Source organism: Streptomyces sp. NPDC046909, from assembly GCF_040644695.1.
GTDB lineage: Bacteria > Actinomycetota > Actinomycetes > Streptomycetales > Streptomycetaceae > Streptomyces.
In genome coordinates, this window is sequence record NZ_JBEYXC010000026.1 from 57,672 (window position 1) to 138,562 (window position 80,891).

The window sequence follows — 80,891 nt, forward strand, 5'->3', positions numbered from 1 at the left end:
ACTCGACCTGCCCGTCGTGGGTCCAGCGCACGACGTCACCGGTGCGGTACATGCGGGTGCCGGGCTCGCCGAAGGGGCAGGCGACGAAGCGGTTCGAGGTGAGCCCGGTCTGGCCGAGGTAGCCGCGGGCCAGCTGGTCGCCGGCCAGGTACAGCTCGCCGGTGACGCCGGGCGGGACGGGGCGCAGGGCCGCGTCGAGGACGTAGATCTGGGTGTTCCAGATCGGGCGGCCGATCGGCAGCCGGTCCTCGCCGGGCACGTACCGGTACTCGGTGACCTCGACGGCCGCCTCGGTGGGCCCGTAGACGTTGTTCGCCGAGCAGTTGGGCAGGAGTTCGACGAACCGGTTGGCCAGGGCCGCGGGGAACGCCTCGCCGGCGACCTCGATCCAGCGCAGGCTGGTGCACTGCGCGGCGGCGGGCTCGGTGACGAACGCCTCCAGCAGCGAGGGCACGAAGTCGGCGCCGGTCACCTTCTCGCGGCGGATCAGGTCGGCGAGGTAGGCGGGGTCCCGGCGTCCGTCGGGGCGGGCGATGACCACGGCGGCGCCCACCTGGAGCGGCGCGAACAGCTCGGGCACCGACACGTCGAAGCTGGCCGTCGTGCTCAGCAGCACCCGGTCCTCGGGGCCGACCTCGAAGTGGCCGAGGCCCCACGCCAGCCGGTTCATGATGGCCCGGTGGGCGACCGGGACGCCCTTGGGGGCGCCGGTGGAGCCGGAGGTGAAGATGGCGTACGCGACGTTGTCCGGCGTGAGCGTCCGCTCCGGGTCGGTGTCCGCGTACCCGGAGACGTCCGGCAGCGACGCGTCGAGGACGAGCAGCGGCTGGGCGCTGTCCAGCACGCGCCGCACCCGGTCCTCCGGCAGCTCGGTGTCGATCGGCACATAGGCGGCGCCGGCCTTGACGACGGCGTAGATCGCCACCATCAGATCCACGGACCGCGGGATCCGCACCGCGACCAGCTTCTCCGGCCCCGCGCCCTGCTCGATGAGCCAGTGCGCGAGCCGGTTGGCCCGCCGGTTGAACTCCCCGTACGTCAGCGTCTCGTCCTCGCCGACCAGCGCGACCGCGTCCGGGGTCCGCGCCACCTGGGCCTCGAAGGCGCCCGGCAGGGTGCCCGGGGCGATCGGGCGGGCGGTGTCGTTGATGCGGCGGACCAGCCACTCCCGCTCCTCCTCCGCCAGCACCTCGACGGCGCCGACCGGGGTCTTCGGGTCCGCCAGGACCTGCTCCAGGACCCGCACCAGCCGGGCCGCGACCGCCTCGGCGGCCTCGCGGTCAAAAATGTTGGTCTGGTAGTCGAGGGAGAGCCGCAGATAGGGGTCGGAGGAGTTGAGGGTGAGCGGGTAGTGCGAGCCCGCGAAGGGGCGGATGGCGTCGATCCGGAAGCCGGCCGAGGTGTTGGCGTCGACGATGCCCTCGCGGTCGACCGGGTAGTTCTCGAACACCACGATCGTGTCGAACAGAGCAGGCAGGCCCACCCCGCGCTGGATGTCGGCGAGGCCGTAGTAGTGGTGGTCGAGGAGGCTGATCTGCCGGTTCTGGAGATCGGTGATGACGTCGCCGATGCTCTGCTCGGGACGGCACAGGGCCCTCGTCGGCAGGGAGTTGATGAACAGGCCGACCATCTCGTCCGAGCCGATCAGATCGGCGGGGCGGCCGTTGACGGCGGCGCCGAACACCACGTCCTGCTGGCCGGTCAGCGCGGACAGCAGCACCGCCCAGGCGCCCTGGAGGAGCGTGTTGAGGGTGACGCCGAGTTCGGCGGCGCGGCGGGCGAGTTCGCGGCCCTTGTCGATGGACAGCGGCACCTCGACCCGGCCGAGGGAGGACGCCTCGCCCTTGACCGCGAGGTCGGCGGCGACCCGGGTCGGCTCGTCGAACCCTTCCAGCTCGGCCTTCCAGCGGGCGGCGGAGGCGTCCCGGTCCTGGCGGGACAGCCAGGCCAGGTAGTCGCCGTAGGAGCGGACCGGGGCGAGGTCGGTGCTCCCCGCGTACAGCCGGACCAGGTCCGTGATGACGAGCGGTGACGACCAGCCGTCGAACAGGGTGTGGTGGGCGGTGAGGATGAGCTTGGCCTGCTCGGGGCCGCAGGTGAGCAGCGCGAGGCGCAGCAACGGCGGCCGGGTGGGGTCGAGTTGGTCCGCGCGGTCGTCGGCGAGGGCCTGGTCGAGCGCCGCGTCCTGCTCGGCCTCGGTCCGGCCGGTCAGGTCGAGGTGGCGCCACGGCAGGGCGACGTTCTCGGCGACGACCTGGACGGGGTCGCCGTCGGCGGTGGTGAGGAACGCGGAGCGCAGGTTCGGGTAGCGCTCCAGCAGGGCCTGGCCCGCGGCCCGGACGCGGTCCGGGTCGACGTGTCCGGACAGGTGCAGCACGAACTGCATGTGGTAGACGTCGAAGGCGCCGTCGGCGAGGGCCGCCTGGAACTGGATGCCGGACTGGCCCGGCGCCTGCGGCCACACCTCGACGAGCGGGCCGTAGCTGCGCTCCCAGCCCTCGATGTCGTTCTGGGTGATCTTGACGAGCGGGGCGTCCGACGGGGTGAGTCCGCCGATCTTCGGGCGGCCGGCGTGCGCGGCCATGCCGCCCAGCACCTCGACCCACAGCTCGGCGAGTTCGGCGGCCCGCTCGCGGGAGAGCACGCCGGTCGGGAACATGAACGCGGCCTGGAGGCGGATGCCGTCGGCCCCCTCCGTCGCGACCGAGTTGACCTCCAGGGCGGACAGCGCGGGCAGGTCCGGGTCGGGCTCCGCGATCAGCTCGGACGACCAGGCCGCCGGGCCCCAGCCCTGGGCGCGCAGATGCTCGGGGACGTCGGAGCCGGAGATGCGGCCCAGGTAGTTGAAGCCGATCTGGGGGGCCGCGTAGTCGGCGAGCTGCTCGGCGGTCTCCGGGTTGAGGTAGCGCAGCAGGCCGTAGCCCATGCCCTTGTCGGGGACGGACCGCAGCTGCTCCTTGACCAGCTTGATCGCCTGGCCGGCCGCGTCGCCGCCGGCGAGGACATCTGCCAGGTCGAGGCCCCGCACGTCGACGCGGGCCGGGTACATGCTGGTGAACCAGCCGACGGTGCGGGAGAGGTCGGCGCCGGGGGCGATGTCCTCCTCACGGCCGTGCCCTTCCAGGCGGACCAGGGTGGAGGTCTCGGTGCCGCGCCAGCGGTTGACGGCGAGGGCGAGCGCGGCGAGCAGGACGTCGGTGCCGGTGCCCTTGAACGCGGCGGGCAGCTTGGTCAGGACGGCCTCGGTGACCTCGGCGGGCAGCTCCACCCGCACGGTGTCGACCGTGGACCACACGTCGACGGCCGGGTCGAACGCCCGGGCGCCGAGCGGCGGGTTGGGGCCTTCGAGGAGGTCGCGCCAGTACTCCAGTTCCGCTTCCCGCTGCTCGGAGATCGCCTCGTCGGCGAGGGCGGCGATCCAGCGGCGGGCGGAGGTCCCGACGGCGGGCAGCTCGGGTGTCTTGCCGGTGCGGACCTGCTGCCAGGCCTCGGCGAAGTCCGACATGAGGATGCGCCAGGAGACACCGTCGACGACCAGGTGGTGCAGGACGACGAGGAGGCGGCCCTTGCCGGTCGGCGGCGCGAACCAGACGAAGTCCGCCAGGGTTCCGGCCTCGGGGTCGAGGCGGCCGACGGCGTCGTACAGTTCGGCCTTCGCGGCCTCCAGGGCGGACGGCTCGTCCCAGCGGCCGTCGACGGGGACCTTGCGGATCAGGTCGACGGCGCGGACGGTGCCCTGCGGGCGGGCGACGAGGGAGAGTTCGGCGCCGCGCACCAGCTGGGCGCGGAGCAGGTCGTGCCGGTCGAGGACGGCGTCCAGGGTCGCGGCGAGGCTCTCGGTGTCGATGCCGACGGGCAGTTCGAGGACCATCGACATGGCGAACCGGTCGGTGCCGCCGCCGTGTTCGAAGACCTGCCGGGCGACGGGCTGAAGTTCCATCGTGCCGACGCCGCCGTCGGCGTCCTCCTTGAGGACGGGCACCCGGTCCCCGCGCTCGGCGGCCGCCTCGGCGAGCCGGGCCGCCGTACGGCACTCGAAGATCTCCCGGGTGGAGACCTCAAGACCCTTGGCGCGGGCGCGGGCGACGACCTGGATGGAGCGGAGGCTGTCGCCGCCGACCGCGAAGAAGTCGTCGTCGACACCGACCCGGTCAACGCCGAGGACGTCCGCGTACGCGGCGGTGATGATCTTCTCGGCCTCGGTGCGGGGCTCCCGGTAGGCCTCGCCGAGGAACTCCGGCTCGGGCAGCGCGGAGCGGTTCAGCTTGCCGGTGGGGCCGAGCGGCAGCTTGCCGAGGGCCACGAAGGCGGAGGGGACCATGTAGTCGGGCAGCCGGGACGCGACGAACTTGCGCAGCTCGGCGGAGGAGGCGCCGGCGAGGACGTCGACGTCGCCGATGCCTCCGGCGCCGTCGTCGCCGACCGCGCCTTCACCGGTGTGCACGACGTAGGCGACGAGCCGCTTGCCCGCGCTGGGTATCTCGCGGCTGATGACGACGGCCTCGCTGATGCCGGGGTGTGCGGTGATCGCCGCCTCGACCTCGGCGGTCTCGATGCGGAAACCGCGCACCTTGACCTGCCCGTCGGCCCGGCCGACGACCTCCAGCTGCCCCTGCGCGGTGCGGCGCGCCAGGTCGCCCGTGCGGTACACCCGCTCCCCGGCGGGCCCGAAGGGGCTCGCGACGAAGCGCTCGGCGGTCAGCCCCGCCCGGCCGTGGTAGCCGCGCCCCAGGCAGGACCCGGCGACATACAGCTCGCCGATGACGCCCTGCGGGACCGGCGCGAGACCGGGGCCGAGGACGTAGGCGCGCATGTTGCCCAGCGGGGTGCCGATGGGCGCGACATCACTGTCGGCCCACTCGTCGGACGCGGCGAGGGAGAACGTGGTGGCGTAGAAACTCTCGCTCTGCCCGTAGGAGTTGACGATCTGCGCGTCCGGCAGCGCCTCGCGGACCTGGCGCACGAGCCGCCCCGGCAGGACGTCACCGGCGAAGACCACGGACCGGACGTCGGGCGCCTTGTCGAGGTGGCCGACCAGTTCGCCGAGCACGGACGGGACGCCGCTGATGACGTGCCCGTCCCAGCTGTCCCGCTCGGCGAGCGCGAGCGCGTTGGCGACGACCTCGGCGGTGCCGCCGGTGGACAGCGTGGTCAGCAGCTCGAAGACGGAGACGTCGAAGTTGACGGAGGTCCCGGCCAGCATCCGCCACCCGGCGGGCGCGTCGAGGACCCGTACGAGCTCCCGTACGCCGTCGACGACACCCCGGTGCGTGATGGCGGCGCCCTTGGGCTTGCCCGTGGAGCCGGAGGTGTACATCACGTACGCGAGGTTGTCCGGCCCGAGCGGCGCGGTCCGCGCCGAGTCGTCCGGCGCCCCGGCAGGCGTCTCCCACTCGGTGCGACCGTCCAGGAAGACGGCCGATACGTCGTTGTCGGGCACGTCCCGCCAGGTCGCGCTGTCGGTGACGGCGAACCGGGGGGCGGCCTCCGCGAGGACGGTCTCGGCGCGGCCGCTGAGGTACTGCGGGTCCAACGGCACATAGCCCGCACCGGACTTGAGGATGCCGAGCAGGCCGATGACCAGGTCCTCGGTGCGCGGCAGGGAGAGGACCACCAGGTCCTCGGGGCCGGCGCCGCGCCGGACGAGCTCCCAGGCGACGGCGTTCGCCCGGTCGTCCAGCTCCCGGTAGGTCAGGGTCACCTCGCCGGACACCAGCGCCGGCGCGTCGGGCGTCCGGGCGACCTGGCTCTCGAACAGCTCGGGAACCGTCAGCTCGGGCAGGGCGGCCGCGTCCTCGTCGTACCGCGTGAGCAGCTGCTGCCGCTCGGCGGTGTCGAGGACGTCGACGGTGCCGATCGCACGCTCGGAGTCGGCGACGAGGCGGCCGAGGACGCGGATGAAGCGCTGGGCGATGGACTCGGCGGTGGACCGGTCGAACAGGCTGGTGGCGTACTCCAGACGGCACTTCGCGCCGCCGCCCGTGGTGTTCGGCAGGAGGTCGAAGAACAGGTCGAACTTGGCGGTGTCGGTCTCCAGGCGGCGCGCCTCGACACCGAGGCCGGGCAGGGACATCGGCGGCACGGGCGGCTGCCAGGAGAGCATGACCTGGAAGAACGGGTTGTACGCGGTCGAGCGGTCGGGGTTGAGGAGCTCCACCAGCCGCTCGAACGGCATGTCCTGGTTGTCGTACGCGGCAAGCGACCGCTCGCGCACCCGCTGGAGCAGCCGGCGGAAGGACGGGTTGCCGGTCAGGTCGACGCGCAGCACCCAGGTGTTCACGAAGAAGCCGACGAGGTCGCGGAGTTCCTCGTCGGTGCGGTCGGTGATGGGGGCGCCGATGGGTATGTCGTCGCCGCAGCCCAGGTGGTGCAGGAGCACCGCGAGCGCCGCGTGCATGACCATCGACACCGTGGTGTCCTCGTCGGCGGCCAGCTGCTCCACGGCTCCGAGCAGCTGGGGGTCGATGGCGAACTCGACGCGGTCGCCGGCGGGGCTCATCACACGCGGGCGCGGACGGTCCGTGGGCAGCGCGAGGGGCTGCGGCAGATCGGCCAACGCCTCGCGCCAGTAGTCCAGTTGGCGGGCGGAGACGCTGTCGGGGTCGGACTCGTCGCCGAGGACGTCCAGCTGCCACAGCGTGTAGTCCGCGTACTGCACCGGGAGCGGCTCCCAGTCGGGGGCACCGCCCGCGGCGTGGGCCGCGTAGGCGGTGGTCAGGTCGTGGAAGAGCGGCCCGAAGGACTCGCCGTCCACGGCGATGTGGTGGGCGACCACGACGAGGGTGTGGTCGCCCGGCGCCACCCGCAGCAGCTTGGCGCGGATCGGTGTGTCGGCGGCGAGGTCGAAGGTGGCGGTGGCGACCTCGTCGACGGCCGCCGCCAGCGCCCCCTCCGTGACCTCGGCGACCGGCAGGGTGAACGGCTTCTGCTCGGAGGTCAGCACCTGCTGGTGCGGGACGCCGTCGTCGCCCTCGACGATCACCGTGCGGAGGACCTCGTGGCGTTCGATGACGTCGCGGAGCGCCGACTGAAGCGCTCCCACGTTCAGTTCACCGGTGAGCCGCAGGGCGAAGGCACCGTTGTAGGTCGGCGAGGGGCCTTCGAACCGGTCCACGAACCACAGCCGACGCTGGGCGAACGACAACGGGATCATTGTTTCTCCAAATCGGCGGAACCACGAGGGAGCAAGTCGTCACTCAGCTCAGGTCGAGCAGGTCCAGGAGTTCGTCGTTGTAGAAGTCGTCGATGGAGCAGGCGCCCGACAGCGTCGAGAAGTAGCGGTCGATGTGCTCCTGGTGGCCGACGAGCTTCTGGAGCATGTCGACCCGTCCCGCGGGGTTGAGCTCGGCCACGTTGAGCGCGCCCTGGTAGTGGCTGAGGGCCTCGCCGCTCAGGTCGTTCTCGTAGCGCTTGAGGGCGGTGGCGAGCGCGGCGTCGTCGTGCAGCTTGTCCCCGACGTGGCCGGTGAGCGACTGGGCCTGCACGAACGCCTCGGTGATACCGCGGGCCGTGATGGAGTCCTTGTGGTTGACGGCGTCGCCGACCAGCACCCAGCCAGGCCCGTAGGCCTTGCGGAAGTAGTTCTCCTGGTGGCCGGTGCCGTACAGCTGCTCGACGCGCTCGCCGGCCTGCATCCGCTCGTACAGCTCGGGTGCCGTGGAGCGGAAGCTCTCCAGGTAGAACGGCTCGACGCCCTTGCGGACCTCGTTGTACTGGTCCTGCGGGAAGTACGTCATGAGCAGCGTGAGGTCGTTGTTGGTGGGGATGACGCCGATCCAGCGGCCGGGGCGCTCGTACAGCTCGAAGTGGGAGGGGACGTTCGCCCAGTAGCTGTAGTAGGTGCAGGAGATCCGCGGGTGCTCGATGACGTTGGGGGCGCCGACCTTGCGGGCCACCAGCGACCGCATGCCGTCCGCGCCGACGACGAGACGGGCGCGCTCGGTGGTCTCGGTGCCGCCGGGCGTCGCGTACCGGACGCCGACGACCCGGTCGTCCTCCCACACCAGGTCCTTGACCGCGCAGCCCTGGCGGAAGTCCACACCGGCCTCGACGGCGCCCTCGGCGAGCAGCGGGTCGAGCACGAAGCGGCGGGGCGCGTAGGTGTAGGTGAGGCCGTCGACCGGCAGGGAGAAGCCCTCGATGCGGACGTCGGGGCCCTGGTAGCTCTGCTTGGTGATGGGGCGGCAGCCCGCGTCACGGAGCTTGTCGAGCAGCCCCCAGCGCTGGAGCAGACCCATGCCCTGCATATGGATGTAGTGCGAGGACAGGGTGTCCTGCGGGAAATTCGCTTTCTCCAGGAGCAGGACTCGATATCCCTGCTGCGCAAAAAGCATGGCCGTCGGAGAACCCGCGACACGGGCACCGATGACAATCACGTCGTACATGGCGCGCCTCTCTTACCGGTAGATTTTTGACGCAGCACGGCTACAGCCGGGAAATCCCTTTTGATAAGCGTGATGCTAGCCATTCGCGCTGTTTGCATAAACAGGAACAGCGGCACAAGCACAGATGGGCGCGTGCCGTGTTGTGTCTCGCCGGCGGGACACGACACGGCCGCGACCTGGGGTTACTAGGAGGCCACCGCGCCCTGGGACTCGATGTACACGGCGATCGAGGCGACCGTCGGGTTGAGGAACATCTGGTCCATCGGAATCTCGACGCCCAGCTCCTCCATATAGGCGCCCTGAATCCTGACCATGATCAGGGACTGGCCACCCAGCGCGAAGAAATCATCGTCGACGGAAATCTCGTCACGCCCGAGCTCCCGGCACCAAATGGCGCGCACCTTTTCGGCAAGCATCACAGTCCTCTCGATTGTCGGCAAGGCCCGCCGGGTCCTGCCGCGGGGTCATGCCGCCGTGCCGCTGTCGGCGTACTGGTTCTTGAGCGATTCGACGAGCGCCACGCGGTCGACTTTCCCGTGCGGGCTCAAAGGAAGGCGCGGAATGGTGAGGAACCTGGCCGGCACCATGTTCCGCGGCAGCGTGGTCAGCAGCCCGGCGCGCACCTCGTCCTCGGAGAGCCCGTCGCCGGCCGGCACGAGGAACGCGGTCAGCCCGGCCTCACCGGCATCGCTGTAGGTGACGACGACGGCGGCCTCCCGCACCCCGTCGAGCCGGGCGAGCGCACGCTCGACATCGGTGGGGTCGATCCGCATACCGCGGACCTTCACCTGGTGATCGATCCGCCCGAGGACGACGAGGTCACCGCCCTCGTTCACCTGACCGCGGTCGCCCGTGCGGTAGACCCGCCGCGACTCCCCGTCCACCTCGATCGTCGTGAACTTGGCGTTCTCCGGGCCGTTGTTGAGATACCCCGCGCCGACACTGCTCCCGGCGATGCAGATCTCGCCCTGCTCCCCCGCCGCGACGGGACGCAGGTCCTCGCCGAGCAGATGGATGTCGGTGTTGTAGGCGGGCCGGCCGACCGGCGGGATGTCGTGCACGCCGGGCCGGTACCCGGCGAGGTCGAAGGAGGTCGCGACGTCCGTGCACTCGGCGACCCCGTACTGGTGCAGCAGCGTGCAGCGGTTGCCCTCGCGCCCCGCCCACGCGGTGAGCCGCTCGACCTTGAGGGCCTCCCCGCCGAACAGCACGTAGTCGAGCCGGGTGAGCGCGTCGCCGCCGCGCGCGGTCTCCCAGTCGATCAGCACGTACAGGGTGGCGGAGGCGCAGTGCACGACCCGGATCTCGTGCTGGGTCAGCATCCGGTACGCCATCATCGCGTCGAAGTTCCGGCTGGCCAGCAGATGCTGGGTGGCGCCGCAGAACAGCGGGGTCATCAGGGCGCGCTGGGAGAGGTCGAAGCCGAAGGCGCTGACGACGAGGTTGTGCGAGCCGCTGTTCAGCCCGTACTCGCTCTTCAGCCAGTTCATCAGGTTGAACCAGCCCTCGTGCCGCACCGCGGTCAGCTTCGGCGTCCCCGTCGACCCGGAGGTGAAGACGGCGTAGCAGATGTCGTCCCCGGTGACGGTGACCTCGGGCGCGGTGGCCGGGAGTTCGGCGAGCTGGCCTTCCAGCTGCTGGAGGTCGACGACATCACAGGGCGCCGACTCGACCATCGGAGCCGTCGACGGGGAGGCCACGATCAGGGCGAGCTGGGGAACCTGGTCGAGCAGCTGCTTGATCCGGGCCGCCGGGTAGGCGGGATCGAACGGCACATAGGCCGCGCCCGCCTTCAACGTCCCGAGGATCGCGACGAGCATGTCGACGGAGTAGTCGAGACAGACCCCGACCTTGGCACCCCGCCCGTGCCCGCGCGCGGCAAGAAGCTGCGCGAACCGATTCGCCTTCACATCCAGCTCGGCGTACGTCACCTGCTTGCCGGCGCAGACGACGGCGACGGCGTCGGGGGCGTTCCGTACGTGTGCCTCGAACTGGTGATGAACGACGGGCACGGCCGGCAGGGCAACCCGCTTCCCCTGAAGGATCATGAACTAACTCCGATGCGATGAAGAGCCACGGTTCGGGCAACGCCTTTAGGGGCGCGGGGAACTGCGCGACCAGCCACAACGGCGCCGCAGACGACGACGTACCGCGGACCCCTTACGCCGTACGCCTCTCAGCACCATGCCGATCGGCGATATCGAGCATCTGGGTCACCCACTTGTCCACGGGCACCCCCTGCGCCGCGGCAGCCCGCGAGATGTACTCCAACTGATCAGCGGACAGCTCGATCGTCAGCGTCGTCACCTGCGGCTGCCGCCGAGCCACCTCACGCGGCTCCTCCTCACCGCTCTGCGCGGCGAGACTCGCCCGCACGGTCCGCCGCAGCTCGTTGCGCGACCACTTCTGCTGCTCGGCCTTGCGCAGCCAGTAGTCCTGCTCCGGCGGAGACAGCCGGGCCACCTCCGCGTGATGGGCGAAGCTGAGCCCGTCGCGCCTGCGGTGGTGCTCGAACCTCCGGCCCACCCACGCGTAGTTGCGCAGCGTCTGGTAGTCGAGCCCGGTCCGCTCGATGGCCTCCTTGTAGCGCCGCCAGCCGTACGTGCTCTCCCCGTAGTTGACCCAGTCGGCGAGCCACCAGACCGAGGAGTTCACCAGCTCGCGCAGACTGCTCCCGATCTGCTCCCAGGCCCGCTCGGACAGGTTCTCCGGGAAGATCATCCCCGACTTCTGCACCTTGGCCTGGGTCCCCACGAACGACAGGACCGCGTCACGCTGCGCGGGCTCACCGCTGTTGTCCACCGGCCGCGCGCTCACGGTTTTCACAGCGCCCCTCACCACTTCATCTCCCCCAACTCAGCGTGTCCGCCCGGGCGTACGACCGCTCACTGGGCCGAACACCCGGGCGGCGAGCACTCCGGGGTGGCCGCAGGCCGTGTGCCGTCAGTCCGCCATCGCCTGCTGGAGGCTCTTGGGGCGCAGGTCCGTCCAGTTCTGCTCGACGTACGCCAGGCACTCGGCCCGGGCCGCCTCACCGAAGACCACCCGCCAGCCCGCGGGGACCTCGGCGAACACGGGCCACAGGGAGTGCTGCTCCTCGTCGTTGACCACGACGTAGAAGCGGCCGTCCTCGTCGTCGAAGGGGTTCGTGCTCAACTGGCACCGTCCTTAACCGTCATGGAGTGACTGGGGGTGGGGAATCGCCAGGCCGGGTGCGGGAAGGCACCGGGCGCGGGTTCGCGTCGGAATCGGCGCTGTCCGGTCGACAGGACACCCGGTTCAGGTGGCGACCCCGCCATTGCCACGTCACCGTAAGGACTCGTCCGTCGGCGCTACAAGGCCGGAAAGCCCCCCGGCCAACCGGTCGCCCGCCCGGAACTGCGCCCCGCCCGGATCCTCTGTACCGCGCCGGGTTCGTATGCCAGGATGCCGCGCCGCGCGGCCCGCGGGCACCCACCTCCCCTGGCCCCTCCGCCGCGCCGCATGAGGCTTGCTCAAGAGCTGCTGCACCGGCGGCTGAGCCTCTCTCGGGCCTGTGCCCAGCCCGTCTCACCCCGCTCTATGGTCGAGGGTGCGTGGCCCGAACCGAGGGGGAGCGATGGACAGCACACGACCTGACCTGCGCCTGTTCGTCCTGCACCACGCGGGCGGCTCCCATCTGCTGTACCGCGACTGGCCGGCCGCGCTCCCGGACACCTGGGACGTACGGCTGCTGGACGCCCCGGGCCACGGCCACCTCCTGGACCGGCCGCTGATCCCGGACGCCGACCTCCTCGCCGACTTCCTGCTGAACCGGATCGAGCCCGAACTGACCTGCCCGTACGCCCTGTTCGGGCACAGCATGGGCGCCCTCGTGACGTACGAGATCACCCGGCGGATCGTCCAGCGGGGCCTGCCGCTGCCGGTGTGGGTCGGCGTCTCCTCACGGGTGTCCCCGCAACTGGCGCAGGCACGCAGCTGGTACCACGAGCTGACCGACGCCGAACTGCGGATCCGGCTGAAGGAGCTCGGCGGCACGCCCGCCGGGATCCTCGACGACCCCGAACTGTGGGACGTGTACGGACCGATCATCCGCGGCGATCTGCGCCTGGTGGAGAACTGGCGCCCCGACCCCGATGCCCCGCCCCTGCCGGTCGCGCTGTCGGCCTACGCGGGCGGCGCCGACCAGTCCGCGTCCCCGCAGCGGATGGCCGGCTGGGCAGAGCACTCCGAGCACTATCTGGGCCTGCGGGTCTTCGACGGCGGCCACTTCTACTTCGTCGGCGACCCCGGGCCGCTGCTGCGGCAGATCGAACGGGACGCGACGACGGCGCTCGCAACGGCGGGCGCGCGCACGGCTCTCGACGCGACGGGCGCGGCCCGCCCCTGAACCCTCTGGTGTGAGGTGACGCGATGCAGTTCCGCATTCTCGGTCTCGTGGAGGTCCAGGACGAGCGGACCGGTCTGCGGATCCTTCCCACGGGAGCCAAGCAGCGCGCACTGCTGGGCGCGCTCGTCGTACGGGCCGGGCACAACGTCTCCACGCACCGCCTCATCGACGAACTGTGGGGCGAACACCCGCCCGCCAACGCCGCGAACGCCCTCCAGGTGCATGTGGCCCGGCTGCGCCGGCTGCTGTCCGGCCCGACCGGCTCGCAGGGCCAGGGCGCCGAGGAGCATGTGGAGCACGCGCCGCACCCGTGGATCGTGACCACCTCGCACGGCTACACCCTCCAGCTCGCCGCGGTGGAGACGGACGCCGCCCGCTTCCAGCACCTCACCGCGCAGGGGCGCCGCGTCCTGCGCCACGACCCCGCGCAGGCCGGTGAACTGCTGCGCCGGGCACTGTCGTTATGGCGGGGCCCGGCGCTGGAGGGCAGTGTCCTCGGTGACATCTGCGCGGTGGAGGCAGCGCAGCTGGAGGAACACCGGCTGTCGGCGCTGGAGATGATGTACGACGCGTATCTGCGCACCGGGCGGCACCGGGAGATCACCGGCGAGCTGGTGGAGCTCACCATCGACCATCCCCTGCGGGAGAAGTTCTACGACCTGCTGATGGTCGCGTTCTACCGCTGCGGCCGGCAGGCGGAGGCGCTCGGCGTCTACTCGCGGGCGCGCGGGCACCTCGTGCACGAACTGGGTGTGGAGCCGAGCCCTGCCCTGCGCGGGCTGCGGGACCGGATTCTCCATCAGGACCCGGCGTTGCAGCCGGAGGCGGTGCATGCGAAGGCCGATGATGTGGTGCTGCCTCTGTATGAGGAGATCGCTCGACTGCACCGGCGTATCGAGCAGTTGCAGCTGGAGCAGAACCAACTGCTGCGGCGGGTGGATGAGTTGACTGTTGGGTCGGTACAGCAGGTGTCAGCAGGCTAAGAGAGTGCCACAACCGGTCATCAGCCTGCTGCGGCGCCTTCGTGGCTGATCGCGCCCGCGCGGCGGAGCCGCAAATCGACACAGCCCCGCGCCCCTAAAAAGGGGCGCTCCTCCCCGCCCCTCTTTAACGGACCCCAGCGTTCGTCCAGTCGCGCGCGACACCCCCGCCCTACTGTGCGGCCGACGGACCCACAAGTAGGGCGTCAGCCAAGTACGGATGATTATCGGGAGCGGGGAATGACGATACGGACAAGGCCAAGGGCCGCTGTGACAGGTCTGGCGGCGGTCGCGCTGGTGGCCACCGCCTTCGCGGGGCCCGCGCAGGCGCTCGACGACGGGGACTCCTCGGCGCCCGTCCACCCGGCGACGAAGGCCGCGATCGACGCGGCCGTCCAGGCCGGCATCCCCGGCATCACCAGTGAGGCCCGGGACGCGAGCGGCACGTGGAAGTACGCCTCGGGTGTCGGCAACCGGACGACGGGGGCGGCGCGCGGCAAGTCCGACCGGTTCCGCATCGGTGCCCTCACGAACAGCTTCGTGGCGACCGTCCTGCTCCAGATGGAGGGGGAGAAGAAGCTCAGCCTCGACGACACCGTGGAGAAGTATCTGCCCGGCGTGGTCACGGGCAACGGCAACGACGGCTCCAAGATCACCGTGCGGCAGCTGCTGAACCACACCAGTGGCCTGTACGACTACCTCGCCGACGTGGCGTACTACGAGAAGTACACCGTGGGCGACGGCTTCCTCCAGCACCGGTACGACACGGTGACGCCCCAGCAGCGGCTGGCTGTGGCCTTCTCGCACGCCCCGCAGTTCACGCCCGGTGCCCGGCACTCGTTCTCGCACACCAACGACCTGCTGGCCGCGCTGATCGTGCAGAAGGTCGCGGGGACGTCGTACGAGACCCAGGTCCGCAAGCGCGTCATCGAGCCACTCGCGCTGACGTCGACCAGCAACCCCGGTACGAGCAGCACGGTGCCGCAGCCGAGCGGCCGCGGCTACTCGAAGATCTTCTTCAGCACGCAGCCGGACCGGATCGACGACGTCACCGAGTTCAACGCGTCGCAGATGTGGGGCGACGGCGACATGATCTCCAGCGCGGCCGACATCAACCGGTTCTACAAGGCGCTGATGGGCGGGAAGCTGCTGCCGGCCCAGCAGCTGGCGGAGCTGAAGACGACCGTCGTCAACCCGGATCTGCCGATCTCGTCGTACGGACTCGGCGTCGAGAAGCTCGATCTGCCCTGCGGTACGACGATCTGGTACCACGACGGCGGTGCGCTGGGCTCGCTCACGCTGGCCGCGTTCAGCGAGGACGGCCGTCACGAGCTGACGTTCAACTACAACGGCGACTGGGACGCGTCGGGCCTGCTGCCCATTCTCAGCGCCGAGTTCTGCCCCACGACGGCCGGCTAGGACCGGGGCCGAGGACGACCAGTCTGCCAACCAGGAGGGTTTGTGTTAGTGCGAGCAGCCGTGGCCGGAGCGAGCGGATACGCGGGGGGCGAACTCCTGCGTCAGCTTCTGGCCCATCCGCAAGTGGAGATCGGTGCGCTGACCGGGCAGTCCAGCGCGGGGCAGCGGCTCGGCGCGCTGCAACCGCATCTGGCTCCGCTGGCGGACCGGGAGGTGCTCCCCACCACCGCGGACGTCCTCGAAGGACATGACGTCGTCTTCCTCGCCCTGCCGCACGGCCGGTCCGCCGCCGTCGCGGAGCAGTTGGGCGAGGAGACGCTCGTCGTCGACTGCGGCGCGGACTTCCGCCTCGCGGACGGCGCCGACTGGGAGCGGTTCTACGGCTCCCCGCACGCGGGCACGTGGCCGTACGGTCTGCCCGAACTGCCGGGCGCCCGCGCCGCGTTGGCGGGCTCGAAGCGGATCGCGGTGCCGGGCTGCTACCCGACCGCCGTGCTGCTGGCCCTGTTCCCCGCGTACGCGGCGCGGCTCGCCGAGCCCGAGGCGGTGGTCGTCGCGGCGTCCGGTACGTCGGGCGCCGGGAAGGCGCCGAAGGCGGAGCTGCTCGGCAGCGAGGTCATGGGCTCGATGCGGCCGTACGGCGTCGGCGGCGGCCACCGGCACACGCCCGAGATGATCCAGCACCTCAGCGCGGTGGCGGGCGGCCGGGTCGCCGTCTCCTTCACACCGACCCTGGCGCCGATGCCGCGCGGCATCCTCGCCACGTGCAGCGCCAAGGCCAGGCCCGGTGTGACCGCCGAGTCCGTCCGCGCCGCGTACGAGAAGGCGCTGGCCGACGAGCCGTTCGTACGGCTGCTGCCGCAGGGCCAGTGGCCCAGTACGGCGGCCGTGTACGGGTCCAACGCCGCGCAGATCCAGGTCGCCCTCGATCCGGCGGTCGGCCGGATCATCGCGATCAGCGCCATCGACAATCTGGCCAAGGGCACCGCGGGCGGCGCCGTCCAGAGCATGAACACCGCCCTGGGTCTCGACGAGACCACCGGACTTTCCACGATCGGAGTGGCACCGTGAGCGTCACCGCGGCCAAGGGTTTCACGGCGGCGGGCATCGCCGCGGGCATCAAGGACAGCGGCGACCGGGACCTGGCGCTCGTCGTCAACACCGGCCCGCGCCGGGCCGCCGCGGCGGTCTTCACCTCGAACCGGGTACAAGCCGCCCCCGTCCAGTGGTCCCGGCAGATCCTCGCCGACGGCCGGGCCGGCGCGGTCGTCCTCAACTCCGGTGGCGCCAACGCCTGTACGGGACCGCAGGGCTTCCAGGACACGTGCGACACCGCCGAGAAGGCGGCCGCACTGCTCGGCCTGGACTCCTCGGACGTGGCGGTCTGCTCCACCGGCCTGATCGGCGTACCGCTGCCCATGGACCGTCTCCTGGCCGGCGTCGAGACCGCCGCCGGCCGGCTCTCGGAGTCCGGCGGCGAGGACGCGGCGCTCGCCGTGATGACCACCGACACCGTGCCCAAGAAGGCCTCCGTCACCTGCGGCGAGTGGACCGTCGGCGGCATGGCGAAGGGCGCCGGGATGCTCGCCCCCGGCCTCGCCACCATGCTCGTCGTCCTCACCACCGACGCCGACCTGGACGGCGCGGTCCTGGACCGGGCGCTGCGGGACGCCACCCGGGTCACCTTCGACCGGGTCGACTCCGACGGCTGCATGTCGACCAACGACACCGTGCTGCTGCTGGCCTCCGGTGCCGCCGAAGTCACCCCGGAGTACGGGGAGTTCGCGGACGCGGTGCGTGAGGTGTGCGCCGATCTGGCCCGGCAGCTGATCACGGACGCCGAGGGCGCGAGCAAGGAGATCCGCGTCGAGGTGCTGGGCGCCGCGAGCGAGGACGACGCCGTCGAGGTGGGCCGTTCCGTCGCCCGCAACAACCTCCTCAAGTGCGCGGTGCACGGCGAGGACCCCAACTGGGGTCGGGTCCTGTCCGCCGTCGGCACCACGTCCGCCGTCTTCGAACCGGACCGGCTGGGCGTCGCCATCAACGGGGTGTGGGTCTGCAAGGACGGCTCGGTGGGCGAGGACCGCACGCTGGTCACCATGACCGGCCGCGAGGTCCGCATCACCGTGGACCTCGCCGCGGGCACGGACTCGGCCGTCATCTGGACCAACGACCTCACCGCCGACTACGTCCACGAGAACAGCGAGTACTCCTCATGAGCGACGACACGCATCTCACCGGGTCCGCCAACGCGGCGCTGACCCGCCGCTGGCAGGGCGCCATGATGGACAACTTCGGCACCCCCCGGCTGCCCCTGGTCAAGGGACAGGGAGTGCGGGTCTGGGACGCCGAGGGCCGTGAGTACCTCGACTTCGTCGGCGGGATCGCGGTCAACGCGCTCGGCCACGCCCACCCCGCGGTCGTGCGGGCCGTCGCCGAGCAGCTCTCCTCCCTGGGGCATGTCTCGAACCTGTTCATCGCCGAACCGACCGTCCGGCTCGCGGAACGTCTGCTCCAGATCGCCGGACGCGAAGGCCGGGTGTACTTCTCCAACTCCGGTGCGGAGGCGAACGAGGCGGCCTTCAAGATGGGCCGCCTCACCGGCCGTACCCACATGGTGTCGGCCACCGGCGGCTTCCACGGCCGCACCATGGGCGCCCTCGCCCTCACCGGCCAGCCCGGCAAACAGCGCCCGTTCCTGCCGCTGCCGGGCGAGGTGAGCCATGTGCCGTACGGGGATGCCGAGGCCCTGCGGGCCGCCGTCACCCCCGACACCGCGCTGCTGATCCTGGAGCCCGTGCAGGGCGAGAACGGCGTGGTCGTACCGCCCCCGGGCTATCTCCGGGCGGCCCGCGCGATCACCGCGGCGACCGGCACGCTGCTCGTCCTGGACGAGATCCAGACCGGCATCGGGCGCACCGGCCACTGGTTCGCGGCGCAGGCCGAGGGGGTCGAGGCGGATGTCGTCACCCTCGCCAAGGGGCTGGGCGGCGGTCTGCCGATCGGCGCGACGCTCGCCTTCGGCCGGGCCGCCGAGCTGCTGACGCCCGGCGCACACGGCTCCACGTTCAGCGGCAACCCGGTGGTGTGCGCGGGCGCCCTCGCCGTACTGGACACGATCGAGCGGACGGGCATCCTCGACCACGTCACCCGGACCGGGGAGCGCCTGCGGGACGGCCTCGCCCACCACCCGCTGGTCCGCGAAGTCCGCGGCGCCGGGCTGCTGTTGGGCGTCGTCCTCGAACGCGAGCTCGCGGCGCGCGTGCAGCGGGCGGCGCAGGACCGGGGGCTCCTGGTGAACGCGGTGCTGCCGGACGTGGTCCGGCTGGCCCCGCCGCTGATCGTGTCGGACCGCGAGGTGGACACGTTCGTCGCCGGCTTCGGGGCGGCGCTGTCCGAGACGCTGGACGAGGCGTTGACGGCGGCCTGATTCGCGGACGCACACGGGCGAAGGGGAGGCGGGGCCTCCGTTCCGGGGAGTCAAGCGGGGTGAATTGATCCAGGAGCCGGAATCAATTCACCCCGCCCCCCGTCCCGTCGACGGGAAAACTCTCCACTTCGCCCGCTCGCGCATTCACCGGACGGATCAGCTCCATGCCACAGAGATGTTCGTCATGCAAGCGTTCGAGTGCTACTCCGGCGTGACTTCAGGCCGCCCGGCGAGACTTCTGGCCGGTTATATGCACCCTTCCCATGGAGGCATGATGGCTCGTCAGGCCGGTCAGACCGCGGGGTCGCGAGGCGGCCCGGGAACCGCTCTCCCGCAGCCCCCACCCCGGCAGCCGCGTGTCGCGGGAGCCGGACCGCGCCGGGGTCAGGTGCTGACGACCAGGGTGGGTCTCCAGATGCCGACCGGGATGGCCTACGACGAGTGGGAGCGGGCGGGACGCCAGCTCGCGGACGTCGTGGACTCCTCGATCTGGTGGCTGGCCGACTGGACGGTGCACGGCAAGGACCACTACACCGACCGCTACCAGCGCGGGATACGGGCCGTGGGCCTCTCCTACCAGACGCTGCGCAACTACGCGTGGGTCTCACGCCGTTTCGACGTCTCCCGGCGCCGGCCGTCCCTGAGCTTCCAGCACCACGCGGAGCTGGCCTCCATGACGGTCGCGGACCAGGAACTCTGGCTGGATCGCGCCGAACAGCACCAGTGGTCCACCAAGCAGCTGCGCAACGCCATCCGCGCCGCGCGCCAGAACGAGCAGCAGCCCGCCACCGGCACCGAGCCCAGCCGCCGCCTGGAGGTCCCGGGCAGCCGCCTCCAGTGGTGGGCCCGGGCGGCGGACCAACTGGGCGTCGACTTCGAACAGTGGGTGATGACCACCCTGGACAGCGCGGCCGCCACAGCCCTGGAGGACCTCCCCCACACAGCGGACCAGGAGAGCCTCCCCGCCCCCCAGCCCCTCAAGAGCCTCCCGGCCACGCCGACACCGGCCCCCGAAACCCCCGAGAACCGCACCGACCGCCCGCGCATGGCCGTCAGCGCCTGAACTCCCTGGCCGGAGGCCCGTCACCTCACGGCAGCCGGCTCATCAGGCCCGCTGTAGCGCGCTTGTACGTGCACGCGCTCTGGCCGAAGGACTCGCGGACGCGGGCGCGGACCTCGCCGGGCTGTTCCTGGCTGAGTTTGAACATGCCGTCCGCGCCGGTGACGGTGAAGCGGAAGGCGCCGACGCCGGGGACGATCTTGCGGAAGTAGTCGAGGGACTCGGTCATGTCCCAGCCGTTGCCGAAGGCGCCCTCGAAGGCGCGGACGGTGGCCTCCACGACCTCCAGGGTCTCCTCCGTGGTGTCGATCTTCTCGACCACCCCGCGGACATGCACGGCGGTGAAGTTCCAGGTGGGAGCGGCCGGAGTCACCTCGTACACGGTCGGCGACACATAGGAGTGCGGGCCGGTGAACGTCAGCAGCAGGACCCCGCCGTTCTCCAGCGCCGCCCACTGCGGGTTCTCCCGGTTCATATGCCCGAGCAGCGTCGCCCCCGGCAGTTCACCGGACCAGTCCGCGGAGGTCTCGGGGTCGAAGATGACCGGGAGATGCGTGGCGAACGGCCCGTTCTCGGCACTGCCATTGGCCACCGCGAGCGCCAATGGATTACCACGAATCAGGTCCACCATCCACGAACTCTCAGGTTCGCGATAAAAGCCGGGCACGAACATCCTGATTCACCCTTTCGGAAATTGGCGCAGGGCGTGACTCTGGCTCAGGGCATGCGAGTCGCGCGGATATTCTGAAGAATCCGCGCCGACCATATCTCCGTCCCGTCGGCAGGACAACGCTTTCGAATGTCCAGCAACCCGGAAGCAGCTCTCAAACGGTCTTCATGCCATCTTCTAGTGGCCTTTGAGATGCTCCCCGGGCGACACTGCAAAACGGTCTCTCGGGCCACCGGCCGAGTTTTCCAGACGCAATCGGGAGAATTTTCTATGGGCATAACGGGTAGGCGCGACCAAGAGATCTACGACGTGGTCGGCATAGGTTTCGGCCCGTCCAACATGTCGCTCGCGATCGCTCTGGAGGAGCACGGGGCGAGTGCGCCGCAGCATCCGGTCAAGTCGCACTTCTTCGAGCGGCAGCCCACCTTCGGCTGGCACCGGAACATGCTGCTGCCGTCGACGACGATGCAGATCTCCTTCCTCAAGGACCTGGCGACCTTCCGGAATCCGATGTCCCGGTTCAGCTTCGTCTCGTATCTGCACGCCTCCAACCGGCTCGTGCAGTTCGTGAACAACCAGGACTTCTTCCCGACCCGCCACGAGTTCCACCAGTACCTGGAGTGGGCGGCCGCCGGCCTCAGCGACCAGGTCACCTACGGCGCCGAGGTCACCTCGATCCGCCCCGCCACCGAGTCCGGCACCCGCAGGCCCGACCTGCTGGAGATCGAGGTGCGCACCGCCGACGGCACCCAGCTGGTCACCGCACGCAACGTGGTCATCTCCACGGGCCTGGTGCCGCGCCTCCCGGAGGGCGTCACCAGCGACGAACGGGTGTGGCACAGCTCGGAGTTCCTGAGCAAGTTCGACCTCCACGACCCGGCCGAGCTCAGAAGCGTCGCGGTCGTCGGCGCCGGCCAGAGCGCGGCGGAGATCACCCGCTTCTTCTACGACTCGCTGCCGCACGCCGAGGTGTCCGCGGTCATCCCGTCGTACGGCTACTCGGTCGCCGACGACACCCCGTTCGCCAACCAGGTCTTCGACCCGGACGCGGTGGACGAGTACTACTTCGGCACCGAGCGGACCCGGGACGCGTTCTGGCGCTACCACCGCAACACCAACTACTCGGTGGTCGACGCGGACGTCATCCGGGCGCTGTACCAGCGGTCGTACGACGAGCAGGTGCGCGGCAGCCAGCGGCTGTACTTCCGCAACCTCACCCGCGTCGAGGAGGTCAAGCGCCTCGGCAACCGGACACAGGTCGTGCTGCGCTCGCTGCTCGACGACCACACCGAGGAACTCGCCGTCGACGCCCTGGTGTTCGCCACCGGGTACGACGGTCTGGACCCGGCCCGCCTGCTGGGCAGCGAGTTCGATCTGAACTTCCAGCGCGACGCGGCGGGCCGGCACCGGGTGGAACGCGACTACCGTCTCGTCACCGCCTCGGATCTGACCAGCGGCGTCTACCTCCAGGGCGGCACCGAGCACAGCCACGGTCTGTCCTCGGCGCTGCTGTCGAACATCGCGGTGCGCAGCGGGGAGATCGCCGACTCGATCGTGCTGCGGCGCACCGAGCGGGAGCTGGACCGCACCTCGTCCGCCCAGGCCGCGCCCACGGCGGCCTGAGACGGCGACGCCGTGGGGGTGGGCCCCGGTGCTGCGGTCACGGCACCGGGGCCCACCCCCACGGCGATTGGCGGGTGCCGTCTCACGCGGCGCGGGCGGCGGCCATCGTCCGCTCCTCCACGTACGACAGGCACTGGTCGCGGCTCGCCGCACCGAACACGATCCGCCAGTCGGCGGGGGCGTCGGTGAACGAGGGCCACAACGAATACTGCTGTTCGCCGTTCACCAGAACAAAGAACCGGCCGTCGCCCCCGTCGAACGTGTCACTGCTCATCGATCCACCCCAATTCAAGCCTGCTTCAAGCCGCCCTCGATCCGCATTCAAGTGGAAAGCGAATCGTCTTCCCGTCACCACTGTCCCGTTGACAGGACGCGACTCGATCGCGGGACACTCAAGTGTGAATCGACTCCCGTCGGTTCTCGCCCTCCGCAATTCCACGAATTGTTTCCGTGCCGTCCTCAAGCGCATGCCCACCGGTCATCGAGAAGGAGTCGTGCCTATGAGCGCCATGACCGTCAGCGCGCACCCCGCCCTGGCCAAGGCCCAGTCCATCGGCGACGCCCTGCCGTGGCTGGCCCGCCATCAGGGCCGGACCGTCGTCATCAAGCTGGGCGGACACGCCATGGTCGACGACGACCTCACGGCGGCCTTCGCCCGCGACATCGTCTTCCTGCGCTATGCCGGGCTGCGGCCCGTCGTGGTGCACGGCGGCGGCCCGCAGATCGATGCCGAGCTCTCGCGGCGCGGTCTGAAGCGGGAGTTCAGGGCCGGGCTGCGGGTCACCTCGCCGGCCGCGATGGAAGTGGTGCGGATGGTGCTCGCGGGGCAGGTGCAGCGCGAACTGGTCGGGCTGATCAACCAGTTCAGCCCGCTCGCCGTCGGCCTGACGGGCGAGGACGCGGACACCCTCGTGGCGGTGCGGCATGTGCCGTGGATCGACGGGGAGCCGGTGGACGTCGGCCGGGTCGGCGACATCACCGCGGTGAACACCGGTGCCGTGGACAGCCTGCTGGCGGACGGCCGGATCCCCGTGGTCTCGCCGCTGGCCCGCAGCGCCGAGGACGGCCAGGTCTACAACGTCAACGCCGACACCGCGGCGGCCGCGCTCGCGACCGCGCTCCAGGCCGAGGCGCTCGTCATGCTCACCGATGTCGCGGGGCTGTGCGCGGGCTGGCCGCACAACACCGAGGTCATCCCGCGGCTGACCGCCGGCGAACTGGAGAAGCTGCTGCCGGAGCTGAGCGACGGCATGGTGCCGAAGATGACCGGCTGCCTGGACGCGGTACGGGGCGGTGTGGGCGCGGCCCGGGTGATCGACGGGCGGGTCCCGCACTCGGTGCTCCTGGAGATGTTCACCGACAACGGCGTCGGCACGGTGATCGTGCCGGACCCGGACGAGGTGGAGGTCCTGCCGTGACCGACCGCCGGCGCCCCCAGCGCCAGACCCTCGCCCCGGCCTGGCCCCGCCAGGCGGCCCTGCCGGGACCGGTGGCGTCCGAGCGCCGCACGCGCGTACTGGCGAGGACGCCGGCGCCCGTGGCGGGCACCGTGGACCTCGCCCAGCAGCTGCTGCCCCTCGCCCAGGGACTGGCCGCGGCGGCGGAGACCGACGTGGACAAGGCTCGCGCCCTGGCCCGCCAACTCGCCGCCACCCTCACCCCCGAGGCCCGCCTGTTCCTGGTGGACGCCCTGTCCGACACGGCCGCCGAGCATGCCGGCTTACAGCACGCCGGCGACCCGCAGACCGGCGGACAGCAGACCGGCGTCCCGCAGCCCGGCGGACGGCAGACCGGCGGACAGCAAGCCGGCGACTCGCAGCCCGGTGCACAACAGCCCAGCGACCCACACCCCGGCGACCCACAGCCCGGTGCACAACAGCCCAGCGACCCACACCCCGGCGACCCACAGCCCGGTGCACAACAGCCCAGCGACCCACACCCCGGCGGACGGCAGATCAGCGTCCCGCAGCCCCCCGCACGGCACGCCGACGAGGCTCTCGCCCACTGGGCCGGGCCGGCCGGCCGACCCGAGTTCTGGCCCGTCGCCGCCCTCCCGAACGATCCGCCCGCCGGTGACATCCGGCTGCGGTTCGCGTACGCGAGCGAGCTGGAACGGGCCGGTGCGGCCTTCGCCGCCGCGTCGGGCCCGGGTTTCGGCGAGGCGTGGAGCGACCCGGCGACGCTCGTGCTCCAGATCCCCGCCGACGCCGGGACGGAGACCCTCCGGGCCGTGCTCGGGGTCCTGGACGCGGCCGCGGTGACGCCCGAGTCGGTCACCGTGCACACCCACGAACTCGACGACGTCTTCGCCGCGTTCACGAGCCTGCCCTGACCTCTGATCCCGGACGTCGACGCGCCCGCCCTCGTCAGTGACGGCAGGCGGGCGCGGACAGGGAGGGGATGTGCACGCTCCACGGTAGGCAGACGCGCCCCCGACTCCCGTTTCCCGTACGGAACTTCGAGCTCAGGTATGGCGGCGTTCCATTCAGGCCGCCGCTCCCAGGCCGCCCTCCTCACGCTGTTCCTGCTCGGCGGCGTACACCGCGACGAACGCGGCGAGCCCCCGCACCCCGCCCCCGTCCGGCCCGAGCGGCGTGACCGGCACGCTCTGTCCGAGGCCGCGCGACAGCGTGCGGTGCGCCTTGAGCGCGGCGGCGACCAGCTCACCGGCGGGGCGTTCGGGCCCGCCGGCTCGGTCGGTGTCCTCGCCGGCCATCTCCTGTGCCGCCGCCCAGGCACGCGAGGCGATGTCCTCCCGGCGGGGGCGGTGCGGTACGGGTTGCAGGATCGGGTCCGGCTCAGGGTGCGCCATGGCTGCCTCCTCGGTTCGGGATGCTCTCGGTTCAGGCCAGGTCGTCGCGGGTCACCCGGCGGTGCGCGGTGCGCCACTCGCCCCGGACGCGGATCAGGACGTCCTCCATGACGCAGACGCACAGGACTTTGGAACCGCCTCCGCTCGGCGCGGCGTGCACCAGGGCCGAGCAGCGGGTGTGCAGCGACCCGTCGTCCTGGGGCTGTACGTCGAGCTTGCCGATCCAGTGCTGGAGACGACCGCCCGCCTGCCGTTGCCGTGCCGCACCGGCGCGCACATACCGGGCGAGCCCGGCGCGGCCCCGTACCGGCTCGGTCAGGGAGGGCAGTTCGAGTACGGCGTCCTCGGTGAAGGTACCGGCCCAGCGCTCGGTGTCGTGGGCGTCCAGGATCCGCATCTGGTGCGCGTAGAACCGCTGCACCTCCGCGTAGAGGGCGGGGAACTGCCCGCTGTGCAGCGTGCGTTCGGCGGTGCCCACCAGCTCGACGGTCATGTTCTCAGCCTCCGCTTCCGTCCCGGTACTCCAAGCGCTCCGGATTCGGTGCGGACAGTCTTTGAGGCGCGCATCGAGCATCCTTCAAATACCCCTCAAGCGCGCCCGCCGCCAACGACCGTAATGGCATGCACACGGCGACTATTACGGCGTAATAGCCCGAGGAACACGTCGAGTTGAAGGCAGGCGACAGCGTCCCGCGACGCACACGCCCGGAATCCCGGAGGCCTCCAGCGCAGCTCCAGCGCTTCACGAGAGAGTCGCAGGATCCGGTTGCCAAGGTCATGGCAAGGCTTTGCCAGACCTGAGCGGGTCGGGCGAGTCAGAGCCGTCGTCGAAGGAGCCCGCCCGATGTCCCTCTCCGACCTCGTCGAACAGCAGGTGCTCGCCCGGCCCGAGGCCGTCGCCGTCACCTGCCCGGACGGCAGCGGTCCTGGAACCACCCTCACCTACCGTGAGTTGAGCCGCACCGCCGACCGGCTGGCGGCGCATCTCGCGGCGCGGGGTGTCGGTCCGGGGGACCGGGTGGTGACCTGCCTGGGGCCGGGGACGGATCTGGTGACGGCGTTACTGGCGATCGTGCGGACGGGCGCGGCGTACGTCCCGCTCGACCCGGCGCATCCGGTTCTCCGGCGCCGGCTGATCGTGCGGGACTGCGCGGCCCGTGCCGTGGTGACGACCGCCGCCCACCTGCCCGACTTCGACGAACCGGGCCCCGTCCTGGTGGCCCTGGACACCGAGGCCGCCGAGATCGAGGCCCGCACCGACGTCCCGCCGCCGCGCGCGATGCCCGCCCCCGAGGACACGGCCTACGTCAGCTACACCTCCGGCACGACCGGCACCCCGAAGGGCGTCGTCGTACCGCACCGGGCGGTCCTGGACCTCGTAGGGACAACGGACTATCTGCGCCTGGAGCCGTGGGACGTGGTCGCACAGGCGGCCAACCCCGCCTTCGACGCGTTCACGTTCGAGATGTGGGGGACCCTGACTGCGGGCGGTCGGCTGGTGGTTCTGGACCGGGACACGGTTGTCGATCCGGAGGCGCTGGAGCGGGCGCTGCGGGCGTACGGCATCACGGTGATGTTCCTGACGACGGCGCTGTTCCACCGGGTCGCCGATGAGCGGCCCGCCGCGCTGGACGGGCTGCGGGCCGTGCTGTTCGGCGGGGAGCGGTGTGACCCGCGGCGGGTGCGGGAGGTCGTGGAGGCGGGGCCGCCGAGGCGGCTGCTGCACATGTACGGACCGACGGAGGCGACCACGTTCGCCACCTGGTACGAGGTGCCCCGGGTGCCCGGCGACGAGGCGGTGCCGATCGGCCGTCCCGTGGGCACCACCCGGGCGGTCGTCGTCGACGCCGCCGGGGCCCCGGTCGGGCCGGGCGGCACCGGTGAACTGCTGCTGGGCGGGCCCGGGTTGGCCACCGGCTACCTGGGCCTGCCCCAGCTGACCGGCGAACGCTTCGTCGAGGACCGCTTCACCGGCGGCACCGGACCGCTGTACCGCACCGGCGACCGGGTGCGGGTGCGCGAGGACGGCGACCTGGAGTTCGCGGGCCGCTTCGACGACCAGGTCAAGCTGCGGGGCTTCCGTATCGAACTCGGCGAGATCGAGACCGTGCTGCGGCAGCACCCCGCGGTGAAGGCCGCGGTGGCGTCGGTGCAGGAGACCCCCGACGGCGACCGCCGCCTGGTCGCCCACGTCGTACCGGCCACCCCCACCGCGCAGGCCCCGCACCCGAACGCGCAGGTCACCGAGTGGAAGGAGATCTACGACACCCTGTACGCGGACGGCGCGGACAGCCGTCTCGGGCAGAACTTCGCGGGCTGGCACAGCAGTTACGACACCCGGCCGATCCCGCCTGAGCACATCGAGGAACTGCGCGCGGCGACCGTACAGCGGATACGGGAGCTGGGCGGCCGCCGGATCCTGGAGATCGGGGCCGGCGCGGGGCTGCTGCTTGCGGAGCTCGCCGCCGACGAGGAGTGCGAGGAGTACTGGGCGACCGACCTGTCCCAGTCGGCGGTGACGGCCCTGCGCACCCAGGTCGAGGCGGACGCGGCGCTGCGGGACAAGGTGCGGGTGAGCCGGCAGGCCGCGTACGACACGAACGATCTGCCGACCGGCCACTTCGACACGATCGTCGTCAACTCGGTGATCCAGTACTTCCCCCACCTCGGCCATCTGCGGGTCGTCGTGGACCGTCTGCTGCCGCTCCTCGCGCCGGGCGGCGCCCTGTTCCTGGGCGACATCCGCAACCTGGAGCTGTCCCGCTGCCTTCAGACCGGCGTGGAACTCGCCGACGGCGGCGCCACCGGCCGCGACCTTCCGTCGGTGCGCCGCGGAATCGCCCGCCGGGTGGAGCTGGAGACCGAACTCCTGCTGGCCCCGGCCCTGTTCGCGGCGCTGGCCCGGGAACAGCCCGCCGTCCGCGCGGTCGACGTCCGCCTCAAGCGGGGCACGCACCACAACGAACTGACCCGCTACCGCTACGAGGCGGTCCTGAGCACCGCCGACCCGGTCGTCGACCTCGCGGACGCCCCGTGGGTGCGCTGGGGCGCGGAGGTCACGGACACCGCGACGCTCCAGGCGTATCTGCGCGACAAGCAGCCCGCCGCCCTGCGCGTCAAGGCCGTGCCCAACGCCCGCGTGCACGGCGAATGGGCGGCCCTGCGCGAACTGACCGCCCCCGAGGGCACCGTCGCCGCCGCGACGGCCCGCCTCACCGAGCCCGCCCCCGCACCCGACCCGGAGGAGCTGTGCCGGGCGGCCGAGGAGCTCGGCTTCCGCGCGCTGCCCACGTGGTCGCCGGGCGCCCCCGAGGCGTTCGACCTGGTGCTGCTCGCCCCGGACGCCGTGCCCGCGGGCCCGCTGACGTCGGTGTACGCGGCGCCGATGCGGACGGCCGAGCGGTGCGCGGGCACCCCCAACGCCTTCGAGCGGACCGTGGACCTGGAGGCGGCCCTCCGCACCCACCTGCGCGAACGCCTCCCCGACCACATGATCCCGGCCGCCCTGGTCACCCTCACCGAACTCCCGCTGGCCTCCGCCGGAAAGGTGGACCGCCGCGCGCTGCCCGCCTGCGCGTTCACCCCGGACCGCCCCGGCACCCCGCCCGGCACCCCCGTGCAGGAGATCGTCCGCGACCTCTTCGCGGAGGCACTGGGCGTCCCCCGCTGGGTGGTGCACGCCGACTCCGACTTCTTCCGCCTGGGCGGCCACTCCCTCTCCGCCGCCCGCCTCCTCAAGCGCGTCCGCCAGATCTTCGGCACGGCCCCCGGCAACGGCACGGTGTACGACGCGGCGACCCCGGCGCTCCTGGCGAACCTGATCGGCGATCCGGCGGCCGCGCAGACCGGCCCGGTCGGCTCGGCGACGGCCAGCGCGGTCCTGCCGCTCCGGCTGCGCGGCGCCCTGGACCGCCCGGCCCTGGAGGCGGCCCTGCTCGACCTGGGCCGCCGCCACGAGACGCTGCGCAACTCACGCCTGAGCGCGGCGGGCACCCGGCTGCGCACCCTCGCCCCCGACGACCACGTCCTGGAACTGGCGGTGCCCGCCGACGCCGTCGACCAGTGGTCCCAGCTCCCCCTGGCCGCGGACCTGGCCCGCGCCTACGAGGCCCGCGCCACCGGCGACACCCCGCGCTGGTCGGCCCCGGCGTACGGCGAGGTCCCGCGCGCCAAGTGGGGCCAGGCGGCGCCGACCGCGCTCCCGGGCGCCCCGGGCGGACCCGCCGGCGGCCCGGTCGGCAACCTGGGCGGAACGATCGACGCCGCCCTGCACGAGCGGCTGACCCGGTTCGCCGCCGAACAGGGCGCCACCTTGTTCATGGTGCTCCACGCGGCACTGGCGGCCCTGCTCACGCAGCTCGGCGCGGGTGACCGTACGACGGTGGCGGCCCCGGTCCCGGCCCGCAACAGCGACGCACTGCGCCGCTCGGTGGGCCCGTACGGACGCGTGCTCGCGCTGACGGTCGACGGCTCCGGCGACCCGGCGTTCGTGGAGCTGCTGAAACGAGCCCGGGCCGCCGCCCTGACCGCGTACCAGGACGGCGCGGCTCCCCTGGCCGAGCCGGGCGGAGTCTCCCTGACCGTGCTGCAACAGGCGACCGCCGTCTACGCGGCAGCGGGCCTGTCCATCCAGCCCGAGCCAGCCCAACTCCCCTGCGCACCCTCTGAGTTGGCCCTCACCCTCATAGAACGCCAGGACGCGGAAGGAGCCCCGGCAGGCATATCCCTCTCCGCCGTGTTCCGCTCCGACGACGTGGGCGAGGCGGTCGCGGCGACCCTGACGGGCCAACTGGTGGCCGTACTGGAGTCGGCCCTCGCCGACCCGGGCTGCCCGCTGAGCAGGCTGGCCCCGACAGCCCCGGCGCTCGCCGAGGACGTGAACGGCTGGGTCGGGGAGGCCCTGCGGCTGCCGCGGGCGACCGTGGCGGGCCTGTTCGCCGAACGGGTCGGCCGGGGCCCCGAGCGTCCGGCGCTCGCCGGCGTCGACCGGGCCGAACTGGACTCCCGCTCCGACCTGTTGGCCCACGTCCTCCTGGAACACCGGGCGGGCACCGGCTCCATCGTGGCCACCGCCATCTCCTCCCCCACGGCCTTCGCGGTCGCCGCGCTCGCCGTGGCCAAGGCGGGCGCGGTCTGCCTGCCGCTCGACCCGACCGCCGGGATCCCCGACGGCGTACGCCCCACCGTCCTGCTCCTCGACGAGGCCGCCGACCGGGCCCTGCCCCCCGTCCCCGGAGCGGTACGCCTCGTACGCGACCCGGCGGCCGACGCCCTCGCCGCGGGCGGCCGTTGGCCGGTCCGCGACAGCGACCGGATCCGCCCGCTCGGCCACGGCGACCCACTGCTCCTCGCCCCCTGCGGGGAGGGCATCGCGGTCATCGGCGGCGAGTCCGTGGTCGCCGAGAGCGTCGCCGCCCCCTCCGACCTGCCCCGCCGGGCGGCCTGGCTGGTCCGCGGCTACCCCGACGCCGACGCCACGCTCGGCCTCCTCGGCGCACTGGCCTCCGGCACCCACGTCGTCGTACCACCCGCGTCCCTGCACGAGAGCGGGGCCGTCGCCGTACTGCGCTGGCTGCGCGAGCGGGAGGCCGGCACGGTCCTGGGCGGCGGCCGCGACCGCGAACTGGTCGCGCTGGCCCGCGCCGAGGGCTGGCCCCTGACCAAGAGCGGCGGCAGCGCGGAGGCCCGCCTGGTCGTCGAACACGGCCCCGGCCCCCGCACCATGCCGGTGCGCGGCCACCGCGTGTACGTCCTCGACGAACTGATGCGCCCCGTCGCCCCCGGCGACACCGGCGCCCTCTACATCGGCGGCGTGGGCGTCGCCCAGGGGTACGCCGGCCTCCCCGGCGCGACCGGCGAACGCTTCGTCCCCGACCCCTTCGGCGGCGCCTCCGGCACGGCCCGCATGTGGCGCACCGGCCGCTCCGCCCGCCCGGCCGCCGACGGCTCCCTCCAACTCCTGGACGAACCCTGGGAGTCGGACCCCTACAACGACGTCTACGCCACCTTCGTCGTCGTCCGCGACACCAACGGCCGCAGCGCCCTGTGGCCGGCCGCGGCGACGATCCCGGAGGGCTGGCGGCAGACCCACGCGGAGGACCTGTACGACATGTGCGTGGACCACCTCAACATGGGCCCGGAGGCAGGCTGACGGACGAGAGAGCGGGCGCGCGGACTGGCGGCCGGGCCGAGGAGCAGGCTCAGCCCGTGAGTCGGCCGACGCGCAGGCTCACCCCTCTCTCGCCGTCAGCAGTAAGTCGGCCACCACGCCCCACAGTTCCGTCGCCAGGTCCAGGCTCGCGTCCGTCTGGGCACGCAGGGCGAGGCCGCGCAGGGCGTGGAGGGCGGTGTCGTCGCCGGACAGGAACCGGAGCCGGTGGCGCAGGACGTCGAGCCGGACGCGATCGCGGTAGGTCAACCGCGGCGCGTCCGTGACCAGTTCGGCCAGCAAGTCCCCCGCCTCCTCATGACGCCCCGCGTGGAACGCCAACTCCGCCTTGAGCAGGGCGAGTTCCTGACGCAGGGCGGCCGTGCCGACGAAGGCGAGAGCGGGTTCGGCGGCGGCGACGCAGTGCGCGGCGTCGGCGGTGCGGGGCGGGGTGCGCTGGAGGTGGAGGCGGGCCGCGGCGAACCGCAGCCGCAGCCACAGCACGAGGTCCTCGCCGCCGGAGTACCCCTCCAGGGCCCGGTCGAGGAGGACCTGCGCGGCGGCGTGCTCGCCCTGCCGTACCCGCACGGCGGCCGCGGTCCACAGCGCCTCGGCCCACAGGGTGTCCGTACGCCCCTCGACCAGCCCGGTGAGTTCATCGGCGTGCGCCCGCGCCTCCGGCAGCCGCCCCGCCTCGGCCTCGACGGACACGAGGGCGAGCAGCACGCCCGCACGGTCCTCCACACCGAGTCCGTCGGCGAGGGCGTGGGCGGTGAGGGCGGCGTGGAGGGCGGGGCCGATCTCGCCGAGGGAGCGCAGACAGCGGGCGAGCCCGGTCAGGCCGCGCACCCGCAGCTCGGCCAGCCCGATCTCCTCGCCCAGCGCGACAAGTTGGTCGAGATGCGCCCGCTGCCCGGCATGGTCGCCCTCCCCTCGCCGCTCCCGCGCCAGCAGCCACAACGCCTGCCAGCGCAGCACGGGGTCGGCGGCGGGGTCGCCGGCCAGCGCCTCCCGTACGGCGTCGGCGGCGGCGTCGGTGGACCGTTCGGGCAGGGAGGCGGCCAGGGCGAGGGCGTCGGCGAGCGAGCCGGCGGCGGGTGCGGCGAGGTCGTCGGGCGGTACGCCGAGGCGGGCGGCGAGGTAGGTGACGGCGTGGGGGGTGGGCCGGCGGGCTCCGGTCTCCAGCCGCGAGAGGTACGCGGTGGACATGCCGTCACCGGCCAGCGCGGTCTGCGACAGGCCTTGGGCGGCGCGCAGTTGACGCAGGCGCCGGCCGAACGCGGGCTGCTGGAGCATGGTGCCCGAGGCTAGGCGGGCGGCAAGGGCCGGGCAAACACTTGCCTGACCCGATGGACCTGCTCTCAGGCGGAGTTGGCGCGCTCCTGGCCCGGCCGTCGAGTGTCCCTCAAGCGGACTTCATGCGGTTCCGTGGACCCTCTCAAGCGGCGGCGCAACCACCGGGAGGTCCTCATGCCGAAGCACCCGTTCCTGTCCGACGAGGACGACATCGGCTGGCCCAGGCGCTGATTCCGGCGCCGCGCGGCGGCACGGGCTCACAGATCGAGGACGGCGCGCAGCGCGTTGTCGACGAGGGCCTGCTGCTCGGGCCCGATGTTGCCGTGCGCGGTGGCCGTCTCGAACCGGGAGGCGGCCAGCTGGAGCAGATTCACGGCGACGACCGACGCGTCGAGCGGTGAGGTCAGGCGCACGCTCATCGCGGTGTCGGGGTGGGAGGCCGGTGCGTGCAGCACGAGGGCGACGACCGCCCCGTACGCCTCGGCGAGCCCGTCGAGACTGACGACGAGCACCGTGCGCACGCCTTTGCCGGTGTCGACGTCGTAGACGTCCCCCTTGCGCAGGCTCACAGGGCGTCGCCCTCGCCGTCGAGGTCGAGGGGGCCGAGCACGGCGAGCTTGCGGGCGGCGTCGAGGGTCATCTGCCGGCGCACGGCGCGCAGGATGTAGTCGTTGAGCGAGGGCGCGTCGGCGGCGGCGTCGCGCAGCGCCTTGTCCATGGCGTCCGGGATCCGCAGGGTGATGGCAGTCATGCCACCAAATCTAGTGGCAGCATCGCCGTCACGACAGTCCCGAACACCAGACCCACCCCAGTCGAACACTCATTCGCCTACGTCAGTCCGCCGCCGCCTCCCGCAGCGCCCGCGCCAGCTCCCGCGCCCCGTCCTCGTCCTCGCCGCTGCCGAGCACCACCAGCGGCGACGCCCCGCCCTCCGCCACCAGGTGGCGGGCGAGCTCGTACGCGATGGCACCGGCCCCGGAGAACCCGCCCAGCACCAGCCGGCCGCCCGGTCCGGCGACCGGGCCGAGCGCGGCCGCGGCGGCGCCCGGGACGTCCGCCGCCGACGCCCGCAGGACGAACAGCGCCTCGGGACCGTCGTAGGAGCGCACCAGGGCGTGATGCCAGGCGTCGGGCGCGCCGGGTGCGGCGACGAGGCAGAGCGTGGCCCGGCCCGGCAGGGTCGCCGGGCGCAGCGGGACGAGCAGGCCCTCGGCCTGGGCGCGGTCGTGCACGCGGGGCAGTTCCGGGTCACCGAGGGCGCCGATCACCTCGCCGACGGTGGTCGACTCCCGTACCCCGTAGGGCAGTCGGCGCAGCAGGCGGGCGCCTTCGACGAGCATGGCCTGGGTCTTGTCGTCCTCAAGGCGTTCGCGGTCGTGGACGGCGGAGAGCACCAGTCCGCCGCGTCCGTCGTGGTGGGCGACCACGCCGAGCGCGCTCGCGGTGCGGGCCGCGGCGGGCACCGGGTGTTCGACGTGCACGCCGTGCGCGGCGAGGGCGCCGGTGATGCGGTCGTCGCGGCGCGGGGCATGTTCGAAGGCGAGCAGGGTCTCGGCGGGCTCGGCACCCTCCCGGCCCAGCCACTCCTGGATCCGGCCGGCCGAGGTCCACTCGTAGGCGGCCATGTCGAGGACCCGGTCCCGCAGGGTGCGCAGCAGCCGGGCCACGGTGTCGGCCGGGTCGACCACGACGGTCAGCGGCAGCGGCCCGGCGAAGGGGCCGGGGATCCGCTCGATGTCCTCCAGGAGGATGCCGCGGCCCGAGAAGGAGACGCCGAAGCCGACCCGGACGGGCCCGCGCAGCGCGCCGGAGGCCCGGTACAGGAGCATCGCCCACACGGCGTGCAGGGCGCTGGACTCGGTGGCGCCCCAGCGGGCGGCCCAGTGGGCGAGCCGGGTCGTCTCGGCCCGGGAGAGCCGGGTGCGGCTGCGGCCGGCGCCGTCGTGGCCGGTGCGGGTGCCGGGGGCGGCGCGGGGCAGCAGGACGGGCGCGGTGACGGCGGCGGTGCGGCGCCAGAAGTCCCGGGCGGGCCCGGGGTCCTGGCGGTCCAGCCAGCGGGTGTAGTCGCGCAGGTCGGGCCGGCGCTCACCGCCGGGCAGGGTGCCGCCGGCGAGGTAGGCGCGGTAGAACTCGCGGACCAGGACGCGCACGCTCCAGCCGTCGAGGAGGGCGCGGTGGAAGGTGAGGACGACCTCGGTGGGCGGTTCCTCGTCGACGGAGTCTGCCGAGCGGACGGGCGGTCCGGCGAGCAGGGCGATCCGCAGGAGCCCGGGGCGGCGCAGGTCGAAGCCGCGGGCGCGTTCGGCGGCGAGGAGGTGCTCGCGGCCGGCGTAGGTGCCGTGCGGGTGGTCGGTGACGTCGGGTTCGCAGTGGTCGAACAGGACGGCACGGGGGTGCGGGTCCCACACGAACGCGGACCGCAGGACGGTCTCGCACTCGAACACGGCCTGCCAGGCGGCGGTGAACCGGCCGCGGTCCAGCGGCCCGTGCCAGCGCCAGGCGAGCTGCTCGATCTGGTGGTCGGGGCCGCCGCTCGCGTCGGCGAGCAGTTCGCGCTGCAACGGGGTCACCGCGAAGGTCTGCGGCAGCGGCCCGTACGCGCTGGTCCGTACGCCCTCGCCCTCGGTGACGGACGCCGGGTCGGGGGCCGCGACCGGGGTGCTGGTGATGAGGTCGGCGAGGAGCCCGGCCGGGTAGGGCGCGGGATCACCGGCCGGGGAGGGGAGTTCGAGGGTGTGGTGCTCGGGGCCGTGGCGGTGCAGCCGCAGTTCGTCGGTGAACGGCGTGGGATGGCCGGCCGCGATCCGGTCGAGCGCGGCCCGGAACAGGGCCATGTCGAGCCGGCCCCGCAGTTCCAGCACCGGCCGGGACTCCAGGGTGTGGTGTCCGGGGTCGAGGACCACGGTCATGGTCGGTGCCGGGGAGCGATCCGTCGGCATCGGTTGTCCTCCTCTCCTGGCTCACGGACCTTCGATCATGAAGGGCCGCGCCACGTGCCGCTGACACGGCGCTGACACGGGTCAGCAGGGATGGCGCAGGCCGGTCTCGAACGCGTAGATCGCCGCGTGGACCCGGTTGCGCAGGCGCAGCTTGTGCAGCAGGTTCTGCACATGGGTCTTGACCGTGTGTTCGGAGAGGGAGAGCTGGGCGGCGATCTCGCCGTTGGACAGTCCCCGGGCGAGCAGTTCGAGCACCTCGCACTCGCGGTCGGTGAGCTGATCGGGGCTGACACGGGAGACCTGCGACACCTGGGAGCCCTGCGAACCCCGGGACTCCCCCGACTCCCGGGCGCTGGCGGCGGCGGTGGCACGATGCACCGACCGCGCCGTCTCATGGACGAAGGTGTACCCGGCGGCGGCCAGCACAACGGCGGAGGCCAGCTGCCCCGCGGTGGCGGTGGCGGGCAGATGCCCATGGGCCAGCCCTCCAGACCCAGGCATCCCGGGCGCCCCCGGCGCGGCATCGCCCATGGTCAGCAGCCGTACGCCGTCCCCGGCGGCGCGGGTCAGCTCGCGGGCGCGGTCGGCAGCAAGGGGTCCGTGCGCCACGAGTACGTGGGGGCGGCGGGAGCGCAGCGCGGTCGCGGCCTCCGGTCCCGGACCGGACTCACCGGTGACACGGATGCCCGGATGCCCTTCGAGAAGGGTGCGGATACCGGTGCGCGCCAGCGGGTCGGCGCCGACGACATGCACCCGCACCGGGGCGCCTGCGGTGGTGGTCGCGGGGGCCGGGTCCGGCTCGTCCGCCCACGCTCTGGTCAGGGCCTGGGCGGTGGGCAGTACGTGCAGGGTGGCGTGCCGCTCGTCCATGGCTGCCTCCTCACACTCGACACCGGCCACGGTAGTGGCGCGCGCGGCGCCTCCCGGTTTCCTGTGGCGTTCGTCTAGCGTTCCGCGAGCGGTTCCGACTGCTGCTCCCGGTGCTCCAGCGCGACGAGTTCGGCGACGGCGCCGAGGAAGCCGTCGTCGAGCATGGTCTCCACGCGGGTGTCCTTGGAGGGGTCGAGGCCGGTGTCGTGGCAGGCGATGCTGACGAGGTAGCGGCCGAGGGTGGGCCAGGTCCCGAAGGCCCACTCGCCGCGGGCGGCGGGCCGGCCGTCGGGAGCGAGCAGCGCGGGGCTGCCGACCCCGAACCCGAACTCGGTGAACGACAGCCGCAGTCCCTGCCCGATGGCCTTGGTGTACGCCTCCTTCAGGGTCCACAGCCGCAGCATCGCCGCGGACTGCTCGTCCTCGGACAGCAGGGCGAGCTCCTGCTTCTCGTCAAAGGTGCAGACATGGTCCTGCATCAGCTCGAACGACATCCGCCGCCCGGCCGGTTCGGTGTCCACGCCGATCCGCCCGAGCCTGCTGATGCCTACGGCGATCAGCTCGTCGGTGTGCGTGAGGCTGACGTCGATCTGATCGAAGCCCCGCAAATAGGGCCGGCCGCCGAGCCGGTAGGCGAGGTCGATGTCCCCCGGGTCGAGGGCGAGGGCGGCCGCGGCGGTGTACTTCACGGCGAGGCGCGAGGCGGCGAACCGGGTCCGCACGACCGGATCGGGAGTACGCCGGTAACGCTGCCAGTCCCGCCCGAGAAGAGCACGCAGCCCAGGATCGCCGGTGATGCTGGGCAGCCACTCCCCCCACGTGGTGCACACGGTGGCGTTCCCGCGCACCTCCATGCCCTCCCGCACCTGCTGCCAGGGCCCGCGGGGACCGCTGATGTGCACGGGCGGTGTGATGCGCTGATCGTTCTCGGTCATCGCCGTGCCCTTCGTGTCGAGTCGTGGGAGCTCACTGCGCGGGCGCCGTCGCGTCCAGGTCGCACGAGCGTCCCGCGCGGAAGCGGCTGACGAGTTCCTCCAGGACCATCTCCACGCACCCCTCGGGCAGGTCCGGCACCGGAATCCCGAGGCGGCCGCCGATCCGGGAGAGGGCGAGGACGGCCCAGGCGGGGGCGGCGAGGAAGGGGTCGGAGCCGTCCTGGCCCTCCCAGACGCCGAGGACGGCGGCGGCGGCGAGGACGAGGGCGTAGCGGTCGCTGAGGACGCACACGGCGGGGTCGGCGAGGCTTCCCGGAGTGATCGCAGGAAGGTTTCGGCAGGCCTCGCGCAGGGCGCGCAGCTCGGTGACGAAGGCCTCCGCGAGATCGGCGAGCGCGGTCATCTGCCCGCCGACCCCGCGCACGTTGGCGAGCCGCGCGGCCGAGCCCAGCAGGGAGGCCGCGAGGAAGTCACCGCCACCCGCGATGGACAGCAACCGGTAGTCCAGGGCGGGCAGTTCGGCCCCGGAGCGGAACAGCTCGGGCGGCGGCTCCTCCTCCGCGAACCAGGACCGCTCGGCGAGGGACCGCAGCTGCGGCACGATCACGGCCTGGCAGGCGGCGGTCCCGGCGTGTCCGAGCCCGGCGACGGGCAGGTCGCGCACCAGCTTGTCGAGGGCGCCGTACTCGGAGCCGCCGCGCTCGTAGCCGCGCGAGCCGAGGACGCTGGCGAGTTCCTCCAGGTTCTCCCGCAGCAGGTCGGGCACGACGTACTTCACGGCGGCGGCCAGCACATGGGTGCGGTCGGGCAGCAGGCTCAGGGCGCGCAGCGCGACGGTCGCCATGCTGTCGCAGGCCAGCAGATCGGCGAAGACCCCGGTCAGCGGCGCCTGCCAGCGGCGGGCGACGGGGCGGGAGCGCCCGGCGGTGACGGCGCGCACGGCGGAGTGCAGCACGGTGTCGGCGGCCGCGACGACGGTCCCGGCGATCAGACACCGGTTGACCTGGTAGGTGCGCAGCGCCAGCGCCACCCCCTCCCCCGGCCGGCCGACCAGCGTGTCCTCGGGCACCGCGCAGTCGGTGAACTCCAGCCCCGAGAACTGGCACCCGCGCATCCCGGTGGTCTCGATCCGCGGCAGATGCCGCACACCCGCCCCGAGCTGATCGGGATCAAGAAGAAGAACGGAGTGACTGCGCGGCGTACGCGCCGCATCGGTCCGGGCGTAGACGACGAACGCGTCCGCGCGGGCGGCGTTGATGATGACGTCCTTGCGGCCGCTGAGCAGCCGGCCCCCGCCGGGCGCGGGCCGGGCGGTGAACTCGTCGCGCAGGATGGCGTTCGCGTGCGCCAGCTCGTGGTGGAGGATCGACGCCCGCCCGTCCTCGGTGAGCAGCCGGGCGGTGTCCCGGCGCTGCCGCTCGGTACCGGCCGCCCATACCGCGGAGGTCGCGAACAGCGAGGTGATGCCGGAGCCGAAGCCGAGGGCGACGTCCCGGCGGAACACCGGGCGCAGCACCTTGGCCAGCAGGTCGGCGCGGGTGAGGCGGCCGCCGTACTCGGCGGGCACGAACTCGGCGCCCAGACCGGCCTCGGCGAGCAGCTGCTCGGTCTCCGCGGGGGTCTCGCGCCGGTCGTCGGCGGCGAACAGGGCCTTGAGGCCGTGCGGGTTGGCCGGGTCGTGGGGGTCTCCCAGCAGTGACTCCAGCCGCGCGGCGCGGTTCAGCGCGGCACTCTCCTCGTGGCCGCGGGGCTGCACCCGGTCGGTGCGGGCCGCGAACGTCTCGGCTGTGGTGGCCATGGTGGCGTGGATCAACTCCTTCGTCATGGACCGCCTCCACCGGACCGCGCCGTCCCACCCTCGGGCTCCGGGCTGCCGCCCGCGACCACGGCCCGGCACCCGGCCCCGCGGACAGCCCATCAAAGAGCGCTGGGAAGAGAACTGACGTGGACTCGCGTCCTGCTGGAGCAGCGGGCACACTGCGTTTTCCCGGGGGATAGCAGAGGGGTGCGGGGTGAGCGGCGGCGAGGCCGCTCACCCCGCGCCCCACACAGGCGTCCGCGGACCCGGTCCTCCTCGACGCGGGCCCGCGGAACGCCACTGTCACAGCGGAACGCCGCCCGTCACAGCATGCGGACCGCTGCCCCGGCATGGCGCTTGGCCAGTTCGAGCGTGGCCAGGCTGTTGCGGCCGAGCGCCTCGCGCACATAGCGGCGGGCGTCGGCGACGGTCGCGCCCGGGCCGAGGACGGCTTCCACGTTCTCCTCCCGCAGCACGACGCTGTGCTGCGAGGTGACCGTGACGCCGTTCTCGTCCGGAACGACGGACCACTCGCCGGTGTGGGCCGTCATCAGCGCGGGCGTGACCGTCTGCTTGTAGACGATCCGGCCGGCGTGCGGGAAGCACACGCGGACCGATTCGGTGGTGTGGGTCGAGCCGTCGGCGGTGGTGGTGTCCATGGACATCACCTGCACCCCCGGCTCGTCCTCACTGACGTCCAGGCGGGAGACGTGCGGGACCCGCTCGGGCCACTGCCCCACCTGGTACAGGAAGTCGTAGACCAGCTCGGCGCCGCCGCGCACCCGTACCGAGTCCTCGAAGACGAGGATCAGTTCGTCCAGGCGGCTCCACTGCTCGGCGATCCGGCTCAGATTGCCCAGTTCCTTGCGGCTGTTGGACTCCACCGCCTGCTCCACCCACGCCACACCGGCCGGGTCGTCGCCCTCGACGGTGAAGTCGTGCAGCAGCGTCAGCTTGCAGTTCTGGGCGCCGAGCTCCTCGACGATCCAGGTGCCGAGCATGCTCTTGACGGGGGCGGCCGGCAGGTCCTGGCGGAAGGTGATCCGCCGGTCCTGCGGGAACAGCTGCCGGCTGGAGGTCCAGGACCTGACCGTCCCGTTGGCGGTGGCCCACATCCGCAGCCGCTCGCTGCGCCCGTCGAACTCGAGTTGCTCGACGTGGACGTTGGGCGGGAAGTACCAGGGCCAGCGCGTGGCGTCGGCGATCAGGCCGTAGACCACACCGGCGGGGGCGGCGACGTCCACGTGGTGCGCTGTGGTGTGCACTCGCTCGGCGGCCATGTGTCTTTGCACCCTCTCTCGACCAGTCCTAGAAGTTGCCCAGCCCGCCGCAGACGTTGAGCGCCTGCGCGGTGATGGACGCTGCCTGACGGGACGTCAGGTAGCCGACGAGGCCCGCGACCTCCTCCGGGGTGGAGTAGCGGCCGAGCGGGATCTTCGCCTCGAACTGCTCCTGGACCTGGTCGGTCGTGGTCCCGAGGGCGGTGGCGTACCCCTGCCGGACCCGCTCGGCCATGGGTGTCTCGACATAGCCGGGGCAGACCGCGTTGACGGTGATCCCGGCCGGGGCGAGCTCCTTGCCGAGGGCCTTGGTGAAGCCGACGACGGCGTGCTTGGAGGCGCTGTAGGGCGCGCCGAGGACGACGCCCTGCTTGCCTGCGGTGGAGGCGATGTTGATGATCCGGGCGTTGTCGACGCCGGTGATGCCGCCGTGGTTGAGGACCTCCCGGGTGAGCAGGAAGACGCTGGTGAGGTTGGTGTCGATGACGTCGTGCCACAGCTCGTCGCTGATGCCCGCGGTGGGCCCGCCGCCACTGCGTCCGGCGTTGTTGACCAGCACGCTGATCGGCCCGAACGTCTCGACGGCCGCCCGCACCAGGGCGGCGAGCGACTCGCCGGAACGCACGTCGGCGACGGCCCCCTCGACCTCCAGGCCCTCGGCGCGCAGATCCTCGACGGTCTGCTTGACCTTGTCCTCGGTGCGCGCGCACAGGAAGACACGGTGACCGCGCTGCCCGAGCTCCCGGGCGACGGCCAGTCCGATGCCGCTGGTGCCCCCGGTGACCAGGGCCACGGGCCTCGGCTCGGTCGCTGTCGTCATCGGTGGGCCTCCTGTCCTGCGCTGATGCTCAACACCGTGTCCCGGTCCGCTGGAGGGGCGGACGAGGAACCCTGGAGGACGAAGTCCCCGGCGCCGAGCCCGAGTTCGGTGAGCGTGTCCTCAAGCCCAGCCCCGGTCAGCAGCTGACCACGGGCGGCGACATACCCGTCGGGCCGGACCAGCAGCCACCCCCCGGCATCCAGACCGAGCGCGTCCCGCAGCACCCGCCCGGGATCGGGCAGCGGATGCGGCGCGGCACCCGGCCGCTCCCCGACGGTCCGTACGGACAGCCAGTCCCCGTGCACGACCGCCGCGTGCAGCGCCGCGCTGTTCGAGGCGGCACCGCCCGCCGCACACAGCAACGTCCAGCGCACATCCCGCAGTTCGGCGGCGAGCGCATCCGGCCCGACCGCCCCGGCCCGCACGGCGGCCGCGGAGGCGACCCGCTCCCCCGCCGCAGGACCCGCCCCACGCCGGCCACCCGAGGCCAGCGGCACCCCGGCCCCGGCGTCGTACAAGGGCAGGGACAACGCATCCGGCCTACGCCTCGACGTGCCGGACGGCAGCGGCTGCCCGGACCCGGCGTCGTACAACGGCACCGACCACGCACCCGGCCGGACCCGCCGCGAAACCCCCGCCCGCCCGGAGCGGGGCTTGTCGGCCGGCAGGCTCAGCGAGGAGTCGCCGTACCCGATCCGCAGCCCGGACATCCCGCCGAGGACCTTGCGCTGGATGGCCCGCCGCAGCGGCCCCACATTGCGTACGACGGTGAAGACGACCGGCAGCATGACGCGGGCCATCATGTTCTTGAACTGCACCAGGAACGTGGCGGTACGGGTCGACCCGAGCAGCGCCCGCCCGATCGGCACCCGCTCCTCGCTGTAGGTGTCGAGCAGGGCGCGCCCCGCGTACCCGCGGGCGACGTCGGCGAGCTTCCAGGCGAGGTTGTACGCCTCCTGGATCCCGGTGTTCATGCCCTGCCCGGAGGCCGGGCTGTGCACATGGGCGGCGTCACCGGCGACGAAGACGCGCCCCTCGTGCATGCGGGGCACCATGCGCTGCTGGAAGGTGAACACGGAGGTCCACTCGGGTTCCCCGACGGCGACGGACGTCCCGAGCCCGGCGCTCAACTCCTCGGAGAAGCGCCGCACCGCGGTCTCCGCCCCGCGCTCCCCGGGGGCGGTGTCGAGCAGCCGCCAGTGTCCGGCGCGCGCGTAGGGGACCATCATCATGGCCTGGCTGCCGGTGTGCACCCAGTAGATGCTGTCCGGCACGAGGTCGGTCCGCACCGGGGCGTCGGCGAGCATCCAGGTGTCGCGGCTCTCCCCGATCAGCGGCAGCCCCAGCTCCTTGCGGACGGTGCTGTGCCCGCCGTCGCAGCCGACGAGCCAGTCCACCCGGCAGATCTCCTCGCTCCCATCAGCGTGTTCCAGCCGCACCCGCACCGAGTCCTCGTCCTGCTCGAACCCGGTGACCCGCACCCCCCACGCGATGTCGACGCCCTGAGCGGCGACGGCCTCGCGCAGAACGGCCTCGGTGGCGGTCTGCTCGACGATCACGGTGTAGGGGAAGCGGGTCGGCATGCTGGAGTAGTCGGCGTCGAGCCGCACCAGCCGCCGCCCCGAGGCGAACATCGTGAACGCCCGGTTCTCCCGCCCCCGTTCCCGCAGCGCGTCGACGAGACCCATCTGGTCCAGGGTCTCCAGCGTCCGCGGATGCACGGCGACAGCCCGACTGGTTCGGGCGGGCCCGGGGGCGGCGTCGACGAGCCGGACCTTGAGCCCCCGCCGGGCCAGTTCATGGGCGGCGGTCAGTCCGACCGGCCCGGCACCGGCGACCAGAACCTCGGACCGCGACTCAGCGGGCACCGGCCGACTCCTCCACCGTCTCGTACAGCCCCGGGTCGGGCGCGGCGAGCGGCACCAGCTGCTGGATGAGCGCCTGGAACTCCTCGCTGCGCGCGGCCTGCTGATGGGAGGCGGCGTCCTCCCAGACGGCGACCTCGATGAACACGTTGCGCTGCCCGACGTGGCGCAGGGTCTGGTTGCTGACGTGGCCGGGCTGGGCGCTCATGTAGGCGGTGAGGCGGTCCTTGACGGCCAGGAAGGTGTCGATGTCGCCGTGCACGGTCAGTTTGTTGACGAAGGTGACCACGGTGGCCTGCTCCTCGGATCGTTGCGCTCGGATCGTTGCGGCGGTTGCGGTGGATACGGCGGTTGCGGCCGGGGGGCCGGTCAGGCGGCCTGCTCGGCGGCGGCCCGCAGATGCAGCCGCTTGCGCAGTTCACGGCGGGTGGGCTTGCCACCGGGGTTGCGGGGAACCGCGTCGAGGGCCTCGAGCCGGCGGATCCGGTCGGCGTGCCCGAGCCGGGCATTGGCCCGTTCGGCGATGGAGTCGAGGACGTCGAGGATGCCGGGCGGCCCGTCGAGGGGATCGCCGTACCCCCCGGGAATCTCCCGCAGCACGACCCCGGCCCACACGAGCGAGCCGTGCACGGGATCGGGCCAGTCGACGACGATGCACTCGGCGACCCGCGCGTCCTCGGCGAGGATCCGCTCGACGGCGCTCGGGGCGACGAGTTCGTTGTCGTACTTGAAGACGTCACTGAGCCGGTCCACGAGATGCAGACCACCGGTGTCGTCGAGGTATCCCACATCCCCGGTGGTCAGCCAGCCCTCCGCGTCCACGGGCGAAGGCTCGTCGTCGTCCAGGTACCCGGCCATCAGCTGCGGACCGCGGATCTGTATCTCACCGGTGGACCACACCTCGACGGGACTGCGCCCCCCGAGCGAGACGACCCGGCACTCGGTACCCGCCAACGGACGCCCGACGGCCCCGGCTTCGGGATCGGCGTCCAGCGCCTGATTGGTGGCCAGCGGCGAGAGCTCGGCGAGCCCGTACCCCTGCACGACAGGCACTCGCAGGGCATCACGCAACCGACGCGCGGCGGCAGGCGCCAGCGCGCTCCCCCCGGACATCACGACTTTCAGCCGAGCCCCGGCAGGAACCCCCGCGGTCCCCGCCTCCCCGAGCCGTTCATCACCCGCGAGCCGGGTCAGCCGGGCGGGCAGCCCGTAATAGTGAGTGGCCCCGACACGAGCGGCGACCCCGAGCGAGGCCACCGGGTCGGGCAGCGCGCACAGCACCTGCGAAGCCCCGGCGTACACCGCCGAGTTGAGGTGCATGGTGTGCAGCAACGGCAGATGGTTGACGGTGACCGAGTCACCGTCGAGGTCATGGGCGAGGGCGATCTGCGCGGCGTTGGCGACCAGGTTGCGGTGGGTGAGCCGCACCCCCTTGGACCGGCCGGTGGTCCCGGTCGTGAACTGCACACACACCACATCGTCGACATCCGCCGCGACACCCTCGTACGGCCCCTCGGGCACGCCCGCCAGAGCCGCGCCCAGCGGAATCGCGGCGCCGGGCACCACCCCGTCCTCGGCGTCGATGACAACGACCGTGTGCAGTTCGGGCAGCCGGTCCCCGATCTTCACGAGCAGCTCGGCGACGGACGCCGGCACGAACGCGACCTGAAGCCCGGTGGCCGCACACACATGCGCGAGCCGCGCCTCACCCAGCAGCGGGTTGAGCAGGGCGATGGTGCGCCCGGCGCGGGCGGTGCCGTAGTAGGCGGCGGCGAAGCCGGGGTCGAGGGGATTGGCGACCCCGACGACGGTGGCGGAGGTACCGGCGAGCCAGTGGGCGACCCGGTCGGCCTGCCGGTCGAGTTCGGCGAACGTCACGACGGCTGGCTCTCCGGCCCGTTCGACGCTGATCGCCGCGCCCTCGGGGTCGCGTCGCGCCGCCCGGCGCAGCAGGCCGTCGAGCGGGATCCTCGGATACGTGAGGAGCGGCACGGGGCGACCTCCTGGCGCGAATCGAGCGTTCGATGAGGCCTCAACCATCCGGGCAGCGGCTTGAGATGGGTTCGAAGCGTGCTCGATCCTTGCCGCACAAGCTGTCCGTGCCCGGTCGGGCAACCGCCACGACCGCCCCTTCACGGAAGCGGAGACACCCATGCCTCAGCCCACCGACTCCACCCTGCTGCGGTACGCCGAGGTGCAGCGGTTCTACGCCCGCCAGATGCAGCAACTCGACCTGGGCAAGGCCGAGGCCTGGGCGCAGACGTTCACCACGAACGCCCTCTTCGACGTACCGACCCTCCCCGAGCCGGTACGCGGCCGCGCCGGCCTGATCGCCGCGGCGGACCGCGCCCGCACCCAACTCGCCGAGGCCGGCGAACGCCACCGCCACTTCATGGGCATGATCGACGTCCTGGAACGCCCCGACGGCACCCTGGACGTCCGCTCGTACACCACGGTCTACGCCTCGGTGATAGGCGGCACGTCCCGGGTGCACCGGGTGTGCGTGTGCGAGGACGTACTGGTCCGGGAGGAGGGGGAGCTGCGGGTGGCGAAGCGAAGGGTGACGAGGGACGACTTGGCCTGACGGGGGCTGTCAGGTTGATGAGCGGGGCGCAGAAGTCGTCGGTGCGCCAGCGCCCCTTTTAGGGGCGCTGGGAACTGCGCGACCAGCCACGACGCCGCCGCAGCCGAAAGACAACCCGTCCCCGCACCGCCAGCGCAGCTCACGCGTGGCAGTCCGGCAGCCCCCCGTGGTACTCGGCCATCTCCCGGAACAGCGCCCCCACATCAAGCGGCGCCCCCGCCTCCGCCCCGCCCGCCTCGGCGTAGGCCCGGTGAAGGTTGGGCACCAGCCGCTCCGCGTCCAGCAGTCCCGCATACGGCCCCGCCCCCTCCGCCCGCGCAAGCTCAAGCGGCGTCAGCCCAGCCGCGAGCCCCCGCTCAGCGAGCCGCACCAGCCACCGGAAGTACTCCTCGTCCGCGTCGATGAGCTCGGGCCCCCCGACCGCCCCGTGCCCCGGCACCACGGTCACCGGCTCCAGCGCCCGCAGCCTGCGCAACGCGTCCAGCGACCCGGACACCGACCCCATGAGACAGAACGGCATGACCCCGTTCATCACGACGTCCCCCGTGAACAGCACCCGCTGCCGGGGCAGCCACACGGCCGTGTCCCCGGTGGTGTGCGCGGCGGGCCCGAGGTGAATCAACTCGACCCGGTCATCACCCACATGCAGCGTCAGGCTGTCGCGATACGTCAGATGCGGCAGCGTAGGCGCGACGTCCCCCCACTCGACACCGGGCCACAACGTGGTCAGACCGAGCCCGGCCGCCGCCATGTCCGTACGGGCGTTCTCATGCGCCACGACGAGCGCCTCGGGAAAGTAGCGATGCCCGAAGGTGTGGTCGCCGTGGAAGTGGGTGGTGACAAGGGTGCGAGGCGGCTCGGCGACGGTCCGCAGAACCTCGGCCCGCAGCCGCCGCGCCCGCCGCTCGGTGGCGGTCGTGTCGACCAGCACAGCCTGTCCGTCGGCGCCCACGACAAGCCCGGCGTTGTTCAGGCACCAGCCCCCGTCGGGCTGGACGTAGGCGAAGACACCGTCGGCGATCTCGGTGAGGGAATCCGCCAGGGTCAGGGACATGTCCGGCCTTTCGTGCCGTCGGGAAGCGACTCCCCGGCCACGCTCCCGCCCCCGGGTCGAGGGCGATTCGAGCACGGGTGAAACCGGACCGCCCCGGATTCCGCTTGTCACCGGCTCAAGGGCACCAATGCCTCTCCCCCACGTACGCCCTGCCAGACCTCGACGGCTTCTCCAGCCGTTCCTGAGAGCTTCACCGCACCCAAGTGCAAGCCCAGCGAACCGACTTCCGGGAGCAGAGCATGTCCGTGTCCGTCTCCGAACGCCCAGGAACCAGCGGCGGCCCCGGCGCGCCAGGCCCGGCCGTCCGCACCCCGCGTCCCGGTGTCGCCCTCGCGGTGATCGCCGGCTGCAACGCGATGATCCAGCTCGACGACCCCATCGTGAACATCGCCCTGCCCGGCATGCGTGCGGGCCTGGGCCTCTCCGCGGTCGGCGCCTCCTGGGTGCTCAGCGCGTATCTGCTGGCGTTCGGCGGGCTGCTGCTGCTCGGCGGCCGGGCCGGTGACATCCTGGGCCGCCGCAAGGTGTTCCTGACCGGGGTCGCCGTGTTCACGGTGGCCGCGGGCGCCCGCGCGCTGGCCCCCACCGACGAGGTGATGATCGCCGTCCGTGCCGTGCAGGGCCTGGGCGCCGCCTGTGCCGCGCCGAGCGGACTCGCGCTCCTGCTGAGCACGTTCGCGGAGGGCACGGCCCGTAAGAAGGCGATCGCGGTGTGCACGGCGGTCGGTGCCGTCTCCACCGCGGGCGGTCTGCTGCTGGCGGGCGCGCTGACCTCGCTCGGCTCATGGCGCTGGGTTCTCCTCCTCAACGTGCCGATCGGCGCGGCGATCCTGATCCTGGGCCCGCGGGTCCTCGAGGAGACGGCCCGCAACCGTGGCCGGCGCCTCGACGTGCCGGGCGCGCTGCTGTCCGCGGCGGCCGCCACCTCACTCGTCTATGCCCTCGCGCGGGCCGCCGACCACGACTGGAGCGACCCGACGGTGGCTGCCCCGCTGCTGTCCGGCCTCGTCCTGCTCGCCGTGTTCGCCGCCGTGGAGCGCCGCGCCGAGCAGCCGATCGTGGTGCTGCGCCTGTTCGCGGACCGGGACCGGCTGCTGGCGTATCTGGCGGTGCTGGCCGTGCCGGGCGCACTCGTCGGCGCGTACTTCTTCCTCAGCCAGTCCTTCCAGCAGGCGGGCAAGTCGCCGCTGGCGACCGCGTTCACGCTGCTGCCGATCCCGGTGACGATGGCCGTGATGGCGGGCGTGGCCGTCCGCGCCGAGCGGCTCCTCGGCCCCAAGCGCCTGATGGCGCTGGGCGCGACCGCACTCGCCGTCGGCAACCTGATGCTGGCCTCCCTCGACGACGTCGAGGTGATCCGGGTGGTCCCCGCCCTGATCCTGCTCGGCGCGGGCATGGCCTGCTGTGTGATCCCGCCGACCGTACTGGCCACTTCCCGCCTGCGCGCGGACGAGGCGGGCGCGGCCTCCAGCGTCCTCAACTCGCTCCAGGCACTGGGCGGTTCACTCGGCATAGCCCTGCTGGTGACGGCCTCGTCGGGCCACTCGGACTTCTCCGACGCACGGTCCGTGGGCTTCGCCACCGGAGCCGTGTTCGCGGTGGCCGTCCTGCTGGCCGCGCTCGGGGTCAGGCGGCCCGCGGACCGTCGACCGCAGCGCTGAACATCTCGGTCCGCACCCCGACCGGGGTGCGGCCGTAGGCGATCCGCGAGGTGATGCGCGCCCCGGCCGGAGTCCTGGTGACGACGGCCGCGGCGCGCGCCCGCATGAACTCCGCGACCGGCCCGCCCTTGCCGAAGAACGCCATGGACTGCACCCGCTGCATCCGGGTCACGGCCTCGGCGACGGGCCGCCGCTCCGCCTCGAACGCACCGAGCCGCTCCCGTCGTACGTCGCCGTCCGCGAGGGCGTCGACGAGTACGGGGTGCAGGACGGCGGCGTCCTGGAGGGCGAGGTTGATGCCCTGGGCGCCGAGCGGTCCGTGGGTGTGGGCGGCGTCGCCGAGCAGGACGAGTCCGTCACGGGTCCAGGTGGCGGCGTCGGCGGCGAAGACGTCGAGCAGCGACAGCTCGGACAGGCCGGTCAGATGCGTGTGCAGCAGATCCGCGTACTGCGGGAGCGCGGCGGCCAGTTCACGCCGTACGCCGTCGATGCCCTGCTCGGCGACGCGGCTCCAGCCGCCGTGCGGCAGGGTCCAGCCGATCCGCAGCCGGTCGGGATACGTGTCGTGGACGAGGACGGCGGCCTTCCCCGCCCGGTGGATGCGCACCCGCCCGGTGGGCTGCCCGGAGGCGGGCAGGGTGAACCAGACGACGTCCTGGTCGAAGACCTCCCGGCGGCCGGAGTCGATCCCGGCGAGCGTGCGGGTCTTGGAGAACCGTCCGTCGGCGCCAACGACCACGGAGGCCCGTACGGTCACCTTGCGGCTGCCGGGCCGGTTGACCACGGCGCCGGTGCAGCGGCCGTCGTCCTCGACGAGCGCGCCGATGCGGTGCCCGTCGAGGTAGGTGAAGCCGGGCAGCCGCTCGCAGGCGGCGAGGAGTTCGGCCAGCAGATGCGGCTGCGGCAGAGCGAGCAGCCGGTTGTGGGGCGCGGGCAGCCGGCGGTAGTCGATGTCGAGGAGCAGCCGGTCCCGGTTGAGGACCTGGAACCCGTCGAGAGCGCGCGCACCACGCGCCGACGCCCCTTCGAGGACGCCCAGCTGGTCGAGGACGAGCTGCCCGCCGGGTTGCAGGATCTCGCCGTGGAAGTCACGGCGGAGGGAGGTGCTGCGCTCCGCGAGGGTGACAGTGACTCCGGAGCGCAGCAGCATGAGGGTCAGCGCGAGCCCGGCGGGCCCCGCGCCGACGACCAGTACATCGGTGTGCATGGTGACGTCCTGCGACGGGGACCGGTGCATGGCTAGGCCGTCGCCCGGGCCGCGAGGAGTTCGTTGACGAGCTCCAGGTACTGACGGGGCGTCTCGGCCTCGTCGATGGCCTCCTCATCGAACGTGATCTTGTAGTCCCGCTCGATACGGCCGGTGGTCTGCAGCATGGCGAGGGAGTCGTAGCCGAGATCGAGGAAGGACTTGTCGAGGATGTCCCCCTCAAGGTCGGTCCACTCCTCCTCCCCCGCGCACTCACGCAACAGCGTGACCAGGTCGGTCAGTTCCAGACGCTCCATCGTGTTCTCCTCGGTGAGTTGTACAAGTGCGATGCCCCAGGCGGGGTGCAGTGGTCTCATGGGGCCGCGCGCAGCACGACCGCGGAGTTGAACCCGCCGCGCCCGCGCGCCAGGACCAGCGCGGTGCGCAGGGCACCCTCGCGGGGGACGCCGACGACGAGGTCGACCGGGCAGTCGGCGGCGGGTTCCCGGGTGCCGGGGGTGGGCGGGACGACCTGATCGCGCAGGGCGAGCAGGGCGGCGGCGAGGTCGAGTGCGGAGCCGCCGGCGAGGAGCCGTCCGGTCATCGCCTTGGGCGCGGTGACGGGCACCGCGTGCGCCCCGAACAGCCCGGCGATGGCAGCGGCCTCGGCCCGGTCGGCGCCGCGCTCCCCCGCCGCGTCCGCGAACACCACGTCCACATCGCCGGGTTCGACCCCGGCATCGGCGAGCGCGAGCCGCGCCGCATCCCCCAGCCGGGGCGTCCCGGCACCGTCGAAGGTGGCCGCGTACCCGGCGAGCGACCCGTACACCCGGGCCCCGCGCTCCCGAGCACTGTCGGCGTCCTCCAGCACGAGCATCGCGCCGCCCTCCCCCGCGACATGCCCGCCGGCCTCGGCGGCGAAGGGCAGATAGGCCCGCTCGGGATCTTCGACGGTGGACAGCGCCCCGTCCGCGAGATGAGCGGCCCACCCCCACGGGCACAGCGCCGAATCGGCACCCCCGGTCACGACGAGCCGCGCCCCCTTGCGGAGTTGACGCCGGGCCTGCGCGGCCGCGTCGAGCCCGCCCGCCTGCTCGGACACCAGCACCCCGCTCGCACCGCGTGTGCCGTGCCGGATGGAGATCTGGCCGGTGTTGACGGCGTTGAACCAGGCGAACGCCTGATAGGCGCTGACGTGCTTGGGCCCCTCGCTCCACAGCGCCTGCAATTCACGCTGCCCGAACTCGAACCCGCCGGCCGAGCTGGCGGTGACGACGCCCGCCGCGTACTCGGGCAGTTTCTCCAGGTCGGCGCCGCAGTCGTCGAGGGCTTCCTTGGCCATGGCGAGGGCGAGCCGGGTGACCCGGTCGGTCTGCGGCAGCAGCCTGCCCGGCACATGCTCCTCGTCGGCGAACCCGCGCACCTCGCCCGCGATCCGCACCGGATACCCGGAGGCGTCGAAGCGGGTGACGGGCCCAAGAGCGGTCTGCCCCTTGAGGGCGGCGGCCCACCAGGCGGCGGTGCCGAGCCCGCCGGGTGCGGCGACGCCGACCCCGGTGAATACAGCGGTGCCGGTCACGCGGCCTCCTTCAGCCGGGGTGCGGTGAGCACCATGGCGCTCTGGAATCCGCCGAACCCGCTGCCGACGCTGACGACGGTGTCGGTGCGGTGCTCACGGGCGGTCAGCGGGGTGTAGTCGAGATCGCAGGCCGGGTCGGGCTCGTGCAGGTTGGCGGTGGGCGGCACGGTGTCGTGCGTAATAGCGAGCGCACAAGCAGCGACCTCAAGCGACCCGATCGCGCCGAGCGAGTGCCCGATCATCGACTTGATGGAGCTGACGGGGATCTCGTAGGCCCGCGCCCCCAGGCTCTGCTTGAACGCGGCGGTCTCGTGCCGGTCGTTCTGCTTGGTCCCGGACCCATGCGCGTTGACGTAATCAACGGCGGAGGGATCGACCCGCGCCTCGTCGAGGGCCAGCCCGATGGCCCGGGCCATCTCCTCACCGTCGGACCTGAGCCCGGTCATGTGATAGGCGTTGCTGAGACTGGCGAACCCGCCGATCTCGGCATACACCCGCGCCCCACGCCGCAGCGCATGCCCGGCCTCCTCCAGAACGAGAACGGCCGAGCCCTCCCCCAGCACGAACCCGTTGCGGCTGCGGTCGAAGGGCCGCGACGCCGTACCGGGCTCGTCGTTACGGGGGCTGGTGGCCCGAATGGCATCGAACGAGGCGACGGAGATCGGCGATATGGGCGCCTCGGTGGCCCCGGCCAGCATCACATCGGCGCTGCCCTCCCGGATCAGCTCCACGGCGTGCCCGACCGAGTCGAGCCCCGAGGTGCAGCCGGTGGACACCATGGCGACGGGCCCCTGCGCCCCGGCGTCCCGGGCGACGTCGGCCGCCATGGAGCTGGGCACGAAGTAGTCGAACAGATGCGGTACGGCCTTGCTGTGGTCGACCGCCCAGTGGGCTCCCCGGTCGCTGACGACGGCGTACTCCCGGTCGAGCCCGGTGGTGCAGCCGACGGCACTGCCGAGGGTGACCCCGCACCGCAGCGGATCGAGCCCGTCGGCGACACCGCTGTCGCCGAGGGCTTCCCGGGCGGCGACGAGCGCGAACTGCGCGGCCCGGTCGAGGCGTTCGGCCTCCTCGGGGGTGAAGCCGTGCTCGGCGGGGTCGAAGTCGGCCTCGGCGGCGATGCGCGAGCGGTACCCGGTCGCGTCGAAGAGGGAGATGGGACGGGTGGCGGTGCGGCCCGAGGTGAGCAGATCCCAGAACGCCTTCGTTCCGGTCGCTCCCGGGGCGACGACACCGATCCCGGTGATGACGACACGCCTCATCGGCTGTTCCTCACGGTCGTTCGCACAGGTGGCGGAGCAGGTGACGCCAGCCGTCGCGCGACACGGCACGCGCGCCCCACGATGCGGGGTGTCTGGCGTTCTCGTACGAAGAAGTGGTCGCCGGCGACGGTCCGCGAGACGACCGGAGCGGTGCTCCAGCGCTGCCAGCCGGCCAGGTTTCCCGGGGGCGCGACGGCGTCGTCCGCACCGCCGAGCACGAGCAGCGGCACGTCCAGCGGACCGCCGGTGGCGGGGTCGACGGCGGACGCGCGCAGGGCCGCGGCCAGCTTCAGGTCGTCGCGGAGCACGGGCAGCACGACCCGGTGCCACACGCCGCCGGGGGCGGTCGCGGGATCGTCGGGGGCCAGCCCGAGGTCGGTGAGGAGGGCGACGAGCCGGTCGTCGGGAGCGTCGGCCGCGTCCATCAAGGCGGGCGGGCCGTCCGGCGAGGGTATGGCGCCGAGGCCGACGAACGCGGGCTTCGGGAGCCCCTTGTCGGCGAGGACCCGGGCGAGGGTGTAGGCGACGAGCCCGCCGAGGCTGTGCCCGTAGAGGGCGAACGGCCCCTGTTCGGGGCGGTGTTGCCGGAACACGTCGAGGAAGGCGCCGACGAGTCCGTCGCGGTCGGTGATCCGGGCTTCCCGTCGGCGGATGCCCCGCCCCGGCAGGGCGAGCGGCACGATCTCGACGTCCGTCCCGGCCGTGTCGGGCCAGCGGCGGAAGCAGTCGGTCCCGGCGCCGGCGTGCGCGAAGCAGTACAGCGTCACCGGCCGGTCGGCGGGCATGCGCGACCTCCTTCGGCGGCCCCCGTTGCGCCTCGGTCGAGGCGTTCCTCCGTTCGAGGCTCACCGACGGACCTGGAGAAGCGCTCGAAAACCCGTCAGGCGACGGCTGGAGGAAGGAAGGGACGAAGGAGCAGCACGGACAACGATCCGGAAGGACCAGGTCCGCACACCCCATGGCGTGAAACCGCCGCTCCCACGCACTCGCGACGCGGCGGTCGTCGCGAGGGTGGGTGTCAGGCGGCGAAGAGGTCGAAGGTCGAGGTGCGCCGCGGCCCCGCCAGCACGTCCAGCTGCGGGTCGACGGAGAGCATGGCCTGGTGCAGCCGCTGCAACTGAGGAGAGGGTTCGACACCGAGCTCGTCGATGAGCCGCATCCGCAGCTTGCGGTAGACCTCGAGGGCCCCGGCCTGCCGCCCGGACCGGTACAGCGCCACCATGACCTGCGAGTGCAGCCCCTCGTGCTGAGGATGACGAGCCGTCAAGTCAGTCAGTTCGGCGATGAGTTCGGCATGCCGCCCGAGCCTCAGATCGGCGTCGATACGCCGCTCCACGGTGACCAGCCGGCTCTCCTCCAGCCGCCTGACCTCGATCTCCAGGATCGGCCCGACACGTACGTCGACCAGCGCCGACCCCGTCCACAGATCGAGGGCGGCCCTGAACTGGTGAGCCGACACCTCGTTGTCCCCCGCCTCGAAGGCGGACTGTCCCTCCCGTGCGAGCCGCTCGTACTCGTGCACGTCGACGCAGTTCTCGGGGATCTGCAGCAGATACCCCCCGTGCCGGGTGGCCAGCACTTCTTTCGCGCTGCCGGGAGAGCTCGGGCCCATGGCGGTGCCCAGCCTCCTGCGCAGCTGGAGGATGTATGTCTGGAGGGTGGTGAGCGCGCTCTGCGGCGGCTCGGTCCCCCAGATCTCCTCCATGAGCATCGGAACGGGCATGACCCGTCCCGGATAGAGCGCCATCAGCGACAGGATCTGTCGCGGTTTGGCCGCCGTAGGAACGATCGATCCCCCGTTGACCTCGGCACTCAATGGACCCAGAACCTGAATCCTCACGGTGTCCTCCGTAGTGGTCGAGCTCTCTGTCCTGTTCCTTTCGTTGGCCAGAAGTCTGTGCCGCGAGCCACGCTAGCCGGGCCCGTTTCCAGCAAGCGAAGTCCTGTAGCGGACCTCTAGCCGACCTCCAAGTGCGGTATTGCCAAAGGGAGTTGGACCACTAGAGAACGCTTGTACAAATACTCGGAGTGAACTCCTGATTCCACACTCTTGCTGACTGCACGGATATCGTTCCACGCATTCCGACTCACATTCGGGGTACCGCTGTTCGGACGGAGGCGCGATGAAATTCACCGGCCCTGAACCGGGCGGCCCGCAGGCGCCCGGCACAGGCGGTGGGCTGCGGCTCTTCGTGTTCCCGCACGCGGGAGGCTGGAGCCTGATGTTCCAGGACTGGCCGGACCGCTTTCCGCCCGACTGGCAGGTACGGGCCCTGGACGCACCGGGCCACGGAACCCTGCTGGACACCCCGCCGATCTCCGACGCTGGGGACCTCGTCACGTATTTCCTCGACCGGCTCGCCCCGGAAATCACCGATGACCGCACTCCGTTCGCGTTCTTCGGCCACAGCATGGGATCTCTGGTCGCCTACGAGCTGACCCGCCGGATTCTGGCGGAAGGGCTGACTCCGCCGGTGTGGCTGGGAATCTCCGCCTTCAGCGCCCCGCACCCGGACGACAAGACCCCCGAACTCCTCGACGAGGCCCTCTCCGACACCCGTTTGCGCCACCAGCTGGCCGCGCTCGGCGGCACCCCGCCCCAGGTGCTCGACGACCCGTACCTGTGGAAGGTCTTCGCCCCCGCCATCCGCGCCGACCTCGCCGTGCTGCGCGGCCTGCGCACGGCACCGCCCACCCGGCTCCCGGTCGCCCTCTCCGCCTTCGCCGGCGCCGACGACCGGGCGGCACCCCCCGCGAGCATCGCGCCATGGGCCGAGCGCAGCGCACACTTCCTCGGCCTGCGGGTCCTGCCCGGCGGCCACTTCTACTTCCAGGACGACCTCGACGCCCTGGCCGCCCAGGTCACCGCCGATGTGCACACGGCGCTGCGGACCCGGGGCGCGGTCGCGGGCATCCGATGACCGGGGCGGACACCGAGTTCCGCCTCCTGGGCCCGCTGGAGGTGCACCACCCGCGCACCGGACGACGGGTCGTACCGCCGGGCGCCAAGCAACGGGCCCTGCTGGCCACGCTGGTGGTGGAGGCCGGACACACCGTCTCCGTGGAACGTCTCGCCGACGAACTGTGGGGCGCCCACCCACCCCGCAGCGCGGCCAACGCCGTACAGGCCCACGTGGCCCGGCTGCGCAAACTCCTCACCCCGCAGGACGGCCCGGCACCCCACGAGACGATCGTGACCGAGCCCACGGGCTACCTCCTGCGCCTCGGCGAAGCGACAACGGACGCCGATCACTTCCGCCGTCTGTCCACGGAGGGCCGCGCCGCGGCCGCCTCCGACCCCGACCGTGCGGCGGCCCTCCTGGACCGAGCCCTGTCCCTGTGGCGGGGCCCGGCGCTCGCGGACTGCCGCGGCGGCCCCCTCTGCGCGGCGGAGGCCGACCGGCTGGAGGAGCAGCGCCTGCTGGTCCTGGAGGCGTTCTACGAGGCGAGACTGCGCTCGGCACGCTCCGACGGCATCACCGGCGAGTTGGAGCGGCTGGCGGAGGAGCACCCCCTGCGGGAACGTTTCTCCGACCTGTTGATGGTCGCCCTGCACCGCGCCGACCGCCGCTCCGAAGCCCTCGCCGTCTACGAACGCGTACGCCGCCGCCTCGCCACCGAACTCGGCGTGGAACCCGGCCCGACCCTCCGCGGCCGCCGCGAGGCCCTGCTCCGCCACGGCCCGCACCCCTCCCCCGTACCGGACGAGGACTGGTACGCGTACGAGGACTACGCGCAGGACCTGGCCTACGACGACCCTGCGCTGCGGGCGGCCGAGATGGCACGCATCGGCCGCCGCCTGGAGGAGCTGTCGCACGAACTGCGGGAACTGACCCGCCGCTTCGAGGCCCTGCGAACAGCCCGCCCCACGACCGCCCCGCTCAACTAAAGGCACCGGCCCGCCGAAACGGACCCGGCTCCCCGCTCAGACCGTGGTCGTCGCCCCGGCCAGCGACGTACCGCCGAGCGGCTCGGGCAGAGTGATCCGGCGCGGCGCCGACCGCCCCCAGGGAAACCCGTGGTGCAACTGCAACACCGGATCCTGCCCGTCGGCGGCCTGTACGGCGACGGCGACCAGCACATCCGGGACGGGCTCCAGTTCGATGAACCGCCACAGCCCGGCCTGGTCGTCCGCTGGCGGCCGGAACCCCTGCACCCCGCGGTCCTCGGCCAGATCGAAGGCGAACTCGTCGAAGGGCAGCCCGAGTCCGAGGCCGCGCGCCTTGGAGTAGGCCTCTTTCAGCGTCCACAGCCGCAGCACGCGCCGGTCGCGCGAATGCCCCGGCGCGGCGCGGGCCACCCACTCCCGTTCCTCGGGGGCGAAGGTGTCCACGATGGTGTCGAGGGCGTTGGCGTCCCGCCCCAGCCGCTCGACATCCACACCGATCCGCTGCCCGCGCATCACGCCGAGCAGGTTGTAGCCGCTGGCGTGGGAGAGATTGAAGTCGAGTTCGGGCCCGCCCCGAGGCAGACCCCCGTCAGGCATTTGCAGAAAGGGCCGCCCGCGCGAGGACCGGAAGATGACGAGCTCGGCCTCGGCCAGTCCGGCCTCCAGCGCGAGCGCACGCCGCACCAGGGTGTGCGCGACCAGGTACTGGCGCCGGTCGCGTTCGAACAGGAACCTGCCCGCGATCTCCTGCTCGTGCTCGTCGAGCCAGTGCGTGGCGAGCACCCCGGCGATGGCGGGCGCGAGGTCGTCGTTGGCGCAGATCCACAGCTTCACCGGTTCGGGCAGAGTCCGCCCCCGGTCCTGTCCGGTGATCGTCATCGTGTCCGCTCCGCAGCCGTGCCCGTCCCGACCGCGCCGTCCCCGCCGAGCCACAGCGACCGGGGCCGCAGCGCACTCGTGGGCAGCGGCACCACCGGCCCGGCCGGGATCGCGACGCGCGTGATGTCGACCCCGGCCAGCCACAGCCGGGTCAACTGCTCGAAGCGGTGGCCGTGCCACAGGGCGGTCAGGTAGTCGCGGGTCTCCGGCAGGTCGTCGAGAAGGGGTGGGCCACCCGGCCGCTGCCGGGTGTCGCAGGAGCGGGCGAGCCCCGCCGCCGGTCCGGACCGCCGGGCACGATCGACGGCGGCCCGCGGATCCTGTACGAAGTCGTCGAGCGCGGTGGCCAGTTGGGCACTGTCGTGGACGGTCATGGCGAGCCGGCAGTCCAGGACGGCCCGCCCGGACCGCAGCTCCCGGGCCAGCGCACCAAGTCCGGGCAGCGCACCGGCAGGCCGTCCACGAGCGGTGAGCCAGTCGGCCAGCCGCCGCGCGGTGTCGACCAGATGCTCAGGGGTGGGCGCCGACAACAGCACCAACTGCGGCTGCCCGTCGCCTTCTTCCGGCTCCGCGAGGACGCCCGGTTCGGCCGCCAGATACTCCTCGACGACCGCCCGCGCCTCAGTACCCGAGGCACCGCGCACCACGACAGAGGCCCGACGCGGAAATTCGCCCCCGTCGGCCCGCCGCGGCCGCTCCCAGGAACCGGCCCCGCCCTTCTCCCCCGCACCGGCGAGCGTCCCGCCGCGCGCCTGGAGCACGGCCCGGGTCAGCGCCGCGACGCCGGTGGCGGCCCCGGCGTCCCCGACCTCGCCGCGCACGGTCCGTCCGGACTCATGCAGCGTGCCGCCCTCGGCGGGAGGAGGCCCGACGAACAACTCCTGCTCGTGGAAGCCGACATGGCCGTCGTCATCGCCGTACCCCGCGCTGCGCCCGAGGTGAGCGACCGAGGTCGACCGGATGACGGCATGGATGACATCCCCGTCCTCCTGCGCGGCGGCGAGCGGCTTCAGCAGCACCGCGCCGACCCCCTCCCCCACGCCCGGCGCCTGGCGCGACGGATGCAGACGCAGTTCGACGGCGCCGACGAGGGCCGCGCCGCACTCGCCGGACCGCAGTGCGCCGAGCGCCTGGTGCAGGGCGACGAGGAAGGAGGCCTCGCCGGCGTCGACGCACTGGCTCGGGCCGCTGAGGTCGAGCAGTGCGGACAGCCGGCCCGGCAGGCTCGCGTGACCGTCGGCGGGCAGGGGCCGTCCGGGGCTCCACTGTCCGGCGGCGAGCAGCAGATAGTCGTGGGAGCCGATCCCGGCATAGACGCCGAGGCTGCGTGGCCGTCCGGCCGCCGACACGAGCGCGTCGAGCCGGGCGCCGGTGCACCCGGCGGCCTCCAGGGTCTCCCAGGCGGTGTGCAGAAAGAGCCGCTCCTGAGGATCGGTCAGGACGGCTTCGTCATCGGTCAGTCCGAACAGCGCCGTGTCGAACTCGTCCACGCGCTCCAGGAAATGCCCACGGTCCTCGGCGCTCCCGGCGTCCCGTCCCGCGGGCGCGGCGGCCGCGGTGTCCCGCCCATCAAGGAGGTTCTGCCAGAACGTCTCCAGGTCGGGGGCCTGCGGATACCGCCCGCCGATCCCGATGACGGCGATCCCGTCGTCGACCGGCGCGTCGGCCCGCACGGACACCGAGGGCACCTCGCCCTCGGACGGCACGCCGACGTCCACGGCCGCACTCGTGTCCACCGCCAGGCCGGCACGATCCGGTCCTCCGGGGGCAACTCCCCCGGACGGCTCGGAAGTAGGCGCGGGCGTGGGTGCGGGTGCGGGCCGGGTCTCAGCAGGAGCGAGCGGTGTCCCCGTGAGGAGGGCCACCGCGCTCTGCCGGTCCAGGCTGCCGTTCTTGAACCTGGTCAGGATCTCCCTGTTGTCCATACCGCCGTGCGCTCCGTCTCAGGCTGCCCGCGTCGCCAGCAGCGCGGCTGCCTCGTCGACGCTGAGCAGGTTGTCTCGAACCGCGTCGAGCACCGCTTCGAGGTCCGTCGAGCCCGCGGCGTCGGACTGGTGGTGCGTCCGGGACCGCAGGGCCGACCCCGGCAGGGTCCGCGGGGCCGGTGCGGCGGGCAGTCCGGTGCGGGCGGCGACGTAGGCCGCCATGGCGTTCAGGCTGGGGTGGTCGTAGAGGGTGACGGCCCGCTCGTCGAGGCCGTAGGTGCGGTTGACGACGGCCACGAACTCCGCGCCGAGGATGGAGTCGAGGCCGAGGAGGTTGAACGCGGCGTCGGCGTCGATGTCCCAGGGCTCGCAGCACAGGATCCGGGCGAGTTCCTTGCGCAGCACGTCGCCGACCTGCTCCGAGCCGACCTGTGACGGGGGTACGGCCACGGGGGCGGGTGCCGGTGCGGGCTGCGGGCCCAGGACGCCGAGCTGGGGGGCGACATGGCGGGCGAACGCGGCGGGTGTGGGGTGGTCGTAGAGGGCCGTGACCTTGATGCGGGTGCCGTAGCGCGCGTTGACGACGGCCACGAACTCGACGGTCAGCATGGAGTCGAGACCGAGGAGCTGGAAGGGCTGCTCGGGGTCGATCGCCTCGGCTTTGACACCCAGGGCGTCGGCCAGCACGGTGATGAGCTCGCCGAGCAGGTCGGCACCACCGGGCGCCGGGTGCGCCGGCTGCGGTGCCGTACGCGGGTCGCTGGTCATGGTGGGCCTCTCCAAGGGTCGGTCCCGGTCTACCTGGAAATTCTCTGCTCACCCGGGTCGGCCGCACATCGCCGTCTGCGGTGAACCCGGGCCCGCTGGATGGCTCCTGGGAGGGGGTCGGACCTTGCCGTACTACTCCGAAGGAGTGAGACCGCCAGGAGGCCGCTCAGTCCTGACGGCCACCGGTGGCCGGTTCCCTCATCCCGCGGCCACCGGTGGCCGGGTCCTTCGCGGGTGCCGAGGTCCGGTAGGCGGCCTCGGCGCCCGGCGGTACGAGGATCGGCAGCATCAGGTCCCACAGCGCGCCGATCCGCCCGGACAGTTCGTCGTACGTCATGCCGCCGCGCGAGAGCACCTCGATGCCGCACAGCGCGGCGTCGACGAGGGTCTCGGCGCCTTCCTCCACGGCCGGCTGCCGCAACTCCCCCGCGGTGCGCGCCCGTTGCAGCAGGTGCCGGCCGGCCGCGATGCACGTCTGGTGGAATCCGGGGCCCGTCGGCCGGTCGTTCCCGGCCTGCTCCCCGGTGATCCGGTAGGCGGCCCGCAGCATCGGATCCTCCTGGAGGGTCCGTGCCAGCCAGTGGGTGAGGTCGATGAGCGCCTGGAGCGGTGTGTGCCGGCCGTCGGCCGCGGCCCGCAGCACCTCGCCCACCAGGTGGTGGCCCCGCTGCCGTACCGCTTCCGCCAGGTCCTCCTTGGAGGCGAAGTGGAAGTACAGCGCCCCCTTGGTCACCCCGGCCGCATCGGCGATGTCGATCAGGGTGGCGTTCGCGTATCCCTTGAGGTCGAACATCTCCGCCCCGGCGTGCACCAGCCGACGGCGGGTCTTCTCGGATCGTTCCTGCACTGGTCCCCCCGGACAGCCCGTCGTCATCTCACACCTGCGCTACACGGCCCCTGCCCGTTCCGGCAGGCGGCAGTTGGGATGTCGCGGGTGTCTGGTGGTCCATGGACAGCGGGGTCTCGGAGGCGGCCATCAGGATCGACTGCTGGAGCCGGCGCAGCCGCGCCGAGGGCTCCAGGCCGAGATCCCGTACGAGGGTGCCGCGCAGCCGGTGGTAGACGTCGAGCGCCTCACCGCGCCGGCCCGAGCGGTGCAGGGCCAGCATGAACTGGGCGTGCAGGTTCTCGTGGGTGCGGTAGCGGCTGGTCAGCACGGTGAGTTCGGCGAGCAGTTCGCGGTGCCGACCGAGCCGCAGGTCGGCTTCGATGCGCTGGTCGAGGGCGCACAGCCGGCTCTCGTCGAGGCGCTTGGCCTCCATCTGCAGCTGGTTGCCGGTCTGTACGTCGGCGAAGGCGGCGCCGGTCCACAGGCTGAGCGCCTCGCGCAGTTTGCGGGCGGCGCCGGGGAAGTCCCCCGCGTCCATGGCCCGGTAGCCGGTGCCGGCGAGCCGCTCGAACTCGCGGACGTCGCTGGTGCCGCCGCCGGTGACGAGGAGGTAGCCGCCGGGTGAGGTCACCAGGACGTCCTTGGCGCTGCGGGCCGGCTCGCCCTCGTCGGGTGCGTCCTTCTCCAGCGCGACGGTGATGAGTTCGCGCAGCTGCAGTACGTAGGTCTGCAGGGTGGTGCGGGCGCTGCGCGGCGGTTTGGCCGCCCACAGCTCCTCGATGAGCCCCGCGACCGGCACCACCTGGTCGGCGTGGAGCGCCAGGAGGGCAAGAACCTGGCGAGGTTTGGGTGCGGTCGGGGCGATGGATACCCCGTTCTCCCTGACGTCCAATGCGCCTAGTACGTCGATGTCCACGCCGTCTCCCCCTACTCCGTGTGGTGTCCGGGTGTGATGTCCGGCAGTAGTCAGTAAAAAACAGCACGGACGGTTTGTCAATATCAAACCGTCCAAGCTGTTTTATTAGATCCACCTAGACTGCCTCTTGAGTCCAAGTGGATCCATCTGACCAGGGAGAATGGAAAGATCCACAGCGCGGACGCCGCAGCAAAACGGCTCACTTCGAGGGATGAACCCCAGGAGAATCAGCCCGGAGTCAAGCGCATCAGGATCATAAAGAGACCGGATGCGCTGTTTAGGTTCGGCCGGTCATCGTCACCGGCGTCCCGCTGGACACCAGCCGGCTCAGCGTGGCGGCCGACGCCAGCCGCGGCAGCAGGAGATCCCAGAACTGCACGAGCGTGGCCGCGGCCATCCACGTACGGTCGTCCGCGCCGAGCTGCTCGAACCCCACCGTCGCCGCCACCACCGCCACCGAGGCATCGGCCGCGGACACGCCCTCGGCGAGCACACCCTCGCGCTCGGCGTCCTTGAGCACTTCTTCCACCCAGCTCTGCCACTGCCCGCGCAGGTCCACGGTGTCCTCCCGGCGCGGCGTGCCACTGCACAGCTCGAACCCGGCCCGGACCACGACATCCTGGTCCAGCCGCCCCATCAGGGCGTGCGTGGCGTCGATGAGCTGCTGCAACGGATCCCCGCCGGCCGGCCGGTCCGAACCGACGACGGCCCGGAGCCCGGCGGCCGCCTCGTCCTCCACGGCGCGGGCCAGGGCCTGCTTGCTCTCGAAGTGGAAGTGCAGCGCGCCGTTGCTCACACCGGCCCTTCTGCTGATGGAGGTCAGCGACGCCACGACGAAGCCGTCCTGCGCGAACACCTCGGCGGCTGCCTGTACCAAGGCCTGCCGTGTGCGCGCGGCTCGCTCCTGCTTCACCATGACCGTTCTCCTGACTGAGGACGGCCGGTCATGTGACCGGCCGTCCCTCGATTCGTGCTTCGTACAGCGGCTTACTGTGGGGGGTTGCCGTGCTTGCGGGAGGGCAGATCCGCATGCTTGGTTCGGAGCATCGCGAGGGAACGGATGAGCACCTCGCGGGTCTCGGCGGGATCGATGACGTCGTCGACCAGTCCGCGCTCCGCCGCGTAATAGGGGTGCATGAGCTCGGACTTGTACTCCTTGACCATGCGGGCCCGCATCGCCTCGGGGTCTTCGGCCTCGGCGATCTGGCGGCGGAAGATGACGTTAGCCGCACCCTCCGCGCCCATCACGGCGATCTCGTTCGTCGGCCACGCGTAGGTGAGGTCCGCACCGATGGACTGACTGTCCATCACGATGTACGCGCCCCCGTACGCCTTGCGCAGGATCAGCGAGATCCGCGGCACGGTGGCGTTGCAGTAGGCGTACAGCAGCTTCGCGCCATGCCGGATGATGCCGCCGTGCTCCTGGTCGACACCGGGCAGAAAACCCGGGACGTCCAGCAGGGTGACGATGGGGATGTTGAAAGCGTCGCACATCTGGACGAAGCGTGCGGCCTTCTCCGATGCCTCGATGTCGAGCACTCCCGCGAGGTTCTGCGGCTGGTTGGCGACGATGCCGACGACCTGGCCGTCGAGCCGGGCCAGCGCACAGATGATGTTCCGCGCCCAGCGCTCGTGGACCTCCAGGTACTCGCCGTCGTCGACGATCTCCTCGATCACCCGGGCCATGTCGTAGGGCCGGCTGCCGTCGACGGGCACCAGGTCCAGCAGGACCTCACCGCGCCGGTCGGGAGCGTCGCCGCCGCGGACCTTCGGCGGGGCCTCGCGGTTGTTCTGCGGCAGCAGGGACAGCAGGTAGCGCACCTCGGCGAGGCAGGTCTCCTCGTCGTCGTAGGCGAAGTGGCAGACACCGCTGGTCTCCGCGTGGACGTCGGCGCCGCCCAGCCCGTTCTGCGAAATCTCCTCGCCCGTCACGGCCTTGACCACGTCCGGACCGGTGATGAACATCTGCGAGGTCTCGCGGACCATGAACACGAAGTCCGTCAGAGCCGGACTGTAGGCCGCGCCGCCCGCACACGGGCCGAGCATGACGCTGATCTGCGGGATGACCCCGCTGGCTTTGGTGTTGCGCTGGAAAATGCCGCCGTACCCGGCGAGGGCGGAGACACCTTCCTGGATACGGGCTCCCGCGCCGTCGTTGAGAGACACCAGCGGTGCCCCGGTGGCGATGGCCATGTCCATGATCTTGTGGATCTTCGTGGCGTGGGCCTCGCCCAGCGCACCGCCGAAGATCCGGAAGTCATGCGCGTACACGAAGACCGTCCGGCCCTCGACGGTCCCCCACCCGGTGATGACACCGTCGGTGTACGGCTTCTTGGCCTCCAGCCCGAACCCGGTCGCCCGGTGCCGCCGCAGCTGCTCGACCTCGTTGAACGAGCCCGGGTCCAGCAGCAGTTCGATGCGCTCCCGGGCGGTCAGCTTGCCCTTGGCGTGCTGCGCCTCGGTCGCCTTCCCGCTGGGGCCGGCCAGCGCCTGTTCGCGGATCGCGCGCAGCTCGGCCGCGCGCCCGCGTATGTCAGTGAGCCTCGGCTCGATCAACGCCGGGGCAGTCGCCATCGCCATGTCAGGTGCCTTCCTGGGACAAGGCCGAGGAGGTCCCACCCCGGGTCCAGAGCGAACATCTTAACAAACCGCGTACGCGGTTTATGTTTTGTTGAGTGAAGAAATTCTTGAGGACCTGTGCAGCCGGGTCAGCGCCAGCCGCCAGGAGCCGTATAGGCATCGGACCGTCGCCACCAGCGGATCCCCGAAGCCGGCAGCTCCTCGACCGGTTCCTGTCCAGGCGCACGCAAGGCCAGCAGCACCGCGGTGAGGGCAGCCAGTTCGATGTCGTCGGGGTTGCCGCGCTCCACCCGGAGCAGGGCTTCTGTGCTCTTCATCCGACCGATTCCCCTTTTCTCGGACTGTGGGCCACGGTCGGACAGACCGCTCAAGAATCGCTTTGGGGCCGCTCGAGACCCAGGGGGGCGCGCCCGCTTCCGGCGCTTTTGGCGATGGCGGGAACTCTGCGTTCACCAGCGGTGTCCCCACCCGTTCGGCGGGGTCGGAAGAGTCACGAAACGCCCACGTGGTGACCCGTTCCAGAACACATTCAACGACCAGGGCAAGCACATACGGAACAAACCAGTCCAGTTCTAGTGGGCCTGGAGGGCTCGCCTCCGCTAGAAATTAAACCGGGTGGTATGTATCTTCACTTGCCTGAGGGGTTCACCTTCAGGAATCAAGCCATCGCGGCTCAGGGGGAACTATGTCTGCGAGCACGTTCCGCATCGACCGCGCGATACCCAGCGCGGAGCGCACCGAGAACGACAGTACGGTATCCACCGGGATCAGCGGCTTGCGCTACGCGTCCCTCACGACCACCGTGCCCAAGGAACTCGTCCACCGCGCCAGCGTCTCGGAAGTCATGCTCACGGACTGGGAGCGCAAAACCGACGACCACTTCGTCCTGACCGCCCAATGGCCGCGCCGGCATGGCTTCTTCACCACCGTGGACGACTGCCACGACCCGCTCATCGTCGCCGAGACGATCAGGCAGGCAGGCATCCTCCTGGCGCACGCGGAGTACGGTGTGCCCCTCGACCACCACTTCCTGATGTGGGACCTCGCGGTCGAGGTCAAGCCGCCGCACATGCTCGTCGACACCGCCCCGGCCGCGCTGACCATCGAGATCACCTGCATGGACGTCAAGCGCCGGCGCGGCGAGCTCTCCGGACTGCGCTACGAGGCCCTGATCTTCCGCAACGGGCAGCTGGCCGCCACCGGCGGTGCCCGCTTCACCTGCCTCTCCCCCGCCGTCTACCAGCGCGTTCGCGCTCCTCGGCCGGAGTCGGGCAGCTGGTCCCCGATTCCGCTCACCGCCCCGCTGGCACCGCAGGACGTCGATCGCCTGTCACCCACGGACGTGGTCCTCTCCCCCACCGGGCAGAAGGACCAGTGGCAGCTGCGAGTGGACACCCGCCACCCGGTGCTCTTCGACCATCCTGTCGACCACACGCCCGGCATGCTGCTGCTCGAAGCCGCGCGCCAGGCGATGGTCGCGTACCTGGGACGCCCCTGCCTGCCGCTCGGCGTCACCGCCGAGTTCCTGCGCTACAGCGAGCTGGACGCGCCCTGCCTCATCAAGGCCCACGCCGTGTCCGAACCGGGCTCCGGTGACGAGGAGCGCGTCCTCATGACCGGCCACCAGGAAGACACCCTTGTCTTCCAGGCTCTCGTGACCGTGGCGTCGCCCTCCGCGTAATCCGCTCGCCCTGACCTCTGCTTCGTCCTCCGCGTACGCGCGCACCGTCGAAGCCGTCGTCCACCGTGGTTGTCGCTGACGTCTTCCCTCGCCGACTGACCGACAACCAGACTGCTCTTTGAACATACCGCGCACCTGGTTTATTACCACAGCGGCGCCATCCACCACGTTCAGCAGCGTGCCCACACATCCGATGCGGTCCAACCCGGAGGCAGAACCATGGCCCTGCGTCACCTGCGTCTCATTGCGGTGAACATCGACGGAGTACTGCTGAACGACACCTTCAGCCCCGTCATCCACCGGTTCGTGGTCAAGCACGGCGGCATCTACACGGCCGAACTGGAGCGAGCGGTGCTGTCCCAGCCCCGGCTCCAGGCGGCCGCGGCGATCGGCGTCCCGGGATCCCCTCAGGAGGTGGTGGCGGCCTACTTCCTGGAGCGGGAGCGCTACCTCGCAGAACATCCCGTACACATCCAGGACGGCGCGGTCCGGCTGCTGGAGCGGCTGCGCGGTCTGGACATGCCCCTGATCTGCTACGGAGGGCTGGATCGGCCGCACTTCGACTCCTACCTGGGCGCGTACGCCGACCACTTCGAACAGCCGCAGTACGTGTGCACCGACGGTTTCCGTCCCGGAGTACGGGAGATCGCCGAGGATGTCTTCGGACTCCGCTGCGACCAGGTGCTGTTCATCGACGACGTGGCACGCGTGGCCGAGGCCGCGCGCACCCTGGGAGCCGCGTTCCTCGGGCATCCGAGCAGCTACGAGCACAGCTTCCAGCACCAGTTGATGCGCGAGGCCGGCGTACGGCACCTAGTCCGCTCGCTCGACGAGGTGGACGAGTCCTTGCTGCGGACGCTCGACTCCGAGGCGGCCGAGGGCACGATGTGGCGCGACTCGCCTCTTGCTGTGTGTGCGTGAGAGGGGCCAGAGAAGCGGAATCGGACCGTCTGGCCTGTTATTTGGCTCGATCGATCCTCGACCAGGATTATTTACGCCGGGAAAAAGTTGGCTGTTCAATGATCTCCGAGAAGGGTCCTGACCTGCTGGTTTACTGGCCCGACGCCCCTTGATCGCCAAGACCCGATGTGTGGCAGGGGCACGAAATACATGCCAGCCCTCATGCCATCCAGGCAAAGTGGCGGTAAGGTACCCGCTAGACGGTTTCTTTTAGGGTCTATCGCACCATGTAGAGGGACAGCTAGCTGAGGGAGAGCTCCGGTGGCTCAACAAGAACGCGCAATCCGGACTCGTCGTGCGGTTCTGGAAGCAGCTGCACATGTCTTCGCGGAACACGGATATGTCGCGGCAACGGTAGCGGACATCCTGAAGACCGCAGGGGTCACAAAGGGCGCGCTTTACTTCCACTTCGACTCGAAGGAAGCACTGGCCAAGGGAGTCCTGGAACTCCAGACGGACCAGCAGCTCCCCGCTCAGGAGACGAGACTGCAGGAGGTCGTGGACATCACCATGACGGTGGCCCACCGGCTGCCGGTCGACGCCGTCCTGCGGGCCGGCGCCCGCCTCTCCTCGGATCCCGTCGGTCGCGAACACTACGGAAGCGCCTGGACGTTGTGGGTGAGTGTGCTCACCGACCTGCTGTCCGAGGCACACCGCAACGGCGAGACCCTGGCTCATGTGGAGCCTCGCGAAATCGCCGAGCTGATCGTCGGCGCGTTCCACGGGGTGCAGCTCTTCTCACATCTCGAAACCAACCTGGTGGACGTGGAGCACCGTATCTCGGTCCTCATGAGCCATCTCATGCCGTCCATCGCTGCCCCAGCGGTTCTGCTGCGGCTGGACATGGCCCCTGACCGGGGAGCCCGCGTACTCGGCGAGGCGACCCGCACCACCGTCACGGTGGCCTGACAGCCCCTCAAACCTGATCGGCCAGGGGGCGCGCTTTCCTGGCTTCGCGTATGCCCTGCGGCCCCCGGTCAAGGGCTCCGCAGGGCTGCTTCAGCGGCAACAGCCCATAACGGCTTCCCGGAGGAGCGCCTCTAGAGCGGCAGCGTGCTCCCCAGCTCCCGCACCGCCGAGGACGGCGGCCCGCCCTCCGACCGCTCCGTCTTGAGCCCCTTGCTGCCCGGCCCCAGCGTGCGCGGATCCACCGCCTCGGCGGGCGCCCCCGTCGCGTACAGGCCCTCGGGATCGGTGTCGCGGTCGTGCGGCAGCAGCCAGAACACCCGGCGGCGGAAAGTGCCCGAGGACCGGGACGGTTTGGCGCCGGGCCCCAGGAGCGCGTAGCCGACCATGCGTCCGTCGCGGTGGTAGGCGGGTTTGCCGCGGCGCGTCGGCAGCCGGTCCAGACTCTGGCGTACGTAGTCGAGCGTGCTGATGTCCTCGAGCCAGACGAGGTCCGCCTCGTGAACGAGCTCGTCCTCGGCGATGAGAGCGCTCATGCTGTCTCCTCGTCGGCGACCAGTCCGATGCCCGGGTAGTACTTGCGCTGATTGGACAGGATCATCTCCTTGGGCGACGCCAGTCCCACCACTTCGCGGACCCGGGCTGCGAAGGCACGTGACGAGATGGCCGGGGCGCCCTCATTCTGGCACCACGTCCTGTAGGCCGCGTAGAGATGTGCCTGTTCCGTCCGGAGATCGCCCTCCAGCCGGCAGGACTCGGACAGGAATCGCCCGGTGTGGTCCTCGGTCTCCGCGTACGCCGTCGTCGCGATCCGCACCCGCTCGGTCCCCGTCAGGTTCTTCTCACCGCCCAGATAACGACGGGCGCCCAGGATCAGCCAGTTGAGGATGCCGGGGCCCTCCTCGGTGACGAGGATGTCCGCCAGGTTGTCGACCTTGCGGTCGTCTGGGACGACCCGCTCGAACGGGATCAGCCGCATGCGCCGCCAGAACGCGAAGCCGCCGGTGCCGACTTCGGGGCGGTGGTTGCCCAGCAGCCAGAGTTTGTGGGTGGGTTCGAAGCTGAAGAAGTCCTGCCGCATCCGGCGGGCCTTGATGCGGTCGCCGCCGGTCAGCAGCTTCACCCGGGCCTCGTCGAACCGGTCGCCCGGCTTGACCTCGCTGCACACGATGACGCGTCTGCCGTGCAGTTCGGCGAGATCGGTGGGGTGCCCCTCGTAGGGGCGGGCCATGAGGAATCCGGGCGGCGCGGCGTCGGCGTAGTCCCCCACCAGTTTCATCAGCACGTCCAGCAGCACCGACTTGCCGTTCTTGCCGGAGCCGAACAGGAACGGCATGACCTGGCCGCCGACGTCTCCGGTGATGGAGTAGCCCAGCAGCAGATGCAGGAAGTCGATCATCTCCGCGCCCTCGGGCCCGTCGCCGAAGGTGTCGGTGAGGAACCGGTCCCAGCGGGGGGTGGGCATCGTCTGCGGGGCCGCGGTGGTGGAGCGGGAGTGGAAGTCCTTGTTGGGGTCGGGCGTACGGATCAGTCCGGTACGCAGGTCGACGACACCGGCCGGGGTGCACAGCGCGTACGGATCGGCGTCCAGGCGGGCCGCGTTGAGCACCATGCCGGGCGCGGACCTGGCCTGGGCGAGCATCGCGTTCATGCCGCCGGTGCTCAGCGCCCGACGCCGGTGCTGCTGGAGTGCGGTGGAGGTGAAGACGCCCCGCGGGTCGGTGTTGGCGAGGGACTCCGCCAGGTCTCCGGCGGCCCACATCACCGTGTCGTCCTCGTCGATCTGCCAGCGGGTGCTGTCCCAGCGGAACCAGCCGAGGCCCGGCACGTGCCGGTAGTCGTTGGAGTAGAGCTTGACGAACAGTTTGGCGTTGCCGCGGTCGCTGAGGGTGTCGGGCAGCAGCCCGTCGGCAGTGGCCTCCCCCGCAGCGCTCGGGGTCTCCTCGTCCTGACGGAGGCGAGGCCGGGGCTGGGCGAGGATCTGCGCGGCGACGGCCTGGGGGTCGAAGAGGGTGCCGTCCTGTGGGAGGGACGTCATGCGCCGCCTCCCAGTGTCAGCGGCCGCAGCCGGCCCGCGTTCAGGCCGCTGCGGATGATGGCTTCGTAGCGCCGTTCCTGACCGGGCCTGGCGGCCTCGGCGACGTCCCGCAGCAGACGCTCGGCCTCGTCCGTCGCGAGACTGCCTCCGGCCACGAGTCCTCCTGCGGTGTAGGCGGCACGGTTCAACTTCTCGGAGAACGCGGCTCCTTCGGATACGACGGCGCAGGCGGCCACCTCCGCGAGCAGTGCGGCCAGCACGCGGTTCGCGGGCCCTTGCCCGCCGCTCGCCGCCAGCACGGCCTGACGGGCCCGTGGAGGCACCGGACGGGGCGTGGGGATGTGGGCGGGCGGCAGATGCCCGGTGCGCTCCAGTTCGCGCGCCAGCCAGCCGGGCAGCGGCGCGGGCTCACGTGCGGCGCCCACCGCCTCGTACACACCTGCCTCGGTCACGGTGCCCGGGGCGATGATGTACCCGCCGTGGGCCCGTACGTCGACCTGCCAGGCGAGCGCGCGGGCGCCGGAGCCGGTGGAGCACTGCCAGCGGTGCCCTGCGTGGGCCCGGTACCAGACGTGCAGCCCGCCGGAGGGGGTGCGGACGCGCAGGGTGGTGGTGTCGTCGGCGGGGCTGGTGTGACCGCGCAGTGCGGCCAGCACCCCGATCGTGTGGAAGCCGTTGGCCAGGCCGGTCAGGTCGATGTCGTCGGAGATGTCGATCCCGGGTAACAGCCGGTCCCTGCCGGGGAGTTCCCGTTCGTGCGCGTCGATGTCGACGACCACGAGGCCCGCGGGACCGCAGGCGATCCCGACGCCGAAGCCCGGGTTGCCGCCCCACCACTGCTCGATCCTGGCGAAGTCGAGCGTGGCTGCGTGAAACCCGTGGCACCAGCGACCGGCGGCCGTGCAGCCGCACGTCTCATGGCTGTGCCCGGACTGCCGGCAGGAAGGACAGTTCCCGGCCGGGGTCTTGCGCCCTGGCGACAGCGGATGGACGGGCCAGCCACGGCTCGCGCACCAGCGAGCTGTGGCGAGCGACCCGGTGACGGGAGCGGACAGCGTTGAATACCCAACCAAGTTCCGCAGCTCAGAGGCCATGCGCACCCCCCACCAGCGACCGAAGCGACTGAGCGACCGACACAGCCTAGCGAAGCACCTGGGGACCGAGAGCCTCATGGGAAAACAAAGATTCGAGTCAGTGCGCGAGGCCAGCGACTGAACGGGGAGAACCTCAGCGACCGAGCTCCTTCGGTCGCTGAGGTTCAGTCTCAGGAAAACCACAGGTCAGAGAGGCGTACAACCCAAAACAGCGACTGAAGCGACTGAAGGCCTCTATATATGACGCCCACGCGCACACACGCGCACGCGCTATGTCTTCATATACCCGGACCTTCAGTCGCTTCAGTCGCTGATCGGCCCTGGAGAACCCTCTGACCTGGGCTTTCTCTCCAGCGACCGAAAGCTACTCAAGCCGCCTTCAGTCGCTGGTCCTCAGTCGCTGTCCCCACTCCGGACTGATCGGCGACAGCGACTGAAGCCGCCCCCGGCCCGGACGTCAGCGACTCAAGCGGCTCTGAAGCCGGCCTGCAGCCCGCCCCCAACGAGCCCCGCCCCACAGCTCCGTCGGGTCCCGGGCAATCCCTTCGACGGACGCGCCCCGCCCAAATCCCCTATCCGGGCCTTGAGTCGCTTCAATCGCTGTTCCGCACCGGCACCGCGCTGAACTGGGTCTTCTTGTGAGCGACCGACAGCGACCCACACCACCTTCAGTCGCTACGGCAACACCACCGCCCTGCACGAGCCCCTCTCCCCCGCCCTGCTTCATACTGATCCCCTACGGCGCACCGCCCCCTTGGGCAGCGGGCCACGACATCAGAGCCAGGGAGGAGACGAAGTGCCGGATCGCACCCATGAGTTCGGCATGTACGGCGCGCGCGGCATCAAGGGCCACGAAGCAGTCGCCCGCCGACTCGACGCCCTCGCCGGCTACATCGTCACCCCCGTCACCACCCCCCGCGGTCTGCTGGCCCGTCTGCACTATCTGACCCGCACCGACCACGCCCTGGCCGCCGCACGCGCCGCGGGCCTGACGGTCACCGACCGCACCCTCAAGGCCTGGCTGGCCGGCACACGCAGCCCGTCGAAGAAGAACCTGGAACGCATCGAGACGGCCTACCGCACCGTGCGTCGCCACAACGTGGCCCGCTATCTCCTCGCCCGCCTCAACCGAGAGGGCCGCGGCACCCGGGTCGAGATCCACCCCCTGAACCAGTCCCAGGTCCCCCGCCCCCGGCAGCGCATGGTGGAGTTCCGCACCCTCAACATCCGTCACTGGGACCGCATCGTCGAAGCCTGGGCCACCGACAACCTCCAGGCCCTCGACACCGCCTGGGTGGACCAGATCGTGGACCTCGGCTCGCAGTGGGGCCAGTACGAGTACGTCACCAACGTCGGCTTCGCGGCCTGACTCTTCCTTCCCCTCTCCCCCACCACGGACGGCCCGAGAACTGGTCCACGGCGGCTCTAGCGGGCTGGGGCACGGTACTGGCACACGCATGCCTTATGTGGCTCGGCAGCCAGAAGGAAGGTCCACCGATGGCCCCCGCACCGTGGAACTCGACGTTCGAGAGCGTCCTCCGGCAGAGCCTGCCCGGTCTGGGCAAGGACAAGGCGCCCGAGGCGGACGTCCCGATGGAGGCCTACGGGCTGGACTCGCTGGCCCTCATCGGCATCATCAGCACCCTGGAATCCAAGTTCGGGGTCAGCCTCGCCGGCCAGGTGGCCGTCCCGGTGCACAGCCTCACCGCCGGCCAGCTCTGGGGCATCCTCTCCGCCGCCATCCAGCCAGCCTGGGACCAGCCCCGCTCCTCCTCGGCGTCCAGGACGAGGAACTCCAACCCCTGGGCCCTCGCCTGACCTCTCCCCCATCACGGTCAAAGATGCGGGCGCTATTACGACGTAATAGCGCCCGCATCGTCATCCCGCTCAGCCGTCGGCCTCCCCGACTCCGGCCCGCTGCTCCACATGCTCGTTGAGAATCCGCAGCATCTTGTCGAACTCGACGTCGCTCATCTTCCGGATGAGGTGCATCGCCAGGAAGGCTCCGTCGTCGTACGGCAGCTTCGGCGGCGTCCTCAGATCAGCGTCAGCAGCCTCTGCCGACACATCACTACGAGGCTCAGGCACCGTCTCCACACGCTGTACCGGCTGCTCCCCCGCCGCCACCTCGACGGGGTCAGCCTCCGGCACCGGGGCATCCCCTATTACGTCGTAATAGCTCTCGCCGCCGTCGCTCTTGTCCTTCCGCGCCTTGCGCTCCTGCTTCTGCACCTCCTTGCGCAGCCGTTCGGCCTTGAGCTCCTCGAGCACCTCCTCCTGCCGCGCAGCAGGCTTGTTGCCCACCGCCCGCAACAGGTCGATGGGCTCCTGCCCCACCCGCTCCTGCAGTTCGGGGGTCAGATTGAGCAGCGCAAGCCGTTGCGACACCCATCCCTGCGACCGGTGCAGCCGCTTCGCCAGAGCCGTCTGGCTTCCATGGATCGCCAGCAGCCGCTGCAGCGCCCGGGCCTCGTCCAGCTCCTCGAGGTCCTGCCGGTGGATGTTGGCGACCAGCGCCGACTCCAGGAGCTCCTCGGAGGTGGCTCCCTGTTCGTCGCTCACCATCACCTTGACCGAGGCGAGACCCGCTTCGCGGGCAGCGGCGAGACGACTGCTGCCGTCGATGACGACATGGGTGGTGTCCGGCTCCAGATCCGCCTCATGAGCCGGGTTGGCCTTCACATAGGCGTCCCGGTTCATGACCGTGATGGCCTGCTTCTGCCCGTGTGTCCTGAGGCTGCCCGCCAGGTCGGTGAGGTCCCCGAGACTGGAGCGGGGGTTGTCCGGGTTGAGACTCACCCGGTCGGTGGGCAGCTCCGAGGGCGGAGCAACGCCATCGGTCGGCACCCCGGTCGCCGCGGCCACGGCCTGCCGGCGCGCACTGATGGTCCGGGTGGTGCCGCCGAAACGGCCGGCTCCCAGCTGGTCGGCCTTGCTCATGAGATCTCCCGTGCCAGTGCACGCATACCGACCGCCTGCTGCGACTTGGCGGCGTAGGACAGCAGCGGCTGCTTCACCCGCACCGCCTCCTTCTGTTCCTTCAGATCCCCGATGAGACCCACGACCTTCGGATCCTTTATGTCGACCCACCCCTGAAGGGAGGAGGTGGCGATGTACCCGCGCCGGGAGTCGTAGAGATTGACGACGATCCCGAGGTAGTCGATGTCGATCTGCAGGTCGTTGCGCAGGTCGTCGATCTGGGTGGTCAGCAGCTCGTAAGCGTCGGCGGAACTGTCCTCCGCCTGGACGACGATCAAAGCCCCGGACTGCCCAGGCTTCTCACCGTCGCGACGCCTGCCGTAGTAGGCCGCGGCATCCATGCTGAGCCCGAGGCTGGGCGGGCAGTCGACGAGGATGACGTCGTAGTGCGCCTCCAGCGGGGCCAGGGCCCGCTCCAGGGCGGCTTCCCGTGCCCGGACGGCAGACAGGCGTACGTCGAGCAGGAACGCGTCGTTGCAGGCGGGCAGTAGGTGCAGCCGGCCGGCAAAGTGCTCGTCGTCGACGGAGACGATGAGGTCCCGCAGATCCCCCTTGGGGTCGCCCGCCATGTGGTTGGTGAGGCTGTCACCGTTCATCGGCAGGGGAGTACCCCCCAGCTGGTTGGTGAGGTGGCACTGCGGGTCGAAGTCGACCAGGAGGACGCGCAACCCGAGCCCCGGCAGGTCCTCGGTGTCGAGCGGGCTCTCCATCGCATCGCTCGCGGCCGCGAGCTGCTTGGCGACGCGGACGGGGTAGAGGCGGCTGGGGTCCTCGGCGAGCGCCTCACCGGTGCCTGCGGTGATGGCGGTCTTGCCGACGCCGCCCTTCTGGTTGCAGACGACGATCCGGCGGGTGATGGCCGGCCGCTCGACATCGGGGGCCGGGTGTGTGTCCAGCCACAACTGCACGGACTGCGCCAGTCCCTGAATGAGGGACACCCGGCGGTCGCTCGCGATCCGTTTGAACTCGTCCCACTGGCCTTCCGGCAGGAACGTGGAGAACGAGTCAGCTCCTGAGGTGTCGACCGCGGCGGTCGCCGAGGCCAGGTTGCACCAGTCCTGGATGCCCTGCTCTACGGCTGCCTGGATCTCGATGCCGTTCTGGGCCGCTCTGATCTTGAGGTCCTGCCGGAGCCATCCCGGCAGCTTGGAGACGACCTTCTCGCGGTCGTTCGGGGAGGCTGGAGAAGTCATGGGGTCACCTTACTAACGCAGGTGATCAAAAACGCGAACGACGCGTTAGGTAGGCCAAGTTTTATTACGACGTAATAGGCCTGAGGGACGGGGGAGGGGCTGGGAGGGGCTGGGAGGGGCTGGGAGGGGCTGAGGGGCTGTTGGGTCCCTGGGGTTTAGTCCCTGGTGTTTGTGCAGGTCAGGTGGGGTGAGGGGGGTCAGGAAGGGACTGTAGGGACTGAACTTGCTAATTATGAGCTGGAGTAGAGGGTGTTTTCGTACGCGCGTGCGCATCTGCACCAACATGTCTAGTTCAGCTCATAATTAGAGAGTTGGGTCCCTTGAGTCCCTGTTGAGGGCGGGTGGATGGCTCTGACCTGCGGGTTTGGGGAGGGACTGAAGGCAGGGACGGTTTGCGGAGGGACCCTGGGTTCAGTCCCTCGGCGCTTTGTTTGGTGTTGAGTCCCTTCGGCCACTCGCAAGAGGCTCAAAACGGCACTCATCGATGGGGGAGTGCCGGTCCGTCAGGGGTCGAAGGGACCCAAGGGACCGAAGGAACTGGTAGAACGCCACGCGGTGGGAGTTGCCGGGCTCCCCGTTGACATGCCTCTACACTCTTCCCGAAACACAGTCCCTTCGGTCCCTGATACGGCATCACCCACACCCGTGGCCTGGTGTTTTACTGAGGGACCGAGCGACAGAACCGAACGACGAGACCCGACAAGGACGATCAGCGTGCCGCGCCCCGGTGACACCCGCCTGCCTGCCGCCCCGGCCAGGTCCGTGGCACCGCACGCCGTCGCTCGCTGGTGCGCCGCCCAGGGCTGGCCCGTCCACCCCCTGGCTCCCGGCCGCAAGACCCCGGCCGCCAACTGCCCCGAGTGCAGGGACCGAAACCACGACCCGAAGACATGCCCCTGCCTGCCCGCAGGACGCCCCTGTCACGGCTTCCACGCCGCCACCACCGACGTCCGGCACATCGACACCTGGTGGGGGAGCAGCCCTACGGCAGGAGTGGGCATCGCCTGCGGCCCGGCCGAGCTCGTCGTTCTCGACGTGGACGCCCACAGCGCCCCAGTCCCTGACCGCAGCCGCCTGCTGCCGCGCATCCCGATCCCCGACGCCGTGAACCTCACCGGCCTTGCCTCGGGCTTCGACACACTCGCCCTCCTCGCGGCCTTCCGGGGACAGCCCGACCCGGCCCACGACGAGACAACACTGCGCGTGCGTACCCCCTCCGGAGGCCTGCACATCTGGTACCGCAACCCGCACCCGGCCACCCGGTTGCGCTGCTCGACCGGGTCCAGCCCCAAGGTCGCCCTGGCCTGGCAGGTCGACGTACGGGCGGACGGCGGTTACATCATCGCCCCCACCACCCGCACCACCCAGGGCACTTACCAGCCCGAAGGCACCACCCGCATGCCCGCACCGTTGCCCGACTGGCTGTACAGCGAGCTCGTGCGCACCGGCCACGTCATCGCTCCACCGGTCCCCAGACAGCCACTCCCGCGCACTCGCCGGTCCCGCAGACCGGCTGCCGCACACCGCGTCCTCGACCCGCTGCTCGACGAGGTCGCCCAGTGTGCGGCCGCGCCCGAAGGAACCGGATTCACGGAGAAGCTCAACCGAGCCGCCTACACCGCAGGAGGCCTCGTGGCAGCCGGCCACCTGGAGGAAACCGCAGTCCGCGACCAACTCCTCGACACGGCCGGCCAGGCCCGACCATGGCAGACCACCCGCAACGAAAAGATCGTCGATGACGGCCTTGCCGCTGGGGCCGCCCACCCGTTCCGTCTCGAAGGACGTTCATGAGCAGCGCCGAGAGCATGCCGCGGTTCGACGCACAGGCCGCCGCTCAGCAGATGCTCGACCTCCAAGCGACCGAGCAGCCCACCACACTGCTCCCCACCCAGGCCTCCGCCACCTCCGGCAGCCTGCCCTTCGCGTCGCTCCAGTCCGGCCTGCTGCCCCCACACCTCAGCGACCGCGGCAACGCCCGCCTCTTCGTCCAGCTCTACCGCGACCAGTTCCGCCATGTCGAAGGCCTCGGATGGTTCGCCTGGGACGGCTACCGCTGGAAGCGCACAGGCGGAGAGAAGGCCGCCCTGTGGGCAGCGGGGGAGATGGCCGAGGACATGCCGACGACCGACCCGCGCGGAGTCTTCAACGACCGGGAACTCGCCGTCCACAAGAAGAAGACCCTCTCCACCACGGGCATGAAGGCCCTGCTCACCCAGGCCAAGGCCTCCCCGGACCTCTCCGTCGACCCAGACACCCTCGACGGCGACCCCTACGCCCTGTGCACCCCCGGCGGTGTCGTCGACCTCCACACCGGTCAACTCCGCAAAGCAGACCCCACACTCGACTTCCACTCCCGGGCCACCAGCGTCGCCCCCCAGCCGATGGGAACCCCCCGCTGGCACCGCTTCCTCGCCGACACCTTCGGCGACGACGCCGAGGGCCGCGAGATGATCGACTTCCTTCACCTGCTGCTCGGCTACTCCATCACCGGAGACGTCGGCGCCCAGGTCCTGCCCTTCCTCCACGGAGAAGGCAAGAACGGCAAGAGCGTCCTGCTCGACACAATGATTCAGATCCTCGGCGACTACGCCGACGCAGCCCCACCCGGCTTCCTCATGGACCGCGGAGCCTTCTCCGAGCACTCCACCGAGCTCACCGAACTCCACGGCCGCCGACTGATCGTGTGCAGCGAACTCAAGCCCAACGACAAGTTCGACGAAGCCCGGGTGCGCCTCCTCACCGGCGGCGACAAGATCAAGGCCCGCCGCATGCGGCAGGACTACTTCTCCTTCACCCCCACCCACCACCTCTGGCTGCTGGGCAACCACCGCCCCGAGGTCTCCACCGGCGGCTACGCCTTCTGGCGCCGCATCCGCCTGCTGCCCTTCACCCGAACCGTCCCCGCCGCCCGCCGGATCGACAACCTCGCCTTCGAACTCGTACGGGACGAAGGCCCCGGCATCCTCCACTGGCTCATCCAGGGCGCGGGCCGCTACCTGGCCACCAGGGATCCCCTCGAAGGCCCCGACCGCGTCCGCATCGCCACCACCGCCTACGCCAACACCGAAGACCACATCGGCCGCTTCCTCGAGGAATGCTGCACCCGAGGAGCCGACACCGGCAGTGAACTACGTGTCGAGCAGGGCCTGTTGTACACGGAGTACAGCGCCTGGTGCACGGCTGGCGAAGGCATCCGCCCCGCCACCCCCCGCGCCTTCGCCACCCGCGTACGCCAAGAGGTCGGCCTCGCCTCACCCACCGACATGATCAAGTCCAACGGCCGCAAGTACTACCCCGGCCTCGCCCTTCTGGGGACCGAATGAAGCACCGCACACCACCCCCGATCGCCCCCCACGCCCTACACCCCACCCAGCGGCCGAACTACGATGAACCCCCGGCCCCGCTCGCGGCGGCCCCCAGAAAAAGCACAGAACGGTACGGCCCCCGCACCCTGCACAGGCCGATGAAGGAGGGGCTGCAGCCATGAGCTCGCTGTTGACCGAGAGCGACCTCACCCACGAGGCAGACGTGGTGTGGCTGGAAGACCCCGACAACCTCGACTACGTCCGCCAGGCCCTGGACAAGACCAAGCGGCGCAACAACAAGCCCCCCTACGCCCGAGACGGCCGTATGGTCGGCTACGCCCTCCTGGGCGACGACGCCGAACCCGATCCCGACAGCGGCCTCTACAAGCGCCGGGTGTTCTTCCTCCTCCCACACGACCGGGACACCCTCCCCAACGGCCTCTACCGCGAAGGCGCCCCCGGCGAAGCGGTCGACCCCCGCACGATCGAGCCCAGGAAACCCGGTGCCAAGACCCCCCGCTCGCAGCGCGGCCCGGCTCCCATAGCGTCAGCAACACCGTAATTGATCCTGCCTAAAACTACCTAAACCACCCGAACTCCCCACCCCCGCAAGCTATTACGCCGTAATAGCCGGGAGCACAGCCACAGGGAGACGCTGCCCCGCCGGGTGAACTCCCCCCACACGCCTGGCTATTACGACGTAATAGCCAGGCGCAACAACCAGGCAGCGCTGGCACGGCAGAGATCCCCCACCAGAACCAGCGGCACGACACTCCACTCGCCGATCGCCCCGACCCTCCGACAGCCTGATCCAGGTGTGAATCTGCCTAACCCTCTTAGGCAACAACGCCATAGACTCAGCCGTACCACCCACCCCAGGTACCGGAAGGTCGACGCATGGCCCGCGCAGGACTGACCGCACAACGCCTCACCCAGGCCGGCGCAGACCTAGCCGACGAGATCGGCTTCGAAGAAGTCACCGTCTCGGAACTCGCCCGCCGCTTCGACGTCAAAGTCGCGAGCCTGTACTCCCACGTGAAGAACTCCCACGACCTCAAGACCAGGATCGCCCTCCTCGCCCTGGAGGAGCTCGCCGACCGAGGCACCACAGCCCTCGCAGGCCGCGCCGGCAAAGACGCCCTGACCGCCCTGGCCGACGTCTACCGCGACTACGCCCGCGAACACCCCGGCCGCTACACCGCAGCCCAACTCCGCCTCACTCCCGAAGCGGCGGCCGCCAGCGCCGGTGCCAGACACGCCCAGATGACCCGGGCGATCCTGCGCGGCTACGACCTGACCGAACCGGACCAGACCCACGCGGTCCGCCTTCTGGGCAGCGCCTTCCACGGCTACATCAGCCTGGAAATGGGCGGAGGCTTCAGCCACAGCGCCCCCGACACCCAGGAGACCTGGACCCGCATCCTGGACGCGCTCGACACCCTCCTACGCAACTGGCCCGCACCGTCCACCCATTGACGCCCCCCTCGGCCCCTCAACGATCAGCCAGGGACACGGAGCTCATCGCACAACCACTCTGGGATGACTGTTTCGGACAGGCGCGCTGGATCCGGCAAGGGCGAGGAACACGTCATCGAGATCTGGGGTGTGCACAGTCAATTCGTCCGCCTCGATACCGGCCGCATCCAGCCAGTCGAGGATGGCGTGCAGCTCGTGCTGGGTGCCATCGCTTGAGATCCGCAGAGTGAGCGCCTCATCGTCGCGGACGGCCGCGCGCAACGTCCGAGCCGCAGACCGATAGACATCCGGATCATTGAAGCGAAGCCGGAGATGCCCCCCAGAAGTCAGCCGCTTGAGCTCTTCTGCGGTGCCCTCGGCGGCGATTTTGCCGTCGTGGAGGACGGCGATGCGGTCGGCGAGTTCGTCGGCTTCTTCGAGGTATTGGGTGGTGAGGAAGACGGTGGTGCCGCCGGAGACGAGTTCGCGGATGATGCCCCACATGGTGTGCCGGGAGCGGGGGTCGAGGCCGGTGGTGGGTTCGTCGAGGAAGATGATCCGCGGGCTGCCGACGAGGGTCATGGCGATGTCGAGGCGCCGCTTCATACCGCCGGAGTAGGTGGAGGCGGGCTTCTTCGCGGCCTCGGTGAGATCGAACCGCTCCAGCAGCTCGGCACACACCCGCCGCCCCTCGCTGCGGGGCAGATGATGCAGGTCTGCCATGAGGAGCATGTTCTCCTCGCCGGTGATCAGCCCGTCCACGGCCGAGAACTGCCCCGTCACCCCGATCACCGCCCGCACCGCCTGCGCCTCACCGACCACATCATGCCCGCCGACACGGACCTGGCCGGAGTCGGAATCGGGGGAGATGAGGGTGGAAAGGATCTTGACGGCAGTAGTCTTGCCGGCCCCGTTGGCTCCGAGCAGAGAGAAGACCGTCCCTTCCTCGACGGCCAGATCGACACCGTCCAACACAACTTTGTCGCCATAGGACTTGCGTAACCCGTACGCCGCGATGGCCAAGCTGCTCATGGTGAGTGCTCCCTCTAGAGTCTGCGGGTCTGCTCGGCGCGCTGCATGGCACACCCTTCCAGATCGCAGTTTCCAGTAATGGAAACGCTACGTTGCATTTAATAGCATGGCAACAATCACATCGACCAGACTCCCCAATCAATACTGCCTATCGACACGATGTCGTTGCAATGGCCAGAGGTCTAATGCAACAAAACCTCATCTGATTCGTTGCAATGAATTGAAAGTGAACGCTATAGTGACGGCGCCGTGGAGAAGCGCCAGGAGCCGCCAGACACCGCGAAGGACCAACCACCAACCACCACCAAGCGGCGAGGGAGACCTGGGATGCCGGGAGGCAGGCTCACCCAGCAGGATCGCCAGCAGATCGCACTGGGACTGTCCGATGGCCTCGCCTACGCGGAGATCGCCAGGCGTCTCGATCGCCCCACCTCAACC

68 protein-coding genes (1 of these 68 only partly in view) are annotated in these 80,891 nt (G+C 71.3%); 25 read left to right on the top strand and 43 right to left on the bottom strand.

Going from position 1 to position 80,891, the window contains the following annotated elements; translation table 11 throughout:
• The 6 genes from ABZ928_RS49095 to ABZ928_RS49120 form a co-directional block, all read right to left on the bottom strand.
• A protein-coding gene (locus ABZ928_RS49095; protein WP_361535350.1) for an amino acid adenylation domain-containing protein crosses the window boundary here: on the bottom strand, positions 1-7,153 show its 5' portion. The gene continues 614 nt to the left of window position 1, outside the view; only the first 7,153 of its 7,767 coding nucleotides appear in the window; it begins with the start codon at positions 7,151-7,153; its stop codon lies off the left edge, out of view.
• A gap of 43 nt (positions 7,154-7,196) precedes the next feature.
• Complete coding sequence (locus ABZ928_RS49100) at positions 7,197-8,384, bottom strand: NAD(P)/FAD-dependent oxidoreductase (protein ID WP_361535353.1); 1,188 nt, start codon at positions 8,382-8,384, stop codon at positions 7,197-7,199.
• 185 nt (positions 8,385-8,569) lie between these two features.
• Positions 8,570-8,800, bottom strand: coding sequence for an acyl carrier protein (locus ABZ928_RS49105; RefSeq protein ID WP_361535356.1), 231 nt, complete (start codon positions 8,798-8,800; stop codon positions 8,570-8,572).
• Between the two features lie 48 nt (positions 8,801-8,848).
• A complete protein-coding gene (locus tag ABZ928_RS49110) occupies positions 8,849-10,396 on the bottom strand; it encodes an amino acid adenylation domain-containing protein (protein WP_361535359.1) in 1,548 nt (515 codons plus the stop codon).
• A gap of 148 nt (positions 10,397-10,544) precedes the next feature.
• Positions 10,545-11,201: an LmbU family transcriptional regulator gene (locus ABZ928_RS49115; RefSeq protein ID WP_361535362.1), complete on the bottom strand. Its 657-nt coding sequence runs from the start codon at positions 11,199-11,201 to the stop codon at positions 10,545-10,547.
• Between the two features lie 126 nt (positions 11,202-11,327).
• Complete coding sequence (locus tag ABZ928_RS49120; RefSeq protein WP_361535365.1) at positions 11,328-11,540, bottom strand: MbtH family protein; 213 nt, start codon at positions 11,538-11,540, stop codon at positions 11,328-11,330.
• A 442-nt stretch (positions 11,541-11,982) separates the two neighbouring features.
• Between ABZ928_RS49120 and ABZ928_RS49125 the strand changes: the two genes are divergently transcribed.
• From ABZ928_RS49125 to ABZ928_RS49155, 7 genes are all read left to right on the top strand, one after another.
• A complete protein-coding gene (locus ABZ928_RS49125; RefSeq protein WP_361535368.1) occupies positions 11,983-12,753 on the top strand; it encodes an alpha/beta fold hydrolase in 771 nt (256 codons plus the stop codon).
• Positions 12,754-12,776: 23 nt separating this feature from the next.
• On the top strand, positions 12,777-13,736 hold the full coding sequence (locus ABZ928_RS49130; RefSeq protein ID WP_361535371.1) for an AfsR/SARP family transcriptional regulator: 960 nt from the start codon (positions 12,777-12,779) through the stop codon (positions 13,734-13,736).
• 267 nt (positions 13,737-14,003) lie between these two features.
• Positions 14,004-15,152, top strand: coding sequence for a serine hydrolase domain-containing protein (locus ABZ928_RS49135; RefSeq protein WP_361535374.1), 1,149 nt, complete (start codon positions 14,004-14,006; stop codon positions 15,150-15,152).
• Positions 15,153-15,194: 42 nt separating this feature from the next.
• Positions 15,195-16,223, top strand: coding sequence for an N-acetyl-gamma-glutamyl-phosphate reductase (gene argC / locus ABZ928_RS49140; RefSeq protein ID WP_361535377.1), 1,029 nt, complete (start codon positions 15,195-15,197; stop codon positions 16,221-16,223).
• The gene (argJ, locus tag ABZ928_RS49145; protein WP_361535380.1) at positions 16,220-17,371 is read left to right on the top strand and encodes a bifunctional glutamate N-acetyltransferase/amino-acid acetyltransferase ArgJ; all 1,152 of its coding nucleotides are present in this window, start codon (positions 16,220-16,222) and stop codon (positions 17,369-17,371) included. Before argC ends, argJ begins: the two co-directional genes overlap by 4 nt.
• A complete protein-coding gene (locus ABZ928_RS49150; RefSeq protein ID WP_361535383.1) occupies positions 17,368-18,582 on the top strand; it encodes an acetylornithine transaminase in 1,215 nt (404 codons plus the stop codon). The genes argJ and ABZ928_RS49150 overlap by 4 nt, the downstream gene beginning before the upstream one ends.
• Before the next feature lie 403 nt (positions 18,583-18,985).
• Positions 18,986-19,645 (top strand): LmbU family transcriptional regulator, encoded by a 660-nt coding sequence (locus ABZ928_RS49155; RefSeq protein ID WP_361535385.1) that lies wholly within the window; start codon positions 18,986-18,988, stop codon positions 19,643-19,645.
• Positions 19,646-19,670: 25 nt separating this feature from the next.
• Here the strand turns inward: ABZ928_RS49155 and ABZ928_RS49160 are convergent, their stop codons facing one another.
• Positions 19,671-20,315, bottom strand: coding sequence for an FMN-binding negative transcriptional regulator (locus tag ABZ928_RS49160; protein WP_361535388.1), 645 nt, complete (start codon positions 20,313-20,315; stop codon positions 19,671-19,673).
• Positions 20,316-20,582: 267 nt separating this feature from the next.
• Here ABZ928_RS49160 and ABZ928_RS49165 point away from each other — a divergent pair, with 267 nt between their 5' ends.
• Positions 20,583-21,935 (top strand): lysine N(6)-hydroxylase/L-ornithine N(5)-oxygenase family protein, encoded by a 1,353-nt coding sequence (locus ABZ928_RS49165; RefSeq protein ID WP_361535391.1) that lies wholly within the window; start codon positions 20,583-20,585, stop codon positions 21,933-21,935.
• 82 nt (positions 21,936-22,017) lie between these two features.
• Here ABZ928_RS49165 and ABZ928_RS49170 read toward each other — a convergent pair whose 3' ends face one another.
• Positions 22,018-22,209 (bottom strand): MbtH family protein, encoded by a 192-nt coding sequence (locus ABZ928_RS49170; RefSeq protein ID WP_361535394.1) that lies wholly within the window; start codon positions 22,207-22,209, stop codon positions 22,018-22,020.
• A gap of 235 nt (positions 22,210-22,444) precedes the next feature.
• Between ABZ928_RS49170 and argB the strand changes: the two genes are divergently transcribed.
• Together argB and ABZ928_RS49180 are read left to right on the top strand one after the other, a co-directional pair.
• Positions 22,445-23,353 carry an acetylglutamate kinase gene (gene argB, locus ABZ928_RS49175; protein ID WP_361535545.1) on the top strand — a complete coding sequence of 303 codons (909 nt, stop codon included), beginning with the start codon at positions 22,445-22,447 and terminating at the stop codon, positions 23,351-23,353.
• Positions 23,350-24,267 (top strand): hypothetical protein, encoded by a 918-nt coding sequence (locus ABZ928_RS49180; RefSeq protein WP_361535397.1) that lies wholly within the window; start codon positions 23,350-23,352, stop codon positions 24,265-24,267. Before argB ends, ABZ928_RS49180 begins: the two co-directional genes overlap by 4 nt.
• A gap of 153 nt (positions 24,268-24,420) precedes the next feature.
• On the opposite strand, the gene ABZ928_RS49185 is transcribed toward ABZ928_RS49180, so the two are convergent.
• Positions 24,421-24,747 carry a hypothetical protein gene (locus tag ABZ928_RS49185; RefSeq protein ID WP_361535400.1) on the bottom strand — a complete coding sequence of 109 codons (327 nt, stop codon included), beginning with the start codon at positions 24,745-24,747 and terminating at the stop codon, positions 24,421-24,423.
• A 31-nt stretch (positions 24,748-24,778) separates the two neighbouring features.
• Complete coding sequence (locus ABZ928_RS49190; protein WP_361535403.1) at positions 24,779-25,240, bottom strand: nuclear transport factor 2 family protein; 462 nt, start codon at positions 25,238-25,240, stop codon at positions 24,779-24,781.
• 351 nt (positions 25,241-25,591) lie between these two features.
• Between ABZ928_RS49190 and ABZ928_RS49195 the strand changes: the two genes are divergently transcribed.
• Complete coding sequence (locus ABZ928_RS49195; protein ID WP_361535406.1) at positions 25,592-30,898, top strand: amino acid adenylation domain-containing protein; 5,307 nt, start codon at positions 25,592-25,594, stop codon at positions 30,896-30,898.
• 78 nt (positions 30,899-30,976) lie between these two features.
• Here the strand turns inward: ABZ928_RS49195 and ABZ928_RS49200 are convergent, their stop codons facing one another.
• The 12 genes from ABZ928_RS49200 to ABZ928_RS49255 all read right to left on the bottom strand — a co-directional run bounded on the left by ABZ928_RS49200 (position 30,977) and on the right by ABZ928_RS49255 (position 44,690).
• Positions 30,977-32,191 (bottom strand): helix-turn-helix transcriptional regulator, encoded by a 1,215-nt coding sequence (locus tag ABZ928_RS49200; protein ID WP_361535408.1) that lies wholly within the window; start codon positions 32,189-32,191, stop codon positions 30,977-30,979.
• 257 nt (positions 32,192-32,448) lie between these two features.
• A complete protein-coding gene (locus tag ABZ928_RS49205) occupies positions 32,449-32,760 on the bottom strand; it encodes a hypothetical protein (protein ID WP_361535415.1) in 312 nt (103 codons plus the stop codon).
• Positions 32,757-32,942, bottom strand: coding sequence for a hypothetical protein (locus ABZ928_RS49210; RefSeq protein WP_361535418.1), 186 nt, complete (start codon positions 32,940-32,942; stop codon positions 32,757-32,759). Before ABZ928_RS49210 ends, ABZ928_RS49205 begins: the two co-directional genes overlap by 4 nt.
• Positions 32,943-33,024: 82 nt before the next feature.
• Positions 33,025-35,130: a condensation domain-containing protein gene (locus ABZ928_RS49215; RefSeq protein WP_361535421.1), complete on the bottom strand. Its 2,106-nt coding sequence runs from the start codon at positions 35,128-35,130 to the stop codon at positions 33,025-33,027.
• A gap of 81 nt (positions 35,131-35,211) precedes the next feature.
• The gene (locus ABZ928_RS49220; RefSeq protein ID WP_361535424.1) at positions 35,212-36,000 is read right to left on the bottom strand and encodes a response regulator transcription factor; all 789 of its coding nucleotides are present in this window, start codon (positions 35,998-36,000) and stop codon (positions 35,212-35,214) included.
• Between the two features lie 74 nt (positions 36,001-36,074).
• Positions 36,075-36,935 carry a 4'-phosphopantetheinyl transferase superfamily protein gene (locus ABZ928_RS49225; RefSeq protein ID WP_361535427.1) on the bottom strand — a complete coding sequence of 287 codons (861 nt, stop codon included), beginning with the start codon at positions 36,933-36,935 and terminating at the stop codon, positions 36,075-36,077.
• A 31-nt stretch (positions 36,936-36,966) separates the two neighbouring features.
• The gene (locus tag ABZ928_RS49230; RefSeq protein ID WP_361535431.1) at positions 36,967-38,760 is read right to left on the bottom strand and encodes an acyl-CoA dehydrogenase family protein; all 1,794 of its coding nucleotides are present in this window, start codon (positions 38,758-38,760) and stop codon (positions 36,967-36,969) included.
• 296 nt (positions 38,761-39,056) lie between these two features.
• Complete coding sequence (locus ABZ928_RS49235; RefSeq protein ID WP_361535434.1) at positions 39,057-40,013, bottom strand: aromatase/cyclase; 957 nt, start codon at positions 40,011-40,013, stop codon at positions 39,057-39,059.
• Between the two features lie 28 nt (positions 40,014-40,041).
• Positions 40,042-40,833 (bottom strand): 3-oxoacyl-ACP reductase FabG, encoded by a 792-nt coding sequence (gene fabG, locus ABZ928_RS49240; RefSeq protein WP_361535437.1) that lies wholly within the window; start codon positions 40,831-40,833, stop codon positions 40,042-40,044.
• Positions 40,830-42,701, bottom strand: coding sequence for an FAD-dependent oxidoreductase (locus ABZ928_RS49245; RefSeq protein WP_361535440.1), 1,872 nt, complete (start codon positions 42,699-42,701; stop codon positions 40,830-40,832). Before ABZ928_RS49245 ends, fabG begins: the two co-directional genes overlap by 4 nt.
• Positions 42,691-42,987, bottom strand: a complete 297-nt coding sequence (locus tag ABZ928_RS49250; RefSeq protein ID WP_361535443.1) for an antibiotic biosynthesis monooxygenase family protein — start codon at positions 42,985-42,987, stop codon at positions 42,691-42,693. The genes ABZ928_RS49245 and ABZ928_RS49250 overlap by 11 nt, the downstream gene beginning before the upstream one ends.
• Before the next feature lie 80 nt (positions 42,988-43,067).
• Positions 43,068-44,690, bottom strand: coding sequence for a class I adenylate-forming enzyme family protein (locus ABZ928_RS49255; RefSeq protein WP_361535446.1), 1,623 nt, complete (start codon positions 44,688-44,690; stop codon positions 43,068-43,070).
• A 160-nt stretch (positions 44,691-44,850) separates the two neighbouring features.
• Here ABZ928_RS49255 and ABZ928_RS49260 point away from each other — a divergent pair, with 160 nt between their 5' ends.
• Entirely contained in the window at positions 44,851-45,282 is a 432-nt protein-coding gene (locus ABZ928_RS49260) for a nuclear transport factor 2 family protein (protein ID WP_361535449.1), read from the top strand.
• A gap of 139 nt (positions 45,283-45,421) precedes the next feature.
• Here ABZ928_RS49260 and ABZ928_RS49265 read toward each other — a convergent pair whose 3' ends face one another.
• A complete protein-coding gene (locus ABZ928_RS49265) occupies positions 45,422-46,336 on the bottom strand; it encodes an MBL fold metallo-hydrolase (RefSeq protein ID WP_361535452.1) in 915 nt (304 codons plus the stop codon).
• Positions 46,337-46,575: 239 nt separating this feature from the next.
• Between ABZ928_RS49265 and ABZ928_RS49270 the strand changes: the two genes are divergently transcribed.
• On the top strand, positions 46,576-47,997 hold the full coding sequence (locus ABZ928_RS49270; RefSeq protein ID WP_361535455.1) for an MFS transporter: 1,422 nt from the start codon (positions 46,576-46,578) through the stop codon (positions 47,995-47,997).
• Here ABZ928_RS49270 and ABZ928_RS49275 read toward each other — a convergent pair.
• From ABZ928_RS49275 to ABZ928_RS49300, 6 genes are all read right to left on the bottom strand, one after another.
• Positions 47,963-49,204, bottom strand: a complete 1,242-nt coding sequence (locus ABZ928_RS49275; protein ID WP_361535458.1) for an FAD-dependent monooxygenase — start codon at positions 49,202-49,204, stop codon at positions 47,963-47,965. The genes ABZ928_RS49270 and ABZ928_RS49275 overlap by 35 nt on opposite strands.
• Before the next feature lie 32 nt (positions 49,205-49,236).
• The gene (locus tag ABZ928_RS49280) at positions 49,237-49,500 is read right to left on the bottom strand and encodes an acyl carrier protein (protein WP_361535548.1); all 264 of its coding nucleotides are present in this window, start codon (positions 49,498-49,500) and stop codon (positions 49,237-49,239) included.
• A 56-nt stretch (positions 49,501-49,556) separates the two neighbouring features.
• Positions 49,557-50,762 carry a ketosynthase chain-length factor gene (locus tag ABZ928_RS49285; protein WP_361535461.1) on the bottom strand — a complete coding sequence of 402 codons (1,206 nt, stop codon included), beginning with the start codon at positions 50,760-50,762 and terminating at the stop codon, positions 49,557-49,559.
• Positions 50,759-52,024 (bottom strand): beta-ketoacyl-[acyl-carrier-protein] synthase family protein, encoded by a 1,266-nt coding sequence (locus ABZ928_RS49290; protein WP_361535464.1) that lies wholly within the window; start codon positions 52,022-52,024, stop codon positions 50,759-50,761. Before ABZ928_RS49290 ends, ABZ928_RS49285 begins: the two co-directional genes overlap by 4 nt.
• The gene (locus ABZ928_RS49295; protein ID WP_361535467.1) at positions 52,021-52,809 is read right to left on the bottom strand and encodes an alpha/beta fold hydrolase; all 789 of its coding nucleotides are present in this window, start codon (positions 52,807-52,809) and stop codon (positions 52,021-52,023) included. Before ABZ928_RS49295 ends, ABZ928_RS49290 begins: the two co-directional genes overlap by 4 nt.
• A gap of 233 nt (positions 52,810-53,042) precedes the next feature.
• Positions 53,043-53,864, bottom strand: a complete 822-nt coding sequence (locus tag ABZ928_RS49300) for an AfsR/SARP family transcriptional regulator (RefSeq protein ID WP_361535470.1) — start codon at positions 53,862-53,864, stop codon at positions 53,043-53,045.
• A gap of 283 nt (positions 53,865-54,147) precedes the next feature.
• Between ABZ928_RS49300 and ABZ928_RS49305 the strand changes: the two genes are divergently transcribed.
• A complete protein-coding gene (locus ABZ928_RS49305) occupies positions 54,148-54,945 on the top strand; it encodes an alpha/beta fold hydrolase (RefSeq protein WP_361535473.1) in 798 nt (265 codons plus the stop codon).
• Positions 54,942-55,913, top strand: coding sequence for an AfsR/SARP family transcriptional regulator (locus tag ABZ928_RS49310; RefSeq protein WP_361535476.1), 972 nt, complete (start codon positions 54,942-54,944; stop codon positions 55,911-55,913). The genes ABZ928_RS49305 and ABZ928_RS49310 overlap by 4 nt, the downstream gene beginning before the upstream one ends.
• A gap of 36 nt (positions 55,914-55,949) precedes the next feature.
• Here ABZ928_RS49310 and ABZ928_RS49315 read toward each other — a convergent pair whose 3' ends face one another.
• The 8 genes from ABZ928_RS49315 to ABZ928_RS49350 form a co-directional block, all read right to left on the bottom strand.
• Entirely contained in the window at positions 55,950-56,792 is an 843-nt protein-coding gene (locus tag ABZ928_RS49315; protein WP_361535479.1) for a 4'-phosphopantetheinyl transferase superfamily protein, read from the bottom strand.
• Positions 56,789-58,717, bottom strand: coding sequence for a beta-ketoacyl synthase N-terminal-like domain-containing protein (locus ABZ928_RS49320; RefSeq protein ID WP_361535482.1), 1,929 nt, complete (start codon positions 58,715-58,717; stop codon positions 56,789-56,791). The genes ABZ928_RS49315 and ABZ928_RS49320 overlap by 4 nt, the downstream gene beginning before the upstream one ends.
• A gap of 18 nt (positions 58,718-58,735) precedes the next feature.
• Positions 58,736-59,485, bottom strand: coding sequence for an acyl carrier protein (locus tag ABZ928_RS49325; RefSeq protein WP_361535485.1), 750 nt, complete (start codon positions 59,483-59,485; stop codon positions 58,736-58,738).
• Between the two features lie 166 nt (positions 59,486-59,651).
• Positions 59,652-60,332: a ScbR family autoregulator-binding transcription factor gene (locus ABZ928_RS49330; protein ID WP_361535487.1), complete on the bottom strand. Its 681-nt coding sequence runs from the start codon at positions 60,330-60,332 to the stop codon at positions 59,652-59,654.
• A gap of 28 nt (positions 60,333-60,360) precedes the next feature.
• The gene (locus ABZ928_RS49335) at positions 60,361-61,230 is read right to left on the bottom strand and encodes an AfsR/SARP family transcriptional regulator (RefSeq protein WP_361535490.1); all 870 of its coding nucleotides are present in this window, start codon (positions 61,228-61,230) and stop codon (positions 60,361-60,363) included.
• Between the two features lie 277 nt (positions 61,231-61,507).
• A complete protein-coding gene (locus tag ABZ928_RS49340) occupies positions 61,508-62,146 on the bottom strand; it encodes a ScbR family autoregulator-binding transcription factor (RefSeq protein WP_361535492.1) in 639 nt (212 codons plus the stop codon).
• A 71-nt stretch (positions 62,147-62,217) separates the two neighbouring features.
• Positions 62,218-63,810, bottom strand: coding sequence for an acyl-CoA carboxylase subunit beta (locus ABZ928_RS49345; RefSeq protein WP_361535495.1), 1,593 nt, complete (start codon positions 63,808-63,810; stop codon positions 62,218-62,220).
• Between the two features lie 128 nt (positions 63,811-63,938).
• Positions 63,939-64,127, bottom strand: a complete 189-nt coding sequence (locus ABZ928_RS49350; protein ID WP_361535498.1) for an acyl-CoA carboxylase epsilon subunit — start codon at positions 64,125-64,127, stop codon at positions 63,939-63,941.
• Between the two features lie 368 nt (positions 64,128-64,495).
• Between ABZ928_RS49350 and ABZ928_RS49355 the strand changes: the two genes are divergently transcribed.
• From ABZ928_RS49355 to ABZ928_RS49365, 3 genes are all read left to right on the top strand, one after another.
• Positions 64,496-65,491, top strand: coding sequence for a ScbA/BarX family gamma-butyrolactone biosynthesis protein (locus ABZ928_RS49355; protein WP_361535501.1), 996 nt, complete (start codon positions 64,496-64,498; stop codon positions 65,489-65,491).
• Between the two features lie 219 nt (positions 65,492-65,710).
• Positions 65,711-66,412 carry an HAD family phosphatase gene (locus ABZ928_RS49360; protein ID WP_361535504.1) on the top strand — a complete coding sequence of 234 codons (702 nt, stop codon included), beginning with the start codon at positions 65,711-65,713 and terminating at the stop codon, positions 66,410-66,412.
• Between the two features lie 300 nt (positions 66,413-66,712).
• The gene (locus tag ABZ928_RS49365) at positions 66,713-67,360 is read left to right on the top strand and encodes a ScbR family autoregulator-binding transcription factor (protein ID WP_361535507.1); all 648 of its coding nucleotides are present in this window, start codon (positions 66,713-66,715) and stop codon (positions 67,358-67,360) included.
• Between the two features lie 131 nt (positions 67,361-67,491).
• On the opposite strand, the gene ABZ928_RS49370 is transcribed toward ABZ928_RS49365, so the two are convergent.
• The 3 genes from ABZ928_RS49370 to ABZ928_RS49380 are packed head-to-tail and all read right to left on the bottom strand — an operon-like array spanning position 67,492 to position 70,468.
• On the bottom strand, positions 67,492-67,893 hold the full coding sequence (locus ABZ928_RS49370) for a DUF6009 family protein (protein ID WP_361535510.1): 402 nt from the start codon (positions 67,891-67,893) through the stop codon (positions 67,492-67,494).
• The gene (locus ABZ928_RS49375; protein WP_361535513.1) at positions 67,890-69,395 is read right to left on the bottom strand and encodes a phage/plasmid primase, P4 family; all 1,506 of its coding nucleotides are present in this window, start codon (positions 69,393-69,395) and stop codon (positions 67,890-67,892) included. The genes ABZ928_RS49370 and ABZ928_RS49375 overlap by 4 nt, the downstream gene beginning before the upstream one ends.
• Positions 69,392-70,468, bottom strand: coding sequence for a bifunctional DNA primase/polymerase (locus tag ABZ928_RS49380; RefSeq protein ID WP_361535516.1), 1,077 nt, complete (start codon positions 70,466-70,468; stop codon positions 69,392-69,394). Before ABZ928_RS49380 ends, ABZ928_RS49375 begins: the two co-directional genes overlap by 4 nt.
• Before the next feature lie 817 nt (positions 70,469-71,285).
• Between ABZ928_RS49380 and ABZ928_RS49385 the strand changes: the two genes are divergently transcribed.
• Together ABZ928_RS49385 and ABZ928_RS49390 are read left to right on the top strand one after the other, a co-directional pair.
• Positions 71,286-71,858 (top strand): transcriptional regulator, encoded by a 573-nt coding sequence (locus tag ABZ928_RS49385; protein ID WP_361535519.1) that lies wholly within the window; start codon positions 71,286-71,288, stop codon positions 71,856-71,858.
• A 128-nt stretch (positions 71,859-71,986) separates the two neighbouring features.
• On the top strand, positions 71,987-72,307 hold the full coding sequence (locus tag ABZ928_RS49390; RefSeq protein WP_361535522.1) for an acyl carrier protein: 321 nt from the start codon (positions 71,987-71,989) through the stop codon (positions 72,305-72,307).
• A 69-nt stretch (positions 72,308-72,376) separates the two neighbouring features.
• Here the strand turns inward: ABZ928_RS49390 and ABZ928_RS49395 are convergent, their stop codons facing one another.
• Together ABZ928_RS49395 and ABZ928_RS49400 are read right to left on the bottom strand one after the other, a co-directional pair.
• Positions 72,377-73,429 (bottom strand): ParB/RepB/Spo0J family partition protein, encoded by a 1,053-nt coding sequence (locus ABZ928_RS49395; protein WP_361535525.1) that lies wholly within the window; start codon positions 73,427-73,429, stop codon positions 72,377-72,379.
• Positions 73,426-74,661, bottom strand: coding sequence for a ParA family protein (locus tag ABZ928_RS49400; protein ID WP_361535528.1), 1,236 nt, complete (start codon positions 74,659-74,661; stop codon positions 73,426-73,428). Before ABZ928_RS49400 ends, ABZ928_RS49395 begins: the two co-directional genes overlap by 4 nt.
• A gap of 762 nt (positions 74,662-75,423) precedes the next feature.
• On the opposite strand from ABZ928_RS49400, the gene ABZ928_RS49405 reads away from it, so the two are divergent.
• The 4 genes from ABZ928_RS49405 (at position 75,424) to ABZ928_RS49420 (ending at position 79,442) form a co-directional block, all read left to right on the top strand.
• Positions 75,424-76,452: a bifunctional DNA primase/polymerase gene (locus ABZ928_RS49405; protein ID WP_361535551.1), complete on the top strand. Its 1,029-nt coding sequence runs from the start codon at positions 75,424-75,426 to the stop codon at positions 76,450-76,452.
• Positions 76,449-77,984, top strand: coding sequence for a phage/plasmid primase, P4 family (locus ABZ928_RS49410; RefSeq protein WP_361535530.1), 1,536 nt, complete (start codon positions 76,449-76,451; stop codon positions 77,982-77,984). The genes ABZ928_RS49405 and ABZ928_RS49410 overlap by 4 nt, the downstream gene beginning before the upstream one ends.
• Before the next feature lie 160 nt (positions 77,985-78,144).
• On the top strand, positions 78,145-78,528 hold the full coding sequence (locus ABZ928_RS49415) for a DUF6009 family protein (RefSeq protein WP_361535533.1): 384 nt from the start codon (positions 78,145-78,147) through the stop codon (positions 78,526-78,528).
• A 335-nt stretch (positions 78,529-78,863) separates the two neighbouring features.
• Positions 78,864-79,442, top strand: a complete 579-nt coding sequence (locus ABZ928_RS49420; protein WP_361535536.1) for a TetR-like C-terminal domain-containing protein — start codon at positions 78,864-78,866, stop codon at positions 79,440-79,442.
• A 42-nt stretch (positions 79,443-79,484) separates the two neighbouring features.
• Here ABZ928_RS49420 and ABZ928_RS49425 read toward each other — a convergent pair whose 3' ends face one another.
• Entirely contained in the window at positions 79,485-80,453 is a 969-nt protein-coding gene (locus ABZ928_RS49425) for an ATP-binding cassette domain-containing protein (RefSeq protein ID WP_361535539.1), read from the bottom strand.
• Between the two features lie 249 nt (positions 80,454-80,702).
• Here ABZ928_RS49425 and ABZ928_RS49430 point away from each other — a divergent pair.
• Positions 80,703-80,891: helix-turn-helix domain-containing protein (locus tag ABZ928_RS49430; RefSeq protein ID WP_361535542.1), on the top strand; the 189-nt coding region annotated here is incomplete at its 3' end.

Excerpts from the sequence above, each read along its gene's own strand:
- ABZ928_RS49100 (WP_361535353.1), bottom strand. The coding sequence starts at position 8,384 with ATGTACGACGTGATTGTCATCGGTGCCCGTGTCGCGGGTTCTCCGACG.
- ABZ928_RS49105 (WP_361535356.1), bottom strand. The coding sequence starts at position 8,800 with ATGCTTGCCGAAAAGGTGCGCGCCATTTGGTGCCGGGAGCTCGGGCGT.
- ABZ928_RS49125 (WP_361535368.1), top strand. The coding sequence starts at position 11,983 with ATGGACAGCACACGACCTGACCTGCGCCTGTTCGTCCTGCACCACGCG.
- ABZ928_RS49130 (WP_361535371.1), top strand. The coding sequence starts at position 12,777 with ATGCAGTTCCGCATTCTCGGTCTCGTGGAGGTCCAGGACGAGCGGACC.
- ABZ928_RS49150 (WP_361535383.1), top strand. The coding sequence starts at position 17,368 with ATGAGCGACGACACGCATCTCACCGGGTCCGCCAACGCGGCGCTGACC.
- ABZ928_RS49160 (WP_361535388.1), bottom strand. The coding sequence starts at position 20,315 with ATGTTCGTGCCCGGCTTTTATCGCGAACCTGAGAGTTCGTGGATGGTG.
- ABZ928_RS49165 (WP_361535391.1), top strand. The coding sequence starts at position 20,583 with ATGGGCATAACGGGTAGGCGCGACCAAGAGATCTACGACGTGGTCGGC.
- ABZ928_RS49170 (WP_361535394.1), bottom strand. The coding sequence starts at position 22,209 with ATGAGCAGTGACACGTTCGACGGGGGCGACGGCCGGTTCTTTGTTCTG.
- argB (WP_361535545.1), top strand. The coding sequence starts at position 22,445 with ATGACCGTCAGCGCGCACCCCGCCCTGGCCAAGGCCCAGTCCATCGGC.
- ABZ928_RS49185 (WP_361535400.1), bottom strand. The coding sequence starts at position 24,747 with ATGGCGCACCCTGAGCCGGACCCGATCCTGCAACCCGTACCGCACCGC.
- ABZ928_RS49190 (WP_361535403.1), bottom strand. The coding sequence starts at position 25,240 with ATGACCGTCGAGCTGGTGGGCACCGCCGAACGCACGCTGCACAGCGGG.
- ABZ928_RS49195 (WP_361535406.1), top strand. The coding sequence starts at position 25,592 with ATGTCCCTCTCCGACCTCGTCGAACAGCAGGTGCTCGCCCGGCCCGAG.
- ABZ928_RS49200 (WP_361535408.1), bottom strand. The coding sequence starts at position 32,191 with ATGCTCCAGCAGCCCGCGTTCGGCCGGCGCCTGCGTCAACTGCGCGCC.
- ABZ928_RS49210 (WP_361535418.1), bottom strand. The coding sequence starts at position 32,942 with ATGACTGCCATCACCCTGCGGATCCCGGACGCCATGGACAAGGCGCTG.
- ABZ928_RS49215 (WP_361535421.1), bottom strand. The coding sequence starts at position 35,130 with ATGCCGACGGATCGCTCCCCGGCACCGACCATGACCGTGGTCCTCGAC.
- ABZ928_RS49220 (WP_361535424.1), bottom strand. The coding sequence starts at position 36,000 with ATGGACGAGCGGCACGCCACCCTGCACGTACTGCCCACCGCCCAGGCC.
- ABZ928_RS49225 (WP_361535427.1), bottom strand. The coding sequence starts at position 36,935 with ATGACCGAGAACGATCAGCGCATCACACCGCCCGTGCACATCAGCGGT.
- ABZ928_RS49230 (WP_361535431.1), bottom strand. The coding sequence starts at position 38,760 with ATGACGAAGGAGTTGATCCACGCCACCATGGCCACCACAGCCGAGACG.
- ABZ928_RS49235 (WP_361535434.1), bottom strand. The coding sequence starts at position 40,013 with ATGGCCGCCGAGCGAGTGCACACCACAGCGCACCACGTGGACGTCGCC.
- fabG (WP_361535437.1), bottom strand. The coding sequence starts at position 40,833 with ATGACGACAGCGACCGAGCCGAGGCCCGTGGCCCTGGTCACCGGGGGC.
- ABZ928_RS49260 (WP_361535449.1), top strand. The coding sequence starts at position 44,851 with ATGCCTCAGCCCACCGACTCCACCCTGCTGCGGTACGCCGAGGTGCAG.
- ABZ928_RS49265 (WP_361535452.1), bottom strand. The coding sequence starts at position 46,336 with ATGTCCCTGACCCTGGCGGATTCCCTCACCGAGATCGCCGACGGTGTC.
- ABZ928_RS49270 (WP_361535455.1), top strand. The coding sequence starts at position 46,576 with ATGTCCGTGTCCGTCTCCGAACGCCCAGGAACCAGCGGCGGCCCCGGC.
- ABZ928_RS49275 (WP_361535458.1), bottom strand. The coding sequence starts at position 49,204 with ATGCACACCGATGTACTGGTCGTCGGCGCGGGGCCCGCCGGGCTCGCG.
- ABZ928_RS49280 (WP_361535548.1), bottom strand. The coding sequence starts at position 49,500 with ATGGAGCGTCTGGAACTGACCGACCTGGTCACGCTGTTGCGTGAGTGC.
- ABZ928_RS49290 (WP_361535464.1), bottom strand. The coding sequence starts at position 52,024 with ATGAGGCGTGTCGTCATCACCGGGATCGGTGTCGTCGCCCCGGGAGCG.
- ABZ928_RS49295 (WP_361535467.1), bottom strand. The coding sequence starts at position 52,809 with ATGCCCGCCGACCGGCCGGTGACGCTGTACTGCTTCGCGCACGCCGGC.
- ABZ928_RS49305 (WP_361535473.1), top strand. The coding sequence starts at position 54,148 with ATGAAATTCACCGGCCCTGAACCGGGCGGCCCGCAGGCGCCCGGCACA.
- ABZ928_RS49310 (WP_361535476.1), top strand. The coding sequence starts at position 54,942 with ATGACCGGGGCGGACACCGAGTTCCGCCTCCTGGGCCCGCTGGAGGTG.
- ABZ928_RS49315 (WP_361535479.1), bottom strand. The coding sequence starts at position 56,792 with ATGACGATCACCGGACAGGACCGGGGGCGGACTCTGCCCGAACCGGTG.
- ABZ928_RS49320 (WP_361535482.1), bottom strand. The coding sequence starts at position 58,717 with ATGGACAACAGGGAGATCCTGACCAGGTTCAAGAACGGCAGCCTGGAC.
- ABZ928_RS49325 (WP_361535485.1), bottom strand. The coding sequence starts at position 59,485 with ATGACCAGCGACCCGCGTACGGCACCGCAGCCGGCGCACCCGGCGCCC.
- ABZ928_RS49340 (WP_361535492.1), bottom strand. The coding sequence starts at position 62,146 with ATGGTGAAGCAGGAGCGAGCCGCGCGCACACGGCAGGCCTTGGTACAG.
- ABZ928_RS49345 (WP_361535495.1), bottom strand. The coding sequence starts at position 63,810 with ATGGCGATGGCGACTGCCCCGGCGTTGATCGAGCCGAGGCTCACTGAC.
- ABZ928_RS49350 (WP_361535498.1), bottom strand. The coding sequence starts at position 64,127 with ATGAAGAGCACAGAAGCCCTGCTCCGGGTGGAGCGCGGCAACCCCGAC.
- ABZ928_RS49355 (WP_361535501.1), top strand. The coding sequence starts at position 64,496 with ATGTCTGCGAGCACGTTCCGCATCGACCGCGCGATACCCAGCGCGGAG.
- ABZ928_RS49360 (WP_361535504.1), top strand. The coding sequence starts at position 65,711 with ATGGCCCTGCGTCACCTGCGTCTCATTGCGGTGAACATCGACGGAGTA.
- ABZ928_RS49370 (WP_361535510.1), bottom strand. The coding sequence starts at position 67,893 with ATGAGCGCTCTCATCGCCGAGGACGAGCTCGTTCACGAGGCGGACCTC.
- ABZ928_RS49375 (WP_361535513.1), bottom strand. The coding sequence starts at position 69,395 with ATGACGTCCCTCCCACAGGACGGCACCCTCTTCGACCCCCAGGCCGTC.
- ABZ928_RS49390 (WP_361535522.1), top strand. The coding sequence starts at position 71,987 with ATGGCCCCCGCACCGTGGAACTCGACGTTCGAGAGCGTCCTCCGGCAG.
- ABZ928_RS49395 (WP_361535525.1), bottom strand. The coding sequence starts at position 73,429 with ATGAGCAAGGCCGACCAGCTGGGAGCCGGCCGTTTCGGCGGCACCACC.
- ABZ928_RS49400 (WP_361535528.1), bottom strand. The coding sequence starts at position 74,661 with ATGACTTCTCCAGCCTCCCCGAACGACCGCGAGAAGGTCGTCTCCAAG.
- ABZ928_RS49410 (WP_361535530.1), top strand. The coding sequence starts at position 76,449 with ATGAGCAGCGCCGAGAGCATGCCGCGGTTCGACGCACAGGCCGCCGCT.
- ABZ928_RS49415 (WP_361535533.1), top strand. The coding sequence starts at position 78,145 with ATGAGCTCGCTGTTGACCGAGAGCGACCTCACCCACGAGGCAGACGTG.
- ABZ928_RS49420 (WP_361535536.1), top strand. The coding sequence starts at position 78,864 with ATGGCCCGCGCAGGACTGACCGCACAACGCCTCACCCAGGCCGGCGCA.
- ABZ928_RS49425 (WP_361535539.1), bottom strand. The coding sequence starts at position 80,453 with ATGAGCAGCTTGGCCATCGCGGCGTACGGGTTACGCAAGTCCTATGGC.